The sequence below is a fragment of the Micromonospora ureilytica genome, assembly GCF_015751765.1.
Taxonomy (GTDB): domain Bacteria; phylum Actinomycetota; class Actinomycetes; order Mycobacteriales; family Micromonosporaceae; genus Micromonospora; species Micromonospora ureilytica.
Genome location: NZ_JADOTX010000001.1, coordinates 1,894,963 through 2,010,305 on the forward strand (window position 1 = coordinate 1,894,963; position 115,343 = coordinate 2,010,305).

At 71.5% G+C, this 115,343-nt stretch carries 102 protein-coding genes (2 of these 102 only partly in view); 49 read left to right on the forward strand and 53 right to left on the reverse strand.

Going from position 1 to position 115,343, the window contains the following annotated elements; translation table 11 throughout:
* A protein-coding gene (locus IW248_RS08295; RefSeq protein WP_196926426.1) for a low temperature requirement protein A crosses the window boundary here: on the reverse strand, positions 1-551 show its start. 631 nt of this gene lie to the left of the window's left edge; 551 of the gene's 1,182 nt are visible here — the first part of the coding sequence; the start codon lies at positions 549-551; its stop codon lies off the left edge, out of view.
* 172 nt (positions 552-723) lie between these two features.
* Here IW248_RS08295 and IW248_RS08300 point away from each other — a divergent pair, with 172 nt between their 5' ends.
* From IW248_RS08300 to IW248_RS08315, 4 genes are all read left to right on the forward strand, one after another.
* Positions 724-1,587 carry a S1 family peptidase gene (locus tag IW248_RS08300; RefSeq protein WP_196926427.1) on the forward strand — a complete coding sequence of 288 codons (864 nt, stop codon included), beginning with the start codon at positions 724-726 and terminating at the stop codon, positions 1,585-1,587.
* A gap of 94 nt (positions 1,588-1,681) precedes the next feature.
* On the forward strand, positions 1,682-2,707 hold the full coding sequence (locus IW248_RS08305) for a sugar kinase (protein ID WP_196926428.1): 1,026 nt from the start codon (positions 1,682-1,684) through the stop codon (positions 2,705-2,707).
* 55 nt (positions 2,708-2,762) lie between these two features.
* Entirely contained in the window at positions 2,763-3,371 is a 609-nt protein-coding gene (locus tag IW248_RS08310; RefSeq protein ID WP_196926429.1) for a bifunctional 4-hydroxy-2-oxoglutarate aldolase/2-dehydro-3-deoxy-phosphogluconate aldolase, read from the forward strand.
* 266 nt (positions 3,372-3,637) lie between these two features.
* The gene (locus IW248_RS08315; protein WP_196926430.1) at positions 3,638-7,351 is read left to right on the forward strand and encodes a S8 family serine peptidase; all 3,714 of its coding nucleotides are present in this window, start codon (positions 3,638-3,640) and stop codon (positions 7,349-7,351) included.
* Positions 7,352-7,399: 48 nt separating this feature from the next.
* Here IW248_RS08315 and IW248_RS08320 read toward each other — a convergent pair whose 3' ends face one another.
* The gene (locus IW248_RS08320; RefSeq protein WP_196926431.1) at positions 7,400-7,873 is read right to left on the reverse strand and encodes a MarR family winged helix-turn-helix transcriptional regulator; all 474 of its coding nucleotides are present in this window, start codon (positions 7,871-7,873) and stop codon (positions 7,400-7,402) included.
* Positions 7,874-8,011: 138 nt separating this feature from the next.
* Between IW248_RS08320 and IW248_RS08325 the strand changes: the two genes are divergently transcribed.
* A complete protein-coding gene (locus IW248_RS08325) occupies positions 8,012-8,572 on the forward strand; it encodes an NADPH-dependent FMN reductase (protein ID WP_196926432.1) in 561 nt (186 codons plus the stop codon).
* Positions 8,573-8,713: 141 nt separating this feature from the next.
* The gene (locus tag IW248_RS08330) at positions 8,714-9,997 is read left to right on the forward strand and encodes an MFS transporter (RefSeq protein ID WP_196926433.1); all 1,284 of its coding nucleotides are present in this window, start codon (positions 8,714-8,716) and stop codon (positions 9,995-9,997) included.
* Between the two features lie 92 nt (positions 9,998-10,089).
* On the opposite strand, the gene IW248_RS08335 is transcribed toward IW248_RS08330, so the two are convergent.
* Genes IW248_RS08335 through IW248_RS08345 form a run of 3 tightly spaced genes read right to left on the reverse strand, consistent with a single transcriptional unit; the run spans position 10,090 to position 12,713 of the window.
* The gene (locus IW248_RS08335) at positions 10,090-10,575 is read right to left on the reverse strand and encodes a GNAT family N-acetyltransferase (protein ID WP_196926434.1); all 486 of its coding nucleotides are present in this window, start codon (positions 10,573-10,575) and stop codon (positions 10,090-10,092) included.
* Positions 10,576-10,623: 48 nt separating this feature from the next.
* The gene (locus tag IW248_RS08340) at positions 10,624-11,643 is read right to left on the reverse strand and encodes a phosphotransferase family protein (protein WP_196926435.1); all 1,020 of its coding nucleotides are present in this window, start codon (positions 11,641-11,643) and stop codon (positions 10,624-10,626) included.
* On the reverse strand, positions 11,640-12,713 hold the full coding sequence (locus IW248_RS08345; protein WP_196926436.1) for a LacI family DNA-binding transcriptional regulator: 1,074 nt from the start codon (positions 12,711-12,713) through the stop codon (positions 11,640-11,642). Before IW248_RS08345 ends, IW248_RS08340 begins: the two co-directional genes overlap by 4 nt.
* A gap of 121 nt (positions 12,714-12,834) precedes the next feature.
* On the opposite strand from IW248_RS08345, the gene IW248_RS08350 reads away from it, so the two are divergent.
* From IW248_RS08350 to IW248_RS08385, 8 genes are all read left to right on the forward strand, one after another.
* Positions 12,835-13,551 carry a cupin domain-containing protein gene (locus IW248_RS08350; RefSeq protein WP_196926437.1) on the forward strand — a complete coding sequence of 239 codons (717 nt, stop codon included), beginning with the start codon at positions 12,835-12,837 and terminating at the stop codon, positions 13,549-13,551.
* A 176-nt stretch (positions 13,552-13,727) separates the two neighbouring features.
* The gene (locus tag IW248_RS08355; protein WP_196926438.1) at positions 13,728-14,660 is read left to right on the forward strand and encodes an ABC transporter permease; all 933 of its coding nucleotides are present in this window, start codon (positions 13,728-13,730) and stop codon (positions 14,658-14,660) included.
* A 23-nt stretch (positions 14,661-14,683) separates the two neighbouring features.
* Entirely contained in the window at positions 14,684-15,688 is a 1,005-nt protein-coding gene (locus tag IW248_RS08360; RefSeq protein WP_196926439.1) for an ABC transporter substrate-binding protein, read from the forward strand.
* Between the two features lie 43 nt (positions 15,689-15,731).
* Entirely contained in the window at positions 15,732-16,487 is a 756-nt protein-coding gene (locus tag IW248_RS08365; protein ID WP_231396902.1) for an ABC transporter ATP-binding protein, read from the forward strand.
* Between the two features lie 38 nt (positions 16,488-16,525).
* Positions 16,526-17,677: a Gfo/Idh/MocA family protein gene (locus IW248_RS08370; RefSeq protein ID WP_196926440.1), complete on the forward strand. Its 1,152-nt coding sequence runs from the start codon at positions 16,526-16,528 to the stop codon at positions 17,675-17,677.
* Entirely contained in the window at positions 17,674-18,825 is a 1,152-nt protein-coding gene (locus IW248_RS08375) for a dihydrodipicolinate synthase family protein (protein WP_196926441.1), read from the forward strand. The genes IW248_RS08370 and IW248_RS08375 overlap by 4 nt, the downstream gene beginning before the upstream one ends.
* The gene (locus tag IW248_RS08380) at positions 18,822-19,625 is read left to right on the forward strand and encodes a sugar phosphate isomerase/epimerase family protein (protein WP_124823014.1); all 804 of its coding nucleotides are present in this window, start codon (positions 18,822-18,824) and stop codon (positions 19,623-19,625) included. Before IW248_RS08375 ends, IW248_RS08380 begins: the two co-directional genes overlap by 4 nt.
* Positions 19,618-20,769 carry an SLC5/6 family protein gene (locus tag IW248_RS08385; RefSeq protein WP_196926442.1) on the forward strand — a complete coding sequence of 384 codons (1,152 nt, stop codon included), beginning with the start codon at positions 19,618-19,620 and terminating at the stop codon, positions 20,767-20,769. The genes IW248_RS08380 and IW248_RS08385 overlap by 8 nt, the downstream gene beginning before the upstream one ends.
* An 18-nt stretch (positions 20,770-20,787) precedes the next feature.
* On the opposite strand, the gene IW248_RS08390 is transcribed toward IW248_RS08385, so the two are convergent.
* Positions 20,788-21,060 carry a PP2C family protein-serine/threonine phosphatase gene (locus IW248_RS08390; RefSeq protein ID WP_196926443.1) on the reverse strand — a complete coding sequence of 91 codons (273 nt, stop codon included), beginning with the start codon at positions 21,058-21,060 and terminating at the stop codon, positions 20,788-20,790.
* 118 nt (positions 21,061-21,178) lie between these two features.
* Here IW248_RS08390 and IW248_RS08395 point away from each other — a divergent pair, with 118 nt between their 5' ends.
* Positions 21,179-21,706 (forward strand): DUF302 domain-containing protein, encoded by a 528-nt coding sequence (locus IW248_RS08395; RefSeq protein ID WP_196926444.1) that lies wholly within the window; start codon positions 21,179-21,181, stop codon positions 21,704-21,706.
* A gap of 325 nt (positions 21,707-22,031) precedes the next feature.
* Positions 22,032-25,103 (forward strand): S8 family serine peptidase, encoded by a 3,072-nt coding sequence (locus IW248_RS08400; protein ID WP_307787849.1) that lies wholly within the window; start codon positions 22,032-22,034, stop codon positions 25,101-25,103.
* Positions 25,104-25,162: 59 nt separating this feature from the next.
* Here the strand turns inward: IW248_RS08400 and IW248_RS08405 are convergent, their stop codons facing one another.
* Together IW248_RS08405 and IW248_RS08410 are read right to left on the reverse strand one after the other, a co-directional pair.
* Positions 25,163-26,455, reverse strand: coding sequence for a serpin family protein (locus tag IW248_RS08405; RefSeq protein WP_196926446.1), 1,293 nt, complete (start codon positions 26,453-26,455; stop codon positions 25,163-25,165).
* A gap of 165 nt (positions 26,456-26,620) precedes the next feature.
* On the reverse strand, positions 26,621-30,085 hold the full coding sequence (locus tag IW248_RS08410; protein ID WP_196926447.1) for a ThuA domain-containing protein: 3,465 nt from the start codon (positions 30,083-30,085) through the stop codon (positions 26,621-26,623).
* 231 nt (positions 30,086-30,316) lie between these two features.
* On the opposite strand from IW248_RS08410, the gene IW248_RS08415 reads away from it, so the two are divergent.
* Entirely contained in the window at positions 30,317-31,162 is an 846-nt protein-coding gene (locus tag IW248_RS08415; RefSeq protein WP_307787850.1) for an SAM-dependent methyltransferase, read from the forward strand.
* Between the two features lie 147 nt (positions 31,163-31,309).
* On the opposite strand, the gene IW248_RS08420 is transcribed toward IW248_RS08415, so the two are convergent.
* From IW248_RS08420 to IW248_RS33675, 3 genes are all read right to left on the reverse strand, one after another.
* Positions 31,310-32,062 (reverse strand): GNAT family N-acetyltransferase, encoded by a 753-nt coding sequence (locus tag IW248_RS08420; RefSeq protein WP_124822938.1) that lies wholly within the window; start codon positions 32,060-32,062, stop codon positions 31,310-31,312.
* A gap of 266 nt (positions 32,063-32,328) precedes the next feature.
* On the reverse strand, positions 32,329-32,889 hold the full coding sequence (locus IW248_RS08425; protein ID WP_196926448.1) for a GNAT family N-acetyltransferase: 561 nt from the start codon (positions 32,887-32,889) through the stop codon (positions 32,329-32,331).
* Positions 32,890-33,163: 274 nt separating this feature from the next.
* Positions 33,164-34,291, reverse strand: coding sequence for an FAD-dependent oxidoreductase (locus IW248_RS33675; RefSeq protein ID WP_196926449.1), 1,128 nt, complete (start codon positions 34,289-34,291; stop codon positions 33,164-33,166).
* 22 nt (positions 34,292-34,313) lie between these two features.
* Between IW248_RS33675 and IW248_RS08435 the strand changes: the two genes are divergently transcribed.
* Entirely contained in the window at positions 34,314-35,039 is a 726-nt protein-coding gene (locus IW248_RS08435) for a TetR/AcrR family transcriptional regulator (protein WP_307787852.1), read from the forward strand.
* 50 nt (positions 35,040-35,089) lie between these two features.
* The gene (locus IW248_RS08440) at positions 35,090-35,908 is read left to right on the forward strand and encodes a hypothetical protein (RefSeq protein WP_196926451.1); all 819 of its coding nucleotides are present in this window, start codon (positions 35,090-35,092) and stop codon (positions 35,906-35,908) included.
* Between the two features lie 33 nt (positions 35,909-35,941).
* Here the strand turns inward: IW248_RS08440 and IW248_RS08445 are convergent, their stop codons facing one another.
* Positions 35,942-37,495, reverse strand: a complete 1,554-nt coding sequence (locus IW248_RS08445; RefSeq protein WP_196926452.1) for an NAD(P)/FAD-dependent oxidoreductase — start codon at positions 37,493-37,495, stop codon at positions 35,942-35,944.
* Between the two features lie 176 nt (positions 37,496-37,671).
* Between IW248_RS08445 and IW248_RS08450 the strand changes: the two genes are divergently transcribed.
* From IW248_RS08450 to IW248_RS08460, 3 genes are all read left to right on the forward strand, one after another.
* On the forward strand, positions 37,672-38,898 hold the full coding sequence (locus tag IW248_RS08450) for a hypothetical protein (protein ID WP_196926453.1): 1,227 nt from the start codon (positions 37,672-37,674) through the stop codon (positions 38,896-38,898).
* 86 nt (positions 38,899-38,984) lie between these two features.
* Entirely contained in the window at positions 38,985-39,545 is a 561-nt protein-coding gene (locus tag IW248_RS08455; protein WP_196926454.1) for a GNAT family N-acetyltransferase, read from the forward strand.
* Positions 39,546-39,587: 42 nt separating this feature from the next.
* A complete protein-coding gene (locus IW248_RS08460; protein ID WP_196926455.1) occupies positions 39,588-40,001 on the forward strand; it encodes a type II toxin-antitoxin system Phd/YefM family antitoxin in 414 nt (137 codons plus the stop codon).
* 30 nt (positions 40,002-40,031) lie between these two features.
* On the opposite strand, the gene IW248_RS08465 is transcribed toward IW248_RS08460, so the two are convergent.
* The 7 genes from IW248_RS08465 to IW248_RS08495 all read right to left on the reverse strand — a co-directional run bounded on the left by IW248_RS08465 (position 40,032) and on the right by IW248_RS08495 (position 47,126).
* Positions 40,032-41,099, reverse strand: coding sequence for an ABC transporter ATP-binding protein (locus IW248_RS08465; RefSeq protein ID WP_196926456.1), 1,068 nt, complete (start codon positions 41,097-41,099; stop codon positions 40,032-40,034).
* Positions 41,096-41,932 (reverse strand): ABC transporter permease, encoded by an 837-nt coding sequence (locus IW248_RS08470; protein WP_196926457.1) that lies wholly within the window; start codon positions 41,930-41,932, stop codon positions 41,096-41,098. The genes IW248_RS08465 and IW248_RS08470 overlap by 4 nt, the downstream gene beginning before the upstream one ends.
* Complete coding sequence (gene modA / locus IW248_RS08475; protein WP_307787854.1) at positions 41,929-42,693, reverse strand: molybdate ABC transporter substrate-binding protein; 765 nt, start codon at positions 42,691-42,693, stop codon at positions 41,929-41,931. Before modA ends, IW248_RS08470 begins: the two co-directional genes overlap by 4 nt.
* A gap of 143 nt (positions 42,694-42,836) precedes the next feature.
* Positions 42,837-43,256 carry a TOBE domain-containing protein gene (locus IW248_RS08480; protein ID WP_231396232.1) on the reverse strand — a complete coding sequence of 140 codons (420 nt, stop codon included), beginning with the start codon at positions 43,254-43,256 and terminating at the stop codon, positions 42,837-42,839.
* 491 nt (positions 43,257-43,747) lie between these two features.
* Entirely contained in the window at positions 43,748-44,140 is a 393-nt protein-coding gene (locus tag IW248_RS08485; protein ID WP_196930095.1) for an SCO5389 family protein, read from the reverse strand.
* A 213-nt stretch (positions 44,141-44,353) separates the two neighbouring features.
* Entirely contained in the window at positions 44,354-44,845 is a 492-nt protein-coding gene (smpB, locus tag IW248_RS08490; RefSeq protein WP_124822617.1) for an SsrA-binding protein SmpB, read from the reverse strand.
* Between the two features lie 43 nt (positions 44,846-44,888).
* Positions 44,889-47,126, reverse strand: a complete 2,238-nt coding sequence (locus tag IW248_RS08495) for a hypothetical protein (RefSeq protein WP_196926459.1) — start codon at positions 47,124-47,126, stop codon at positions 44,889-44,891.
* A 151-nt stretch (positions 47,127-47,277) separates the two neighbouring features.
* On the opposite strand from IW248_RS08495, the gene IW248_RS08500 reads away from it, so the two are divergent.
* The 3 genes from IW248_RS08500 (at position 47,278) to IW248_RS08510 (ending at position 52,413) form a co-directional block, all read left to right on the forward strand.
* Positions 47,278-48,936 (forward strand): NAD(P)/FAD-dependent oxidoreductase, encoded by a 1,659-nt coding sequence (locus IW248_RS08500; protein WP_196926460.1) that lies wholly within the window; start codon positions 47,278-47,280, stop codon positions 48,934-48,936.
* The gene (locus tag IW248_RS08505; RefSeq protein ID WP_196926461.1) at positions 48,933-50,390 is read left to right on the forward strand and encodes an ATP-binding protein; all 1,458 of its coding nucleotides are present in this window, start codon (positions 48,933-48,935) and stop codon (positions 50,388-50,390) included. The genes IW248_RS08500 and IW248_RS08505 overlap by 4 nt, the downstream gene beginning before the upstream one ends.
* 76 nt (positions 50,391-50,466) lie before the next feature.
* On the forward strand, positions 50,467-52,413 hold the full coding sequence (locus tag IW248_RS08510; RefSeq protein ID WP_196930096.1) for an ABC transporter ATP-binding protein: 1,947 nt from the start codon (positions 50,467-50,469) through the stop codon (positions 52,411-52,413).
* 52 nt (positions 52,414-52,465) lie between these two features.
* Here IW248_RS08510 and IW248_RS08515 read toward each other — a convergent pair whose 3' ends face one another.
* From IW248_RS08515 to IW248_RS08555, 9 genes are all read right to left on the reverse strand, one after another.
* Complete coding sequence (locus tag IW248_RS08515) at positions 52,466-54,037, reverse strand: nucleotidyl transferase AbiEii/AbiGii toxin family protein (protein WP_196926462.1); 1,572 nt, start codon at positions 54,035-54,037, stop codon at positions 52,466-52,468.
* 22 nt (positions 54,038-54,059) lie between these two features.
* Positions 54,060-54,869 (reverse strand): SAM-dependent methyltransferase, encoded by an 810-nt coding sequence (locus tag IW248_RS08520; protein ID WP_196926463.1) that lies wholly within the window; start codon positions 54,867-54,869, stop codon positions 54,060-54,062.
* A gap of 173 nt (positions 54,870-55,042) precedes the next feature.
* Complete coding sequence (locus IW248_RS08525) at positions 55,043-55,291, reverse strand: hypothetical protein (RefSeq protein WP_196926464.1); 249 nt, start codon at positions 55,289-55,291, stop codon at positions 55,043-55,045.
* Position 55,292: 1 nt separating this feature from the next.
* Positions 55,293-55,802, reverse strand: a complete 510-nt coding sequence (locus IW248_RS08530) for an NUDIX domain-containing protein (protein WP_196926465.1) — start codon at positions 55,800-55,802, stop codon at positions 55,293-55,295.
* A gap of 53 nt (positions 55,803-55,855) precedes the next feature.
* A complete protein-coding gene (locus IW248_RS08535; protein ID WP_196926466.1) occupies positions 55,856-56,497 on the reverse strand; it encodes an SRPBCC family protein in 642 nt (213 codons plus the stop codon).
* Complete coding sequence (locus IW248_RS08540; RefSeq protein WP_124822611.1) at positions 56,497-56,862, reverse strand: ArsR/SmtB family transcription factor; 366 nt, start codon at positions 56,860-56,862, stop codon at positions 56,497-56,499. Before IW248_RS08540 ends, IW248_RS08535 begins: the two co-directional genes overlap by 1 nt.
* A 28-nt stretch (positions 56,863-56,890) precedes the next feature.
* Positions 56,891-58,981, reverse strand: coding sequence for a xanthine dehydrogenase family protein molybdopterin-binding subunit (locus tag IW248_RS08545; RefSeq protein WP_196926467.1), 2,091 nt, complete (start codon positions 58,979-58,981; stop codon positions 56,891-56,893).
* A complete protein-coding gene (locus IW248_RS08550) occupies positions 58,978-59,961 on the reverse strand; it encodes an FAD binding domain-containing protein (RefSeq protein ID WP_196926468.1) in 984 nt (327 codons plus the stop codon). The genes IW248_RS08545 and IW248_RS08550 overlap by 4 nt, the downstream gene beginning before the upstream one ends.
* Complete coding sequence (locus tag IW248_RS08555; protein ID WP_196930097.1) at positions 59,958-60,491, reverse strand: 2Fe-2S iron-sulfur cluster-binding protein; 534 nt, start codon at positions 60,489-60,491, stop codon at positions 59,958-59,960. Before IW248_RS08555 ends, IW248_RS08550 begins: the two co-directional genes overlap by 4 nt.
* 126 nt (positions 60,492-60,617) lie before the next feature.
* On the opposite strand from IW248_RS08555, the gene IW248_RS08560 reads away from it, so the two are divergent.
* A complete protein-coding gene (locus IW248_RS08560) occupies positions 60,618-61,199 on the forward strand; it encodes a nucleotidyltransferase family protein (RefSeq protein ID WP_196926469.1) in 582 nt (193 codons plus the stop codon).
* On the opposite strand, the gene IW248_RS08565 is transcribed toward IW248_RS08560, so the two are convergent.
* The 5 genes from IW248_RS08565 to IW248_RS08585 all read right to left on the reverse strand — a co-directional run bounded on the left by IW248_RS08565 (position 61,186) and on the right by IW248_RS08585 (position 66,561).
* Positions 61,186-61,854, reverse strand: a complete 669-nt coding sequence (locus IW248_RS08565) for a TMEM175 family protein (protein ID WP_196926470.1) — start codon at positions 61,852-61,854, stop codon at positions 61,186-61,188. The genes IW248_RS08560 and IW248_RS08565 overlap by 14 nt on opposite strands.
* Positions 61,855-61,964: 110 nt before the next feature.
* Positions 61,965-63,338 carry a GH1 family beta-glucosidase gene (locus tag IW248_RS08570; protein ID WP_196926471.1) on the reverse strand — a complete coding sequence of 458 codons (1,374 nt, stop codon included), beginning with the start codon at positions 63,336-63,338 and terminating at the stop codon, positions 61,965-61,967.
* A gap of 29 nt (positions 63,339-63,367) precedes the next feature.
* Positions 63,368-64,207 (reverse strand): carbohydrate ABC transporter permease, encoded by an 840-nt coding sequence (locus IW248_RS08575; RefSeq protein WP_124822604.1) that lies wholly within the window; start codon positions 64,205-64,207, stop codon positions 63,368-63,370.
* Positions 64,200-65,192: a carbohydrate ABC transporter permease gene (locus IW248_RS08580; RefSeq protein ID WP_124822603.1), complete on the reverse strand. Its 993-nt coding sequence runs from the start codon at positions 65,190-65,192 to the stop codon at positions 64,200-64,202. The genes IW248_RS08575 and IW248_RS08580 overlap by 8 nt, the downstream gene beginning before the upstream one ends.
* Before the next feature lie 70 nt (positions 65,193-65,262).
* A complete protein-coding gene (locus tag IW248_RS08585; protein WP_196926472.1) occupies positions 65,263-66,561 on the reverse strand; it encodes a sugar ABC transporter substrate-binding protein in 1,299 nt (432 codons plus the stop codon).
* 237 nt (positions 66,562-66,798) lie between these two features.
* Here IW248_RS08585 and IW248_RS08590 point away from each other — a divergent pair, with 237 nt between their 5' ends.
* The gene (locus IW248_RS08590; protein ID WP_196926473.1) at positions 66,799-67,998 is read left to right on the forward strand and encodes an ROK family transcriptional regulator; all 1,200 of its coding nucleotides are present in this window, start codon (positions 66,799-66,801) and stop codon (positions 67,996-67,998) included.
* A gap of 227 nt (positions 67,999-68,225) precedes the next feature.
* Positions 68,226-70,451: a discoidin domain-containing protein gene (locus tag IW248_RS08595; RefSeq protein WP_196926474.1), complete on the forward strand. Its 2,226-nt coding sequence runs from the start codon at positions 68,226-68,228 to the stop codon at positions 70,449-70,451.
* 109 nt (positions 70,452-70,560) lie between these two features.
* Here the strand turns inward: IW248_RS08595 and IW248_RS08600 are convergent, their stop codons facing one another.
* The gene (locus IW248_RS08600; protein WP_196926475.1) at positions 70,561-71,883 is read right to left on the reverse strand and encodes a flavin monoamine oxidase family protein; all 1,323 of its coding nucleotides are present in this window, start codon (positions 71,881-71,883) and stop codon (positions 70,561-70,563) included.
* Positions 71,884-72,163: 280 nt separating this feature from the next.
* On the opposite strand from IW248_RS08600, the gene IW248_RS08605 reads away from it, so the two are divergent.
* A complete protein-coding gene (locus IW248_RS08605; RefSeq protein WP_196926476.1) occupies positions 72,164-72,520 on the forward strand; it encodes a YciI family protein in 357 nt (118 codons plus the stop codon).
* A gap of 2 nt (positions 72,521-72,522) precedes the next feature.
* Positions 72,523-73,746 carry an RNA polymerase sigma factor gene (locus IW248_RS08610; protein ID WP_196926483.1) on the forward strand — a complete coding sequence of 408 codons (1,224 nt, stop codon included), beginning with the start codon at positions 72,523-72,525 and terminating at the stop codon, positions 73,744-73,746.
* On the opposite strand, the gene IW248_RS08615 is transcribed toward IW248_RS08610, so the two are convergent.
* Positions 73,697-75,361 (reverse strand): DUF885 domain-containing protein, encoded by a 1,665-nt coding sequence (locus IW248_RS08615; protein WP_196926484.1) that lies wholly within the window; start codon positions 75,359-75,361, stop codon positions 73,697-73,699. The two genes, IW248_RS08610 and IW248_RS08615, sit on opposite strands and share 50 nt — an antisense overlap.
* Before the next feature lie 84 nt (positions 75,362-75,445).
* On the opposite strand from IW248_RS08615, the gene IW248_RS08620 reads away from it, so the two are divergent.
* Positions 75,446-76,579 (forward strand): carboxylate-amine ligase, encoded by a 1,134-nt coding sequence (locus IW248_RS08620; protein ID WP_196926486.1) that lies wholly within the window; start codon positions 75,446-75,448, stop codon positions 76,577-76,579.
* Between the two features lie 19 nt (positions 76,580-76,598).
* Here the strand turns inward: IW248_RS08620 and IW248_RS08625 are convergent, their stop codons facing one another.
* On the reverse strand, positions 76,599-78,383 hold the full coding sequence (locus tag IW248_RS08625; protein ID WP_196926488.1) for an N-acetylglutaminylglutamine amidotransferase: 1,785 nt from the start codon (positions 78,381-78,383) through the stop codon (positions 76,599-76,601).
* A 98-nt stretch (positions 78,384-78,481) separates the two neighbouring features.
* The gene (locus IW248_RS08630) at positions 78,482-78,913 is read right to left on the reverse strand and encodes a MarR family winged helix-turn-helix transcriptional regulator (protein ID WP_196926490.1); all 432 of its coding nucleotides are present in this window, start codon (positions 78,911-78,913) and stop codon (positions 78,482-78,484) included.
* Between the two features lie 82 nt (positions 78,914-78,995).
* On the opposite strand from IW248_RS08630, the gene IW248_RS08635 reads away from it, so the two are divergent.
* A complete protein-coding gene (locus IW248_RS08635; protein WP_196926491.1) occupies positions 78,996-80,789 on the forward strand; it encodes an ABC transporter ATP-binding protein in 1,794 nt (597 codons plus the stop codon).
* A 55-nt stretch (positions 80,790-80,844) separates the two neighbouring features.
* Here IW248_RS08635 and IW248_RS08640 read toward each other — a convergent pair whose 3' ends face one another.
* Positions 80,845-81,768, reverse strand: coding sequence for a TetR family transcriptional regulator (locus tag IW248_RS08640; RefSeq protein ID WP_196926493.1), 924 nt, complete (start codon positions 81,766-81,768; stop codon positions 80,845-80,847).
* A 109-nt stretch (positions 81,769-81,877) separates the two neighbouring features.
* On the opposite strand from IW248_RS08640, the gene IW248_RS08645 reads away from it, so the two are divergent.
* The 5 genes from IW248_RS08645 to IW248_RS08665 all read left to right on the forward strand — a co-directional run bounded on the left by IW248_RS08645 (position 81,878) and on the right by IW248_RS08665 (position 87,198).
* Positions 81,878-82,864, forward strand: a complete 987-nt coding sequence (locus tag IW248_RS08645) for an ABC transporter ATP-binding protein (protein WP_196926494.1) — start codon at positions 81,878-81,880, stop codon at positions 82,862-82,864.
* Positions 82,861-84,486, forward strand: coding sequence for an ABC transporter permease (locus IW248_RS08650; protein ID WP_196926496.1), 1,626 nt, complete (start codon positions 82,861-82,863; stop codon positions 84,484-84,486). Before IW248_RS08645 ends, IW248_RS08650 begins: the two co-directional genes overlap by 4 nt.
* Before the next feature lie 105 nt (positions 84,487-84,591).
* Positions 84,592-85,164, forward strand: a complete 573-nt coding sequence (locus IW248_RS08655) for a hypothetical protein (protein WP_196926497.1) — start codon at positions 84,592-84,594, stop codon at positions 85,162-85,164.
* Between the two features lie 244 nt (positions 85,165-85,408).
* Positions 85,409-86,035 (forward strand): restriction endonuclease, encoded by a 627-nt coding sequence (locus IW248_RS33680; RefSeq protein WP_196926499.1) that lies wholly within the window; start codon positions 85,409-85,411, stop codon positions 86,033-86,035.
* A gap of 230 nt (positions 86,036-86,265) precedes the next feature.
* Positions 86,266-87,198 carry an HNH endonuclease gene (locus IW248_RS08665; RefSeq protein ID WP_124819901.1) on the forward strand — a complete coding sequence of 311 codons (933 nt, stop codon included), beginning with the start codon at positions 86,266-86,268 and terminating at the stop codon, positions 87,196-87,198.
* Between the two features lie 262 nt (positions 87,199-87,460).
* Here IW248_RS08665 and IW248_RS32970 read toward each other — a convergent pair whose 3' ends face one another.
* On the reverse strand, positions 87,461-87,754 hold the full coding sequence (locus IW248_RS32970) for a DivIVA domain-containing protein (protein ID WP_307787858.1): 294 nt from the start codon (positions 87,752-87,754) through the stop codon (positions 87,461-87,463).
* 312 nt (positions 87,755-88,066) lie between these two features.
* Here IW248_RS32970 and IW248_RS08675 point away from each other — a divergent pair, with 312 nt between their 5' ends.
* From IW248_RS08675 to IW248_RS08690, 4 genes are all read left to right on the forward strand, one after another.
* Complete coding sequence (locus tag IW248_RS08675; protein ID WP_030490587.1) at positions 88,067-88,306, forward strand: winged helix-turn-helix domain-containing protein; 240 nt, start codon at positions 88,067-88,069, stop codon at positions 88,304-88,306.
* 417 nt (positions 88,307-88,723) lie between these two features.
* Positions 88,724-88,981: a hypothetical protein gene (locus IW248_RS08680; RefSeq protein ID WP_196926502.1), complete on the forward strand. Its 258-nt coding sequence runs from the start codon at positions 88,724-88,726 to the stop codon at positions 88,979-88,981.
* Positions 88,982-89,347: 366 nt separating this feature from the next.
* On the forward strand, positions 89,348-89,917 hold the full coding sequence (locus IW248_RS08685; RefSeq protein WP_231396234.1) for a carboxymuconolactone decarboxylase family protein: 570 nt from the start codon (positions 89,348-89,350) through the stop codon (positions 89,915-89,917).
* 186 nt (positions 89,918-90,103) lie between these two features.
* Complete coding sequence (locus tag IW248_RS08690) at positions 90,104-91,102, forward strand: DUF559 domain-containing protein (protein ID WP_231396235.1); 999 nt, start codon at positions 90,104-90,106, stop codon at positions 91,100-91,102.
* A gap of 74 nt (positions 91,103-91,176) precedes the next feature.
* Here IW248_RS08690 and IW248_RS08695 read toward each other — a convergent pair whose 3' ends face one another.
* Positions 91,177-92,019 (reverse strand): hypothetical protein, encoded by an 843-nt coding sequence (locus tag IW248_RS08695; RefSeq protein ID WP_196926503.1) that lies wholly within the window; start codon positions 92,017-92,019, stop codon positions 91,177-91,179.
* Between the two features lie 245 nt (positions 92,020-92,264).
* On the opposite strand from IW248_RS08695, the gene IW248_RS08700 reads away from it, so the two are divergent.
* On the forward strand, positions 92,265-92,714 hold the full coding sequence (locus tag IW248_RS08700) for a ribonuclease domain-containing protein (protein WP_240639442.1): 450 nt from the start codon (positions 92,265-92,267) through the stop codon (positions 92,712-92,714).
* An 18-nt stretch (positions 92,715-92,732) separates the two neighbouring features.
* Entirely contained in the window at positions 92,733-93,098 is a 366-nt protein-coding gene (locus IW248_RS08705) for a barstar family protein (RefSeq protein WP_196926505.1), read from the forward strand.
* A gap of 76 nt (positions 93,099-93,174) precedes the next feature.
* On the opposite strand, the gene IW248_RS08710 is transcribed toward IW248_RS08705, so the two are convergent.
* The 7 genes from IW248_RS08710 to IW248_RS08740 all read right to left on the reverse strand — a co-directional run bounded on the left by IW248_RS08710 (position 93,175) and on the right by IW248_RS08740 (position 102,504).
* On the reverse strand, positions 93,175-94,668 hold the full coding sequence (locus IW248_RS08710; RefSeq protein ID WP_196926507.1) for an FAD-binding oxidoreductase: 1,494 nt from the start codon (positions 94,666-94,668) through the stop codon (positions 93,175-93,177).
* Positions 94,669-94,817: 149 nt separating this feature from the next.
* Positions 94,818-95,543: an HD domain-containing protein gene (locus tag IW248_RS08715; protein ID WP_196926509.1), complete on the reverse strand. Its 726-nt coding sequence runs from the start codon at positions 95,541-95,543 to the stop codon at positions 94,818-94,820.
* A gap of 119 nt (positions 95,544-95,662) precedes the next feature.
* Positions 95,663-96,877 (reverse strand): Gfo/Idh/MocA family protein, encoded by a 1,215-nt coding sequence (locus IW248_RS08720; RefSeq protein ID WP_307787861.1) that lies wholly within the window; start codon positions 96,875-96,877, stop codon positions 95,663-95,665.
* Complete coding sequence (locus tag IW248_RS08725) at positions 96,867-98,360, reverse strand: mannitol dehydrogenase family protein (RefSeq protein ID WP_196926510.1); 1,494 nt, start codon at positions 98,358-98,360, stop codon at positions 96,867-96,869. Before IW248_RS08725 ends, IW248_RS08720 begins: the two co-directional genes overlap by 11 nt.
* On the reverse strand, positions 98,351-99,655 hold the full coding sequence (locus tag IW248_RS08730) for an enolase C-terminal domain-like protein (protein ID WP_196926512.1): 1,305 nt from the start codon (positions 99,653-99,655) through the stop codon (positions 98,351-98,353). The genes IW248_RS08725 and IW248_RS08730 overlap by 10 nt, the downstream gene beginning before the upstream one ends.
* A gap of 61 nt (positions 99,656-99,716) precedes the next feature.
* Positions 99,717-101,150, reverse strand: coding sequence for a glucuronate isomerase (gene uxaC, locus IW248_RS08735; protein ID WP_196926514.1), 1,434 nt, complete (start codon positions 101,148-101,150; stop codon positions 99,717-99,719).
* 25 nt (positions 101,151-101,175) lie between these two features.
* On the reverse strand, positions 101,176-102,504 hold the full coding sequence (locus tag IW248_RS08740; RefSeq protein ID WP_196926516.1) for a Gfo/Idh/MocA family protein: 1,329 nt from the start codon (positions 102,502-102,504) through the stop codon (positions 101,176-101,178).
* Positions 102,505-102,740: 236 nt separating this feature from the next.
* Here IW248_RS08740 and IW248_RS08745 point away from each other — a divergent pair, with 236 nt between their 5' ends.
* From IW248_RS08745 to IW248_RS08770, 6 genes are read left to right on the forward strand one after another with little or no spacing between them, the layout of a single operon-like run.
* The gene (locus IW248_RS08745; RefSeq protein ID WP_124822892.1) at positions 102,741-103,871 is read left to right on the forward strand and encodes a LacI family DNA-binding transcriptional regulator; all 1,131 of its coding nucleotides are present in this window, start codon (positions 102,741-102,743) and stop codon (positions 103,869-103,871) included.
* A gap of 19 nt (positions 103,872-103,890) precedes the next feature.
* Positions 103,891-105,237, forward strand: a complete 1,347-nt coding sequence (locus IW248_RS08750) for an ABC transporter substrate-binding protein (protein WP_196926522.1) — start codon at positions 103,891-103,893, stop codon at positions 105,235-105,237.
* 36 nt (positions 105,238-105,273) lie between these two features.
* The gene (locus IW248_RS08755) at positions 105,274-106,257 is read left to right on the forward strand and encodes a carbohydrate ABC transporter permease (protein WP_196926524.1); all 984 of its coding nucleotides are present in this window, start codon (positions 105,274-105,276) and stop codon (positions 106,255-106,257) included.
* Positions 106,257-107,156, forward strand: a complete 900-nt coding sequence (locus IW248_RS08760) for a carbohydrate ABC transporter permease (RefSeq protein WP_231396237.1) — start codon at positions 106,257-106,259, stop codon at positions 107,154-107,156. The genes IW248_RS08755 and IW248_RS08760 overlap by 1 nt, the downstream gene beginning before the upstream one ends.
* Positions 107,140-107,799 carry a hypothetical protein gene (locus IW248_RS08765; protein WP_196926526.1) on the forward strand — a complete coding sequence of 220 codons (660 nt, stop codon included), beginning with the start codon at positions 107,140-107,142 and terminating at the stop codon, positions 107,797-107,799. Before IW248_RS08760 ends, IW248_RS08765 begins: the two co-directional genes overlap by 17 nt.
* Positions 107,796-108,698: a DUF6807 domain-containing protein gene (locus IW248_RS08770; protein ID WP_307787864.1), complete on the forward strand. Its 903-nt coding sequence runs from the start codon at positions 107,796-107,798 to the stop codon at positions 108,696-108,698. Before IW248_RS08765 ends, IW248_RS08770 begins: the two co-directional genes overlap by 4 nt.
* Before the next feature lie 82 nt (positions 108,699-108,780).
* On the opposite strand, the gene IW248_RS08775 is transcribed toward IW248_RS08770, so the two are convergent.
* The 6 genes in view from IW248_RS08775 to IW248_RS08800 are tightly spaced (at most 50 nt apart) and all read right to left on the reverse strand, a layout consistent with a single transcriptional unit that may run on beyond the window.
* A complete protein-coding gene (locus tag IW248_RS08775; RefSeq protein WP_196926527.1) occupies positions 108,781-111,012 on the reverse strand; it encodes a hypothetical protein in 2,232 nt (743 codons plus the stop codon).
* 50 nt (positions 111,013-111,062) lie between these two features.
* Complete coding sequence (locus IW248_RS08780; RefSeq protein WP_196926528.1) at positions 111,063-111,818, reverse strand: hypothetical protein; 756 nt, start codon at positions 111,816-111,818, stop codon at positions 111,063-111,065.
* A 30-nt stretch (positions 111,819-111,848) separates the two neighbouring features.
* Positions 111,849-112,310: a hypothetical protein gene (locus tag IW248_RS08785; RefSeq protein ID WP_196926529.1), complete on the reverse strand. Its 462-nt coding sequence runs from the start codon at positions 112,308-112,310 to the stop codon at positions 111,849-111,851.
* Entirely contained in the window at positions 112,307-113,236 is a 930-nt protein-coding gene (locus tag IW248_RS08790; RefSeq protein WP_196926530.1) for a carbohydrate-binding protein, read from the reverse strand. Before IW248_RS08790 ends, IW248_RS08785 begins: the two co-directional genes overlap by 4 nt.
* Positions 113,233-113,748 carry a phage tail protein gene (locus IW248_RS08795; RefSeq protein WP_196926531.1) on the reverse strand — a complete coding sequence of 172 codons (516 nt, stop codon included), beginning with the start codon at positions 113,746-113,748 and terminating at the stop codon, positions 113,233-113,235. The genes IW248_RS08790 and IW248_RS08795 overlap by 4 nt, the downstream gene beginning before the upstream one ends.
* Positions 113,729-115,343, reverse strand: the 3' portion of a protein-coding gene (locus tag IW248_RS08800; RefSeq protein WP_196926532.1) for a putative baseplate assembly protein. The gene runs 1,073 nt beyond the window's last position; only the last 1,615 of its 2,688 coding nucleotides appear in the window; the start codon falls outside the window, past its right edge; the stop codon is at positions 113,729-113,731. Before IW248_RS08800 ends, IW248_RS08795 begins: the two co-directional genes overlap by 20 nt.

Consider the following 115,343-nt stretch of genomic DNA (forward strand, 5'->3'; position numbering starts at 1 on the left):
TAGCGGGCCGCCCCGGCGACCAGGTCGATCGTTATGGCGATCGTCCAGAGCCCCCAGTTCGGAGTCTCTGACAGCGCGCCGAGGACCCAGAAGACGCCGGACACCGTGAACCAGAAGAGAAACCGGGTGGCCCGTTCCCGGGCCGTCCGGTGCCCCTGCCGGTGCAACGCGGTGACCAGGATGATGCAGCGAATCACGTGCGTGCCGACGTACGAGATCACGAAGAGCAGCAGGTGCCCGATGCTGACCATCGGCAGCGATGCCGCCATCCCCACCGACCCGACCATGGCGATCATCAGGATGGCCTGGATCGGGCGTTGCTGCGGATCGTAGAACTCGGTGGTGGTCGTGGTGACCGACCACGTCCACCAGACGGCGGTCAGCATCAGCAGCAGCTTGGCGCCGCCGGACCAGGAGAGCTCTTCGGACAACAGTTTCGATGTCAGTGCGAGCGCGGCCACGAAGACCACGTCGAAGAGCAGCTCCAGCAGCGTTGCCCGGGTCGACTGGTCCCGCCGGCGTACCAGCGCCGCATTCCCTTTGGTGGTCATGCCTGGCCTCCCGCCGCGTCTCCCGGGGAATTATCGGCGGCCCCGACACGGGCCGTCCCCGGATCGGTGATTCCCGCCCGGCGGCGAAGAGGGCGGCCGGAGGTTGCCACGGCGTCGGACGCCGGGCGATGCTTGACCGCATCCATAAATCTCGATCTCTCCGGAGGTTCGGATGCGCCGCTCCCCGTTGGCCGCCCTCGTCCTGACCATCCTGCTGCTCGTCGCGCCCGGCGCGGCGCAGGCCGCGGTCCCCGACCGGGCCGCCACACCCGCCGCCGACCCGGCGGCCCTGCTGACCGGGGTACGCACGGCGGGCACCGCCTGGGGTCTCGACCCCGCCACCGGCCGGATGACCCTCACCGTCGACGACACCGTGGCCCCCGGCGAGTTGGCCGCGCTGCGGGCGGTGGCCGACCGGGCCGGCGTGCTGCTGCGCCGCGAACCCGGAACGCTGCGCCCCCTGATCGCCGGCGGGCAGGGCATCTACGGCGGCGGCGGCGCGCGCTGCTCGCTCGGTGCGAACGCGCGCAGCGGCAGCACCTACTACGTGATCACCGCAGGTCACTGCACCACCGCAGCCGCCACCTGGTACACCGACAGCGCCCAGACCACAGTGCTCGGCACCCGCACCGCCACCAGCTACCCCACCAACGACTACGGGCTGATCCGCTACACCGGTCGGATCGCCCACCCGAGCGCGGTCTACACCCATCCCGGCCTGCTGCCCATCAACGGCCCCGGCAACGCGTACATCGGTCAGGCGGTGTGCCGCAGTGGCAGCACCACAGGCGTGCGCTGCGGCACGGTCACCGGTCTGAACCAGACCGTCAACTACGCCACCGGCGTGATCTACGGCCTGATCCGCACCAACATCTGCGCCGAGCCGGGGGACAGCGGCGGACCGCTCTACGTGGCCTCCACCGGCAGGATCATCGGCATCCTCTCCGGCGGCACCGGCAACTGCACCGCCGGCGGCACCACCTACTACCAGCCGATCGCGGAGGTGCTGGCCGCGTACGGGCTGACGTTGCCCTGACCGCAGAGGTGTGACGTACGACGGGTTGCCCGTCCCGCGCGGGGCACCTAGGCTCGGCGACGCCCAGCACCCCCGCCGCGAGGACGTGTGCCCGATGCCGACCGCCCCCCGACCTGAGCAGGCGAGCGCCCCGGCCGGCCTTCCGTCGATCGAGGTGGCCGCGGTGGGGGAGACGATGGTGGTGCTCTGCCCCGCGCCCGGTGAGCCGCTGGAGCACGCCGAACGGGTCGCCGTCTCGGTCGGTGGAGCCGAGTCCAACGTGGCCGGTTACCTGGCCCGCCTGGGACACCTGACGACCTGGGTGAGCCGGGTCGGCGACGACCCCTTCGGCCGTGCCGTCGTCCGGCACGTCGCCGCCGCCGGCGTCCGCGTCGACCAGGTGTGCGTGGACCCGGCCGCCCCCACCGGCCTGTACGTCAAGGACCCGGGCCCGGAGGGGACCGCAGTGCACTACTACCGGGCCGGGTCGGCCGCCGCCCGGATGGACCCCGCCACGCTGGCCGATCCGGCGTTGGCCGGTGCCCGGGTGCTGCACCTGTCCGGGATCACAGCGGCGCTGTCCGCCTCCTGCCGGGCGCTGGTCGAGCACGCGGTGACCGACCGACCGCTGGCGGACGCGCTGGTCAGCTTCGACGTCAACCACCGGGCCCGGCTGTGGCCCGCTGAGCAGGCCGCGCCGGTGCTGCGCGACCTCGCCAACCGTTGCGACCTCGTCTTCGTCGGGCAGGACGAGGCGGAAACCCTCTGGGGCGCCACCGACCCGGCGGCCGTACGTGAGCTGTTGCCCGCTCCGCAGACCGTGGTGGTCAAGGACGGCGCGGTCGGCGCCACGGCACTGGTCCGCGACGCCGAACCGGTCTTCGTACCCGCACCCCGGGTGACGGTGGTGGAGCCGGTCGGCGCCGGAGACGCGTTCGCCGCCGGCTACCTGGCCGGGCTGCTCCGCGGCCTCGACCCCGTACGGCGGTTGCGCCTCGGCCACCTCGTCGCGGCACAGGCGTTGACCAGCAGCGGCGACAACGCCCCGGTCCCGCCGTGGGCCTGGTTCGAGAAGCTGATCGACGCCCCCGCCGACGCCTGGTCACCGCTCGACCTGACCGACCCGGGGGAGACGACCTGAGTCGGGCCCTCGGCCCGCAGTAACAGTTTCACCGCGACCTCGGATGGAGTGCACCATGACCACACCGGACTTCGACCACATCTTCGGCGGCGCCCGGGTGATGGCGATCCTGCGCGGCCTGCCGGTCGCCGAGACCGTTCGGCTCGCCGAGCGTGCCTGGGACCTCGGCATCGACGTGGTGGAGGTTCCGGTGGCCACCGCCGACGCGGTGCCGGCGCTGCGGGCCGCCGTCGAGGCGGGGGCCGAGCGTGACCGGATCGTCGGCGCCGGCACCGTGCTCGACGTCGAACAGGTCGCCGCGGCGGCCGACGCGGGCGCCCGGTTCACCGTCGCCCCCGGCCTGGATCTCGCGGTCGCCGACGCCGCCGCCGCGCGTGGCCTGCCGCACCTGCCCGGTGTGGCCACCCCCACCGAGGCCCAGCAGGCACTGCGCCACGGCCTCACCTGGCTCAAGGCGTTCCCCGCGATCTCCCTCGGGCCGGCCTGGTTCAAGGCAGTGGCCGGCCCGCTGCCGCAGTTGCGCTTCGTCGCGACCGGCGGCCTGGACGCGGGCAACGCGGGAGCGTTCCTACAAGCGGGCGTACGCGTGGTGGCCGTCGGCTCCGCCCTCTCCGACCCCACCCAGCTGGACGCCCTAGCCAACCTAACCCGCCCCACCCCCTAACCCGCCCCCTAACCCGCCCCGCCCCCCGCCCCGCCCCACCGCGTCGATCTTGCACTTACTGTTGTCGATGCGTCCTGATTCGCGACTTTGGTCGGGACAGAAAGTGCAAGATCGGCGCGGCGGGGCGGCGCGGGGCGGTGGGGAGAGGGCGGGGACCGTGGCGGGGTTGTGCCATGGCGTAAGTGCGTCGGGGGTGGGGGCGGGGTTGGGCTGGGCTCTGCGTCGATGCTGTGGTGCGTACCACTTCTCGACACAAAGAGGTCATCGTGGCTCTGTCTCACCGGCGCCGCCGATCCGGGCTGATCGCCCTCGGCGCCGCCCTCACCCTGGCGGCCGGGTTCACCCCACCCGGCGCGGGAGCGGCCGCCGCCCCGCCGAACAATCCCGACCGCCCGGTGGGCCAACCCCCGGCCGCCGCCGGACGCGCGTCCACCGTCACCCTGATCACCGGTGACACGGTCACGGTCACCACCGCGGCGGACGGCAGCACGGTGTCGACGGTGCGCCGGCCGGACGGCAGCACCCCGAGCTTCCACCGCACCGTGCGTGACGGCGACACCTACGTCTACCCGGACGCGGCACTGTCCTATGTCACCAGCGGTGTGCTGGACCGGCAACTGTTCAACGTCACCGACCTCATCGCCGACGGCTACGACGACGCGCACACCGACGCGCTTCCGCTGATCGTCACGATGACCGACGCGGCGGCCCGCAACCGCACCCGCCCCGCCGTGGACGGCGCCGAGCTGGTCCGACAGTTGGACAGCGTGCAGGGCGCGGCGCTGACCCGCCAGCGCGCCACCGCCGACCGGTTCTGGACCGCGCTCACGGCCGGCTCGACCCGTCGTACCGGCGACGCCCCGACCCTGGCCAACGGCATCGCGAAGGTCTGGTTGGACGGCCGGGTGCACGCGGACCTGGCCGAGTCCACCGCGCAGATCGGCGCGCCGAAGCTGTGGGCCGAGGGCAACACCGCCGCCGGTGTCGACGTCGCGGTGCTCGACTCGGGGGCGGACGCCGAACACCCGGACCTCGTCGGCCAGATCGCCGAGTCCAGCAGTTTCGTGCCCGAGGAGCCCGACATCCTCGACTACAAGGGCCACGGCACGCACGTCGCCTCGACGATCGCCGGCACCGGTGCCGCGTCCGGTGGCGCCGAGCGGGGCGTCGCCCCCGGCGCACGGCTGCACATCGGCAAGGTGCTCAACAGCGAGGGCAGCGGGCAGAACTCGTGGATCATCGCCGGCATGGAGTGGGCGGCCCGCGAGCAGAAGGCCCGGGTGGTCAGCATGAGCCTCGGCGGTGAGGCCACCGACGGCAGCGACCCGATGAGCCAGGCCGTCGACCGACTCAGCGCCGAGACCGGTGCCCTGTTCGTGATCGCCGCCGGCAACAGCGGCCCGGCAACCATCGGCAGCCCGGGTGCCGCCAACTCCGCGCTCACCGTGGGCGCCGTCGACAACACCGACCACCTCGCCGACTTCTCCAGCCAGGGCCCACGCGCCGGCGACGGCGGGCTGAAGCCCGAGATCACCGCCCCCGGCGTGGACATCCTGGCGGCCCGCTCCCACCTCGTGCGGGGCGGCTCCGGGGACTACACGCTGATGAGCGGCACGTCGATGGCCACCCCGCACGTGGCCGGCACGGCCGCGCTGGTCGCCGCCGCCCACCCGGAGTGGACCGGTCAGCGGATCAAGGAAGCGCTGGTCAGCACGGTCAAGGCCACCCCCGAGTACACCCCGTACCAGGCGGGCGCCGGTCGGGTCGACGCGGTCGCCGCCGCGCACGCCACCGTCTTCGCCACCCCGAGCGCCTACTCCGGCTTCCAGGCGTGGCCTCAGCAGCCGGGCATGACCGTCGACCGCACTGTCACCTACACCAACGTCGGCAGCGCGCCGGTCGCCCTGAAGCTGGCCCTCGACGCGGCCACCGCGCCGGCCGGCCTGTTCGCGCTCTCCGCCGACCGGGTCACCGTGCCGGCGGGTGGCACCGCCACCGTGACGGTGACCGCCGCGTACGACAAGCTGCCGGTGGAGAAGCAGGTCAGCGGCATGATCGTCGCCACCGACGACGCCGGTGCGGTGCGCGGCCGCACCCTGATCGGCGCCGGCAAGGAGGGCCAGCGGCAGAACCTGACGCTGGTCGCCAAGGACCGGGACGGCAAGCCGCTCGTCGGCAAGGTCATCCTCACCACCGACACCCTGTTCACCGCCGTGGACCTACCCGAGAGCGGCACCGCGACGCTGCGGCTGCCGGTGGCGAGTTGGAACGGTTGGATCTCCGCCGACGTGCGCGGCGCGCACGGGCCGCACTCCAAGGGCATGGCGATGCTCAGCTTCACCGACGTCAACCTGGACCGGGACCGCACCGTCACCCTGGACGCCCGCGCCGCCCGACAGGTGCAGGCCCGGGTGCCGCAGGAGGCCACCGCCAGCGCGCTGCGGATGGACATCCACAGGTCCACGAAGAACGGTCTCACCGAGAGTCAGGTGTTGCCCGACGACTCGTACGACAGCATGTGGGCGTTGCCGACGAGCCGTCCGGTCACCGACGGCGAGTTCGAGTTCGGCGCCCGGTGGCGGCTGGAGCAGCCGGCCCTCACCGTCTCGGCGGGCGGTCGCTCGTACGACGATCTGTTGGTGAAGCGGGCGACCCCGGCGCTGCCGGCCGGTCGTCGCCAACTGGACGCGGTCTACGTCGCCGATGCGTCGGCGGCGGGGCTGGCCAAGCGGCCGGTCCGGGACCGGGCCGTGGTGGTGCGCCGTAGTGACAGCGTGGACATCGCCACCCAGGCGCAGGCCGCCGCCGCGGCCGGGGCGAAGCTGCTGTTGGTGGTCAACGACGGCGTGGGCCGGCTCCAGCCCTGGGACGAGGCCCCGTGGAGCCCGGCGAGCCCGGCTCCGGTGACCGTGGCCACGCTCGGCGCGGACGAGGGTGGGCAGCTCATCGCCGCGCTGGAGCACGGCGCGGTGCGGCTCACCGTCGAGTCGCACCCGGAGACCACCTACCTGTACGACGTGGCGCACCACTGGACCGGCACCGTGCCGGCCGATCCGACCTACCGGCCCACGAAGCGGCAGCTGGCCCGGGTCGACGTGGAGTTCCGTAACTACCGGCAGGGTAAGGCGCTGGAGTTCCGCACCGACGTCTGGCGCGGCTGGGCGTCGAGCAACCAGGAGCCGGCCCCGGCGCAGGGCCGGCGAACCGACTGGGTGAGCGCCGATCAGCTGTGGATCGACGACGCGTTCATCGCCGGCGAGACCGGCCAGCACCTGCAGGCGGTCACCACGTACCCGGCCGGTAGGCCGAGCGCCGTCACCTGGTTCGGGCCGATCCAGCGGCCCCGGATGGGCGGGAACTACGTGCCGGTGCGGTATCTCGACACCGTCTACCTGCCCGCGCCCGGGTGGGGTGACGGCGGCGGCCACATCGGTGAGGCGTACGCCAACTACGACATGGTCAACCGCACCACCCTCTACCAGGGTGACAAGGAACTCAACTGGGGTAACGCCGAGTACCTCCAGGTCTCCGGGCTGGCGTCTCAGCGACTGCCGTACCGGCTGGTGGTGGAGAACGACCGGGCCGCCTGGACCAACCCGTACTCCCGGCAGACCCGCACCGAGTGGGGCTTCCGCTCGGCGGTCACCGGGGAGGAATCGGCCGAGGTGCTGCCGATGATCCAGCTGGACTACCAGGTGGCCATCGACTCCGCCGGCAGGGCGTCGCGGCGTACGCCGCTGACCGTTGTCGCCTCGCACCTGCCCGACGTCAGGGGCACGATCGGCGCGGTGACCGTCGAGGTGTCCTACGACGACGGGGCGACCTGGCAGAAGCAGCGGCTGACCCGGCACGGCGACGGCTGGCGTACCTCGTTGGCCGCACCGGCGAAGGCCGGCTTCGTGAGCCTGCGCACCACCGCGCGGGACACCGCCGGCAACACCGTGAGCCAGAGCATCACGCGAGCGTTTGGCCTGCGCTGACTGTGCGGCCGGCCGCCGCCGGGGTGCCTCGCGCACCCCGGCGGCGGCTCAGTCGGTCGTCTCGGCCGTGCCGGCCCGCTGGAACGCGCGGGCCAGTTGGGCGAGGTCGAAGCCCTCGAAGTGCTGGAGGAACCGGCGGCGTACGGCGGCCAGGTGACTGGGCCAGGACTCCTCCAGGCGCGTGAAGCCCGCGTCGGTGAGGACGGCGTTCCAGCCGCGCGCGTCCTCCTCGCACCGCTCCCGCCGGACCAGGCCCTGCGTCTCCAGCCGGATGATCGTGCGGGTCATGCCGCTGAGTGAGAGGTGGCAGAGCGCGGCGAGCTCGTTCATGCGCATCCGCCGGCCCGGCGTCTCGGACAGGTTCATCAGCGCGGTGTACTCGGTGAGTGGCAGCTGACGGTCACCGACCATGTCCGCGTCGATCGCGCGGGGCAGGACGTGCATGACCTGGCCCAGGGCGCGGACCAGGGATTCCTCGTCAGGGTTGAGAGGTTGCGGAGTCGCTGCGGAGGGGTTGGACATCCCCATACCATACTTGTTTGACTGAGCAAGTGCTCACCCTCCGTGTGACCATGCCCACGGACCACGTATTTGCTTGACCAATCAAGCACCGGTTAGCGTTCCCGTCGTCAGGCAAGGACCCTCTGAAAGGCGCCACACATGACCAGGATCGGGATCATCCTCGGAAGCACCCGCCCGGGGCGTAACGGCGAGGCCGTCGCCCGCTGGGTGCTCGAGATCGCCAAGCAGCGCTCCGACGCGGAGTACGAGCTGATCGACCTGCTCGACTACCAGCTGCCGCACCTCGACGAGGCGTACCCGCCCTCGATGGGCCAGTACAGCCAGCCGCACACCAAGCGGTGGGCCGAGATGATCGCGTCGTTCGACGGGTTCATCATGGTCACCCCCGAGTACAACCACTCGACCTCCGGCGCCCTGAAGAACGCTATCGACTTCCTGTACGCCGAGTGGAACAACAAGGCCGTCGGCTTCGTCAGCTACGGCTCGGTGGGCGGAACGCGCGCCGTGGAGCACCTGCGTCTGATCTCCGGTGAGCTGCAGATGGCCGACGTGCGCTCGCAGGTCGCGCTGTCGCTCTTCACCGACTTCGAGAACTTCAGCGTTTTCAAGCCCAACCAGTTCCACAAGGACTCGCTGACCGCCACGCTCGACCAGGTGGTCGCCTGGAGCACCGCGCTCGCTCCGCTGCGCAAGGGCTGAGCGCTTCGCGCATCCCGGAAACGGCCGCGGGGGATCCCGCGGCCGTTTCCGGGCGTTCCGGCACGCCGTGGTGTTCGTTGAGGGTGCGGCGGCCCGCGCCACGGCCACCGTCGGAAGGGCGCGTTCACTACCCTTGGCGCGATGAGCCGATCTGCCACCGCTGGTCGGGCTCCGCTCTGGCGGGACCGGACCTTCGGCACGTACTGGGTCGCGCAGTCGCTCTCGGCCGCGGGCGACTCGTTCGCCTACCTGGCGGTGCCGCTGCTGGTGCTCCAGGCGACCGGGTCGGTGGCGCAGATGGGCCTGCTCACCGCCGTCGCGGGCGCGGCGTCCGTCGTCGCCGGGATCTTCGGCGGGGTGCTGGTCGACCGGTACGACCGCCGCACCCTGATGATCGTGGCCGATCTGACCCGGCTGGTGCTCTACGGCCTGGTGCCACTGGCGTGGCTCGCCGGCCCGCAGGTCTGGCTGCTCTTCGTCGTGCTGCCGATCTGCGAGGCGGCCGGCATGCTGTTCCAGGTCGCCGCCGTGACCGCGGTCCGCAACCTGGTCGACCGGGACCGGATCACCGAGGCCAACGGCCGGTTGCAGGCGACGTACGCGGCGGCGGCCGTCCTCGGGCCGCTGCTCGCCGGTGTGGTGGCGGCCCGCTTCGGCCCGGCGACCGCCATCGCCGTCAACGCGGCGAGCTTCGCGCTCTCGGCGGCCGGCCTACGGCTCATCCGACTGGGTCCCGTCCAGGCGGACGAAGCGGTGGCCCGGCAGCGCCCGCTGGCCGAGTTCCTGGCCGGGGCGCGGTTCCTGTGGCGACAGCCCGTGCTGCGCGCGCTGACAGTCCTGTTGTCGGTCTTCATCTTCCTCACCTACGGCTTCGTCGACGTGCTGATCTACCACGTCACGCACGACCTCGGCGGCTCCGAGGGCACCGTCGGCACGGTGCTCGGCCTGGCGGCGCTGGGCACGGTCGCCGGCGCGCTGCTGGTGGCCCCGCTGCGCCGCCGGCGCGGCTTCGGCGCCACCTGGATCGGCGCGCACGCGATCTGCGGCTTCGCGGTGGCGGGGGTCGGCATCGCCACGAGCGTGCCGGCGGTCACCGCGCTGACCGCGGTCTACCTGTGCTGTCTCAGCGTCGGGGGGATCTGTTCGATGTCCCTGCGCCAGGAGATCACCCCCGATCACCTGCTGGGCCGGGTCACGTCGGCGTTCTGGAGCACGCACTACGCCCTCGGCCCGGCCGGCGCTGTCGTGCTGACCTGGGCCGCCGGCCGGCACGGCGCCCCGATGGTCACCCTCGTGGCGGGCGCGGGGTGCCTGCTGGTCGCGGTCGGCGGCCTCTTCACCCCGATCCGCCGAGCCGGCGCGGAGCCGGCCGCCGGGCAGCCCGGACTGCGCCCGGCGCCGGCCGGCGGCACCGTAGCTGGTTGAGACGCTATCGAGCTGATGTCGTAAACGATTCAGACGGTGGGGACGCTCGCCGACCAGCACCATGGCCCCCGGAGCGAGCGGAGCGGGCGCGGTCAGAACTCCTGGTACATGACGTGCAGGCCGACCCGGCCGAGAGCGGGGTGACGGAACGCGCCCGGCACGGTGCCGAGCACCTCGAAGCCCTCCCGCCGGTACAGGCGCACCGCCGACCGGTTGCTCTCGGCCACGGCGTTGAACTGCATGCCGGCGTACCCCTGCTGGCGCGCCCAGGTCAGAGCGTCGCGGCACAGCGCGGTGCCCACGCCCCGGCCCCGCGCGTCGGCGGCGACCATGAAGCTCGCGGTGGACACGTGCGAGCCCGGCCCGGGCCGGTTGGTGCCCATCTTCGCGGTGCCGAGCACCCGCTCGCCGTCGACAGCCACGACGGTCCGCCCCGGGGCCGCCTCGACCCACATGCCGTACGACTGCTCGGCGGTCATCGCCGGGTCGTAGACGAAGGTCTCCTGTGCCCGGATCACCTCCTCGATGATCGGCCACACCTGCGACCAGTCCCGGTCGACGAACTCCCGAATAAGCACGCAGGGCAGGCTACGAGCGGTGGCCCGCGCCGGCAACGGAGATTCGGTTCAGCGAGTGCCGAGGCCCGCGAGTTCCTCGTCGAGCAGGGCCGCCAGCCGGGCGTGCCGCGCGGGATGGCTCCGCGCGGTCATCCCGCGGCTGGGCATCTCCACAGTCATCAGCAGGTACAGGTGCAACCGGTAGAGACTGAGCCGGCGTCGTGCCGAAGCGTCCAGCACCAGCGGCTCGGGTGCGGCGGCCTGGTAACCGCGCAGCAGGGGGTGCTCCGGCTCGTCCTCGACGCGTCGGAACAGCAGCGGGGAGACCAGGTCCAGTAGCGGGTCGCCGTAGAGGAAGCGCTCGCCGTCCACCAGGCCACGCAGCCGCAGCCGGCCGTCCCGGCCGGGTGCCGCCAGCACGTTGCCGTCCCAGCAGTCGAAGTGCAGCAGCGCCGGGCGGCGTACCTCGTCGAGCACGTCGGCGTGCTGCCCCACCAGCGCGTGCAGGCGATCCGCGGTTACCGGTAGTCGGACGTCCCAGTCGGCCGCGTCGGCCAGCAGCGCGTCGAGCATCGCCGTGAACGCCGCCGGCCAGGTCGGCCCGCCGGCCCGGTCGCCGTCGTATCCGAACCGCTCACCTGTCACCCGGTGCAACGCGGCGAGGGCCATCCCGAGGTCGTGGCGCGCCGGGCCGTCGTCGACAGCGACACCGTCCGCGGCCAGGTCGGACAGCGGCCGACCGGGCAGCATCGCGGTGATCAACCACTCGCCGTACGCCGGGTCGGCGCCGTGCCAGAGCACCGGGGGGACGGGCACCTGCGGCGCCCGCTCCGCGACGAGCCGGAAGTACCGCTCCTCGGCGGCGCAGAGCCCGCGCTCGTAGCGCAGCAGCGGCGTTCCGGCCGGCGGAGCCAGCTTCAGCACCACCCGACGGTCGTCGTCGAGCAGCGCCCACCAGACCGTCGCGTACCCGCCGCCGGTCAGCGGACCGGCGTCCCGGACCCGGGTGCGCGGCCCGAACGACGCACCGACCAGGTACGCCACGTCGGCGCTGGTGAGGAGCCGCTGCGTCGGGCTGACGCCGGTCACGGCGCGGTGTCACCTCGCCGGGCGCGCGGCGCGGAACCCGCGGTGGCGTGGGTGGACAGTGGGACGGGGCCGGCGGTGTCGCGGCGGACCAGCTCGGCGGGGAGCACCTCGACCCGGGGCGTCGGGGCCCCGACGCCGAGCACCAGGGACATCGCCCGCACACCCATGTCGACAAGGGGCAGTCGCACGGTGGTCAACGCCGGCGTCACGTCCCGGGCGATCGGCATGTCGTCGAAGCCCAGCACCGAGATCTGCTGCGGCACCGCCAACCCTCGCGTGCGCAGGGTGGCGAGCGCGCCGATGGCCATCGAGTCGTTGAGCGCCACGATCGCGGTCAGCTCCGGGTCGGCGTCGAGCAGTCGGGCGGTGGCCTCGGCGCCGCCGTCTCGGTCGAACTCCGCGTACCGGATGCGCCGTTCGGGCAGCTCGCGGCCCTGCTCGGTGAGGGCCTGCCGGAGGCCGGCCAGCCGGTCGGTCGTGGTGGTCAGGATGCGCGGGCCGGCGACCACGCCGATCGCCCGGTGCCCCAGACCGCACAACTCCTGCCCGGCGAGGTAGCCGCCGGTCCGGTTGTCCGGCATCACCGCGTCGCCGGAGTGCTCGTGCCGGCCGATCACCGCCACCCGCCCACCGGTGGCCTCGTACGCGGCCAGCTTCTCGTTGAGCTGCCGGGTGAACGCCTCGTCGTGGTAGCCCGAGCCGGCCAGGATCAGCGCCGCCACCTGGTGGCCGCGCAGCAGCTCCACGTACTCCAACTCGCGGTCCGGGTCCCGGTAGCTGTTGCAGATCATCAGCAGCCGGCCCTGGTCCGTGGCGACCCGTTGCAGCCCCCGGGTGATCTCGGCGAAGTACGGGTCGGAGACGTCGTGCACGATCACACCGACCGCGCTGCGGTGCGAGCGGGCCAGCAGTTGGGCGTGCGCGTTCGGCACGTACTGCAACTCGGCGACGGCGGCGAGCACCCGTTCGCGCAGCTCGTCGGTGACCGGCTTGCTGCTGCCGTTGATGACGCGGGAGGCGGTGGCGGGTGAGACGCCCGCTCGGCGGGCCACATCGGACAGGGTCGCCATGGCCCGCCCCCTCGATCTGTTGACGGCGTTTCGTCGTGCCGGCTAGCGTCACCGTACCGCAGAGAAAGCCCTTTCCCGCAGGGAGGCCCGGCCGTGTCCGACGACACCGACGAGTACTTCGATGCCTGATCGGCGGGCACCGCTGCCCGGCGGAATCGGGGTGTCCCGGCTGCGCGTCTACGACACGGTGGCCTCGGACGGCCTGGTCGGCGGCACTCCGCACGTGCACCTGTGCTGCACCGAGGGGTACGTGGTGACCGGCGGCGAGGGCGCGGTGCAGACCCTGACCACCGCCGGTTTCCGGGAGACGCCGCTGCGGCCGGGTGCGGTGGTCTGGTTCGAGCCGGGCACCGTGCACCGCCTGGTCAACGGGGGCGGGCTGACCATCGTGGTGCTCATGCAGAACAGCGGTCTGCCCGAGGCCGGCGACGCCGTGCTGACCTTCCCACCGGAGGTGTTGGCCGACCCGGCCGCGTACGCCGCGGCGGTGGCGTTGCCCGACGGGGGAGCGCCGGGCGCGGACGTGCGCGCCGCGTACCGCAGGCGGGATCTGGCGGTGACCGGCTTCCAGGCGCTGCGAGCCGGCGGGCCGGCGGCGCTGGCCGCGTTCCACGCCGCAGCGATCGCGCTGCGCCAGCCGTTGCTGGCACGGTGGCGGCAGCGGTGGGAGGCCGGCGCGGGCCGCGCCGCCGCCGACACCGCCGCGCAGCTCGACGCCCTGGAGCGGGGGGATCCCGGGCACCTGGGCGACGCCGGGGTGTACGCGGTGGACGAGCCGGTCGAGCGCGGCCGGTTGGGGATGTGCGGTCTCCTCGACACCTACCCGCCGGCCGGCTGACGGCGCGGGTTTCACCGTTGGTCCAGGATGGACCGTTGGGCGATCCGTTCGGCGAATAGATCGAGGAAAGGCCTTGCCTGGTGTGAGGGTGCCGCCTACGCTCCAGGAAAGCGTTTGCCTGATCCGCCGACCGGCCCGGTCCCTAGGCGCCGAGCCGGGCCCCGAGGAGGTTCCGCGTGACCGAGAACTCTTTGGACACGGCGGGCCGGCAGGCCGCCGCCGACCAGGCGAGCGGTGCGCCCGAAGCCGTCGGCGTGGGCTCGTCCGCCGTGGTGCGACGGTCGCCCAGCGGTGGCCGCCCACCGCGTCCGACGCTCGGTCGCCGGGCGGTGGTCTTCGCCGACTCGCTCTGGCGCCCGGCGCTGGTGCTGGCGGTCTTCTTCGTCGCCTGGTGGTTCGTGGCAGCCCGGGAGTACGTCCCGAACTACCTGGTGCCCACGCCCGGCCAGGTCTGGGAGACGATGACCACCCAGTGGTCCGAGTTGGCCCGGCACACCCTTGTCACCCTCTACGAGACGGTGCTCGGCTTCGTGCTGGCCGCCGCGTTGGGCCTGGTCACCGCGGTCGCCATCGCCTACTCCCGCACCCTGGACAAGGCGCTCTACCCGATCGTCCTGTTCGCACAGGTCATCCCGAAGATCGCCATCGCGCCCCTGCTGGTGGTCTGGTTCGGCCTCGGTCTCACCCCGAAGATCATCCTGGCGGTGCTCATCGCGTTCTTCCCGGTGGTCATCTCCGGGGTCGCCGGGCTGCGCTCCACCGACCCGGAGCTGCTCGACCTCGCCGCCACGATGGGTGCCGGGCCGTGGCGCACCTTCCGCAAGATCCGCTTTCCGAACGCGTTGCCGCACCTGATGGCCGGCCTGAAGGTGGCCGTCACCCTCGCCGTGGTCGGTGCCGTGGTCGGCGAGTTCGTCGGCGCCAGCGAAGGGCTCGGCTACGTCCTGTTGCTGGCCAACGGCAACCTCGACGCCCCGTTGCTGTTTGCCGACCTGATCCTGATGTCCGCCATCGGCATCGTCCTGTTCGTCCTGGTCGAGATCGCCGAGGCACTGCTCATTCCGTGGCACGCCAGCCGCCGGGCCGGCGTGTCCCTCACCACCTCCTGACCGACCCCATCACGGAGGCACCGATGAAACGCACCGCCACCACCATCCTGGCCACCGCCGCACTGCTCCTCGCCGCGACCGGCTGCGGTGGGGACGACTCCGCCGGCAGCACCAACGCCGACGGCAGCAAGCAGGTCACCCTCACCCTGAACTGGGTGCCCTACGGCGAGCACGCGCCCTTCTACTACGGCCTGCAGAAGGGTTACTACTCCGCCGAGGGCATCGACCTGAAGATCCTGCCCGGCAACGGCTCGGGCAACACTGTCAAGCAGGTCGCCCAGAAGCAGACCGACTTCGGCTGGGCGGACAGCCCGGTGCTGCTGAAGTCGGTGGCCAGCGGAATGCCGGTGCGCAGCCTCGGCGCGTACCTGGAGAAGGGACCCTCCTCGGTGGAGTTCTTCACCGAGGAGAACATCAAGACGCCGGCCGACCTCAAGGGCAAGACCGTCGGCGGCACCCCCGGCGACGCCCTCTACGCGACCTTCCCGGCATGGCTGGAGAAGAACGGCGTCAAGAAGGACGACGTCAAGGTGGTGAACGTCGACGCCGCCGGCAAGATCGCCGCGCTGGCCGAGGGCAAGGTCGACGCCATCATGGGCTTCTTCCACGACCAGGCGCCCACCATCGAGAGCAAGACCGGCAAGAAGGTCGACGTGCTGCTCTTCGCCGACTACGGGATGAACCTGCTCGGCACCGGTCTGATCGCCAACACCCAGACCCTGCAGAAGGACCCGGAGCTGGTCCGCAAGTTCGTCCGGGCCACCCAGAAGTCCTGGGCCGACGCCGCCCGGGACCCGGCCGGTGCGGTGAGCGCGATGGCAGCCCTGGCCGAGAACGAGCCGGCGCCCGAGGTCCTCACCAAGCAGCTGACGCTCAACCTGCCGCTGATCGGCGCGGACGGCCCGCCCGGGGTGAACACCGAAGCCCAGTGGACCGAGACCATCGAGCTGATGTCCCGCTACGCCGAGCTGAAGGACCCGGGGGCGCCCAACGCGTACTGGGACTCCTCGTACGCGGCGCAGGGGTGACCCGGTGACCGCCGCGCCCGCAGCCACCGGCACCGCCATCGGGATGTCCGGGCTGACCGTCCGGTTCACCACCCGGCGGTCGCAGACCACCGCGTTGGACGACGTGTCGCTGGACATCGAGCCGGGCGAGTTCGTCACGATCGTCGGCCCGTCCGGTTGTGGGAAGTCCACCCTCCTGAAGATCGTCGCGGGGTTGGTCAAGCCGACCAGTGGCGCTGTGTCGCTGCTGGAGCGCCCGGTTCGTGGCCCGCAGAAGGAGATCGGCTTCGTCTTCCAGAAGGCCGCGCTGCTGGAGTGGCGCGGCGCCCGAGCCAACATCCTGCTCCAGGCCGAGATGCGCGGCATGGACCGGGCGCTGGCGGCCCGCCGCGCCGACGAGCTGATCGAGATGACCGGCCTGACCGGCTTCGAGAAGGCGCTGCCACACGAGCTGTCCGGCGGCATGCAGCAGCGGGTGGCGCTCTGCCGCGCGCTGCTGCACTCCCCGCCGGTGCTGCTGATGGACGAACCGTTCGGCGCCCTGGACGCGCTGACCCGGGAGCAGATGAACGCCGAACTGCACCGGATCTGGCGGGAGACCGGGACGACCGTGGTGCTGGTCACCCACTCCATCGCCGAGGCGGTCTTCCTCGGCACCCGGGTCGTGGTGATGAGTCCCCGCCCCGGGCGGATCATCCGCACCTTCACGGTCGAGCTGCCGGCGCACCGCGACTACGCGCAGGTGATGTCGGATCCCCGCTTCGACCGGCTCGCCACCGACCTGCGTGGGTTGCTCGGCAGCGCGGCCGCCAACCACTGAGCGCGGATCGGCACGACCAGCACGACGGAAGGAACACCATGACCCGCAGGTCGATCGGCATCATCGTCAACGGCGTGACCGGACGGATGGGCTACCGGCAGCACCTCGTCCGGTCACTGCTGGCCATCCGCGAAGCCGGCGGTGTGGCGTTGGCCGACGGCACCACCATCTGGCCGGAACCGGTCCTGGTCGGACGCAACGAGACGAAGCTCCGGGAACTTGCCGAGCGGCACGGGCTGACCGACTGGACCACCGACCTGACCTCGGCGCTGGCCCGCGACGACGTCGAGATCTACTTCGACGCGCAGGTCACCCAGCAGCGGGAGAAGGCGATCCGGCAGGCCATCGAGGCCGGCAAGCACATCTACACGGAGAAGCCCCTGGCCGAGGACACCGCCGCCGCGCTCGACCTGGCCCGGGCGGCGGACGCGGCCGGCCTACGCACAGGTGTCGTGCAGGACAAGCTCTTCCTGCCCGGTCTGCGCAAGCTCAAGCGCCTCATCGACGGCGGCTTCTTCGGCCAGATCCTCTCGGTGCGCGGAGAGTTCGGGTACTGGGTCTTCGAGGGAGACTGGCAGCCCGCACAGCGGCCGTCGTGGAACTACCGGACCGAGGACGGCGGCGGCATCGTGGTCGACATGTTCCCGCACTGGCACTACGTGCTGGAGGAGCTGTTCGGTCGGGTCACGGCAGTCTCCTGCGTGATCGCCACCCACGTGCCCGAACGGATCGACGAGGCCGGTCGGACCTACGCGGCCACCGCCGACGACGCCGCGTACGGCATCTTCGAACTCGACGGCGGGGTGATCGCGCAGATCAACTCGTCGTGGACCGTGCGGGTGTACCGCGACGAGCTGGTGGAGTTCCAGGTCGACGGCACCGAGGGCAGCGCGATCGCCGGCCTGCGCAACTGCCGGGTGCAACACCGGTCGGTCACCCCGAAGCCGGTCTGGAACCCGGACCTGCCGGCCACCGAGGACTTCCGCGCCCAGTGGGCCGAGGTGCCCGACAACGAGGAGTTCGACAACGGCTTCAAGGTGCAGTGGGAGGCGTACCTGCGGCACGTCGTGGCCGGCGAGCCGTTCCGGTGGGACTTCCTGGCCGGCGCGCGCGGGGTGCAGCTCGCCGAGCTGGGCCTGCGCGCGGCCCGCGAGGGCGCTCGTGTCGAGGTGCCGGAGCTTCACTCATGAGCGCCGAGGTGGTGCTGCCCGGTGGACGGCGGCACCAGCTCGGCGGGAGTGGCGGTTTCGTCCGACCGGAGGCGCCGCTGAACAGCCGGATCGCGTACGCCGCCGCGCACGTGGTCGCCGACCCGGGCGCGGAGAACGTACCGGGTGCCCGGGCGGCGGTGGACTGGGACACCACCCTCGCCTTCCGGCGGCACCTCTGGTCGTACGGGCTGGGCGTCGCCGAGGCGATGGACACCGCCCAGCGGGGGATGGGGCTGGACTATCCGGCCACCCGGGAGCTGATCCGCCGTAGCGCCGCCGAGGCTCGCGCGGTCGGTGGGCGGATCGTCGCCGGGGTCGGCACCGACCAGCTGCCGGTCGGCCCGGCAACCCTGGCGGCGGTCACCGCCGCGTACGCCGAGCAGCTCGACGACGTCCGCGCGGCCGGCGCCCGACCGGTCCTGATGTGCAGCCGGCACCTCGCCGCCGCCGCGCGCGGCCCGGAGGACTACCTGCGGGTGTACGACGAGCTGCTGAGCGCCGCCGACGAACCGGTGGTGCTGCACTGGCTGGGTCCGATGTTCGACCCGGCGTTGACCGGTTACTGGGGTGCTGTCGACCTGGACCTGGCCGCCGACACGGTCATCGAGCTGATCAAGACCCACCAGTCCAGGGTGGACGGCATCAAGGTGTCGCTGCTGGACGCCGATCGGGAGATCGCGTTGCGCCGCCGTCTGCCGGCCGGGGTACGTCTCTACACAGGTGACGACTTCCACTACCCGGAGCTGATCCGGGGTGACGAGGTGGGCCACTCCGACGCGCTGCTCGGGGTGTTCGCGGCAATCGCGCCGGCCGCCGCCGCCGCGCTGGCCGCCCTCGACCGGGGGGACCTGACGGCGTACAACGAGATCTTCGCGCCGACCGTGCCGCTGGCCCGGCACCTGTTCGCGGCGCCGACCTGGCACTACAAGACGGGGATCGTGTTCCTGGCCTGGTTGGCCGGGCACCAGGACCACTTCACGATGGTCGGTGGCGCGCAGTCCGGCCGGTCCCCGGCGCACCTGGCCACCCTGCTCACCCTGGCCGACGCGGCCGGGCTGCTGCCCGACGCCGACCTGGCCGCCGCCCGCGCCCGAGCCTTTTTCACGGTGGCGGGGGTGCAGCAATGAGTCTCGCGCGTTTCTCGTTCAACCAGGCCACCGCCCAGCGTTGGCCGCTGCCCGACGTGGTGGCCGGCTGTGTGGCGGCCGGTGTGCCGGGCATCGGCCTGTGGAGGGAGCCGGTCGCCGAGTACGGGTTGGCCCGTTCGGCGAAACTGGTCCGCGACGCGGGCCTCGCGGTCACGTCGCTGTGCCGGGGCGGGTTCTTCTCCGCCGACGGCTGGCGCGCGGAGAACCTGCGGGCCATCGAGGAGGCCGCCGCCCTCGGGGCCCCGGAGCTGGTGCTGGTGTCCGGTGGTTTGGCGGCCGGCAGCCGGGACGTCGACGGCGCCCGGCGTCGGGTCGCCGACGCGATCGGCGAGCTGGCCCCGCACGCCGAGGCCGCCGGGGTACGGCTGGCCATCGAGCCGCTGCACCCGATGTTCGCCGCCGACCGGTGCGTGATCGCCACCCTCGGCCAGGCGCTGGACATCGCCGAGCGGTTCGACCCGGCGGTGGTCGGCGTGGTCGTGGACGCGTACCACGTCTGGTGGGACGACACGGTGTACGCGCAGATCGCGCGGGCCGCCGCCCGGATCGCCGCGTTCCAGGTCTGCGACTGGGTGACCCCGCTGCCGGAGGGGGTGCTGCTCGGCCGGGCGCTGCCCGGCGACGGGTGCATCGAGCTGCGTCGGCTGCGCGAGGCGGTCGACGCGGCCGGTTACGTGGGACCGATCGAGGTGGAGGTCTTCTCCGCCGAGGTGTGGGCGCGTCCGGGCGCGGAGGTGCTCGACGCGGCGATCGCCGGCTACCTGCGCCACGTTGTCTGACATCCCCGAACGGCGGTGGCCGGCGGCGGTCGGCGCCTGGCTGGGCATCGGCACCGCGCCCGCCACGCTTGTGCTCGGCGCGGCGATGGCCGCCCGGCACGGCGGCGCGGTGCCGGTGGCCGGGCTGCTGGTCGGCGGGACGCTGATGGCGGCGCTGCTCTGGGGGCAGGGCCGGATCGGGCTGCGCCGGCCCCTCGGCGACGGCGGGACGTTGACCGCTGTGCTGCCCGCATACCTGGGGGACACCTCGCGCCTTCTGCTGGCGGCGGTGCTGGCCGTCTCGATGGTCGGTTGGAACGGGTTCAACGTCGGGCTCGGCGGGGCCTCCCTGGCCGCGCTGACCCACCTGCCGGGCTGGGCCGGGCCGGCGTTGCTGGAGGTGGCGGTCCTCGCCGTCTCGTGGGGGCCGGCCCGGCTCGGCAACCGGGTCGCGGTGATCACCACGCTCAGCGCGGTGGTGCTGGTCGGCTGGTGCCTGACGGTGCTGCCGCCACCCGGTGCGCCGGTCCGCCTGGCCGCCGGTGGGCTCGCCGACGCCGGCGCGCTGATCGGGTACGCGGCCGTGTTCGCGCTGCGCGCACCGGACTTCAGCGTGGGCCTCGCCCGGCGGCGGGACCTGGCCTGGTGCGTGGGACTGCTGATCGGGCCGGCACTGCTCGGGGTGCTCGCCGGTGCCGGCCTGTGGCTGCGCACCGGCTCGGCCGACGTGGTCGCGTTGCTCGCCGCCGGTTCGGGGCTGGCCGCGTACGCGAATCTGTTCGTCGCGGTGGCGGTCTTCGCGGCGGCGCTGACCACCACGTACTCCGGCTCCCTGGCGTTGCGTGGCCTGGCGCCCCGGATGCCGGCGCGGGCGGCGATGCTGCTCGTCGCGGTGCTCGGCGGGGTGCTGGCGGTGGCGCGGTTCGACCGCCTGGTGCTGCCCTGGCTGACCCTGCTGGCCGCCGCGTTGCCGGTGCTTGTGGTGCCGATGGCCGTGGAGGCCGCGGCCCGTCGGCGCGGTCGCGCCCCGCGGACCGTACCCGCCTGGTGCTGGGTGCCGCCGGCGCTGCTCGCGGTGGCCTGCACCCTCGCCGGGGTCGGCGTCGCCCCGCTGCTCGGGCTGGCCCTGGCCGGGGTGTGCACTGTGCTCTGGCGGCGTTGCTGAGCCGACCTGATTCGGCGTCTAGCGCTGGGTCACCTCAATGACGATCACCGTGACGTTGTCGTGTCCGCCCTGGTCGACTGCCATGGCGACGAGCTGGTCAGCAACCTTTCCGGGACTCTCGTTGGAGACGAGCGCGGCCCGGATCTGCTCGTGGGGCACATAGGAACTCAGACCGTCCGAGCACAACAGGACTCGGTCGCCGGGATGGAGCTGGAGAGGCGTCAGGTCGGGCGATCGGCCGTCGTTGCGGCCATCGAAAAAGCGGGCCAGCTTCTCGCCCAGATTCGGCACCGTGCCAGCGTCGGCGACGAGGTGTCCGTAGGGCGACAGTGATCCGATATTGAACTCGCATTTAGGACTAACGCTGCTAAGTTCGGCGAAGTAGCCCAGTAGGTGAAGAGGGGGCCGGATGGGACGCGGATGGGTCGAACGTGGCTACCAGGCCCGGTGCCTGGACATCAGCATCGATCGCTCCTTCGAGGAATTCCGGCGGCAGTACGAGCAGGCCGTCCCGGCCTACGACGCGGCGGCGTTCAATGCGCTGGTGGCCCGCAACGCACCCTGGGACGACGTCCTCGCCCTCATGCGCGACTGCGCGCCGCACGCCTTCCTCATCTACTGGAGCAGCGGTGACCTGCGACCGATGATGAACCTCGCGGGTGACCCCAGGCACTGCGTCGAATACCTGATGGGCAACCACACCACGGCTGAGCGGATGTTCCGCCACGACCCGGCGGTGATGCTGTACGCGCCACTGCGCACGTTGATCAGCGACGGACCCGACGGTGGAGCACGGTTCGTCATCGAGCAACCCAGCCATGCGTTCGGCTCGTTGGGGGTGGACGCCATCCACGAGGTGGGTCTGGAACTCGACCGTGAGGTCGCCGCCCTCCTGACGCACCTCGAGGTGCCCGTGCCGGCGGGTCTGTCCGACTAGGGCAGCGTTCGGTTCGAGGCCACCCTGACCGCGCCTGACCGGCCGTCGAGTGACGGGGCATGGGTGTTGCTCGATCCTGCCTCGGCGCGGTCGGCGTCGCGCCGCCGCTCGGGCTGGCCCTGGCCGGGGTGTACGCCCTGCTCTGGCACCGTCTGGAAAAAGTGATCTAGGCGCGGCCGGCGGAACGTGATCTTATACGCACCGGCGATCCGTAACACCGTGCAAACCAACGATTAACCGTCGGCGGCTTAGGTGGGGGAGCGCTCCCATGAGCGGGTCGCGATCGATTGCAAAGCTCCACAAGGGAGCAACCGAAAGGAGCCTCGTGGCTACAGGCACGAGCGGCAACAGGCTGCGAAGACTGGCGATACCTACGCTTGTCGTCGCCCTGATCACCGGTACCACCGGTGTCGCGGGAACGGCGTCGGCCGCACCCGCAGGTTCACCCGGCAGCGGCGCCGGCTACTTCACCACCGGGTCCGACCAGAAGGTCACCCTGACCGACGGGGCCGACCGCCGACCCGGTGGCAACCGTGCGGCCACGCCGAAGGCAGCCGTCGACGCGACCGGCTCCGGCATGTACGTCGTCGAGCTGGCCGAGGACCCGTTGACCACGTACGCCGGTGGTGTGTCCGGGTTGGCCCGGACCCGCCCGGCGGCGGGCAACCGGCTGGACGTGACGTCGGCGCCGTCGCAGGCGTACCGCCGGCACCTCGACGCGCAGCGAGCCGCTGTCGCCGCCGCAGCCGGGGTCACTGTCAACGCGGTCTACACCAACGCCTTCAACGGATTCTCCGCGAAGCTGACCGCCCAGCAGGCGACCACGTTGCGGGCCGACAAGCGGGTCCGCGCCGTCACCGCCTCGCGGGCCCTCGGCACCCCGACGCCTCCGCCCACCGCGACCCCGCCCGCCGCGGCACCGGCCACCCCGCCCGCCGCCGCTTCCGGCGAGGGGGACAAGCCAGCGGCGACGGGTCTCGCCGGCCGGCCGGCCAAGCCCGGCCCCGGCACGGGCGCGGGCATGGTGATCGGCGTCCTGGACACCGGCATCTGGCCGGAGAGCGCGTCGTTCGCCAAGAAGATGCCTGCACCCGCGACCTGGCGCGGCACCTGCCAGACCGGCGTCGCCTTCGTGGCCGAGCACTGCAACGGCAAGATCGTTGGCGCCCGCTACTTCGCCGACTCGTGGCTCGCCGACGGTGGCTCGGTGCCCGAGGGTGAGTTCCTGTCCCCCCGCGACGCGTCCGGGCACGGTACCCACACCGCGTCCACCGCGGCCGGTCTGCCGATCTCGAACGTCACGATCGACGGTCGCCGTTTCGGCCCCGTCTCCGGCGTGGCCCCGGACGCCCAGATCGCCGTCTACAAGGTGCTCTGGGGTGGCATGGGCTACGACGCCGACATCATCGCCGGCATCGACGCGGCAGTCGCCGACGGCGTGCAGGTGATCAACTTCTCGATCGGCTCGCAGCTCGGCGACTGGGAGGCCAACACCCCCATCGGCATCGCCTTCCTCAACGCCACCCTGTCCGGGGTGTTCGTGGCGGCGTCGGCGGGCAACACCGGCATCGTGAGCGGGGCCATCAGCAACGCGGCACCCTGGGTGACCACTGTCGGCGCGGCGGTGACGAACCTCGACGAGGCGACCATCAAGCTCGGCGACGGCACGAAGCTGGTCGGCGGCTCACTGGACGCGTTGCCCGGTGGCGACGCACTGCCGATGGTCTTCGGCGACCAGGCCGGATCTCCGGACTTGGGCGCGGTGTACTGCGAGCCGGGCAGCCTCGACGCTGCCAAGATCAAGGGCAAGGTGGTTGCCTGCGCGCTGTCCGACACCTTCGCGTCCGCCGCCGAGGTGAAGGAGAAGGGCGGGGCTGCGATGGTGCTGTTCGACCCGGTCGGCAACTACCGGGTCAACTCCATCTACAACTTCCCGGTGGTCTACCTGCCCACCGAGAAGCAGGCCGGCACGTTGTTCAACTACCTGATGCGCCACCCCACCGACGCCAAGGCGTCCGTGCGCACCGGCGGTGACGGTTCCAGCGTCCCCGGCGTACCCAGCGTGGCCGACTTCTCTTCCACCGGCCCGGACAAGGTGACCTTGGGCGTTTTCAAGCCCGACCTGGTCGCGCCGGGGTCGGACATCATCGCCGCGGTTTCACCAGCGGGCAACTTCGGGCGGCAGTACGACGCGTACTCGGGCACCTCGATGGCGTCGCCGTACGTGGCCGGCGCGGCAGCGATCCTGCATGCCACGCACCCGGACTGGTCGCCGGGCAGGATCGCCTCGGCGCTGCGCACCACCGCCACCGACACCGTTGGCACCAGCAGTCCCCTGGACCAGGGCAGCGGCTTCATAAACCTGGCCGGGGCCACCGACCCGGGACTGGTCATCGAGCCGACGGCGGCGGAACTGGTCGCCTTCAGCGAGACGGCCGAGCCCGACGGCAAGGAACTCAACCTGCCGGCCATCTCACTGCGAGAGTACGACGGCACCCGGCCGGTGACCCTCACCCGCACCCTGACCAACGTGGGCACGGCGCGGGAAACGTACCGTTCGTCGGTGTCCGGCCTGACCGGCATGAAGGTCACCGTGTCACCCGCGTCGGTGACGTTGGCGCCCGGCAAGTCCGCGACGGTCACCATTACCGTGCGTCGCGGCAGCGCCCCCTGGGACCGGTACGTGACCGGGTCGATCACCTGGCACGGCAGGACCCACACCGCCCGGATTCCGGTCGCTGCGCGTCCGTGGGGGATCGCTGCCCGGCCGTACGCCGACGACGGCGAGGAGTTCGCCCGGATGACCAACGGTGCGTTCGGCCAGGTCCAGCCGGGCTTCACCGGGCCGCTCGCCGGTCGCAGCACCGGGTACACGCCGATGCAGCGGGAGTCGTACTCGATTCCGGCCGGCGTCTACGGCGGGGTGTTCGACCCGAAGGCATCCGGCGTGAAGAAGGTTGACTTCACCGTGCCGGCGAACACTGCCGGCATCATCGTCGAAGCCAACACTGACGACCCGAACACGAACCTTGATCTCTACCTGTACAAGGGCGACACCCTGATCTACAGCAGTGACAGGTTCTGGACCAGCGCGGAGCAGGCGTACAAGTTCCTGCCCGAGCCGGGGCGCTACACCGCCTACGTCTTCGCGCAGGTGCCCGGTGGCCCGGTGGTCGATGTCGACCTGGGCTACGCCATCGTCGGCCGTAACGCCAAGTATGCGGGTGCCACGCTGACGCTGCCCTCCACGGCGGAGCGCAATCAGGGCTTCAACTTCACGCTGAAGCCGAAGAAGCCGCTGGCCGAGGGCGACTTCTGGGCGTACACCGAGTACAGCACCAACGGCACGGTGGTCCCCGGCAACCTCGTCTACACCCAACAGAGTTCCTGGCAGTAACCGTTCAGCCGGGTGTGGGGCGGTGCCGATGTGCACCGCCCCACGCCCGGAACCACCGGTCAGGCTGGGCCGTCGACCAGCGGGTCGTGGACCCGGCCGAGGAACAGCGGTACGCCGGTGAGCCGGTCGTGGATGACGTACAGGAATGGCCGGTTGACGAAGAACCGCGGCCCTTGCGGGATCGACGGCGGTCGGACGATGACGGCCGACGCGGCCGCGGCCTCGGTACCCTTCTCGTCCACCGCGATGAACGTCTCGTGCACCACGTCGTCGATGCACAGGGCCGGCTCGGTGCTCATGCCGGTGAAGTCGGCCTGTGACGTGAATGCCGTGGGCATGCCGAGGCTGCCCAGCGCGGCACCCAGCTCGGCCGGCAGGCGGAACGTCCACCGGGGCAGGCGCAGTTCGACGTCGGTGATCTGGAACCCGGTTAGCAGCGCGCCCAGCCAGGTCGCATCGAGGTTGGCCTCGACCGTGGCGAGCTCGCCCCGGGTCGGCATGACGATGGCCATGGCAAGCCCGTCGCCCGCGTACGGCACGTCGACTGCGCGCCACCCGTCCCCCTCCAGGTAGCCCATCCTGTCGAACGGCCCGCGCATGATCGGGACGTCGACAACGGCCCCGTCATCCCTGGTGAACGGCCCCGGCGCCGTGGCCGTCGCGGTGAACGGGTACTTCCAGGCCGCCCTGAGGTAGATCGTGTTGGTCAGCATCAGGCTGGTGTCGGGGCCCACGGCGTCGGACTGCAACAGCTCCGGGATCTTCGCGTTGGTCCGATCGGACACCCAGGTGTTGATCTCCTGGCGGGCCACCTCCGGCGCGCCGCGGAAGTCGACCGGCTGCGGCGCGGCACCGTAGTAGCCGGTCAGGGCGTCCCGGAACCCGGGTCGCAGGACCAGGTCGAGTCGTGTCCACAGCGCGTTGGCCGTGGTCAGCAGAGGCTGCTTGATCCCGTCACCGTCCTGGTACCGGCCGGCGAGCGTCCTTTCGACCGTGTTGAACCCGCTGTCGAGCGCGCTGGGGCGTGGATGCGGCGCGTGGAGCACCGCGTCCATCTCGTCCGCCGTGGTCGAGCCGGCGCCCGCCCTGGTCATCGCGAGCGCGAGCCCAACCGAGTACGGTGCGCACACCACGTTGCTGCCTGTCCGGGCCGACGCCAGCGTCCGGTAGAGGTCGGCCGTGAAGCCGCGAACGGCAGTAGCGGCGGCCTGCAACGTGGCTGGGTCGGGTGGTACGCGGCCCGCCTGGGTTGAGGTGGACGACGGGCCGAGCCAGCGGGAGTCACCTGGGACGGCGGTAAGGGCAGCGGCCGCAAGCGGCACCGCCCGCAGGACCGATCGACGCGAGACCATATATCGACGGTAACCTATTCCTTGTCGTTCAGGAACTCGCCGGTCGAGATAACGCCTCCACTCAGGACCGTGCAGGCGTCCTCCGGATCGGCGGCGGCTGGGACGCGGCGCGCCCCGCCGAGCGGCGACGGGCGGGGTGGACCCCCGCCCGTCGTCGCCCGACCGTCAGGTGACCGTGATGGTCAGGTTGAGTGAGCGGGTCTCCCCACTGGTGTAGGTGACCGTCACCCGGGCGGTGAAGGTCCCCTTGCGGGGATAGCTGTGTGCCGTCGACCGGAGGGCGGTCCCGTGCGTGATGGCACTGTTGTCGCCGAAGTCCCACGCGTAGTCGGTGATGCTCTGCCCGGACGGCGCCGTCGCCGTGGCGGTGAGTGTGGTGGTCAGGGGCGCGGTGCCGCCGGTCGGGCTGGCGGCCAGGGACAACGTCCCGCCCGGCTCCTGCTTGACCCCGGCGCCGTTGAACCGTAGCCAGTCCAGGGCGAGCAGGTCCGGGGTGCCACCGACCTGGGCGGCGTTGACGAACTTCGCGTACAGGGTCGTCGTGCCTGTGGGTTTGTTGGTCAGCGTGACGGTGGGGGAGACCAGGTTGTCCCACCCGCCGGTCGACCCGATGCTTGCCGTGCCGATCAGCGTGCCGGTGGGCGAGCCGGTCCGCAGTTCGATGGTGCCGCCGAGCCCGCCGTTGGTCACCCCGAGCGTCACCGAGCCGATGTTGCGCAGGTCCGCCGGCCCGAACGCCACCCAGTCGTTGTGGTCGACCTCGCCGAGCCGCTTGCCGGCGCGGGCGGTTGCCCGGTCGTTGACAGTGACGCCGGACTGCGCGCTGAAGTGCTCGGCCTCCTTGCTCTTCGGCTGCAACTGGACCCGGGTCGAGCCGGTCAGCGCGGGTACGCCGCCGGCCGCGCCGCCGTCGGTGTACTGCGCGGTGATCAGGGTGTAGAGGTTCTGCCCCGGCCCGTGGCCGTCACCGGCGTCCGCCTCGGTGGCGAGAAGCCCCGAGCAGCCGGTGTACACGTCCAGCGGGTGGGCGTGCTGGTCGTGGCCGAGCTGCGTCTGCACTGTCACCTTCGCGCAGTCGATGGTGGTCTCCTCCGGGTCGGTGACCGTCACCGTGTACGGGATCTTGTCCCCGAAGTCGAAGAACCCGCCGTCGGGCACGGTGATGGTCACCGTCGGTCGGGTGTTGCCGACCACCACGTCGGTCACCGCGGTGGCGGTCAACCCGTTGCCGCTGTTGCGGATGGTCAGCCGGGCGGTGTGTTTCCCGGCCGTCGAGTAGGTGTGGCCCGGGTTGGCGGCGGTGGAGTCGGTGCTGCCGTCGTTGGTGAAGTCCCAGGCGTAGCTGAGCGCCGACCCGTCACCGGCGGACGACCCGGCCGAGGAGAACGTCACCGCGAGCGGCGTACGTCCGCTGTCCGGGGTGGCGGCGATCTTCGCGGTCGGTGGCCGCCCGTTGGCGACATAGTCGATGCGGTAGATGCCCGCGCCGGCGTTGCTGCCGCCGCGACCGCTGCCGGTGCCCTCGCCGAAGTCGATGACGTAGAGCGAACCGTCTGGGCCGAACTCCGCCTCGAAGGGCTGGATCCAGCTCATGTTGTCGAAGATCCCGTTGATCGACTGGAGGTCACCCACGGCGGTGGGGCCGAAGCGCGCGTTGCTGAAGGTCTGCGCCGTCTTGTGGACCGAGAGCGTCTTGAACCATCTGCGGGTCAGCTCATAGGTGATCCACTTGCCCTCGAAGTACTCGGGGAACTTCGTGGTGCGGGTGTTGGCCGGGTCGTAGTCGTAGACCGGACCGCTCATCGGCCCGCCACCGCCGGTGCCCAGCTCGGGAAACTGGGTGGAGGCGGAGTACGCGTACCAGACCAGCGCGGACTTCGCCGCCGGCAGAGTGGCCAGGCCGGTGTTGTTGGGCGAGTTGTTCACCGGCGCCGCGCAGTTGAACTTCGCCCCCGAGGTGTTGGTGGCGAAGTTGTAGTCGTTGAACGGGATGTTGTTGCCCACGCAGTACGGCCAACCGAAGTTGCCGGCGCTGGTGATCCGGTTGAACTCGACGGTCCCCTCCGGACCACGGTTGGGGTCGGCGGCGCGGGCGTCCGGGCCGTAGTCGGCCACCAGCACCGCGTTGGTCTGCGGCTCGATGGTGATCCGGAACGGGTTGCGCATGCCCATCGCGTAGATCTCCGGCCGGGTCCTCGCGGTGCCGGCCGGGAAGAGGTTGCCGCTCGGCACCGTGTACGTACCGTCGGATTGTGGGGTGATCCGCAGGATCTTGCCGCGTAGGTCGTTGGTGTTGCCGGCGGTGCCCTGGGCGTCCCAGGCGGCGCGGCCGGCGCGCTCGTCGACAGGCGTGTAGCCGCTGGAGGCGAACGGGTCGGTGTTGTCACCGATCGCCGCGTAGAGCCGCCCGGCCCCGTCCATGGCCAGCGACCCGCCCATGTGCGAGTTGGCCCGGCCCTCGCCCCGGTAGGTGGGGACGGCCAGCAGGCGTTTCTCCGAGGAGAGCGCGACGCTGTTGTTGGCGACCGTGAACCGGGACAGGTTGAGCTGTTTCAGGGTCTTGTCGGACCAGAGCAGGTAGACCCAGCCGTTGCTGGCGAAGTTGCGGTCCAGGGTCATCCCGAGCAGCCCGTCGGACTGGTCGGTCATCGCCGAGGTGTAGGCGAAGTCCAGCAGCGTGGTGACCTGGAGGGTGTCGGAGTTGACCACCTTGAGCGCGCCCGTGCGCTGGATGTAGTAGACCTTCCGGTCCGGGCCGACGGCCAGCTCGAACGGGTCGGCCAGGTTCTCGGTGACCAGCCCCACCCGTTCGAAGTTGCTGGTCTTGGTGGCCGAGCAGTCACCGGCGACCGCGCCGGCCGCCCACTCGATGCCGTAGCGCAGGTGCTCCAGGAACGTCGGGGTGCTGAACTGGGAGCTGGCGTGCCCACCGGCGGTGAACCAGGACCGGCCGCCGTCGTAGCGCTGACACCAGGAGTACGCGTGGTCGACGCCCTCGTCCAGGCCGTTGATCCCGTCGCGCACCTTGATCTGCGCGAGGGTGTGCACGTTGCCGGTCGGGTTGGTCCGCCAGTTGTACCACTCCTCGCTCTGCTCCCAGAGCTCCGGCAGGTTGCGCGTCGACGGGTGCGCCCGGTCGAGCACCTTGACCCGGCCGGGGAAGGTGCCGCCGGTGGACGAGAAGTCGGGGTGGTAGTCGAAGATCGTGCCGACCAGGCCCTCGTACCAAGGCCAGTCGCGTTCGCTGGCCGAGGCGGCGTGCAGGCCGGCCCAACCGCCGCCGTTGCGGATGAACGTCTGCAACGCGGCCCGCTGGCTGGCGTTGAGCAGGTCACCCGAGGTGGGCAGGGAGTTGGTGTTGTTGAAGACCAGGACGTCGAAGGTGGCGAGGTTGGCGTCGGTGAACGCCGCCGCGTCGGTGGTGGCGACGACCTCGAAGTTGTGGGCGGCGCCGAGCTGCTGGATCGCGGCGATGCCGGCCGGGATCGAGTCGTGGTAGAAGTTGGTGATCTTGGAAAAGACCAACACCCGGAAGCGCGGGGCGGCCTCGGCGGGCAGGGCGGTGGTGGTGCTCACCACTGCGGCAATGGCGAGCAGGATCAGGCAGAACGCACGGAGGTGTCGGGGCATGGGGGCGCTCCCTGTCGGACGGTGAGGGTCGGAAAGCGCTTTCTCGCTGCCCGCATCACGGTACTGACAGCCAGTGACGACCGTCAATAGCCCTCTGGTAAGCGGTTTCCCGCCCTGTCGGCGTCCGTGCGTCGGCGGGCCCCACGAGCCCATGGGTACGCCTTAGGATGGCCCCTGGACACGTCCCGTGACTCTCCGGATGCGGCGTGTCCATCGACCTGGGGAGGTCTCGTGACGGTGCCGTCCACGTCGGAATTACCCGAGGGCCGCTGTGCCGAGCGGATCGACACCACGACCGTGCATCCGGCTCGCCGCTACAACTACTGGCTCGGCGGCAAGGACAACTTCGCCGCCGACCGGCAGTCCGGCGACCAGATCGCGGCCGTCTACCCGGGGGTGCGCACGCTCGCCAGGGAAAACCGGGCCTTCCTCGGCCGGGCGGTCCGGTTCCTCGCCGAGGAGGTCGGCGTCCGGCAGTTCCTCGACATCGGCACCGGCATCCCGAGCGCCGACAACACCCACGAGGTGGCCCAGTCCGTCGCCCCCGACTCCCGGGTGGTCTACGTCGACAACGACCCGATGGTGCTGGTGCACGCCCGAGCGCTGCTGACCAGCGACCCGGCCGGCGCCACCGCCTACCTGGACGCCGACCTACGCGACCCGGAAAAGATCCTCGCCGACCCGCAGCTGCACGCCACACTGGACCTTTCCCAGCCGGTGGCGCTGGTGCTGATCGCCGTGACGCACTTCCTCACCGACGACGACCGCCCACACGAGCAGGTCGCACGCCTGCTCGACCCGCTACCGTCGGGCAGCTGGCTGGCGCTGACCCACTTCACCACCGACCACATCCCCGCCGACACCGTCACACGGATGGAGGCCGAGTTCGCCGCCGGCCGGATGAAGCAGGACGCCGTACCCCGCGACCGCGCCGAGTTCGCCCGCTTCTTCACCGGCCTGGACCTGGCCGAACCGGGCATCGCCCCGGTCAGCGAGTGGCGCCCGCAGGTGCCGCCGGAGCAGCGTCCGCCGCTGGCCGACGCCTCCATCTACGGCGCGGTGGCCCGCAAGCCCTGACCTCTGAGTCATCCGAATACCTCTGAGGAATGCCGCCTCCGACCAACCTGGCCGCCGTACCGTCCGGGCTGACCGGGGTCGCCTGGTGTGCGGAGAGGTTGCCCGGGCCGAGGTCGGTGGACCTTGGCCCGGGTCCTGTCGCTGACCTCAGTTCGTGCCGATGTAGAGCCGTTCACCGGCGGGTCGGTAACCGACGCGCTCGTATACCCGCCATGAGTCCTCGCCGGAGGCCTCCAGCCAAGCGATCTCCGCACCGGTGGTGAACAGCCGCCGGGTCAATTCGGCGGTGATCGCGCCCGCCAGTCCCCGACGACGGAAGGGCGTCCGAACGGCGATGCCGGCGACCTCGCTTACCGCGCCGGTGGGCGGGGCTGCTCCACCACCTCCCGCACAGGTGCCGTCGTCAGTGACGGCCATGACGGCCACGCCGCCGGCCCCCTGCTGGCGCCGGAGCCGAGCCACGTCGGCCGTGGAGGCCACCGGATCGCCGCCGAAGGCTTCGTTCTGAGCGCTGATCAGCGCGGCCCGCTGAACATCGGTGCCGGGCTCGCGCAGATTGAGGCCGTCGAGCGTGGGTGGTGCCGTCAATGCGCTGGGCACACAGATCAGGTAGGTGTGCCGGGCTTCCACTGTGAATCCGTCAGCGACCAGTTGCGCCTCCAGACCGGAGGCGCAACTGCTGACGTACTCCAGGCGCGGTTTGCGGCCAGCCGCGCGAAAGGCCGCCACCAGGGCGGTGACGTCCGCCGCGGTGATGGCAGCACCGGGACGCGGGGTCGCGTAGTTGATGTGGGGACTTGTCGTTGTCGGATCCATCCCAATCACGAACGGCCCTACCTCTACGGGCGCGGGTCGGTTGGACAGGTTGGCGACGACGGACTGCTGGATGCGGACGTCCATGGTCAACGTAAACCTCGATGCATGGGAGAAGCTGCGGTGGGTGAAAGGAGCGTTGGACCGCTCACCGTGCGAGCAGCGCGACGTTCAGCCGTCGCGTGGTCAACACTCAGGCGGCCGCTCGGCCGACCCGGATCACAGGCGTCATTCCCTCATGCAGAGTTGCCACGCCGATCGCGTGGTCGGCCGCAAGGTTGCCGTAGTCGGCCTGGGCTTGTCAACCCTTGATCACTGCGTCATCGGCGTCTGTCGCCAGCCTTCAGCTACCCCTACGACGCTGCCTCCCGACGCCAGGTCTCGGCGAGCAGGGCGTAGGTGTAGCCGTCCACCCAACCCAGCTCGGCGTGCCAGGAATCACCGACGCCGTGCTGTTCACGACGCATGCCGATCTTCTCGAGGATCCGCACCGAGGCGAGATTGTCCGCGAAACAGCCGGCAGTGATCCTTCGAATATTCAGCCGCTCGAACGCGTGCGCCACCACAGCGGTGACCGCCTCAGTCGCGTAGCCATGGCCGCCGTAGGCCGGATCGAAGATGTAGCCGAGTTCGGCCTCCGTCCGCGGTGGCATGCCGGGCTGCCCCATGCCGTCGACGACATCGAGCGAGACAGTTCCGATCACCACACCATCAAGCGTGGCCGCCACGCTGTGGTCGTCGGGGTCTGCCGCCGCGCGTCGCCACGCCGCCTGCAAGGTTGCCGGATCGACCTCGGTGCGTAGTAGCCAGCGCGTGACCTCGGGCAGATTGCGGTACTCCAGGATCCGGTCGACGTCGTCATCACGCACCGGGCGAAGCTCGAGGCGTTCGGTGCGCAAAGCGTTGTGTTCCATGAGGCGCCACGTTAGTGGACGTGCTGATTTCAGTATCGGGCTCGCCCGGCGGAACGACGAGCGAGCCCCCGAACGACAACAGCGTCTGACACCAGCTCCGCCAATGCCGTGCGAATTCCGCATCGACGCCAACGTGGGCATCGACCCGTTGTCGGTAGAGGGATAGACGGCGCTCGCGTTCGTTGCGGGGTGACGCCACCGGCCGGGGGTACCGGAACACACGACTACACGACCCGTCCCCACGGGCAAGCGGACCTTGTTCTCACGGCCGCTGTCAGTCTGCGTGTACCGGTTCCGCCGGCCGGGTGAAGAAGCGAGCGATGTCCTCCGCCGCGGTGGGGGACAGCATCATCGCTTGGACTCGCGCGGACATTTCGGCGATCGGGTGAATCCTGCTGAACATCGACTCTTCGTACGCCCGAATCGCCGAATTCGGGTCGGCGGTATTGGCGGCGAGCTGGCTGGCGAGTTCGGCGGCGTCGAGCATGGCCTGGTTGGCGCCCTCGCCGACCGGTGGCATGAGGTGCGCGGCGTCGCCGATGAGGGTGACGCCCGGCCGGCCGGTCCAGCGCGTACCGATGGGCATCGTCTCGATCAGGCGTGGCGTCGGCGCGCTCTCGGCGGCCTCGATGAGTGCGGTGAGGCGGGGGTCCCAGCCAGCGAACACGTTCAGCAGGGCGCGTTTGCTGCGGTACGTATCCAGGGGCCGGCCCTCCGCGCGCAGCGAGATCCCGACCCGGAGGCTGCCATCGCCGAGACGTTGCGCTGCCAGGATCTGGTTCACGCCGACGCACCACATGTTGCCGGGGCCGACAAGCTCGGCGAGATCGGGGTGGCGGCGCTCGACGTCGTCGATTGTCAGCTCGACGAGGGTGGCCACGTAGAACAGTTGGACGTCGGTCAGCAGCGACCGGACGACCGAGCGTGCGCCGTCCGCGCCGATGAGGGTGTCGCAGCTGACTCGGTGGCCGCCGTGAAACGTCAGGTCCCAGCCGCCGTCCGGTCGCGGGGTCGCCGCGACAAGCCGGTGCCCCCAGACAACCGTGTCGCCGGGGAGGGAGTCGAGCAGAAGGTCACGCAGTGCGCTCCGGTCGATCTCGGGACGCCCGGAGAATGAGCCAGGTTCGGGTTCATGGTGTACCAGCATTCGTCCGGTCGGGTCGAGGATGCGATGTTCCTCGCCGTCGGGCCGCGCCTCCGACCGGAACCGGCCGGCGAGACCCGCTTGGGCCAGGGCCAGTTGACCGGACTCCGGGTGTAGATCGAGAGCACCGCCCTGGGGCCGCGCGGATCGGCTTGCCTCCCGGTCGTACACCACCGTCTCGATGCCGTGCTGGTGCAGGATCCGAGCCAGCGTCAACCCGCCGAGTCCACCACCGGCGATCGCGATTCGCGTTCTCACGGCGCTACCGTACACTGTATTGGTGGATACAGCGTACGGTAGTGAGCCACTGCCCGTTTGGGAGCGGCCCGAACCTCAGCCGCGCGCGGTGCCGGTGCCGTTGAGCCGCGAGAAGATCGCCGCTACGGCGCTCCGGCTTGCCGACGCGCACGGCCTCGACGGGCTGTCACTGCGCAAGATCGCCAAAGAGCTCGGTGTCGGTCCGATGCGGCTCTACGACTACGTGATCAACAAGTCGGAGCTACTCGATCTCATGGTCGACGTCGTCTACGCCCGGATCGCCGAGGTGGGCCAGCGCTCCGGGTGGCGCGACACGGTGCTGTCCATCGCCCACGCGACCCGCGCCGCCGCCCTTGACCACGAGTGGTTCTCCGACGTGCTCGGCGGGCGGCCACACCTGGGACCACACGCGCTCGCCGTGGGCGAAGCGACCGCTGCGGCGCTCAGTGCGGCCCCCGGCGTGCGCGACATCGACGATCTCCAGCGAGCCGTGGGCGCCCTCAACGCCTTCATCATCGGATCGGTCCGCAGGGAGGTCACCGAACGACGCACCGTACGTTCCACCGGCGCCGACGAAGCCGCCTTCCAGGCCAGCCTCGGCCCCTACCTCACGCGCATGTTGAAGACCGGAAGATACCCCACAGTGGCCCGCCTCGTCGTCGACGGTGCCCACCTCAACGCCGAGGAAACCTTCGACCACAACCTGACCACCATCCTGGACGGCATCACCCGCCGCAGCCCAACGTGATCCGTTGCGCTGCGGCCCAGCGGCTCGCCAGTCCAGACAGGAGCCCACGAATGGACGTCAGCCTGGCGACCAGCGCCGGCAGGGCCGATCGGCCGAACGAGGACTTCGTCGGCGCGGTTCCCGGCGCTGTCGTCCTGCTCGACGGCGCCGGCATTCCGGGAGCCGAGCATCTCTGCTCCCACGGCGTCGCCTGGTACACGCACCGCCTCGGCGGCGCGCTGCTCGGCCACTTGTCGCGCGGCGACGGGCGAGATCTCGCCACGATCCTCGCCACCGCCATCGGTGAGATCGCCGCCGAGCACGGCGACACCTGCGACATCGCGGATCCGAGCAGCCCGCAGGCCACGGTCGCGATGGTCCGCGCCGACCAGGACCGCCTGGAATGGCTCCTGCTCGCGGATTCCTACCTGGTCCTCGACCGGGTCGACGCCGGTCCGCTGGTGATAACCGATGAACGCGAGGCAACTGCCCGGCGCGAATGCTCAGCGCCGCTGGCCGGCATTGCCCAGGAAACGCCAGAGTACGACCGGGTGCGAGCCTCCTGCGCCACCGCGCTGCGTGCCCGCCGGAACCAGCCGGGCGGGTACTGGATCGCCAAGGATGACCCGCGCGCGGCGCGGGAGGCGGTGACCGGCGGCCGGTCCCTCGCCGACCTGAACGGTGTCGCGTTGCTCAGCAACGGTGCCAGCCGCATCGTCAACCCGTACGGTCGGACCGACTGGTCGGGCGTGTTGGACCTGCTTCGCGCCAGCGGGCCGGCCGGCGTCATCGCCCTCGTCCGGCAGGCCGAGGCGCAGACCTCCGTTGGTGCGGATGCGCACAGCCCGGACGACGCCACGGTGGCCCACTGCACGCACCTGCCGCGTTGAGCACCTGGCCGTGCCACGAGAGCGTGCTCGACCTCACCCGTGAGACGGGGGAGCTGCGACAGGGGCCCGGTCGTCCGACCCCTCCGGCAGGCTGATCGGCGCCGCGATGATCCGGCTGGGCACCACCGGCGCGTCCCGGCCGGTGCCCCGCCGGTTGTCGCCACCGGAGGATTCCTCGTGGTAGTCCCGCTCCACGTTGACCGACCAGACGTCGTGCGTACTCCCGGTGGCGATGTTCTCGGCGGTGAGCATCGCGGTCAGCATCGAGTGGTCCTGGTTGTTGTAGCGGTGCATGCCGTTGCGTCCGACCGGGTGCACGTTCGGCACCGCCTCGGCCAGCCAGGCCCGGATCACGTCCACGTTGTGCTGGTAGCGCTCGTCGTACACCGGGTAGGCCTTGGGCATGCGCACGACGTAGCCGGCCTCCACCACGCCCTGTCGAACCAATCCCAACCGCTCCAACTCCGCGGTGGCGAGGGTCACCAGGTCGGCATCCGGGGTACGCCACATCTCGTCGTCCTCGAACACGAAGTACTCCAGGCCCAGGCAGGTGCGGCCGTCCTTGACCAGGTACGGCGACCAGGAGCCGAAGTTCTGGATCCGGCCCACCCGTACCCCCGGGTCGTGCACGTAGATCCAGTTGTCCGGGAACGAGAACTCCGCCGGCACGACCAGGGCGACCGTCAGGAAGTCGCGGTAGCGCAGGTCGGCCGCGCAGGCCAGCACCTCCGGCGGCGCCGGCGGGTGGAACGCGGCCACCAGCTCCGAGATCGGCATGGACGAGATCACGTGGTCGGCGGCTTCGGTCCGCTGCCCGCCCGCGCCGTTGACCGTCACGCTGATCGCCCGCCGCCGGGCCGGGTCGCGGTGCACGGCGGTGACCCAGCTGCCGGTGGACAGCTGCCCGCCCCGCTCGCGGACCTGCTCGGCGCAGCGCTCCCACATCATCCCCGGCCCGTACTTCGGGTACTGGAACTGCTCGATCAGGCTTGTCACGTCGGTGCGCCGACGCCGGGGCAGCAGCGCGTTGCGGATCGCCGTGGCCAGCGACAGGTTCTTGATCCGCTGCGCCGCCCAGTCGGCCTGCAACCGGTCCGCCGGCATACCCCAAACCTTCTCCGTGTACGTCTTGAAGAAGATCGAGTACAGCCGCCAGCCGAACCGGGCCGACACCCAGCCCTCGAAGTGTGACTGGTCCCGTGGTGGCCGCAACCGGGCGCGGGCGTACGAGCCGAGGCAACGGGCGGCCTCCGGCAGGCCCAGGTTCCGCAGCGCGTTCACGGCGCTGAGCGGGTAGTTGAACAGGGCGCCCCGGTAGAAGATGCGGCTCATCCGGGGCCGGGTCAGGAAGTCCTCGTCCGGCAGGATCTCGTGCCAGAACGCCTCCACCCGGGGCACTTTGGTGAAGAACCGGTGCCCGCCGATGTCGAACCGCCATCCGTCGCGCTCCACGGTGCGACTGATGCCGCCGACCACCTCGTCGGCCTCGAACACCTGGACCGACCGGCCGTGCCGAAGCAGCTCGTACGCCGCGGTGAGTCCGGCCGGTCCGGCACCGATGACCACCGTGCCGTTCTGCTCGCTCATGCTGGTGCGCTCCCTGCTCACCGCCATGGTTGAGGCGCGGCGACTACCCGTTATGCGCAGAATGTCACACTTAGTAGTAGCTGGTCCTCGCTTCGGCGGGGCGCGCTGCGGCGTACCACGAGAAGAGCGACTCCCTACGCGGCCGGCGGCCCGGGGGAGCGGGGGGAGCGGGGCGGATGGACCGGTGGCGCGACGGCGCGGCGGCGCTGGCCGCCCGGGCGGTCGCGGCCGGCCGCGGCGGAGCGCGCCTGGCCCGTCGGGTGCCGGCGCCCTGGCCGTACGTCATCGGCCTGTTCCTCGGCGCGAAGCTGCTGCTCACAGTGCTCGGGCTCCTGGTCCTGCACGCCTGGGACGGCGTCCCCGGGGCCCCGCCGCCGGACGAGGCGTTGATGTGGGCGCAACAGCGCGAGATCTCCGGGCACCGGTGGATCTCCTTCTGGTTCGCCTGGGACTCGCTGCTCTACCTGCGGCTGAGCGAGCTGCCCCTGAGCGGGCCGTGGAGAGACTTCGGCTTTCCCCTGCTGTACCCGTTCGTGGCCCGGCCGGTCGGCGTGCTGCTCGGCGGCGACACCGCCCTCGCCCTGTTGCTGATCAGCAACGTCGCGTTCCTGCTGGCCATCTGGTACGGCTACCGGCTGGCGGAGCTGCTGCTCGGCGACGCGCACGCGGCCCGGCGGTTCACCCGGTATCTGGTGCTGCTGCCGACCGCGTTCCTGTTCCAGGCCGCGCTGACCGAGTCGCTCTTCGTCTGCCTCGCGTTGGCCGCCTTCTACTACGCCGAGCGCCGCCGGTGGCTGCTGGTCGGTGTGGTCGGCTACTTCCTGGCGATGAGCCGCTCCGTCGGCCTGCTCGTGGTGCTGCCGCTGGCCCTGGTGCTGCTCCGGCAGCACGACTGGCGGCTCGGGCCGCGTGCCCTGCTCGGCTACCTCCGGATCGGCTGGCCGTTGCTGCTGCTGCCCGCCGGCTGGTTCACCTTCATGGCGTACTGCCGGTGGCGGGGTGGGGACTGGTTCGCCTACCAGCACGCCCAGCAGACCGGATGGGGAATCGAGGTGCAGAACCCCCTGCCGGTGCTGCTGAACGGGTTGGCCGGGGAGCCGCGCGACGCCGCTCGGGTGTGGTTCGCCGTGGCCGTCCTCGCCGTGCTGGTCGCCGGGTTCCGCCGCCGGGAGCTGGCCTACCTGGTGTACGGCGTCCTCATGGTGCTGGTGCCGCTGTCGATGGGCCCGCCGGTGTACAAGAGCCTGCTGCGCTATCTGCTCGCCGCGTTCCCGGTGGCGCTGGTGCTGGCCCGCTGGGCTCGCCACGCCAGCGCCGACGTGTGGCTGACCGCGACGCTCGCCCTGGTGCAGGGCGTGCTGTTCGTGCTCTGGCTCAGCTACTGGACCCACACGATCATCTGATCAGGCCGCGCCCCGACGCGACCCCGGCGCCGCACCTGTGCGAACCTGCCACCCGTCGTTGCAAGCGCACCCTTCCTGGAGGCCCGGTGTTCGCCCTGCCGCTGACCGAGGACGTCGAGCTGCGCCCGCTGAACCCGTGGCGAGCCGAGGAGTTCCTCGCCCACCTCGACCGGGCCCGCGAGCACCTCCAGCCCTGGGTGTCGCCGTCCTTCGTCGCCACCGACCTGCCGTCGGCCCGCGCGGTGCTGCAGCGGTACGCCGACCTCTGGGCCAGCGACAGCGGCGGCATCTGGGGACTGTGGTGGCGCGGCACACTCGTCGGTGGGGTCATGTTCGTGTCATTCGACGTGACCCGGGGCGTCTGCGAGGTCGGTTGCTGGGTGGAGCCGGCGGCGCAGGGCAGAGGGCTGGTCGCCCCGGCGGTGCGCCGGATCGTCGACTGGGCGGTGCGCGAGCGCGGCATCCAGCGGGTGGAGTGGCGTACCAACGCCGACAACACCCGCAGCAAGGCCCTCGCCGACCGGCTCGGCCTGCGCCTCGACGGCACGTTGCGCCAGGTCAGCCCGGGTCCGCACGGTCGGATCGACAGTGAGGTCTGGTCGGTGCTGGCCGACGAGTGGCCCGCCCCGCCACTTACCGTCCACTGACGACAGCGAATAGTTGTCATACCCGCGCGGCAGCATGCATCCATGGCCGTCCCCGCGCTCACCCCTCATTCCGACCCGCCGCGTTCCGTGCCGCTGCGTGAGGCGCGCACCCGGTTCAGTCAGCTCGTCGCGCTGGCCGAGCTGACCGACGCGGTCACCGTCGTCACCCGCGACGGCGATCCCCGCCCGGTCGCCGCGATCGTCCCCGCCGCAGCCGCCCGCAGCGGCGCACAGGCCCGCGCCGACGCCGACCGGCTCGCCACTGTCACCGCCGGCTGGGCCCGCCGCCTCGACGAGCAGCACCGGCGCAGCAGCCAGCGGCACGCCGCCGAGCTGGGCGCGGTCCGCGCGGCGCTGGCCGAGGTGTGGGCCGAGCTGGATCGCCGGGTCGTCCCGGGCAGCGATCCGACGTTGGCCCGACTGCGCGCCGCACACGCCGACCTGCTCGCCGGCTGACCCCGGTTCGGCCTGCTGGTTCGCGGCCGGTCAGCCGGTGGCCGGGTAGGCGTGGGTCTCGGTCGCCTTGACCGCCACCCAGACCCGCTGGCCGAGGATCAGCCGCAGCTGGGCGGCGGCGGCCGGCGTGACGTCAGCGGCCACGCCGATCGGGCCGTCCAGTTGCACCCGCACGTTGTCACCGTGGCGCTGGACACCGGCAACGGTGCCCGCCCAGGTGTTGCGCGGGCTACCCTCCGGCCGGGCCGGGTGCAGAGCCACCGCGGCCGGGCGGAACGCCACGAACGCTTCACCCTCCAACCGGTCGGCGACCGTGAGGGTCAGCTCCGGCGAAACCCGCACCCCGTGCCCGTCGGCGCGGCCCCGGTACAGGTTCAGCCCGACCAGCCGGGCGACGTAGTCGGTGCGCGGGCGGGCGGTGACGCTCGGCCCGTCGCCCTCCTGCACCACCCGGCCACCCTCGACGATGACCAGTCGGTCGGCCAACGCCAGCGCGTCCAGCGGGTCGTGGGTGACCAGCACCGTCGCGCCCGCATGGGCGGACAGGTGCCGGTGCAGCTCCGCGCGGGTGTCCAACCGGGTGCGGGCGTCCAGCGCGGCGAGCGGCTCGTCCAACAGCAGCAGCGACGGTGCCACGGCCAGCGCGCGGGCCAGCGCCACCCGCTGCGCCTGACCGCCGGAGAGCTGCCGGGGCCGGCGCTGCGCCTGCGCGTCGAGCCCCACGCGGCCCAGCCACTCCCGGGCCGTGGCGCGGGCGGCCCGCCGCTCGACGCCGTGCCGGCGCGGCCCGAAGGCCACGTTGTCCAAGGCGCTGAGGTGCGGAAAGAGCAGGTAGTCCTGGAAGACCACGCCGATCGAGCGGCGTTCGGTGGGCACCCAGCCCCCGGTCGCCGGGCGGTCCAGGTCGACACCGTCGACTGTGACGTGCCCCTCGGTGAGGGGATGCAGCCCGGCCAGCGCGCGCAGCGCAGTGGTCTTGCCGGCGCCGTTCGGGCCGAGCAGCGCCACCACCTCGCCCGGCGCCACCCGCAGCGGCACGTCGAGCCGGAAGGCGCCCCGGTCGACGACGAGCCGGGCATCGAGGAGTGGATCGCTCATGCGGTGGTCATCCAGCGGTCCCGCAACGCGACCAGGATGCCCACCGACACGACGAGCAGCACCAGGCTGAGCACGATCGCGGACTCCACATCGGTCTCCAACGCCAGGTAGACGGCGAGCGGCATGGTCTGCGTACGACCGGGATAGTTGCCGGCGAAGGTGATGGTGGCACCGAACTCGCCGAGCGCCCGCGCCCAGCACAGCACCGCCCCCGCGGCCAGGCCGGGCGCCACCAGCGGCAGCGTGACGTGGGTGAAGGTGGTCCACCGGCTGGCGCCCAACGTCGCCGCGGCCTCCTCGTAACGGTGGTCGGCCGCGCGCAGCGCACCCTCCACGGCGATCACCAGGAACGGCATGGCGACGAACGACTCGGCCAGCACGACACCCGTGGTCGTGAACGGCAGGGTGATGCCGAACGTGGCGTCGAGCCAGCCGCCGACCAGCCCACGCCGGCCGAAGACCAGCAACAACGCCACCCCACCGACCACCGGCGGCAGCACCAGCGGCACGGTGACCAGCGCGCGTACCAGCCGACGGCCGGGAAACTCGACCCGGGCCAACATCCAGGCGAGCGGCACCCCGAGCAGCAGACAGAGTGCGGTGGCCAGGGTGGCGGTCTGCACCGACAGCCGCAGAGCCGTCAACGCGCCCGGCTCGGTGAGCCGCTCCGGCAGGGTCGTCCACGGTGCCCGGATCAGCAGCCCGGCCAACGGCAGGACCAGGAACAGCAATCCCAGCCCGGCGGGGATCAGCAGCGCCGCCGGCACCCGCCCCCGCCGTCGCGGCGTGGCCTGTCGCCCGCCGGGTGTGTCGTCGTCGTGGACCTGCCTCACGGAGCCTGGAACCCCGCCTCGGTGAGAACCGCCTGCGCCGGCGCCGAGCGGACGTACGCGACGAAGGCCCGTGCGCCGTTCGGATTCGGCGCGTCCTTCAACGCGACGATCGGGTAGTCGTTGACCGCCCGCGCCGACTCGGGAAACTCCACGCCGGTCACGTCGGCACTCGCCGCCCGCGTGTCCGTACGGTAGACCAGTGCCGCGTCGACCTCACCAAGCTTCACCTTGGCGAGCGCGCCTTTGACGTCCCGTTCCAGGGTGACCGGCGTCAGCGCGACGCCGGCCGCGTCCAGGGCGGTGCGGGCCGCCGCGCCGCAGGGCACCTGACTGGCGCAGAGCGCCACCTTCACACCCGGGCTGGTCAGGTCGGCCAGGCCGGCCACTGCCTTCGGGTTGCCCCGGGGCACCGCGATCACCAACTGGTTGCGGGCGAAGATACTCGGTGTGCCGTCGGCGTTGCCGGCCTCGGTGACCGTCGTCATGTTCGCCGGAGCGGCCGAGGCGAACACGTCCGCCGGGGCGCCCTGGATGATCTGGTTGGCCAGAGCGGAACTGCCGGCGACGTTGAGGGTCACCCTGCTGCCCGGGTTGGCGGCCTCGAAGTCCTTCCCGATGCGGGTGAACGACTCGGTCAGCGAGGCGGCCGCGAACACGGTCACCGTGCCGGTCACCCGGCCGTCCCCGCCGCCGCCGGTTGCCCGGTCGGCGCTCCCGCCGCAGCCGGCCACCACCAGGGCAACCGCCACGAGTACGGCCACCGCCGTGCGCCTGCTCCGCGCCCTTGTCCGCCCGACCGTTCCCGCGTTCGTCCGGCCGATCGTTTCCGCGTTCGTCCGCCCGATCGTTCCCGCGTTCGTCCGCCCGATCGTCCCCGCGTTCGTCCGGCCGACCGTTCCCGCCCTCATCCGGCCGACCGTCCCCGCGCCGGGGCGGGTGCGGCCCGCTCCACCACGACCGTGGTCGACTTGATCACCGCAACGGCCACCGAACCGACCCGCAGGTCGAGCTCGTCGACGGCCTCCCGGCTCATCAGCGACACGACCCGGAACGGGCCCGCCTGGATGTCGACCTGGGCCATCACCGTGTCCTTGCGGACGTCGACGACGATGCCGCGCAGCCGGTTGCGGGCCGAGGAAAGCTCGGCGCCAGCGTCCGGGTCGGCGGCCTGAGCGCGAGCGAACGCCGCCAGGTCGACGCCGTCGACGACCCGGTGGCCGTGCTCGTCACGCCCGGCCGTCAGGCGCCCGGCGTCCACCCACCGGCGAATGGTGTCGGCGCTGACGCCGAGCAGGTCCGCGGCCTCCCCGATCCGGTACGTCATCACCAGCTCACCTTAACTCCCGCATTTGCCAGGGCGGAAGGCCGGTATGGGCAGCAACCGCATGGACAAATGGCTATCGATGCCAGCAGCTGCGTCTTCCTGTGCTGTCTCAGGACGCATGCGGCTCCCTCGGGGCGCCCGCAAGATCGTGCTCGAACCAGGATGTAGTGGCCTCATCGATACGTCGACACCACTACTTCCTGGTTCCAGCACGATCTGGGCGCGGGGCGCGGGGCGCGGGGCGCGGGGCGCGGGGCGCGGGGCGCGGGGCGCGGGGCGCGGGGCGCGGGGCGACCCAAACCCCGCTCACGGTCGGTCGGGCACGGTGTCCGTCCTCAAGATTCGCGCAATATCAGGGATGTTGCTGCCTCTCCAGCGTCCGAGGCAGCAACATCCGGGAAGTTGCGTAGATCTTGGAGCGTGGGTGTGGGTGTGGGTGTGGGTGTGGGTGTGCGGCGGGCGGGCTCGCGGGAGCCCGCCCGCCGTGAGGGTCAGCAGTTGCGGAGTTCGGGGGACTGGTTGAGCAGTTGGCCACGGGTCGACACGAACCGGCGGTAGCGCTCGCTGTCGGCGGCCGACGGGCGGAACGCGGCGACGCGGTGGCAGTTCTGGAAGGCCAGGCGTACGCCGAAGTGCCGCTCCAGGCCGGCGCGGATCGCGTCGCTGGCCAGCGCGCGGAGCAGTTGACCCCGGTCGTCGTCGGTGGGCGGCGGGACGACGTTGTCGGCCAGTTCGGCGTCGCCGGCTTCCAGTTCGGCGACGACCCGGCTGACGGTGGCCCAGGCGTACGGCAGCGAGTCGCGGACGCACGCGATGAACGCCTCGTCGTCGACGGGGCCCCGTTCGGCGGCGTCGAGCAGGGTGGGCGGGACGGTGAGCGACATGGTTCTCCTCCGCATCAGCAAATGATTACCGTTTTCAACAACGGCCTCGACTGAGCAGACCACGTCTCTCGGACGACGTCAACGATGTCCCCGGCGCGCCGCGCCGGGGACCCACGCACAGCCGCGCGAAGGCACCCGCACAAGGGCACCCGCGAAGAGCGCCCGCACAAGAGCACGTGCGGACGAACCGTGTCCTGGGTGAACGCGGGCGCGTCAGGGCCTGCGGGGGTGGCCCTTGAGGTGCCGGCCCAGCTCGCGGGCGATCTCCCGGTTGGCGTCGCGCTCGGCCAGCGTCTGCCGCTTGTCGTAGGAGCGCTTGCCCTTGGCGAGGGCCAACTCGACCTTGGCGTAGCCGTTCTCGAAGTACATCGACAGCGGGACGAGGGTCACGCCGCCCTCGCGGACCTTGTCCAGGATCCGGTCGATCTCGGCCCGGTGCAGGAGCAGTTTGCGGTTGCGGCGCGGGGCGTGGTTGGTCCAGGTGCCGTAGGTGTACTCGGCGATGTGCAGGCCGTACAGCACGATCTCGCCGTCGCGTTCGTGTGCGAACGCGTCCACCAGCGAGGCCCGCCCCTCGCGCAGTGACTTCACCTCGGTGCCGACCAGCACGATGCCCGCCTCGTACGTGCGCAGCACGGTGTACTCGTGCCGGGCCTTCTTGTTCGAGGCGATCAACCGGCGTGCGGGCGGCTTGGACGGGGTCACCAGGCGACGATATCCGGCCGCCGGGGCAGGCGTGCCGCCCGGCTCAGTCGCGTGCCGGGCGCGCGGGGCGTAGTCGCGCGGTCAAATCCCGTACCGCGTCCGCGAACGCCTCCTGTGACTCACACGGCCAGTGTCCGAGGATCGGTGGGGGAACGCTGTCGCTGGGGGCTGGCACCACGTCCTGCGGGTCGGTCAACCGCCGGTCCACGGTCGCCGCCGGCCCGGTCAGCGTCTCGGCCTCCCCGGGGCGGTGGGAGGCGAAGATCCAGCCGCCGATCGGGTCGGTGTCGCGCCACAGGTTGATCCAGCGCCAACCGACCCGTTCGCCGATCTCCCGCAGCGCCGGCTCGTCGGCGTATGCCGGGAACAGCCGGGAGTACAGCCGGCCCAGCGGCGACCCGTAGGTCAGCAGGGCGACCCGCTCGGTGATCCGGGTGGGTAGTTGCAGAACCGTGGCGGCGAGCAGCACCGAGCCGTGGCTGTGTCCGGCCAGCAGCACACAGTGCCCCTGCTCCACCAGGTAGGTGATCCGTTTGGCCAGCTCCGGCACGGCCCGCTCGGCGTAGCAGGGTGGCGCGAACGGGTGCGCGGCCCGGGGCCAGAAGGTGCCCAGATCCCAGAGCACACCCACGTACCGGCGGAACTGCGCTGTCCGGTACGCGAAGATGCCGCCCACCACCAGGCCGAGCAGGATCGCGGCGATCACGTAACTACCCGACCCGATCAGGAAGTTGACCATGCCTTCCGGCACTCCGACGTAGCGCTGCGCCACGTCGCCGGGTAGGAGCTGGAGCAGGCCGAGCACGCTGGTGGCCAGGCCGAGCGCCGCCAGGGCGGCGTACACCACGGAGAGCGGTTCCAACCGTTCGGTGAAGCGGGCCCGGGCCACCGCGTGCTCGACCCGCCGCAGCCGGGCCGCCGCCTGCGGCGGCGCGTCCGGGAAGTCGGCGGCCACGATCGCCCGCGCGGCCCGCCGCCGCCCGCGCCGGGTCAGCCTGGTGACCAGGCCGGCCACCAGCAGCGCGATTACCACGGCCAGGAAGAACCCGAAGATCGCCCACTTGTACGCCAGCGGAGGGCTGGTCTCCAGGCCGTCCGCGGTCGTCCCCTCGCGATCGAGCAGGTCCGCCACCCGGTAGACCAGCTCGGCCGAGAACGCCACGGCGAGCCCGGCCGAGATCGTCATGAAGACCGGCGCTCCCAACGCGCGTATGGGTGACCTGCGCTGCCCGCCGCCCCGCCGCCAGATCACCAGCACGGCGAGGACGGCCACCAGCACGGTCTGGCTGACGAACATCCAGGCCACGATCGCGCTGTAACCGGGCAGCGCACCGCCCTGCGGCCACGGCGCCGGGCTGATGACGACGTGCACGATCACCAACATCGTCACGCCGCAGGCGGTGGTGCGCAGCCCGCGGAATACGCCGTCCACCCGGGGTGACGGGTCGGTGCGGTCGATGCTCGGCACCACGGTGACCAGGACCAGGCAGGCCAGTAGCACCGCCGCGGTGACGGTCAGCAGGATCACCATCACCCACGAGCGGTGCTGGCTGGCCCGCGCGGCCAGCAGGCTGGCGCTCAGCGTGCCGAAGGCGGCCGCGACGTGGACCGAGCGCAGCCGACCCACCAGCGGCTCGCCGTCCCACTGGCCGACGGCGCTCAGCTGGTGTTTCGACGCCGGCGTCGACGGCGTCCGGAACGCGTCGAACGAATGGCCCGGGCGAGCGCCCAGCCACCAGACGAGCCCGATGGCGGCGACCGGCACGAGCGCCAGCACACCCAGGCGCAGCCCGGTGGGGCGTCCGCCGAGCCAGGACAGCCAGCTCCGGCCGGCCAGGCACGACGGGGTGTCCATGCAGCGCCACGCGATCAGGTCCAGCGCTACCCCGACGATGGAGAGCACGTAGAGCACGGTGAGGGTGAGGGCGAGCACCCGGCACAGCGCCATGAAGCCGCGCTGCGAGACGGTGTTCGCCGGGCGCATCCAGAGCGCCACGTTGCAGAGCATGAACGGCAGCAGGAAGACCAGCGACAGCGTCCGCACGGCCGTACCGGACGGCAGGTCGCTCCAGCGGTACGCCTCCAGCGTCACCCCGTCCGTCCCGGTGGAGTCCGGATAGCCGGGGCGCGGTCGGTAGAACCCTCCGCTGCGGTCCCCGGCGACCTGGTGCACGTGCGGCCGGTCCAACACCTGGTCCGCCCCCGCGCCGGAGACACCGTGCACGCGCAGCTCCACGATCCCGCCCGACGGCGTCGGTCCGGTCGGTGTCGCGTCCGCCATGGGCCCCCCGAGGTGTGCGCGGCAACCGGGCGGGTCGTCGATGTCCGGCCACCCGCGCGGCTCCCCGGCTTACCCGTCCGCGAGGCGGTCAACCGTGGGCCGGGCCCTGGCGATGGTGCGGTCGACCCTCGACAGGTGATTTCATGGCGCCATGGCGAACCCGGTGATCCTGACCGTCGACGACGACCCCGTGGTGTCCCGGGCGGTCGCCCGGGACATCCGGCGCCGCTACGGCGACCGCTACCGGGTGCTGCGTGCCTCCTCCGGGCCGGAGGCGCTGGACGCGTTGCGAGAGGTCAAGCTGCGCGGCGAACCTGTGGCGTTGCTGCTGGCCGACCACCGGATGCCGGAGATGACAGGCGTCGAGTTCCTCGAAGCGGCCATGGACATCTTCCCGGCCGCCCGCCGGGTGCTGCTCACCGCGTACGCGGACACCGACGCCGCGATCGAGGCCATCAACGTGGTCGACCTGGACCACTACCTGCTCAAGCCCTGGCACCCGCCGGAGGAGAAGCTGTACCCGGTGGTCGACGGGCTGCTGGAGGCGTGGGCGGTCACCCCGGACGCGGCCAGCGCCGAGATCCGGGTCGTCGGGCACCGTTGGTCGGCGCCGTCGTTCAAGGTCCGTGACTTCCTGGCCCGCAACCTGGTGCCGTACCGATGGCTGTTGTCCGATGATCCGGAGGGCGTCCGGCTGCTCGACGCGGCCGGGGCCACCGAGGCGGACGTACCGCTGGTGGTGACGCCCGAGGGCAAGGCGTTGATCGCCCCGAGCGAGGCCGAGTTGGCCGCGCTGGCCGGGCTGACAGTGGTGCCGGCGTGTGACTTCTACGACCTGGTGGTGATCGGCGGCGGCCCCGCCGGTCTCGGCTCGGCCGTGTACGGCGCGTCGGAGGGGCTGCGCACCGTGCTCGTGGAACGGCGTGCGACCGGCGGTCAGGCCGGGCAGAGCAGCCGGATCGAGAATTACCTGGGCTTCCCCGATGGTGTGTCCGGCGCCCAGTTGACCGATCGGGCCCGGCGGCAGGCGGTCAAGTTCGGTGCCGAGCTGCTCAGTGCCCGGGAGGTGGTCGGTCTCAGCGAGGCCGGCGGCGCCCGGCTGCTGCGCTTCGGCGACGGCACCGAGATCGCCGCGCACACGGTGGTGCTGGCCACCGGCGTGTCGTACCGGGTGCTCGACGCCCCGGGCCTGGCCGACTTCACCGGGCGGGGGGTGTTCTACGGCGCCGCCGCCACGGAGGCGCCGAGCTGCGTCGAGCAGGATGTCTACATCGTCGGCGGGGCCAACTCCGCGGGCCAGGCGGCGGTCCACTTCTCCCGGTACGCGTCGAGGGTGCACCTGCTCATCCGTGGTGCGGACCTGACCGCCTCGATGTCGCGTTACCTGATCGACCAGCTGGAACGGATCGACCGGATCACCGTGCACCCGCACACCGCAGTGGTCGGCGGGGCCGGGGACGGTCACCTGGAACGGCTCACCCTCTGCGACACCCGCACCGGGGAGGCCCGCTCGGTCGACACCTCCTGGCTGTTCATCTTCATCGGCGCGGAGCCCCGTACCGACTGGCTGGACGGGGTGCTGGTCCGCGACGGGCGCGGTTTCATCGTGACCGGCCCGGATCTGCTCGCCGGAGGACGGCGGCCGGCCGGCTGGTCGCTGTCGCGCGACCCGTACCACCTGGAGACCAGCGTGCCGGGCGTGTTCGCCGCCGGGGACGTGCGGGCCGAGTCGGTCAAGCGGGTCGCTTCGGCCGTCGGCGAGGGTGCGATGGCCGTGTCGCTGGTGCACCGATACCTGGAGGCTCAATGAGCACGGATAGTGGCCGGCTGACACCGGCGCAGTTGCGCACCCTGTTCCTGTTCGAGTCCCTCGACGACAGGCAACTCGAGTGGCTGGCCGAGCGCGGCCGGGTCGAGCAGCGTGCCGGGGGCACCCTCGTATACGCCGAGGGGGAGCCCGGGACCTGCTTCTTCGTGCTGGTGCGCGGTGCGGTGGCGCTGAGCCGCCAGGTGCGCGGAGACGAGATCGAGGTCAGCCGCACCGACCAGCGCGGCGTGTACGGCGGGGCGGTCCAGGCCTACCTGGGTGACCAGGTCGACCAGATCTACCGCAACAGCATGCGGGCGGTGGTCGACTCGGACTTCTTCGTGCTGCCGGCGGAGGACTTCGCGTACGCCCTGCGGTCCTGGTTCCCGATGCCCATGCACCTGCTGGAGGGGCTGTTCCTCGGCCTGCGGAACAGCCAGGCCATCGTCGGCGAACGGGAGCGGCTGTTGGCGCTCGGTTCGCTGTCGGCGGGGCTGACCCACGAGCTGAACAACCCGGCCGCGGCGGCGGTACGGGCCACCTCGGTGCTGCGGGACCGGGTCGCCGGGATGCGGCACAAGCTCGCGATGGTCGCCGACGGTCGGCTCGACGGGCGCGCCCTGCATGGCTTGGTCTCCTTGCAGGAGGAGGCGGTAGCCCGGGTGGCCACCGCGCCGAAGTTGACCCCGATGGAAACCGCCGACGCCGAGGACACCCTCACCGACTGGCTGGAGGAGCACGGGGTCAACGGTGCCTGGGACCTGGCCCCGATCCTGGTCGGCGGTGGTCTCGACGCGGCCTGGTTGGCGCAGGTGAAGGCCGCGGTCGGCGCCGCGGACCTGGAGGCGGCGGTGCGCTGGCTCACCTACACCGTCGACACCGAGCTGCTGATGCGCGAGATCGGCGACGCGGTCACCCGGATCTCCGGGCTCGTGGACGCCGCCAAGCAGTACTCGCAGCTGGACCGCGCGCCGCACCGGGTGGTGGACGTGCACGACCTGCTCGACGCCACGCTCGTGATGTTCAAGGGCAAGATCCCCCCCGAGGTCAAGCTGGTCCGCGAGTACGACCGGAGCCTCCCACCGGTGCCGGCGTACGCGGCCGAGCTGAACCAGGTGTGGACCAACCTGATCGACAACGCGTTGGGCGCGATGGGGGAGAAGGGCGTGCTGACCGTCCAGACCGGACGGGTCGGCGACCAGTTGGCGGTGGAGGTCACCGACACCGGGCCGGGTATCCCGCCGGAGGTGCGTCCACGCATCTTCGAGCCGTTCTTCACCACGAAGCCGGTCGGCTCGGGCACCGGTTTGGGGTTGGACATCTCGTACCGGATCGTGGTGCACAAACACCACGGCGACATCCGGGTGGAGACCGAGCCGGGCCGGACCACGTTCCGGGTCCTGTTGCCGATCACGGAGGGTGCACCGGACGTGCCACGCGACGCGCCGGCTACCTAGAGACATCGGGTGGTTGCGGGCAGTAGTCTCGGGCGGCGTTCGTGATCCCGCCCCCGAGGAGGGTTCCGTGGAGTCGATGGCCCGCCAGCGCACCCCCGTCGAGGACGACCAGCCGGACGATCCACCCGGCGCGATGCTGCCGGAGTTGGAGGATCGGGACTGGCTGCACCACGCGCAGGAGTTCGCGCACACCAGCTTCTGGGCGGTGGCCCGCCGACTGCCCCGGCTGGTCCGGGAAGCGGTCGGCCTGGCCTGGTCCACCAACCGTCGGGACACGATCGCCTCCATCGGCCTCAACATCGCCGCCGGGGTGATGACCACCTTCGGCCTGCTCGCCACGACCAGCGTGCTCCGCGAGTTGTTCGCCGCCGGTCCCACCCCGGACCGGGTCCGTTCGGCCCTGCCGGCCCTGATCGTGGCCGCGGCGGCGGTGTCGGCACGGGGTGGCCTGACCATCGCGGCCGGCTGGGCCCAGGCCCGGCTGACCCCGCAGATCAACTACCAGGTGGAGCTGCGTCTGTTCGAGGCCACCACGGCTGTGGACCTGGCCGCGTTCGACGACGCCGGCTTCGCCGAGGAGATGGACCGCGCGCGCGACCGGGGGATGGGCGAGGCGGCGTGGATCGTCGACCACACCGTCAACCTGGTCACCGGCGTGGTCGGCATGCTCGCCACCGCCGTAGCGGTGACAGTCATCCAACCGCTGCTGTTGCCCTGCCTGCTCCTCGCCGCGATTCCCCAGGCGATCACGGCCGTGCGGATGGCCCGCCGGGAATACCTGGCGATGCTGGCCCGGATCACCCGGCGACGCCGGATGTGGATGCTGGCCCACCTGATGGCCAACCGGCACACCGCCGCGGAGGTGCGCGCGTACCAGATGCGCGAGTTCCTGCTCGCCGAGTATCGCGGGGTGATGGCGGTCGAGACCCGCGCCCAACTGCGGCTGGTCCGCTCGCAGACCGGCACCCGGGTTATCGGCGCCACGGTGGCGGGGCTGGCCACCTTCGGTGTGTACGCGGTCCTCGGTGGCCTGCTGCTGAGCGGGATGGTCGCCCTCGCCGCCGCGGCGACCGCTCTGCTCGCGCTGCAGTCCGCGCGGACCAGCCTGGGAGTGGCGGTCGTCGCCACCAACTCGCTGTACGAGGACGCCCTCTACTACCAGGACTACCGGGACTTCCTGGCCCGTGCCCACGCCCGGGTGCCGATCGGGGGCGACCGGGTGGCCGACGGTGTCGGCGTGATCGAGGTGGACGACGTGAGCCTGAGCTATCCGGACACCGATGCCCCGGCGGTGGACGGGGTCAGCCTGACCATCCGCCGGGGTGAGGTGATCGCACTGGTCGGCGAGAACGGCTCCGGCAAGACCACCCTGGCCAAGCTGATCGCGGGGCTCTATCAGCCGACCGGCGGGGTGATCCGCTGGGACGGGGTCGACGCCGCCGAGTTGGACCCGCACACCCTGGGCGCCCAGGTGGCCGTGATGACCCAGGAGTGGTGGAAGTTCCCGTTCACCGCCGGGCAGAACATCCGCGTCGGGCGGCACGACCGCCCGCCGGACCGGTCCGGCCCGAGTGTTCAGGAGGCGGCCGGCGCGGCCGCCGCGCACGACATGATCGTCGGCCTGCCGCACGGCTACGACACGCTGCTCGACCGGGAGTTCAAGGATGGCCACGAGCTGTCCGGCGGGCAGTGGCAGCGGCTGGTCGCGGCGCGCGGCCTCTATCGGGACGCCGCCCTGCTGATCTGTGACGAACCCTCGGCCGCCCTGGACGCGCGTGCCGAACACGCCCTGTTCCAGCACCTACGTCGTCGCCCCGACCGGGCGGTCGTCCTGATCACCCATCGGCTGGCCAACGTCCGGCACGCCGACCGGATCCTCGTGCTGGAGCGGGGCCGCCTCGTCCAGCAGGGCAGTCACGACGAGCTGATGGCGGCCGGTGGCCTCTACCGGGAGCTGTTCACCCTGCAGGCCAGCGGCTACCTGACCGGCGCCGACGAACGCCGCCCCGCCGACACCCGCTGACCAGATTGCGCTGAGCCGAGCCACGGAGACTGCCGCGGACCGACGCGGCGGGCTAGGTCCAGGCGCGGTCGAGGGCCATCGCCAGCCGCTGTGTCCACTGCTCCACGGTGCCCTCGATACCGGGGTACTCGTCGGTGAAGTTGTCCCAGTCGACGCCCCAGGTCAGCACGGTCTCGGCGACGAAGCGGTCGGCTTCGTAGGCGAGTTCCGGTCGCATGAGCCGGCGGACCAGGTCCAGGTCGACGGTGGTGGTCTCGGCGAGGAGGACCGCGTCGTAGAGGTCCTTGCCCTGCGGATACGAGTCGGTGGCCAGCCACAGCAGCTTCCACGCCAGCGCCAGCGCGGCGGGTGCGGCCAGCATCGACTCCGCGACACCCGGCAGCATGACCGTCTCCGGTGGGAGGGGAAGTTGTTCGCCGAAGACGATGTCGATCTGTACGTGGCCGTCCGGTGCCCCGGGCACGCTGAACGGGACGATGAGGCGGCGGCCGTCGGCTCGCTCGTACGTCCAGATGGCGGCCTCGCTGATCCGGTCCGGTCGCAGGCCGGCATCCGGGGCGGCCCGGACGGCGGCCTTGACGGCGTCGAGGAGCGCACGGGCGTCGGCACTGTCGCTGGTGATCATGTGCGGGACGACGACGAAGTCGAGATCGCCCGGCTCGCGGGCGCGGTCACCCACCTGGGCCGGCATGAGGACACTGCCGCGCAGCATGAGATGGCGGCTCTCGGGGATCGCCGCGATGACCGCCAGGACCTGTCGCATCGCGGCGCGTCGGGCGGTGGTCCACCGCTCACCGGTGGCGGCCACGAGGAAGTCGGGCTCACCAGACCGGTACGCGTTCGGATAGTGCCTGAGTGCCGGATCGAACGCTGCCCGCTGGCGGACGGGCACGTCGGCGGGCAGTGGTCGGTAGGTCGGCGGGTAGTCAGGCGAGCCCTCCGGCGCGGACCTCATGGTGTTCTCGTGCTCCACCTGCCACTCGTTCACGCGGCTTTCGGGCACGTCCAGCCAGCGGTCGTCATGTGCCAGGTTGTTGTCGAACACGACGTACTCCTGCTCGACGGCGACGGGCTCGTGGCCGGCGGCGGCCAGGGTCGCGACGAGGTCGTCCAGGCGCTGCTTGGCGGTGGCGAGCCCGACGCCGTGGCAGCGCTGGTTGACGAACCGTTCCTGCGCACCACCAGCGCGTTCCCGGCGGGCGTTGCGGGACAGCCGCGCCCCGTGCGGCTCGACCAGATCGGTGAGCGCCAACACCTGCGCCACCACCGGGCCGGTCAGCAGCAGTTTGACGTGATGCTCGAAGTACCGACCTGCCGGCTCCGCCGCCGCCTGCTCGTCCGACTGCGGCACACCGACGCACCACGGTGCCGCTTCGATCTTCGTGCGGTTCACGTACATGCCGGTGGCCCGCAGCTCGCGTTGCCAGCGCTGCGCCACGGCCTTTTGCTCGGCCAGCGTGCCGCGCCCGGTCAGGGTGAGCATCGGCTGGGCGGCGAACGTGCCCCGGTCGAGCACGATGTGCACGAACTTCAGCCCGTGCCGGGCCGCGAAGGCAGACAGCGCGTCCGCCTCGTGATCTCGAACCGTGATGTGGATTTCGAAGTCCCCCGACACCTCACGCATCGGCGGAGTCTATGCCAGGGCGTCAGAGCACGCGGGCGACGCCGCAGTAGCCATCGACCGGGGCCGGGGGCCTGCTGTCGGTACGCCAGTGCCCCAGCGGCACGACACCCGGCTCGACCAGGTCGAGGCCGTCGAAGAACGCCGTGAAGTCCGCGACCGCACGCAGGTGGTACGGCAGGGCACCGCTTTCGTTGTACTGCCGATGCGACTCGATGACCCGCTCGCTGGTAGCCGTACCGTCGGACATCGCCAGGAAGCTGCCCGGCGGTAGGGACGAGACCAGAGCGTCGACGATGGCCCGCGCCTCGGCCGGCTTCTCGACGTGACCCATGACGCCCAGCAGCATCAGCGCGATCGGCGCACCGAAGTCCAGTGTGTCCCGAGCGGCCTGGACGATCTTCTCCGGGTCGCGCAGGTCGACGTCGACGTACTGGGTGGCGCCCTCCTGGCTGCTGGTCAGCAGCACCCGGGCGTGCGCGAGAACCATCGGGTCGTTGTCGACGTAGACGACGCGCGCCTGCGGCGTGATCCGTTGGGCGACCTGGTGGGTGTTGTCGGCCGTGGGCAGGCCGGTACCGACGTCGAGGAACTGACGGATCCCCGCCTCCGCGGCGAGATAGGTTACGGCTCGTCCGAGAAACGCGCGCGAATACCGGGCCGCCTCGACGATTTCCGGGAAGACCGCCCGTACCTGTTGGCCGACCTCGCGATCCGGGGCGAAGTTGTCCTTACCGCCGAGCCAGTAGTTCCACACCCGTGCCGAGTGCGGCACCGTCGTGTCCAGCTTGGCGGCCGAACCTCCCACCGGCTGCTCAGCGTGGTCCTGCGACATGTCCGTCTCCCCTTACCAGCCATGCGATGTCGAGGCCGTAGCCTAGCGGCGCGGCGACGCTCGCTGATACTGCGGATCGACGTAACCCTTGATGGCGGCAACGGCCACGGTCAGAGGTCGTCGGGCCACCATAATGGATCGAGGCTCTTGCCGTGGCCGTGTGGGCAGGTGCCTTATCCGGTGTTGGAGACGTTCCAGTGGCGGTGGCAGTACGGTGCGTCGCAGGGGCCGCAGAAGCCAGCGTCATCGTAGAAGCCGGCAGTCGTCACGGCGGCGAACCGGTACGGCTCGGTGAAGGCGGCGGCGATCCGCGTCGCTCTCGCCAGATCGACCGAGTCGCCGGTGCCATTGCCGGCTTCGATGCCGGAGAAGATCAGCCACCACTGCTGGTCGCCATGACGCTGTCGGGCGGCGTCGAACACGTCAGGGGGTGCCGGTGAGGAACTCGGCCAGGACCCGCGTGTGGGTGGAGAACGCCAACTCGACCGGGTCGGAGAGCACCAGCCACTCGGTCGCCTCCTCCGTCGGCGTCGACGGTGGCAGGTCCTCGGCCGGCCGCTCGGGCAGCACACCGAAGATCATTATTGTGCCGCCGTGCGGGGCGCCGCGCACCGCGAGCAGTCGGGCGTCCTCGGCGGCCGCGACCAGGCCGGTCTCCTCCCGCAGCTCACGAACGAGGGCTTCGGACCACTCCTCGCCGTACTCGACGAAGCCGCCGGGCAGCGCGAGCAGCCCGCGGGCCGGCTCGATGTCCCGACGGACCACCACGACACCCAGGCCGTCGGCCGTGCGGACCGGCAGCACCGCGACCGCCACGGGCAGCGGGTTGCGCCAGACAGTCTCGCCGCAGGCCGCGCAGACCCGCGGCCATCTGTCGGCCGGCGGGTAGGCGGCGCCGCAGTAGGAGCAGTGCGAGTACGGCGTGCCGGTCATCCGCAGCACGTTACCCCTCGCCGCCGCCCACTCTGCCGCGCCGCCGCTCAGGCTCAGGCCTCCGGGGCGCCGGTGTAGAAGGCGGTGGTGCGTTCGGCGGCGGCCTTCGCCTCGTCGGCGTCGGTGCCGGCGGCGATGCTCGCTTCGCACCACAGCTGGCTGCTCAGCTCCATGGCCCGTCGTCCCTCGGCGGAGGCGGTCCACTCGGCGCCCTGTTCCGGGGTGATCCCGCTGCCGTCGCCGGCCAGGTGCGAGGCGAGGCCGAGCAGCCCGAGGTCCCAGCCGACGCCTACCGCGCCCGGCCCGAACTGGGCCCACCGGTCCTGGTCGACGTGCGCGATGTGGTCCAGGTCGAGGCGGGCCCGCTCGTCGCCGACCGGGGTGACCCGCACCTCGATCCAGCTCACCTCGCCGCCCATTTCCCAGGTGGCGGTGAAGCGGTGCGGCGGCTCGCAGCTCTCGACGGTGCCGTGGGCGTTGCCCTGGAGCTGGTACGTGCCGCCCAGCCGCAGGTCGCCGGAGATCGGCAGGAACCAGCGCGGGATGCGCTCGGCGCTGGTGCAGGCGTCCCACAGATCCTCGGCCGTCGCCTGGTAGGTCTGGCTGATCGTGGTGACCCGCGCCTCGCCGGCTTCCAGGGTGCGGCTGCCGACCTTCCGCTGGACGGCGTTGATCTGCTCGGTGGCGTCGAACATCAGGTGTTCCTCTCATCGGGTGGATCGGCGGGCCCGCGCAGCCGACGCTCACGTCGGCCCCGGGCCAGCTCGGTGGCGAGTGCCGCCAGGGGCGGGGCCCAGAACCGGCGGAAGTGCTCCAGCCAGCCGTCGACCTCGCGCAGTGGGCGTGGGTCGACCGCGTAGAGCCGCCGGGTGCCCTCCGGCCGCACGGTGGCGAAGCCGTTGTCGCGCAACACCTTGAGGTGCTGGGACACGGCGGGCTGGGAGATGCCGAACTCCTCGCGGATGACCGCGCTGACCGCACCGGCGGTCTGCTCGCCGTCGGCGAGCAGCTCCAGGATGCGGCGCCGGACCGGATCGCCCAGCACGTCGAAGGCGTGCACGACGACAGTTGTATCACTGACGGCTTATTTAAGCCAAGTCTGATACTCCGATGAGCTTGTCCAGCCGGATCGGCAGCTCCCGGATCCGTACGCCTGTCGCGTGGTGCACCGCGTTGGCGACCGCCGCTGCGGCGCCGACGATGCCGATCTCGCCGATGCCCTTCACTCCGGCCGGGTTCAGCTCGTCGTCCCGTTCGTCCAGCCAGTACGCCTCGACGGACTCCACGTCCGCGCAGCCGGTGATGTGGTAGGTGGCCAGGTCGTGGTTGACCCAGTCGCCGTACCGCTCGTCGAGCAGGCCCTCCTCGTGCAGCGCCATCGACAGCCCCATCGTCATCCCGCCGATGAGCTGGCTGCGCGCCGTCGTCGGGTTCACCACCCGACCCGCCGCGAACACCCCGAGCATCCGGTTCAGCCGCACCTCGCCGGTGTCCGCGTCGACCCGCACCTCGACGAACTGCGCCCCGTACGCGTACCGGGGCAGCGTGGGTTGCCCGCCCACCTCCTCGGTGGTGTCCGCCTCGGTGGTCACCTCGCCGGTCGGCGGCCCACCGTCGCGCAGCTTCTCGCGCAACGCCTGAGCAGCGCGTATCACCGCCCAGCTCCAACTGGCGGTCCCCATCGAGCCGCCGGCCAGCGCCGCCGTCGGCAGCGCGCTGTCCCCGATGCGGATCTCCACCCGCTCCGGCGGCACCCCGAGCGCGTCGGCGGCCACCTGCCAGATCGCCGTCCGGGCGCCGGTGCCGATGTCGGTGGCGTTGATCTGGACCAGGAAGCTCCCGTCCGGCCGGGCGGTGGCCGTCGCCGTGGACGGCCGGGCTCGGGCCGGGTAGCTCGAACCGGCCACCCCCGTCCCGATCAGCCAGCGCCCGTCGCGTCGGGACCGGGGCGACGGATCACGGCCGGACCAGCCGAACCGCTGTGCGCCCTCGCGCAGGCAGGCCACCAGGTTGCGGCTGGTGAACGGGCGTCCCTGATCGGGGTCGACAGCTGTGTCGTTGCGGATGCGCAGCTCCACCGGGTCGATGCCGACGGCGATGGCCAGCTCGTCCACAGCGGACTCCAGGGCGTACGCGCCGGGGCACTCGCCCGGGGCGCGCATCCAGAACGGCGTGGGCACGTCGAGGCGGACCAGCCGGTGCGTGGTGCGGCGGTGCGGTGCGGCGTACATGCTGCGGGTGTAGACGGCTGTCTGCTCGGCGAACTCCCGGATGGTCGAGGTCTGGCTGATCGCGTCGTGGCAGATGGCGGTGAGCCGGCCGTCGGTGTCGGCGGCGAGGCGGACCCGCTGGATGGTGGGGGTGCGGTAGCCGACCGGCCCGAACAGTTGCTGGCGGGTCAGCGCCAACTTGACCGGGCGGTCCACGTGCCGGGCGGCGAGGGCGGCCAGCACCACCGACGCCTTGGCGTACCCCTTGCTGCCGAAGCCGCCGCCGACATGTTCGGCGACGACCCGGATCGACTCCGGCGGCAACTCGAACAGCTCGGCCAGGGTGGCGCGCACCGGTGTCGCGCCCTGGGTGGAGTCGTGCACCAGGAGCCGCCCGTCGTGCCATTGCGCGGTGGTGGCGTGCGGCTCCATCGGGTTGTTGTGGTACGCCGGCGTCCGGTAGGTGACGTCCACCCGCACCGGGGCGGCCGCGTACCCGGCGTCGAAGTCGCCCTCGGCGGTGTCGGTCGGATAGCTGGGGTTGACCTGGTCCGGTTTGTACAGGCCGGGGTGGTCGTCGGTGAGCACTGTGCTGTGCGGGCCGGTGTCGTAGTCGATCCGGACCAGTCGGGCGCCCTCGCGGGCCGTCTCCAGGCTGGTGGCCACCACCACGGCGACGTACTGCCCCCGGTAGTGCACCATCGGCTCCTGCAACAGCCGCAGCTCCGGCTGCGGGCCGGGCGCCATCCGGGGCGCGTTGCCGTGGTGCACCACGGCCAGCACGCCGGGCGACGCCAGCGCCTCCGTCGTGTCGATCCTGGTGATCCGGCCCCGCACCACCGCCGACGGAACCGCCCAGCCGTAGGTGACCCCGTCCACCGGGTACTCCACCGCGTACCGGGCCGTGCCGGTGACCTTGGCGGGGCCCTCCAACCGGGGATACGCCCGTCCGACGGCCCCGGTGCTCACGACGACGCCAGTTCGGTGAGCGCCCGCACGGTGATGGCCCGGGTCAGCGGCAGCTTGAAGCCGTTGTGCCGTAGCGGGCGCGCCTCGGCCAACTCCGCGTCGGCGGCCCGTGCCGCCAGCTCCGGGCTGAACGGACGGCCGCGCAGCTCCTCCTCGGCCCGGTACGCCCGCCACGGCCGGTGCGCCACCGCGCCGTACGCCAGCCGCACGTCGCGGACCACGTCCCCGTCGAGGTCGAGCACCGCAGCCACCGAGCCGGCCGCGAAGGCGAACGAGGCCCGGTCGCGAACCTTGAGGTACGTCGAGCGGCGAGCGGCGGGCAGCGGCGGTAGCCGGACGGCGGTGATCAGCGTGCCCCGAGCGAGGGTGGTCTCCCGCTCCGGGTGGGTGCCGGGGGAGCGGTACAGGTCGGCGATCGGGATGTCGCGGGGGCCGTCGGCCTCGTGCACCTCCACCACCGTGTCGAGGGCGGCCAACGCGACGGCCAGGTCGGACGGGTGGGTGGCCACGCACTGCTCGGACCAGTCCAGCACCGCCAGGTCGCGATTCTGGCCGTGCAGGGCGGCGCAACCGCTGCCCGGCTCCCGTTTGTTGCACGCCTTACTCGTGTCCTGGAAGTAGACGCAGCGGGTGCGCTGCAACAGGTTGCCGCCGGTGGTGGCCATGTTGCGCAGCTGTCCGGAGGCGGCGGCGAGCAGGGCGCGGGCCAGCACCGGGTAGTCGCGGCGCACCACCGGGTGTGCCGCGAGGTCGCTGTTGCGGACGGTCGCGCCGATCCGCAGGCCGCCGTCGGGCACCTCCTCGACGGTGTCGAGCGGGAGCCGGGTCACGTCCACCAGCACGTCGGGGCGCTGTACCCCGAGCTTCATGAGGTCCACCAGGTTGGTGCCACCACCGAGGTAGGCGGCCTGCGGTTCGGCCGTCAGCACGGCGACCGCCTCGGCCACGTCGGCGGGCCGGTGGTAGCGGAACGCCCTCACTGTGTCGCTGCCCTCATAGCGCCGGCAGCCGGCTCGCGCACACCCGCCGTCTCGCGCACGGCCGCGACGATGTGCGGGTACGCGGCGCAGCGGCACAGGTTGCCGGCCATCCGCTCGCGGATCTCCGCGTCGGTCAGTTCGGCGGGCGTGTTCAGGTCGCCGGTGACCGCGCTGGGCCAACCCCGGGAGACCTCGTCGAGCATGCCGCGGGCGGAGCAGAGCTGCCCGGGGGTGCAGTAGCCGCACTGGAACGCGTCGTGCGCGATGAAGGCGGCCTGCAACGGGGACAGTTCGTCCGGCCCGGCCAGCCCTTCGACGGTCACCACCGACCGACCGTCCACGGTGACCGCGAAGACCAGGCAGCTCTTCACCCGGCGGCCGTCCAGCAGCACGGTGCAGGAGCCGCACTGGCCGTGGTCGCAGCCCTTCTTCGCCCCGGTCAGGTCGAGGTGCTCGCGCAGCGTGTCGAGCAGGGTGGTGCGGTTGTCCAGGGTCACCTCGCGGGACGCGCCGTTGACCTCGACCGTCACCCGGGACGAGTGCCGCTCGTCGATCGTCGTCGCGTTCTCCCGTCCGCCCTGCACCGGCCCAGACTAGCTTTGTCGGTATATTCCGGGGCGAATAACGCGAAGCTCTTCGTACGGGAGGGGACGACGGTGACCGCCGGGCTGCTGCTGGCCGCCGGCGCCGGTCGGCGCTACGGCCGGCCGAAGGCGCTTGTCGAGCTGGACGGCGAGCCGCTGGTGCGGCGCGCGATCCGGTTGCTCCGCGATGGCGGCTGCGCACCCGTGCACGTGGTGCTCGGCGCGGGCGCCGACGAGGTGCCCGACCTGCCCGGCGCGGTGCCGGTCCGGCACGACGGCTGGCCCGACGGGCTGGGCTCGTCGCTGCTGCGGGGCCTGGCCTCGCTGCCGGCCGAGGTCCCGGCCGCCGTCGTGGTCCTCGTCGACCAGCCGCTGCTCAGCCCGGTCGCGGTGCGCCGGGTGCGCGCGGCGTACGCCGACGGCGCGGTCGTCGCGGTCGCCACCTACGCCGGCCGCCCCGGGCATCCGATCCTGCTGGGTCGGCAGACCTGGCCGCTGTTGAGCGGGTACGCCGTCGGCGACCGGGGTGCCCGCGACCTGCTGCGCGACCGACCGGACCTGGTGGTCGAGGTGCCCTGTGACGACGTCGGCTCCCCGGTCGACGTGGACACCCCGGCCGACCTGCTCCGACTCGGCCCGCTCAGCGACGGGTGAGCCAGCGGGGCAGCCCTTCGCTGGTGACCGCGTGATAGGTGATCATGAAGATGACGCCGATCAGGCCCAGCAACGGACTGACGAACCAGCCGAGCAGACCGCTGAGGCCGTACAGGATCAGGCCGGTGACCGGGCGCAGCCGCTGCGTCCGCACGTACTCGGGACTCACCCGACGCTCCAGGAGCGCCGGGTGGCGGTGCAGGTAACCGAAGAACAGCAGCCAGGGGGCCGACATCAGGGCCGCGGCCAGCGCGTACAGGGCGACCGCCGCGCGTTGGTCGTCGGTGTCGCCATGGGTGAACGCCGACGCCAGCACCGCGGTGGGAAAGGGGATGATCACCGCGCCGAAGAGCACGGCGAGGTTGATCCAGCTCAGCGTGAGCGTGGTGCCACGGATCAGCCGCAGCAGCGCGTGGTGGTTGAGCCAGAGCACCCCGATGTAGACGAAGGACACCACGAAGGCCAGGTAGGAGGCGCCCTCACCGAGCAGACCGGTGAGCAGGTCGCCCTCGTGGTACTCCGGCACCCGCAGATCGATGACCAGCAGCGTGATGACGATGGCGAAGACACCGTCGCTGAAGGCCGTCATCCGGTCGGTGGCGGACACTCGCCCCTTGGGATCGGGCTGCTCGACCTCGTCGGGTGCTGCGGACATTGCCGCAGGCTAGCCACTCGGCAACCCGGTCGGTGGCGGTTTCGCCCGATCCGGACGGGAACGGCCGCCCGGGGTCGACACCCCGGGCGGCCGCTCGCCAACCCCCTCGTTCAGGCCACCGGCGTCGTGGTGCCGGTCGTGCGGGCGATCTGGTGGGCGCGAACCAGTTCGGCGTAGCGCAGACCACTCGCCTTCACCGTCCGGCGCTGGGTGGCGTAGTCGACGTGCACCAACCCGAAGCGCTTGTCGTAGCCGTACGCCCACTCGAAGTTGTCCAGCAGCGACCAGACGAAGTAGCCGTCCAGGGGAACCCCTCGGGCCACCGCCGACGCGCACGCGGCCAGGTGCTGCTCCAGGTGGTCGGTGCGTTCCTTGTCCTCCACCGTGCCGTCCGGGGTGACCTCGTCCCGCCACGCCGAGCCGCTCTCGGTGACGATGATCCGGCTCGGCCGGTACTCCTCGTGCACGTCGACGAGCAGCCGCTCCAGGCCCGTCGGATACATCTCCCAGCCCATCGCGGTCTCCACCGAGCCGGGCACCGGCACCTGCCGGGCGTACGGGGCCGCGCCGGTCGGGTCGTCGACCACCAGCTGACGGAAGTAGTAGTTCACCCCGAGGAAGTCCGTCGGCGTGGCGATCACCGCCAGGTCGTCGCCGCGTACCGGCGGCTCGACCCCGTAGGTGGCGATCATGTCGGCGGGGTAGCCGCGCCCGTGGATCGGGTCCAGCCACCACCTGTTGACGTGCCCGTCGGCGCGGCGGGCGGCCGCGACGTCCTCGGGTCGGTCGGTCGCCGCCTCGATCGGGCTGAGGTTGACCACCAGGCCGACCGAGGCCGGCCGGGCGGCGTTGGCGCGGATCGCCTGGGTGGCCAGGCCGTGCCCGAGCAACACGTGGTGCGAGGCGTGCACCGCGCGGGTGAGGTCGCGCTCACCGGGGGCCATGTTGCCCTCCAGGTGACCGATCCAGCACACGCAGAGCGGCTCGTTGACAGTGCACCAGTCGGCCACGCGGTCACCGAGGCGGCCGGCGACCACCGCCGCGTAGTCGGCGAACGCCTCCGCGGTGGCGCGCTCCGGCCAACCGCCGGAGTCCTGCAGGACCTGCGGCAGATCCCAGTGGTAGAGCGTGACGAACGGCCGGATCCCGTCGGTGAGCAACGTGTCGACGAGCCGATCGTAGAAGTCCAGACCGGCTGCGTTGACCCGCCCGACGCCGTCGGGCATGACCCGGGGCCAGGCCACCGAGAAGCGGTACGCGTCCACGCCGAGTCGGCGCAGCAGAGCCAGGTCCTCCGGCCACCTGTGGTAGTGGTCGCACGCCACCGCGCCGGTGTCGCCGTTGTCGACGTTGCCGGGGGTCGCCGAGAAGGTGTCCCAGATGGACGGCGCCCTGCCGTCGACGTCGACGGCCCCCTCGATCTGGTACGCCGCGGTGGCGACGCCCCAGAGGAAGTCGGGTGGCAGCTTGGACAGGTCGGGCACGGGACGGTTCTCCTCTGGGATTGACTGACTCACTTGACCGCGCCGGCGGTCAGGCCGGCGACGAAGTACCGCTGCAGGGCCAGGAACCCGACGACCACCGGGATGCTGACCACCAGTGAGGCGGCCATGATCTGGTTCCAGTAGACGTTGAACTGGGTGGAGTAGCCCTGCAGGCCGACGGCCAGGGTGCGGCTGCCCTCGTCGGTCATCACCGACGCGAAGAGCACCTCACCCCACGCGGTCATGAACGCGTACACGGTGACCGCGACGACGCCGGGCACGGCGGCCGGCAGGATGACCTGGAACAGGGTGCGCAGCGGACCGGCGCCGTCGACCTGCGCCGCCTCGTCCAGACCACGGGGGATCGAGTCGAAGTAACCGACCAGCATCCAGATCGAAAACGGCAGCGAGAAGGTCAGGTACGTGATGACCAGTCCGGTGCGGCTGGCGTACAGCTCGATGCCTGTGGCGTTGCCCAGGTTGACGTAGATGAGGAACAGCGGCAGCAGGAACAGGATGCCGGGGAACATCTGCGTGGACAGCACCGTCACCGAGAAGACACCGCGACCGCGGAACCGGTACCGGCTCACCGCGAACGCGGCGAAGATGGCCACCACCACCGAGCAGATCGCCGCGATGCTCGACACCACAAGGCTGTTCACCAGGTACCGGGCCAGCGGCACTGTGCTCCACATGTCGATGAACGGTTGCAGGGTGGGCCGGCTGGGCCACCAGGTGAAGCCGTTCTGCACGTCCTGCAACGGCTTCGCCGCCGACGTGACCATCACGTAGAGCGGGATGACGACGAAGAGGGTGAGCAGGGTCAGCACGATGCGCCGGCCCCAGCGCTCACCGGCGGTCTCACGCATGGTCGTCCCTCCGACGGTTGGTGATCAGCAGGTACGCGGCCGAGACGACCAGCAGGAACAGCAGCAGCGCCACCGACATCGCCGACCCGGAGCCGAAGTCCCAGGTCTTGAAGGAGCTGCGGTAGATGTGGATGGAGATGAGGTCGGCCTGCTCCGGCGCGGAGCCGCCGAACAGCACGAACGGGGTGTTGAAGTCGTTGAACGTCCACAGGAACAGCACCAGCAGCAGCACCAGGTTGACCGGCCGCAGCATCGGCAGGGTGACCGAGCGCAGCCGACGCCAGAACCCGGCGCCGTCGATCGCGGCGGCCTCGTACAGCTCGCCGGGCACGTTCTGCAGCCCGGCCATCAGGCACAGGAACGCGAATGGCCAGTTGCGCCAGACCGACACGACCAGCAGCGACCAGAAGCTGTTGTCGCCGATCAGCCAGAACGGCCGTTCGTTCAGCAGGCCGAGCTGGTCCACGAGCACGTGGTTGACCAGGCCGGTGTCGCGTTGCAGCAGGAAGCTCCAGGTGATCACGGCGGCGTAGACCGGCAGCGCGTACGGGGTGAGGAACAGCGCCCGCAGGATCGCCCGTCCACGGAACGGCCGTTGCAGGACGACCGCCGCGGAGATGCCGAGCAGCCAGGCGAACCCGACCGAGAGCAGGCTGTAGGCCAGGGTGACCCAGAACGAGTGCAGCAGTTCCTTGCCGGCGGCGCTGTTCAGGTCGAGCGTCGCCCGGTAGTTCTCCAGCCCGATGAAGGGCGCTGTGGACCAGTCGCGGATGTGGAACTGGGTCAGCTCCAGCAGGCTCATCCAGACCCCGACCACCATCGGGACGACGTGGATGGCGAGTTCCAGCACGATGGCCGGTGCGAGCAGCAGATAGGGCAGGAGTGAGCGGCGGGGGCCGCGGGGCCGGCGGGCCGGCCTCCGGGCCGGCGACCCGGCCCGGGGTTCGCGTCGGTCGGCGTCCGGCGCGGTGGTGCTGGTTGCCATCGGGGTCCTCTCGGAGGCGGTGGCCGTGGCCGGGCTCAGCGCCCGACCACGGCCACCGGTGACGCCTGGGTCAGCGCATCTTCTGCTGCGCGTCGGTCAGCTTCGCCTTCACCGACGCCTCGGTGACCGGCTTGCCGCTGGCCGCGTCGGCGAACAGCTCCTTCATCGCGGTGCCGACCAGGGTCTCGAAGGTGCTCTCCTCGGGCACCTGCGGCAGCGGGGCCGCGGTGGTGACCAGGGTCTCCTGGATGGTCTTCTGCTCCGGGGCGCTGAACGCCGGGTCGGAGGCCGCCGTCTTCACCGCCGGCAGCGATCCGTACGTCTTGTTGAGGATCGTCTGCTCCTCGTCGCTGGTCATGAACTTGACGAAGCTCAGCGCGCCGTCCTTGTTCTTGGTGTGCTTGAAGACCGCCATGTTGATGCCGGCGACCATGCTGTTGACCTTCTTGCCGCCGGCCGGCGGGCTGGCCAGGAACGGCACCGGGGCCACCCCGTACGCGTCGGCGGGCATGTTCTGCGTCTTCAGGTTCGACCCGGCGGACTGCCACAGCAGCATGGCGGCCTTGCCGTTGGCGAAGTCGGAGACCGACTGGTTCTGCGCGTACTCGGCGTTGCTCGGGTTGGTGATCTTGTCGGCGGCCATGAAGTCGATGTACCGCTTGATCGCCGAAACGTTCTGCGGGGTGTCGAAGGTCGGCTTGCCGGCCGAGTCGAACCACTCGCCGCCGTACTGCTGGCTGAAGGTGAAGGCGTGGTGGGCGTTCTCCGACGGGTTGGCACCCTCGATCGCCAGACCCCACTTGCCGCCGGTGCTCAGCTTCTTGCCGTACTCGGCGAGCTGCTCCCAGGTGGTCGGCGGTGCGGTGATGCCGGCGTCGGCGAACGACTTCTTGTTGTAGTACAGGCTGTAAGCCATGCTGTAGAGCGGCACGGCGGCCGGCGGCTTGCCGGGGGCGCCGGCGGCGGCGAGCGCGGCGGGCACGATCCGGTCCTTGCCGCCGACGGCCTGCAGGGCGGCGTCATCGAACTCGACGAGCGCGCCGGTGGCCTGCAGCGACGCCGACCAGGTGTTGCCGATGTTGACCACGTCCGGGCCCTTGCCGGAGGCGGCGGCCGCCAGCAGGCGGTTGAGCAGGTCCGACCAGGGGACCACCTCGACGGTGACCTTGATGCCGGTCTGCTTCTCGAACTTGTCCAACTCCGGCTGGAGGGTGGTCTTGTCGGCCTCCAGGCTGGCGCCCTGGTTGCTGGCCCAGTAGGTGAGCGTCTTGGGTGCTGCGGCGGAGTCGTCGCCGGAGCCACCGCAGGCGGTCAGCGAGGCGGCCGCCAGTACGGCGGCGGTGAATATCCCGAGGTGTCGTCTCGACACGGGTCAGCCCTTCCGGTGCGTGGTGGGGGTCCACCGACCTTCGTCGCCGATAGGGGTCGGGGCGACGGGGGCCGGCTGCGGACAGGGGTTCGGGGGTGCGCCGTCGGGGTCCGTCGGCGTTTCCCGGGAGTTACATCACGGCTTAATTTATGTCGTCATTAAAGTTGTTGGCAGGTGGGTCGTCAAGCACGAGGCGGTTACAGTCGCCTCGAACGGCCGACGGGAACGAGGTGACGAGTGGAGCTGGCGCGTGCCACCAACCGCAGCGTGCGGTTGCGCAACCGGTCCGCCCTGCTGACCAAGCTCTTCCTGGACGGCCCGCTCACCAGGCAGGACCTGGTGCGCAGCACCGGGCTGAGCCAGCCAGCGGTCAGCAACGTGGTGGCCGACATGATCGACGAGGGGCTGGTCGCCGAGGCCGGTGCCGCCGAGTCCGACGGCGGTCGGCCCAGCATGCTGCTGCGGATCGCGCCCCGATTCGCCTTCGTGGTCGGCGTGGACGTCGGCGAGACCCGGGTCCGGGTGGAGCTGTTCGACTTCGCGATGACCCTGCTGGCCAGCGTCGAGTACCCGCTCGACCCGGCCCGCACCGAGCCCGACCTGGTGGCCGGGCACGTGCTGGCCGGGATCGACGCGGTGACCGGCCAGGCCGGGGTGGCTCCCGGCAACGTGCTCGGCGTCGGCATCGGCGTCTCCGGCGTGGTCGAGCAGGGCGCCGAGGCGGTCGTGCACGCCCAGGCTCTCGGCTGGGACCGGGTGCCGCTGGAGCGTCTGATCGGCGCCGGCACCGACCTGCCGCTGCACATCGACAACGGCGCGAAGACCCTCGGCCAGGCCGAGATGTGGTTCGGCGCCGGTCGGGGCGCCCGGCACGCCGTCTTCGCGCTGGTCGGCTCCGGGGTGGGCGCGTCGGTGGTGACCAACGGCGCCACCTACCGGGGCGCGTCCAGCAGCGCGGGGGAGTGGGGGCACACCACCCTGGTGTACGGCGGCCGGGCCTGCCGGTGCGGCGCGCGTGGCTGCCTGGAGGCGTACGTGGGGGCGGAGGCGATCATCGACCGCTACCGGGAGGCCCGCCGGGGTCGACAGGTCCCAGGCGAGGACGAGGAGTCCCAGATCGCCGCGCTGGTCGCCGCCGCGGAGACCTCGGCCACCGCCCGACGGGTGCTGGACGACACCGCCGGCTACCTCGGCGCCGGGGTGGCCAACCTGATCAACCTGTTCAACCCGGAGCGTGTGGTGCTCGGCGGCTGGGCGGCGATGGCGCTGGGCGACCTGCTGCCGGCCGTGCGGGAGGCCGCCGGCCGGCAGGCGCTGCGCCAGCCGTACGAACAGGCGTCGATCGAGCTGTGCCGGCTCGGGGTGGATGCGGTGGCGTTGGGCGCGGCCACGCTGCCGATCGCCCGCTTCCTCACCGAGGGCGGCATCCGCCGCTGAGCGCGGACGACGGTAGAGCCCTCGGCAAATTACACGAAAACCGATTCTCGGGATAAATAACGAAGTTATAGATCGATGTCTTGACGCCGTCGCAATGTCGCCGCAACACTCCTACGAGAGCGCTCTCCGACCCGCGACGCCGCATCGGCGGCACCACCCACGGCGCCACGGGGCGAGCCGATCCCATCCGCGCGGCAACCCGTAACCCCCTATCGACAGGCGATGTCATGACATCTCGCGCTACATCCGTACGCCCCCGTCCCCGGGTCGTGCGGCACCTGCTCGTCGGACTCACAGTGGCCCTGGTCGCGACGCTCACGCCGACCGGGACCACGACACCCGCGCAGGCCGCCCCCACCCTGCTGTCCCAGGGCCGTACGGCGACCGCCTCGTCCACCGAGAACGCCGGAACGCCCGCCGCGGCCGCTGTCGACGGCAACACCGGCACCCGCTGGTCCAGCGCGTTCAGCGACCCGCAGTGGCTCCAGGTCGACCTGGGTGCCCGCGCCACCATCACCCAGGTCAATCTGCTCTGGGAGGCCGCCCACGGCCGGGCCTTCCAGCTCCAGACCTCCGACAACGGGTCCACCTGGACCACGATCTACTCGACCACCACGAGCGCCGGCGGCACCCAGAACCTCACCGTCTCCGGCGCCGGCCGCTACGTCCGCATGTACGGCACCGCCCGGGGCACCGGCTACGGCTACTCGCTCTGGGAGTTCCAGGTCTACGGCGAGACCGGCGGCGGCACCAACGAACCCCCGGTGACGCCCACCGACCCGTACAACCCCAACCTCGGGCCGAACACCTTCGTCTTCGACCCGAGCACGCCGACGTCGACCATCCAGAGTCGACTGAACACCCTCTTCACCCAGCAGGAGACCAACCAGTTCGGCCCGCAGCGCTACGCGGTGCTGTTCAAGCCCGGCAACTACACCGCCGACGTCAACCTCGGCTTCTTCACCCAGGTCGCCGGCCTCGGCATGAGCCCGGACGACGTCAACCTCAACGGCCACGTGCGTGCCGAGGCGTTCTGGTTCGGCGGCAACGCCACCCAGAACTTCTGGCGGGCCGCCGAGAACCTCTCGGTCACCCTGCCCGCCGGGCAGACCGTGGAGCGCTGGGCAGTTTCCCAGGCCGCGCCGTACCGACGGATGCACCTGCGTGGCGCGCAGAACCAGATCCAGCTCTGGAACGGCGGCGACGGCTGGTCCAGCGGCGGCCTGCTGGCCGACACCCGCATCGACGGCCTGGTCGTCTCCGGCTCGCAGCAGCAGTGGTACTCCCGCAACAGCGAGTTCGGCAACGGCTGGACCGGCTCGGTGTGGAACATGGTCTTCCAGGGCGTCAACGGCGCTCCCGCGCCGAGCTTCCCCAACCCGTCGCACACCGTCATCCCGCAGACCCCGCAGGTCCGGGAGAAGCCCTTCCTGTACGTCGACGGCACCGGTGAGTACCGGGTCTTCGTACCGGCGCTGCGCACCAACTCCACCGGCACCAGCTGGTACAACAAGACCCCGGCCGGCTCGTCCATCTCGCTGTCGCAGTTCTTCGTGGTCCAGCCCGGCACCAGCGCCGCCACCATCAACGCGGCCCTCGCCCAGGGGCGGCACCTGCTCTTCACCCCGGGCGTGCACCACGTCACCGAGCCGATCCAGGTCAACCGGGCCGACACTGTCGTCCTCGGTCTCGGCCTGGCCACCATCCAGGCCGACAACGGCGCGGTGGGGATGCGGGTGGCCGATGTGGACGGCGTCAAGGTGGCCGGCCTCATGTTCGAGGCCGGCACGACGAACTCGCCGGTGCTGATGGAGGTCGGGCCGTCCGGCTCGTCCGCGAGCCACGCCAGCAACCCGACCTCGCTGCACGACGTGTTCTTCCGCATCGGCGGGCCGCACGTCGGCAAGGCCACCAACTCGCTGACCGTCAACAGCGACAACGTGATCGGTGACCACATGTGGCTGTGGCGGGCCGACCACGCCGCCAGCGGCGTACCGACCGGGTGGACACTGAACACCGCCGACACCGGGCTCACCGTCAACGGCGACAACGTCACCATGTACGGCCTCTTCGTCGAGCACTACCAGAAGTACCAGACCATCTGGAACGGCAACGGTGGGCGGACGTACTTCTACCAGAACGAGCTGCCGTACGACGTGCCGAACCAGGCGGCCTGGATGAACGGGTCGACCCGGGGTTACGCCGCGTACAAGGTCGCCGATTCGGTGACCAGCCACCAGGCGTTCGGGTTGGGCAGCTACAGCTACTTCAACGTCAACCCCGCGGTGGTCGAGGAACGGTCCTTCGAGGTGCCCACCAACTCGAACGTGCGCTTCACGAACATGGTCACCGTCTCGCTCGGTGGCGTCGGCACCATCAATCGGGTGATCAACAACGCCGGTGGCACCGCGAACGCGGCCAACCAGACGGTGTACCTGACCACCTACCCCTGACCGGGGCGCCCGCTCCGGCCCGGTCCTCTGTGACCGGGTCGGCCGGGTAGCACCCAGGGCCGAGGCCGGCCCGGTCCCGCCGAGACCGGGCCGGCTGCGGTCGTGCCGCTCAGCCGGCCAGCACCTCGGCCGCAGCCCGCTCACCGGCACGCACCGCGCCCTCCAGGTAGCCACTCCAGCGGGTGGCCGTCTCGGTGCCCGCCCAGTACACCCGCCCCACCGGCGTCCGCAGGTGCGGGCCGTACGTCCGCCACGTGCCCGGGGTGAGCGCACCGGAGAAGCAGCCCCGGGTCCACTCGTCGGCCGACCAGTCGTACTCGACGAGATCCACCGGGTCCTCGGCTCGTGGTCCGACCACGCCGGCCAACGCCTCCAGCAGGCATCGTCGACGCCGCGCGAGGGACATGCCGCGCAGCGTGGCGGCGTCCGTGGAGTAGCTGAACCCGGTCAGCACCCCGAGCGGTGAGGTCGGGGTGGAGTTGTCGACAGTCTCGGTGAGCGGACCGGCGCTGCTGGTGGCCACCCCGGAGCGCCCGTCGGCACGCCAGAACGGCTCCGGGTACACGGCGTGCACCTTCAGCGCCGAACCCATCGGCATGCGCTGGGTGAGCCCGTCACGCAGCGGGGGCAGCGGCGGGTCGTACCGGATCCGGCCGGCCAGTGCCGGGGCCAGCGCGACCACCACGGCATCGCCGTCCACGCGCCCGGTGTCGGTCCACGCCGTCGCGCCGTCGACTGTCTGTTCGATGGCCCGCACCGGCGCGGCCAGCGTCAGCGCGCCCGGCGGCAGAGCGGTGGCCATCCGTTCGGCCAGCGCCGGCGGCCCGCCCACGATCCGGTCCTGCTGCGCGCCGCCGGCCATCCCCAGCAACGGTCCGGTCCCGCCGGCGCTGCGCAGGTAGAACAGCAGGTGCAACAGGGACAGCTCGTCCGCGCCGGTGGCCAGCAGCCCGCCGGCGAGGACCCGCCCCAGGTAGTCGGCGGTGACGTCGTCCCCGGCCGTGGCGGTGAGCCACCCGCCGAGGGTCGTCCGGTCCCACAGTGCGGCCTCCGGCGTCGCCCAGGGTGCGGCCGGGTCCAGTCGTGCGGCGTACTCGTCGAGCAGGCCGAGCACCCGGCTCACCTGCGTCGACGGCTCGGCCCGGGGCGCACCGGCCCAGAGCACTGTGGGCGCGCCGATCGATGCCGAGGCGAAGGTGGCCAGCCCGTGCTCGGCGACCAGCGCGTACATCCGGTCCTGGGTCGGACCGATCCACTGCGCTCCCAGGTCGAGTTGCGTGAGCTCGGGCAGCCATCGGGTCAGCACCCGACCGCCCACCCGGTCACGGGCCTCCAACACCCGCACCTGGGCGCCGGCGCGGCTCAGCGCCAACGCGGCCGCGAGACCGGAGAAGCCGGCGCCGACCACGACCACCCGCAAGCCGTCGACCACACCGCGGTCTACCCACAACCGGCGCAGGCATGACTACCGGCTCCGGTCGCGGCGCCGGCGGACCGTACCCCCGTCCTTCGTCCTTTGCTCTGCACCCGCCGACGCGCCACCGCGGCTTTGGGCACCGGCGCGTCCGCGGGTGCAGAGCAAAGGGCACGCCGGCACCGGGGCCGGGTCGGCCACCGACAAACTTTCTGCCGGCCTGTCGATCGGGGCGGCGGCCGATCGTATGGAGGATGAGAGGTCGGCGAGAGGCCGGCCGCCCCCGCGAGGAGGAACGATGACGTTGTACCTGCTCAGCATTCATCAGCCGCAGGGTGAGCTGCCGCCGGAGCCGGAGTTCCTGGCCGGTGTGATGCGTCAGCTCGGCGAGTTGCGCGACGAGTTGGCGTCCACCGGGTCGTGGGTCTTCGGGCAGGGCCTGCACGGCCCGGAGACCGCCACCGTGCTGCGGCCCCGCGACGGCGAGATCCTCGTCACCGACGGACCGTTCGTGGAGGGCAAGGAGTACCTGGGCGGCATCACCATCATCGACGTGCCGGACCTGGACGCCGCCCTGGACTGGGGTCGCCGCTACGCGTTGGCGACCACCCTGCCGATCGAGGTCCGCCCCTTCCAGGGTGGGGCCGGGAGCTGACCGTGCCGAATGTGGAGGCGGTGTTCCGCGCGGAGTACGGCCGCGCGGTCGCCGTCCTGGTCCGACTCCTCGGCGACATCGACCTCGCCGAAGAGGCCGTCCAGGAAGCCTTCGCCGTCGCGGTGGAACGGTGGCCGACCACCGGCCCGCCGCCCAGCCCGGCCGGTTGGCTCATCACCACAGCCCGCAACCGGGCGATCGACCGGCTGCGCCGCGAGGCGTCCCGGACCGAGCGGCAGGCCCAGGCGGCCCTGCTGTACGCCGCCGACCCACCCGCGGAGGAGGGACCGGTGCGCGACGACCAACTACGGCTGATCTTCACCTGTTGCCATCCGGCGCTCGCCCCGGCCGCCCGTGTCGCGCTCACCCTGCGGCTGCTCGGTGGCCTGAGCACCGCCGAGATCGCCCGAGCCTTCCTGGTGCCGGAGCCGACGATGGCGCAGCGACTGGTCCGCGCCAAGTCGAAGATCCGCAACGCCGGGATCCCGTACCGGGTGCCCCGCGACGCCGACCTGCCCGACCGGCTGCACGGCGTCCTCGCGGTGCTCTACCTGATCTTCAACGAGGGTTACACGGCCAGCGCCGGCCCGCACCTGGTCCGCGCCGAGCTGTGCGCCGAGGCGATCCGGTTGACCAGGCTGCTGGTGGAGCTGATGCCGGACGAACCGGAGGCGCTCGGTCTGCTCGCGCTGATGCTGCTGACCGAAGCCCGCCGGGCGGCGCGGACCACCGCCGACGGAGACCTGGTGCCGCTCGCCGAGCAGGACCGGCGCAGGTGGGACACCACCCTGATCAGCGAGGGGCAGGCGTTGGTTCGTCGCTGCCTGCGCCGCGACCGGCCTGGCCCGTACCAGATCCAGGCCGCGATCGCCGCCGTGCACAGCGTCGCGCGACGCGCCGCCGACACCGACTGGGGCCAGATCCTCCAGCTGTACGCCCAACTGACCGTGGTCGCCCCCAGCCCGGTGGTCGCGCTGAACCGGGCGGTAGCGCTCGCCGAGGTGGCCGGACCGGCGGTGGCGCTGACCGAGGTGGATCGGCTCGACCTGGACGGCTTCCACGTCTACCACGTGGTCCGCGCCGACCTGCTGGCCCGACTCGGCCGGGGCGGGGAGGCCGTCGAGGCGTACCGGACGGCCGTCGCCCTGACGGACAACGCGGCCGAACGGGCCTATCTCACCGCACGGGGGGCGGCCCTGAGCGCGCGTTTGCCGCCGCCGGGGTAGGCCGGGAATGGAGGGAAGCTTTCAACTCATCCAAGCCCAGCGAACCCAGCTCCAGGGCCTGGCGATGGAATGCCCGCCGGTCGCCGGGGTAGGACGAGCGGCCTGCCAGCCACACGCGCTCACCCGCCTTGTAGGCCAGCGCCTGCCCCGGCCGCCCCAGGTAGCGCCCGAGCTCGGCGGACGCGTACGGCCCCTGGTGACAGCGGTCCCGCAACAGCCGCAGCGCAGCATCCGGCGTCCACACTGCTCCGTCACCGAAGGACATCGGCAGTCGCAGGTGCAGGCCGATGTCGAGCACGACCCGGGCTGCCCGCAGGAGCTGCATGTACAGGTACCCCAGTCGAGCACCCGGCTCTTCATAGAGCCCGAGCTCGTCCATGAAACGCTCGGCGTACAGCGCCCAGCCCTCCTGACTGCCGGAGAGGCCGCCGAGCAGGTTCAACCGCTGCCCGAGGCCTCCCCGGCAGACCTCGGAGCCGAGGTGGAGGTGATGGCCGGGAACACCCTCGTGATAGGCGGTGCTGTAGGCGTACCAGGTGGGGAAACTCGCGGCGTCCTCGGGGACCGACCACCAGACCCGGCCCGGCCGCGTCAGGTCCCGCGACGGCCCGATGTAGGCAATGCCGGACGAGGTGGTCAATCGCGACTCGATGCGCCGTAGAGGGGCGGGGATGTCGAAGTACACACCGTCCAGCCGTTCGGTGGCGGCCTCCAACAGCTCCTGCAGCCACGCGGCGAACGCCTCCCTGCTGTGCAGCGTGCCGGGTGCGTCGGGGCTGGCGAGCCGGGCAAGCACCTCCGGCACGCTCCCGCCCAGGGCCTTCGCTTCCGCGATCAGCTCTGCCTCTATCGCTTCGAACTCGTCCCAGCCCCACTCGTACAGCTCGCGCAGGTCAGGCTGGGCCGCGAGGAAGGTGCGCACCCAGAGTGCGTACCGCTGCGGGCCGAACGTCTCCTCCTCGACGGCCTGTGGTGCCAGGTCCGCGGTCAGCATCCCGGTCAGTTTCTGGTACGCCTCTCGGGCGTCCGTTGCTGCGACCTGCAACGACGCCCGCTGACGCCCCTCGCCGTAGCGATCCACCAGGGCGGCATCGTCGGCGATCCAGGTGCGGCAGCGCTGCCTGACGAGCTCCACCTGACGCCGCGCCGGCAGATTGCCGCGCTCTGCGGCGAGTAAGAGGCTGCGGGCGTACCCGTCCAGGGTGGCGGGGATCGCGGCCATGCGTGCGCCGACACGGGCCCAGGCCTCCTCGAAAGCCGCGCCCTCGGTGTCGCGGCTGGGAACCGCGGCCTCGACGGCCTGGCGGATGAGCTGAAGCGGACCGGTGGCGGCCGTGTGCAGTTCGCGCAGGTCCTCCCCGGCGTCGTGGAAGGCGATACGCGTATGCAGCCGTTCGGCGAGGTGGGCGTGCAGCGGGCCGGCGGCCGGCGGTGCGTCACCCAAGCTCTCGAGTTCGCGCAGGGCGCGGGCGGCGAGGTCGGCGCGGGCCTGGTGGCCCTCCGGGCTGTAGTCGGTAAGCCCGTCGACATCCTGCTCGCCAGCCTCGACGACCGCTGTGCAGGGGTCCAGGCTTGCCATGTCGCACAGGAGTCGATCCGCGAAGTCCTCGATCACGGGAACAATGCTAGGGCGGGTGTTTGTCATCGGGGTAGGCCGGGAAACCGAGGCGCCGGCCGCAGCAGTGGATGGGGAGGGCCCATGGCGTACCGTCCGACCGCCGCCGACGCCGTGCCCGACCTGTCCACCCTCACGCTCGGCGTGGAGGAGGAGTACCTGCTGCTCGACCCGGACAGCGGACGGAACCTGCCGGTCGCCGACCAGGTGCTCGCCGCGCTGCGCGGCCCCGCCCGGGACCAGAGCCGCCAGGAGTTCCGGCACAGCATGGTGGAGATGGTCACCCCGGTCTGCGCCGACCTCACCGAACTTCGCACGCACCTGGTGGCGTTGCGTCGCTCCGCCGCCGGGGCCGCCACGGCGGCCGGGGCCCGACTGGTGGCGGTCGGCGCCACCCCGGTGGCCGAACCGCACCGGACGGTCCCCGACGAGCCGCGCTACCACGCGATGTCCCGCCGGTACGGGCCGGTGGCGCACGACCCGGCGGTGTGCGGCAGTCACGTACACGTCGGGCTGCCCGACCGGGAACTGGCCGTGCAGGTTTGCAACCACCTGCGGGTGTGGCTGCCGGTCGTGCAGGCGATCACCACCAACTCCCCGCTGCACGACGGGTACGACACCGGGCACGCCAGTTGGCGCTCCATGCAGTTGGAACGCTGGCCCAGCATCGGGCCGACGCCGTACTTCGACTCCGCCGCCGACTACGACCGCACCGTCGACCAGCTGATCGCCGCCGGCATCATGCTCGACGCCGCGATGGTCTACTGGTACGCCCGTCCGTCGTCGACGTACCCGACGGTGGAGGTGCGGGTCGGTGACGTCTGCACCGAGGTGGACGACGCGGTGCTGGTCGCCGCGCTGGTCCGGTCTCTCGTGGCCACCCTCGCCGACGACGTACGCGCCGGGGTGACCGCCCCGAACGTGCGGGACTGCCTGGTCGCCGCGGCGCACTGGCGGGCCGCCCACGACGGGCTCGACGGCCAGCTGATCGACCTACGGGCCGGTGGCACCCGGCCGGCCTGGGCACTCGTCGACGAGCTGATGGCGGTGATCGCCCCGGCTCTGCTGCGCCACGGCGACCTCGGGTACGTGTTGGCCCAGCTCGCCCGGCTGCGCCGCGACGGCACCGGTGCCACCCGGCAGCGGCAGGTGCTGGCACGCGCCGGGGACCTGCACGCGGTCCTCGACGACCTGATCGTCCGCACCGCCGCCGGCTGACACGCGCCGGGCCGGCGGCTCAACGGATGTCGTGGGTCTGGAGCCACAGCTCCAGCAGGCCGAGCTGCCACAGCTTGTTGCTGCCGGCCGCCGCCTCCGCCCGGTCCGGCTCGGCGAGTAGATGGGCCACGTACTCCGGTCGGAACAGCCCCCGCTCACGCGCGGCCGGCGCCTGCAACGCCTCGGCCACCAGCTCGCGCACCGGGCCGTCCACCTTGCGCAGCGCCGGCACCGGAAAGTAGCCCTTGCGCCGGTCGATCACCTCGGCGGGCAGCACCTCACGGGCGACCTCCTTGAGCACGCCCTTGCCGCCCTGGGCGACCTTGTGCTCCGGCGGGCAGTGCGCGGCCAGGGTGACCAGGTCCTGGTCGAGGAAGGGCGTGCGCACCTCCAGACCCCACGCCATGCTCATGCTGTCCACCCGCTTGACCGGGTCGTCGGGGAGCATCAGGTGGGTGTCCAGGCGCAACACGGCGTCCAGCGCGGTCTGCGCCCCCGGCGCGGCCAGATGCCCGGTGAGCAGGTCCCTGCTGGCGTCCTGCTCCAGGGCGTATTCCCTGCCGACGATGCGGCGCAGCTCGTCGTGGCCGTGGTCGAAGAACGCGGCGGCGAACGTCTCGGCGGCGCCGTGCCGGGGCGTCCCCACCAGTGGTTGGTGGTAGCCGTAGCCGGCGAACACCTCGTCGGCGCCCTGCCCCGACTGGGCCACCTTCACGTGTCGCGCCACCTGCTCGGAGAGCAGGTGGAAGGCGACCACGTCGTGGCTGCCCATCGGCTCGGTCATCGCCAGCACGGCCCGTCGGACCGCGGGCACCAGGTCGTCGTCGGCCAGTCGGATCCGGTGGTGGTCGGTGTCGTACGCGCGGGCCACCAGGTCGGAGTAGTGGAACTCGTCGCCGGACTCGCCGTTGCGGCTGTCGAAGCCGATGCTGAACGTTTGCAGGTGTTGCTGCCCGGCCTCGGCGAGCAGCGCCACGATGAGGCTGGAGTCCAGTCCGCCGGAGAGCAGCACCCCCACCGGCACGTCGGCGACCAGCCGTCGACGTACCGCCGCGCGCAGCGCGTCGCCGATCGTGGCCCGCCAGTCGGCGGCATCCATTCCCGAGTCGGCGGGCTCCCGCACGTAGTCGGGTCGCCAGTAGACCTCCTCGCGGCTGCTCCCGTCCGCCTCGATCACCCGCAGGGTGGCCGGCGGCAGCTTGCGCACGCCGCGCAGCACGGTGCGCGGCGCGGGCACGATGGAGTGCCAGGACAGGTAGTGGTGCAGCGCCACCGGGTCGATGCCGGTGTCGACGTCGCCGGCCCGCAGCAGCGCGGGCAGGGTGGAGGCGAACCGCAGCCGCCCCGGTGTCTCGGCGAGGTAGAGCGGTTTGATGCCGAGCCGGTCGCGGGCCAGGATCAGCCGCCGCCGGGCCCGGTCGACCAGCCCGATCGCGAACATGCCGACCAGGTGGTCGACGAACCGTTCACCCCAGTGGGCGTACGCCACCAGGATCACCTCGGTGTCGCTTGTGGAGTGGAAGGCGTACCCGGCGTTCCGCAGCTCTTCGCGCAGCTCGGGGTAGTTGTAGATGCATCCGTTGAAGACCAGCGCCAGGCCCAGGTCGTCGCGGACCATCGGCTGCCCGCCCGCGTCGGACAGGTCGATGATGGTCAGCCGGCGGTGCCCGAGGGTCACCCAGCCATCGGCGAACAGACCCTCGTCGTCCGGGCCGCGTGAGCGCATCGCCTCGGTCATCCGGGTGACCGCCGCCGCGTCGGGCGAGCGGCCGTCGAATCGCGCCTCCCCGCTGATCCCGCACATCAGCCGGGCCTCCCGTCACCTCGCCCCCGACCGGTGCCGGCCGGTCCCGCCGACCGGACGGGGCCGCTGGCTACCCGGGGGCGCGGTGGGCAAACCCGTCAGCCGCGCAGGGTGCGCAGGATGCGGACCAGCTCGACGCGATCGGTGTCGTTGAGGTGGCCGAAGAAGCGGTCGGCCTCGGCCCGACGCGCGGCCCGGATGGCGGTGCTGACGCGGTCGCCCTCCTCGGTGAGCGCGACCAGCGTCGCCCGCCGGTCGGCCGGGTCGGGTCGGCGCTCGACCAGCCCTCGGGTCTGGAGGTCGTCGACGACCTCGGTCGCCGAGCGGGGCGCGATGCGCAGGTGCTCGGCGAGGGTGCCGGGGCGTACCTCGCCGTGCCGGGCCAGCACGCCGAGGGCCCGGGACTGGCTGGGGGTGACGTCCCAGGGCGCCAGTGAGTCGCGGGTCTGCCGGCGCAGACGGGACGCCACGGCCCAGAACGTCTCCGCCAGGCTCTCGTCGTCGGCGCTGTCGACGGTGTGCTCGGTCACCGGAATACGGTAGCAGGATATGTGGTTGCTCCCTCATGATGAGGTAACCTCAGCAATATTGCCGACGAAAGGTAGTGCCCCCTTGGAACCCACCCCGAAGGGCCGCGACCGCGGCCACCGCACCCTCAGCGCCGAAGAGAAGGCGCAGGCCCGTCAGGTGTCGCTGCGCCGCATCGGCCGCCTGTTCAACCCCCACCGGCCCGCGCTGGCCGCCGTCACCGCGATCATCGTGGTCTCCTCGATCATCGCGATGGCCACCCCGTTCCTGCTGCGCGCCGTCATCGACCGCGCCCTGCCGCAGGGCGACGTGACGCTGCTGGTCTGGCTGGTCCTCGGCATGGTCGCCGTCGCGGCCGTGACCTCCGCGCTCGGTGTCGTGCAGACCTGGATCTCCACCCAGGTCGGCCAGCGGGTCATGCACCGGCTGCGCACCGACGTCTTCAGCCACCTCCAGCGCCAGTCACTCGGCTTCTTCACCCGCACCCGCACCGGCGAGGTGCAGTCCCGGATCACCAACGACATCGGCGGCATGCAGTCGGTGGTCACCTCCACCGCCACCGCCGTTGCCGCCAACCTCACCACAGTGGTCGCCACCACTGTCGCCATGGTCGCGCTCTCCTGGCAGCTCTCCCTGGTCTCGCTCGTGGTGCTGCCGCCGGCCATCTGGCTGACCCGTCGGGTCGCCCGGATGCGCCGCGAGATCACCGCCCAGCGGCAACGCGAACTCGCCGACCTCAACGTCACAGTCGAGGAAGGGCTCTCGATCAGCGGCGTACAGCTGGCCAAGACCCTCGGCACCGGCCCCGCGCTGATCGACAGGTTCACCGCCTCCTCGGCCCGCCTGGTCGACCTGGAGCTGCGCAGTGAGCTGGCCGGCCGCTGGCGGATGGCCTCGATGAGCATCATCTTCGCCGCCGTACCGGCGGTCATCTACCTCGCCGCCGGGCTGCCCGGCACCGCCGGCACGCTGAGCATCGGCACCCTGGTCGCCTTCACGGCCCTGCAGGGCGGCCTGTTCCGGCCGCTGATGGGGCTGCTCAACGTGGGCGTCTCGCTCACTGCGTCGCTGGCGCTCTTCGCCCGGATCTTCGAATACCTGGACCTGCCGGTCGACGTGGCCGACCCCACCGAGCCGGTCCGCCTCGACCCCACCCGGGCGCGCGGCCACCTGCGCCTGGAGGACGTCACCTTCGGCTACCCGGGCAGCGACACCGCCGCCCTCGCCGGGATCACCCTCGACGTGCCCGCCGGCACCAGCCTCGCCCTGGTCGGCGAGACCGGCTCCGGCAAGAGCACCCTCGCCGGGCTGGTCAGCCGGCTGCACGACCCGACCGCCGGCCGGATCACCGTCGACGGCGTCGACCTGCGCGACCTGCGCCTGGCCGACCTGGCCGCGATCGTCGGCGTGGTCAGCCAGGAGACGTACCTGCTGCACACCACCGTCCGGGAGAACCTGCGCTACGCCCGGCCGGAGGCCACCGACACCGAGATCGAGGACGCCGCCCGCGCCGCCCAGATCCACGACCTCATCGCCGGGCTGCCCGACGGGTACGACACGGTGGTCGGCTCGCGCGGCCACCGGTTCTCAGGTGGTGAGAAGCAGCGCCTCGCGATCGCCCGGACGCTGCTGCGTGACCCGCGCATCCTGGTCCTCGACGAGGCCACCAGCGCGCTGGACACCGAAACCGAACGTGCCGTGCAGCGGGCCTTCGACGTGCTCGCCCAGGGGCGCACGACGATCACCATCGCGCACCGACTCTCCACGGTGCGCGACGCCGACCAGATCGCGGTGCTCGACCACGGTCGGATCGTCGAGGCCGGCACCCACGACAGCCTGCTGGACCGCAACGGCCGCTACGCCACGCTGGCGGCCTGAACACCGGCTCACAGCAGGCTTACAACCGTCTCGAAACAGTCTTAGAACTGTCTCGTTATTGCGCGGTCAGGTGGCGGTAGACAGTGGCCCGCGAGACACCCAGCGCCGCGGCGATCGCGTCCACCGAGTGGGTGCCCGCCGCGTGCATCCGCCGGGCCGCCTCGACCTGCTCGCGGCCCAGCGCGGGCGGCCGCCCCGGCCGCCGACGCCGGCTCGCCGTTCCCGCGCCGCCGGCCACGGTCGGTGGCGTCGTCGGGATCGCGCCTCCCGGGGCCCTGTCCCTCGTTGTCGTGTGCGTCGGGGGTTCGCGCCTCGACGGCGGGATCGTCGCGGCCGTGCGCGGCCCGGCTGCGGCGTCCTCGTGCGCCCCGGCCCCGGCCTCCTCGTGCGCCCCGGCCCCGGCCTCCTCGTGCGGGCGGGGCGCCGCGTCCGCGGGCAGTGGGGCCAGCAGCCGGCGTGCGCCGTCGAGCATGTCGGCGCGCAGCACCTCGTCGGACACGTCGGTGAAGAAGACGACCGGATCGCTGCAGGCGCCCACCGCCTGCACCGCGAGGACCCGCTCGCGACGCCCGGCGTTCGGCCCGGCGATGAGGTCGTTGGCCCGCATCGCGACCTCCATGAGGCGGTGGTACGTGTCGCCCCGGCCGATCAGCGCGATGTCGTGGAAGAGCATGCCGAGCGGCCGGCGATGGGCGAGCATGATGTCCAACCAGCCCTCCAGCACCGTCCACCGGGCCCGCTCGGTGGGCTGACTCTGGGCCGAGTCGAGCAGCGCCTCCAGGTCCGCCACCAACGGCTCGACCAGGGCGGCGAGCAGATGCTCCTTGGCCGGGAAGTGGTACAGGATCGCAGTCTTGGTGAGCCGCAGCCGCTCGCCGATCTGGCGCAGCGAGGTGCGCTGGTAACCGTGTTCGGCGAACAGGTCGAGCGCGGCGCGCAGGATCCGGGTGCGGGTGTCGTCCGCGGGATCGGCGGTCATGCCGGCCAGCCTAGCGACGTCCTGACCAGTGGGCACCGTCACCGTTGATTCGACTGACCAACGGTCAGTACAGTGGTGACGGTCGACGCATCCAATGGCAGGAGGGGCGATGTCCGTCATCTCGATCGGCAACCTGGTCAAGACGTTCGGCGCCATCCGGGCACTCGACGGGCTGGACCTGCACGTCGAGCAGGGGGAGGTGCACGGCTTCCTCGGGCCCAACGGCTCCGGGAAGTCCACCACCATCCGCATCCTGCTCGGGTTGCTCCGCCGCGACTCCGGCGACGCCCAGGTGCTCGGCGCCGACCCGTGGCGCGACGCGGTCCGCCTGCACCGCCGGCTGGCCTACGTTCCGGGCGACGTCAGCCTCTGGCCCAACCTGACCGGCGGGGAAGCCATCGACCTGCTCGGTCAACTGCGCGGCGGCCTCGACCGACGCCGCCGGGACGAGTTGCTGCAGCGCTTCGACCTGGACCCGACCCGCCGCTGCCGCACCTACTCCAAGGGCAACCGGCAGAAGGTCGCCATCGTCGCCGCCTTCTCCTCCCCGGTTGAGCTGTACGTGCTCGACGAGCCGACCTCCGGCCTCGACCCGCTCATGGAGGCGGTGTTCCAGGACGAGGTCCGACGGGTCAAGCGGGCCGGCGCCACAGTGCTGCTCTCCAGCCACGTCCTTGCCGAGGTCGAGGCGCTCTGCGACCGGGTCAGCATCATCCGCGAGGGCCGCACCGTCGAAACCGGCACCCTCGCCGAGCTGCGCCACCTCACCCGCACGGCGGTGACCGTCGAGACCGCCCGCCCGGTCACCGGCCTGGACGCGCTGCCCGGCGTGCACGACGTGCACGAGGTCGACGGCCGTACCCACCTGGAGGTCGACCCCGCCCACCTCGACGAGCTGCTCGGCCAGCTCATCCGCTTCGGCGTCCGCGCGCTGACCAGCACGCCACCCACCCTGGAACAGCTCTTCCTGCGCCACTACGGCGACGACCCGGCCGCCGCTGCTACAGGCGCTCCCACCGGCGCCTCGGGCGCTCCCGCCGCTGGTGCCTCCGGCGCCGATGCGCAGGCTGACGCCCCGCAGGCCGGTGCCCGGTGAGCGCCCTCACCGGCACGACCCGGCTGGCCCGGCTCGTGCTGCGCCGCGACCGGATCCGCCTCGCCATCTGGATACTCGGCACGCCACTGCTCGGCTACGCCCTGGCCGGCAGCGTCGCCGGCATCTACCCGGACCAGGAGGCCCGGCTGGGCTACGCCACCACCTCCGCGTCCAGCCTGGTCGCCCGCGCCTTCAACGGTCCCATCCACGGCACCGACCTCGGCGCCGTGGTGGTCGCCGAGACGTACGTGACGCTTGCCCTGATCGTCGCGCTGTTGAGCACCTTCGCGGTGACCCGGCACACCCGCCAGAACGAGGAGACCGGCCGGGCCGAACTGCTCGGCGCCAACGTGGTCGGCCGGTACGCGCCGCTCACCGCCGCGCTGCTCGTCATCGTCGCGGCGAACGCCCTGGCCGCCGTGCTGCTCGCGGTCGCGCTGGTCGGCGCTGGTCTGCCGCTCGCCGGCTCCGTCGCGGCCGCGGGCGCGATCGGCGGCGTCGGGGTCGCCTTCACCGCGATCGCCGCGGTCACCGCCCAACTCTCCGTCACCGCACGCGGCGCCAACGCGCTCGCCGCCGCCACCGTCGGGCTCGCCTTCGTGCTGCGCGCCGCCGGTGACGTGCTCGGCGAGCAGAGCGCCGACGGGACCCGCGTGCGGAGCGCCTGGCCGTCGTGGATCTCGCCGCTCGGCTGGGGCAATCAGGTACGAGCCTTCGACGGTGAACGCTGGTGGGTGCTCGCCCTGCCCGTCGCGCTGCTGCTCGCCGGGGTGGCGCTGGCGTACGCCCTCGCCGAGCGACGCGACCAGGGCGCCGGGCTGATCGCCCCCCGACGCGGCCCGGCCACCGGTGCGCCACGGCTGCTCAGCCCCAGCGGGTTGGCCTGGCGGATGCAGCGCGGCACACTGCTCGGCTGGGCGGTCGGGGTGGCCGTGCTCGGCCTCTCCATGGGCGTCGCCGCCGACGAGTTCAACGACATGATCGACGCGAATCCGGCCGCCGCCGAAGCGATAAACGCGATGGGTGGCGGCGCCGACCTGATCAACGCGTACCTGGCCGCGATGCTCGGCCTCTTCGCCCTGACCATCGGCGCGTACGTCGTGCAGGCCCTGCTGCGCGTACGCGGCGACGAAGCCGACGGGGTGTTGGAGGCGGCCCTCGCCACGGCGGTCAGCCGCACCCGCTGGCTCGGCACCCAGGTGCTCGCCGCGACACTCGGCGCGGTCGCCCTGCTGCTCCTCGCCGGCGTGACCACCGGCCTCGGCTACGGCATCGTCACCGGAGACCCGCTCGGCCAGGCCGTCGAGCTGGGTGGTGCCGCGCTGCTACGCCTGCCCGCCCTGCTCGTGGTGGCCGGGGTGGTGACCGCGATCTTCGGGCTGCTGCCCCGCTGGTCGGTGGTGCTGTCCTGGACGGCGCTGCTGGTCTTCCTGCTCCTCGGGCAGCTCGGCGCGGTACTGGAGCTGCCGCAGGCCGCGCTCAACGTCTCGCCGTACACCCATGTGCCGGCCGTGCCCGCTGTCGACCCGGCGGCGCTCCCTCTGGTGGTGCTGGCGACGGTGGCCGCGGCCCTGCTCGCCGTCGGCGTGGCCGCCTTCCGCCACCGCGACGTGCCGTCCTGAGTCGCGGGTCGGGCGCCCCGGTGATCGTTGGCAGCTGAGCGATTCGACACGCCGACGTCAGCGCAGAGGGTGAGGGGGTTGCCCGGGGCTGGCAGCCTCGACCGCGTGAGCGACCTTCAGACGCAGCTTCCGGCTCTCCTCGGCGTACTGGTTGGCACCCTGGGCACGATCCTCGCCACCTCCCTGGCCGACCGCGCACGGTGGCGGCGCAGTCAGAGCGTCCGCTGGGACGAGCGCCGGCTCGACGCGTACGTCGACTACGCGCACGCCCTCAAGGAGAGTCACGCGGTGGCGCTGCGACTGACGGCTGAGCACCGGCCGGGATCGCGGAGCCACCCCATCGATCGCGAGGAGGGCCTGGCCCGGCTGGCTGAGGCGGACGCTCGGCGCACCATCGTCTGGGAGAATCTGCTGCTGCTCGGCGACGAGCCGACGGTTGTCGCCGCCGCCAGCTGGCGGGACGCGATCTGGCAGGTCGAACGGCTCGCCCGGGGAATCGTCGAGTCGCCGTCGGACGTGGTGGAGATGCTGACCCGGGTCGACGAGGCCCGCGACGGGTACTACCGGGCCGCCCGGCACAGTCTCGGAGTACGCGGGGGGTCGGTGGAGCAGTCCGCGACGTTGCGGCAGGCGTTGGTCGACCGGTCCACCGCGGCGTCTGAGGTGCCCGCCGCCTGAGTGCGGCGGTGCCGGAGCGGTTTCCCTGGCGGTCGCGGCGTCCCGACGGCCGACCGGTACCTGACACCATCCACGGCCGTGCAGGGGGTTGTCGCACGCTACCGCGACACTGAGGCTTCCTCGATCGGGGAGGTGCCTCGTGCCGTATGTCAGGTCACACACCAGGAAGGGTGGCGCGCGGGTTCGGGCGCACTACCGAAGGCGGCGCACGGGCAGCATTCGGCGCAGATCGACGGTCCGCCGCGTGTCCGGTGGCGGCAGATCTGCCAACGGCTGGGTTCTAGCACTGTGTGCCGTCGTCGTTTTCCTGCTCGTTCGCATGGTCATCGATTTCGTGCAGCGGCACCCATACTGGTCCGCTCTCCTGGCGAGCCTCGTCGTAATGGCGGCGGCCACGGTGGGTCTTGTCGTGTCGAAGCAGCGTGCCCGCGAGCGGGCCGACCAGGCCCAGCGGGACAGGCTGATCGCGGTGACCGACACGATGAGCGGCCCCGAGTTCGAGCAGTGGTTCGCCCGGATCCTGGTCGCGTCCGGGTTTCGGAACGTGACGGTGTGCGGTGGCTCCGGCGACCGGGGAGCGGACGTCCTGGCGATCGCCCCCGACGGCCGACGCGTGGTGGTGCAGTGCAAGCGGCAGAGCCCCAACAACCGGGTCGGCAGTGCCGCGATCCAGCGGTTCGCCGGCACCTGCCGAGACATCCACGGTGGCGAGATCTGCATGCTCGTGACGAACAGCTTCTTCACCGCGGGCGACGGTATTCAGATAGCCCGGCAGCTCAACATCACGCTCGTCGACCGGGATGCGCTGGAAATGTGGTCCTGGACGGGAAGACCAGCGCTGGGGTCCGTCACGGGAGGCGGATCGCACTGACGCAGAACGTCGGGGCAAAGGCTGGCGGGGCTTGACCGTGCTGGTAGCCACGGCCTCGTAAGCGAGCTTTTGATGCTGCTTGCAGCGCTCCTCGGCGTCTTGGTCGGCACGATCCTCGCCACCTCGCTGGCGCGATTGAATGTTTGTGAGGACAGCGGCCGCCGCGACGCGCGCACAGGTGACCGTTCAGGTGGTGGCGTGTAGATCCTCTTTGATCCACGCTGTTCGTTGTGAAGGCCTTCGTGGGGGTGACTGACGAGAGGTGGTACCGCTTCCTTGCGGAGCGTCCCGCGCTGAACGAGGTCAACTTCTGGCGGCCCTCCGGCGGTACATTTCGGGCTCTCACTCCAGGCGAGCCCTTCCTGTTCAAGGCACACTTTCCGCTGAACCGGGTGGTGGGCGGCGGCTTCTTCAGCGGCTTCACGCAGCTGCGGATCTCCGAGGCGTGGGAGCTCTTCGGCGAGGCCAATGGAGCTTCGAGTATCGACGAGATGCGCCGCAGTGTCGGGCGCTACCGCAAGCAGGCGATCGGTGCAGGGGAGGATCCGATCATCGGCTGCATCTTCGTCCGGGACGTGACCTTCTTCCCCGACGAATCGACTGTCGATCCACCGCCAGCGTTCGCGTCGAATGTCGTACAGGGCAAGACCTACAACCTGGCCGACGCCGATACGGCGTCGTACTTCGATCTGCTGATCCACCGTCTGATCGGGACGACGGCGGCGGTTGACCTGAGCGGGCCCTGGCATCGTCCCGGACCCGTCTACGGAGACCCGCGACTGGTGCCCCAACGGCTCGGGCAGCAGTCATTCAAGGCGGTGGTCCTGGGAGCCTACGGCCGGCGTTGTGCGATCACCGGCAACAGGGTCCAGCCCGTGCTGCAGGCCGCGCATATCCGCCCGCTCCCGCTGGGGGGCGAGCATCGGCTGGACAACGGCCTGTTGCTCAAGTCCGACGTGCACATCCTCTTCGACCGTGGCTACCTGGGCGTCGATCCGAAGCACCGCCTTCTGGTCAGTCCGCGGCTTCGCAGCGAGTTCGGCAACGGCGACCAGTTCTATGCGAAGGCGGGCGAGCAGATCGCTTTGCCAGAACGACGCCGCGACCGGCCGCGTGCTGATTTCCTCGAATGGCACCTCGACACCGTCTACAAGGCGGCTTGATCCAGTTCTGCCCGCGCTAAGCGAGGCTCGGGTTGATTCGGTTGCCCGGACGCCGTTAGGCCGGCTAGTTGGACGTAGACCTCACGTTTGGCTGTCGCGTTGCCTCGGCGGTTGAGGACGTAGCCCGTCAACCAGATCCAACCTTCGTACGTTGGTCGGTCGCAGACTGAGACGACGCGGAAGGTCAGGGCACGATCCCCGGCGAACTGCACAGACGCTCGGCCGTCGATGACGAGCAGGTCGCCGGGGGAGGGACGCGCGGTCACCAGTGGCCGGAATTGTGGTGGTGCTTCTGCGGTGGCGGGCACTCCCGCGCGTGCATCGTCTGCCAGTCACGCAGCGCCCGCTTGATCCGGTCGTTCTCCCGGCTGAGCAGCCGTACCGTCTCGTTGAGCATGGTTAGCTCGTCGGCCACCCGGGCCTGGAACTCGCGTACCTCATCGGGGTCGACGCCGCGCCGACACGCGGCGAACGCGCGGGTCCGCACCTCGTGCGGCGTCAACCTGCCTGGGTAGCCGGCGGGGTAGGGCTGGCCACCTCGATACACCTGAGCCACGACGATCCTCTCTGAGGGCAGGCGGGAGCGCGGAAGGTCCTTGTGGTGGGTCTGGAAGGGCGGGTCGTCCGCTCGGGGGCCGCGGGCGACCCGCCCGCTCCGCCGCCGCAGCCCCATTCAGCGGTACGACAGCAGGGCAGTCCGGTGGGTCGGGACGGGCACACGCACCCGCCCCGACCAGGGGATGAGCCGAACTCGTTGCCACGCGAGGATCGGCCCGAAATCAACATAGCTAGACATGTCAGATGAGTCAACGCTGCTTGTTAGGCGTGTCGCGGTGTGATCAAATCGGGTTGCCACGCGAGGAGTGCCATGCGAGAAGTGCCGGATTACTGGCGCATCGCCGATGATGTGATCGCCGACGTCAGGTCGAAGAAGTTGAAGCCCGGGGACAAGCTGCCCTCAATCGCTGAGTTGCGTGCTCGCTACGACGTCAGCCACGGGACTGTGCAGATGGCCTACGCCCGGTTGGAAGCGCTGCGGGTGATTCGACGGCAGCAGGGCAAAGGCGTCTTCGTGACCGACCCGAAGACCTGGATGCGGGAGCCGTAGGTAGCGGGCCGGCTACTTACACGAGCCTTTTGGGTACCCCCGTCCCTTCCGCGGACGACTAAAGTCGGCGCGTGATCGACCGGGCGGGCTTCCGGGCCAATGTCACTCTGATCGCTACCCTCAGCGAACTTGCCGATCCGGCTCAACGGCACGACGACGCCTCCATTCGGTTACGGCCAGATCTGGACCGCACCGTGGTGCATCGGGCCATGTCAGGCGCAACCGCGGCTGACGCGTGTTCAGGGCGGATGCCCATTCGACGGAGATCGCTGGCGGATCGTCGCGGTAGCGCCGCCCGTTGTCGGGAGCCGAACCGCACGCGCCCATGCAAGCCTTTACTTTCACGAACTTCGATGTCCCGGTCTCGGCTCGACGCGGAGCCGCCATGCACCGTGGACGGTGATGTGAGGAGGCTTCATGCGCGGACGCAGATGGGCGACCCTGGTGACGGCGGTGGCGCTGGCGCTGGGCGGATTGGTCGGGTTCAGCGCCGCTCCGGCTGCGGCGGACCCGCCAGGCGGCACGCTGCGCAACGTCTACTCCGACGGTCAGTTCTGCAACAGCTACGGCAGTGAGGGTGTTCGGGCCGGCCTCTGGAGTCGGTACTACTGCGAGTACCGCCAGTACACCCCCAACGCCCCAGGCTTCTACTTCCTCTGGAGCTTCACCTCCTAGCGCTTACCTGCTCGGACGGGCGTTCTCGGACCCGATTGGCCGCCGCCGGGTCGACCAGACCGGCGGCGGTCATCCGCCACGGGATAGGTGGCTACGTAGCTGATCCGTCGGTGCGGGCGCAAGACCGAGGCTTCGTCGACCGGTGAGGTGGCTCGTGCCGGATTCCAGGTCACACGCTAGGAACGGTGGCGCGCGGGTTTGGGCGCACAGCATCCCTGCTGGTCGGCTCTCCTGGTGATCGGGTGTGAGGAAGGCCCGTCACCTGACGATCGTCGAGTGTCAGGGCCCCCGTGCACGGCCGATTTCCCGACAGCGTCCGCAGTCCCAACGGCGTACCGTCCCGGATCAAGCATGGGGAGGAGTCGGATGAGTTTCCTGCAGCAGGCAGAACAGTCGCCGGACACCGAGCGGATGTTCGATATCGATACGAAGGCGATGGGCTATCTGCCCAACTTCACCAGGTTGTTCGCCCACAACCCGGCGGTGTACGTGGCATGGCAGCAGCTCAACGGTGCGGTGAAGGCCGGGATGGAGCTGCGCCGCTATGAGTTGGCGACCCTCGCCGCGGCCCGGGCCCTGAAGTCGTCGTACTGCGGCCTGGCGCATGGAAAGGTCCTGCGCGACAAGTTCTTCGACGCGCCGACCGTCGCCGCCATCGCGTCGGACCACGGTAGCGCCGGTCTCTCCGCGCAGGAGGTCGCAGTAGTCAACTTCGCCGGTAAGGTCGCGGCGGATGCGAACTCCGTCACCGAGGCCGACGTCGCGGGCCTGCGCGGTCACGGTCTCGATGACGCGGACATCTTCGGCGTGATCCTCGCCGTTGGCGCCAGGTGCTTCTTCAGCACCGTCCTCAGCGCTGCCGGGGCCGAGCCCGATCCGCAGTACAACGAGAGCCTGGACGTGGATCTGCGGCAGGCGCTGAGCTTCGGCGGTTAGACCCAGAAAGAACGCCGACCAGTCTGTCCCAGCGTCAGTCGGCAGCGCGTTCAATGCCGCTTTGCCGAAGCGACTCGTCGTCGCCTCTCTGGCCTGATACTGGCGAGGCACCACGGGTCCGCATACCACAATCGAGATGCCTCCGGCGGCTGTCCACAGGTGCGTTGGCTGTCCACAGCGGCAGTCATGTCGGCAGTACTCGGTCGTACGCCGGGGCAGGGTGGGGCGGTGGACCCGAGGTTGCATGCTCTGCTCGTGCGGGGCAATGGGCTGGTCACTCGACGGGACATACTGCGGGCGGTCCCGGCCTGGACGATCCAGACCTCCCAGCGGGCTAATCGGCTAGTACGGCTGCTTCCCGGGATATACGGCGACCCCGCGCTGATCTGTCACGCCAACACCGACCTGCCGACGCTGGCCCGGGTCGAGCGGGACGTCGCCCGACGCGCTGCGCTGCTTTACGTCGATGGGCGTGGGGCGCTGAGCCGCCTGACCGCGCTCGACGTGTGGGGCCTACGCCGCCAGCCACTGGGGGAGCCGGTGTATCTCGACCTGCCGCGACGGTCAGGCCTGCGGGACCGGCCGCATCTTGTTGTAGCCCACCGGTCCGACTTCGCGGTCGCGCCGCCGCAGGTGGTGATCCGGGGAGGGTTGCTGGTCATTCGGCTCGACCGGACCCTGGTGGACTGTTGGCCGCTGTTGCCGCCGGTCGACCGATCGAGTCTGCTCATCCGTGCGGTCAACGATCGGATGACCACGCCGCAGCGCCTGGCCGCCGCCCTCGGCGAGGTGGCGAGAATGCCCGACCGTGGGGCACTGAGCGGTTTGCTGGATCGGCTCGCCGCCGGGTGCCGCAGCCCGTTGGAGATCTGGGGCCACGACCACGTCTTCACCGGGTCGGGAATGCCGACGTTCACCCGGCAGGCGCGGATACGGGTCGGTGCCCGGACGATCTACCTCGACATGTTCGCCGAGGCGGAACGGGTCAACATCGAGCTGGACGGCGCGACCAGCCACGGCGACCCGGCCGAACGCGAGATCGACCTCCGCCGCGACGCCCTGCTCGCCACCGTCGGCATCCTCGTCGTCCGCTTCAGCCACCGCCGCCTCACCACGGAACCGGTTCAGGTCCGCCAGGAGACCCTCTCCATTCTCGTCAACCGCACCCGCCCGATGATCAAGTGATGAGAAATAGGTCCCACAGGCCCTCCACACCTACTTTTCATCACTTGGTCATGGGGAGGCGGCGCGGCGGAGACCTACTCGGGGGTCGGCGGGACCGGGGCAGGGGTGGGAGGGGCGGGGGACCTGTTCGGGGGGACCCGGGCGGTCGGGTCGTTCGAGGCGTTGGCGTGACGGTGGAGGAGTTCGGCGATCCATCTCGCTGCTTCTCGCTGCGCGGTGAGCATGTGGTCGCGGGCGTCGGTCAGGTCATGGTCGTCCGCGTGACCATCCAGGATCGTCGCCCACTGGCGGCTGAGCTCCTCGGCGTACCTGGCCTTTCGGATCTGCTCGTCGAACTGGTATTCCAGCTTGACCAGGCGGTCGACGTGCGGCTGGAGCGCCGGCATGATCCGCTCGTCGAGTCGTACGGCGGCGTCGGGGCGGCAGGTGAGCGCGACATCGCCCCGCTGGTAGTGCCACAGGGGATCTTCGGCGAGCGCCCGCTGCAACGCCACCTCCAGGTCACCGGCACGGTGTGGGTGCAGGTCCCGGGCGGCGTCGGCGGCGAGCCGGGTCAGCCGCTGGATGGCGTTCGGTTGGAAGTACTGCACGTACCAGCTCAGCACCTCCGACCGCAGGCTCGCCGGCGACGACCAGGCGAACGTGGCGCGGATGTAGAACGAGTACACGTACCCGCGTGCCGCGACCGCGATCAGCCGGGGCGCGTCGCGTTGCTCGACGAGCGGACCGGACGGCGACGGTGCGGCAGCGGAGCCGACGGGCGCCTCGTCCTGGAGCGCGGCGACAAGCCGATCCCAGCTTCGCGCCCACCACCGCCAGCCGCGCACACCGGCGTCGCGGGCGATGGTCAACCCGCGTACGCCCCGGTGTCGCCACTGGTCCCCGGGCCTCGGCCTCCCGTCGGGGGCGTCCGTCATGGCACCCCTCCACGGTCACGGATCCGCTTTTCACGCTAACAACCGGTGACCGATTTGCCTGCCGCCACGCCGTCACCGAGCAGACGGCATATCGACACCAACCGGACTGAGGATCACTCAGGGTTAACCGAGCATTGTGGAGCAGTTGGGGTGCCGAAGGGTGTTGCCGTCGACCGGCAGCGGCGAGACTGAGTCCGGTCCGACAATCACGCGGATCGATAGATTGGATGGTCTGGAGGCAGCCTGTGTCCACCCTCGTGTCCCCGCTGGCCACGCTCGGCGCGATCCGCCGGCGTACCACCACCCTCGCCCTGCTCGTCGCCATGGTCGCCGCCGCGTTGGTCGGCCCGTCCGTGGTCTCCCCTCGGTTGACCGACCCGGCCTCGGCGGCGGTCTACAGCTCCTGCACCATGAGCCGCTGCGCGGACGCCCGCACCGCCCGTTCGGGCTGGTCCGCCAAGGGGTTCCCGACCAGCCGAGGCTGGTACTCCTGGAGCGGCGGGAAGTCCAACTTCGCCGGCGGCCAGTTCTACAACTACGAGGGTCAACTGCCCACCAACGCCACCTACTACGAGTACGACGTATACCCGCGCACCCAGGGCGCCGCCCGGGACGCGTACCGGATCGTGGTGAACCGCAGCACCGGGGTCACCTGGTTCTCACCCAACCACTACACCGACTTCTACCGACTCTGACCGATCAGGAGGAACGTGATGGTCGACGAGCACGCGGGTCGGGTGCCCGATTGGCTGATCGTCTGCCACGACGGCGGCCTCGACGTGCCCGGCGCGGTGGTGCTGGCCGGAGCGTCGACGCGGACCAGGGCCAGTTTGTTCGCCGCGCTCGCCGCCGTACTGGCCCTGCCGGCGTACCTGGGGGACACCTGGGACGCCCTCTCCGACGTGCTCCGGGACCGGCTCGACGCCGGTCCGCTCACAGTGCTGATCACCGACGCCGGTCAGCTGCTCACCGACGAGCCGACCGATCAGTACGGCCTGCTGATCGCCGTACTCGGCGACCTGGCCACCAGCGCCCCGCACCCGTTGCGCGTCATCCTCGACGAGGCCGCGCCGTCCTGACCGGCGATTCGAGCCCGCCGTCGGCGGCGGTGCCCGGCGGCGCGGGCGGTGCCACCCGCGCCGCCGGGCATCCGGGTCAGTGCGTCGCGGGCGGGATGCTCTGCTCGTACTGGAAGACGTTGTGCGGGTCGTACTTCGCCTTGATCTTGCGCAGCCGGGGGAAGTTGCGACCCCAGTAGGCCTTCTCCCACTCGGCCATGCCGATGTTCGGCACGTTGACGTAGGCGCCGTCCACGTAGGGCCGCAGGGCCTGGCTGAACTCGGCGATCCAGGTCTGGGCGATCGGGGTGACGGCGTCGTCACTGTCGGGTTCGCCGCGGGTGCCCCAGCCGACGCCGGGCTCGGAGTAGAAGAGCGCGTCGCGGTGCGGGAAGGCCGCGCCACCGAACGGCTCCTGTCGTTGCGCCCCCCTGCCGAACGCCTGGGTGAAGAAGTTGCTGTCGGGCGAGGGCGACTTCTCCATGAACTCACGGACGATGCTGACCGCCTTCGCCGGGAACGGCTCCCGGGTGAACTGGGAGAAGAACTTCCATTTCGCCGGCTCGTCCTCGTTGGGGATCTGGAAGTCGGCGTAGACGTCGCCCCAGTTGCCGATCTGCACGGTGACAGTGGGGTTGCCGATCGACAGGATCGGCGCCAGCAGCTTCCTGGCCTCTGCCTCCGATCCCTCCGCGAGCACCGCGAACAGCAGGATCTCGTCCGGGTGGACCTCGACCTGGGTGCCGAGGCGGGGGTCGGTGAACGGTCCGACACGCTGCCAGGCGTCGAAGACCTCGTGCAGGTCGCCGAGACCGGGCCAGGTCACCTGCAGGTAGGCGACGCTGGTGAGCGGGGCGACCTTGTAGGTCAGCGAGGTGACGATCCCGAAGTTGCCGTTGCCCGCTCCACGCAGCGCCCAGAGCAGGTCCGGGTAGTTCCACGGGTCCACCTCGAGCACCTTCGCCCCGTCAGCGCCCGCCGCGACGACGATCTCGGCGCCGATCAGGTTGTCGCAGGCCATCCCGATGTAGCGGGTGAGGAAGCCGAAGCCGCCGCCGAGGGTCGCGCCGGAGAGGCCCACGGTCCCCTCCGTGCCGGTCGTCGCCGCGAGGTCGTGCTCCCCGAGGGCGGTCACGGCCTCCGACTGGGTGAGCCCCGCGCCGACCTTCGCCACGCGAGCGGCGGTGTCGATGTGGACGTCCTTCAACTCGCTGACGTCGATCACGATGCCGTTGTCGACGTTCGACCAGCCTTCCAGGTTGTGCCGACCACTGCGGACCCGTAGCGCGACGTTGTGCTGCCGCGCCCAGGTGAGCGCGTTGACCACGTCCTGGGTCTCCTGGGCGAAGACGATGACCAGCGGATAGTGCACGAACAGCTCGTCCCAGCCGAGGCTGGCCTCCGGGTAGTTGGGGCTCTGCGGGCGGACGATCCGGCCGGTCAGCTGTGCCGGCGGGAACTTCGTGTCGGAAGGCCACCCGGGACCGTCTGCCGCGATGGCCGAGCTGCCGGCGATCATGCTCGGGATAGCGACCGCTCCGGCGCCGACGGCCGTCGCCCTGAGCAGATCACGACGGGAAAGGTCGCGCATGGTCCGAATCCTCTCGATTGGTGACACGCCCGAAAGATGAACCGAGAGGGAATTTTCCTCTCATCTGGCGCAAACCAACCGTAATGCCCAAGGCTTCCGGACGGATCTGAGAACTTGTCACGGAACCCGGTCGGGTGATCCGGTACGTGTCAACTCGGGGCGGGCTGGTCCAGGATGGCGCTGAACCGCTCCTCGGCGAGGTCGAGCTGGCCGAAGATGTGCCGCTTCACCGCGGGCGACAACGGGGTGTCCGGCCGGCCGATCAGGTCCCGGAACAGCGGCACCAGCGGCCGGTACTTCCGGGCCGACGAGATCACCTTCGGCCCGACGGTGTGGATCACGCCCACCCCGTTGTCGGTGAAGTCCGACACCTTGATCACCCGGGCCCAGGGCTCCCGGTCCAGACTGACCGCCAGGTGCTCCCGGTACTGCGCGTTGCGGTCCCGCTCGGGGTCGTACACCGGATTGGTGACCGCGGCGACCAGGGTGGCCACCCGTGGCCCGAACCGCGCCGCGAGCGCGGCCAGCGCGGCCCCGGTCGGGTCGGTGCCCGGGTTGCCGTCGGCCAGCTCGACCGGGTGGTCCTCGACGGCGTCGTGCAGCAGGCCGGCGACGATGACGTCCACGTCCCGCACCTGGTAGTGGTGCATCAACCGGATCGCCACCCGCAGCAGGTGGTTCAGGTACGGCTCGCGGACGCGTCGATCGTCGCGGTGCAGCTCGGCGGCGAGGTCGAGCGCGGCGGTCAACCGCGCCCGGGCGGCGTCGTCGAACTGCTGGACCTCCAGCCGGAAACGTTCCAGCAGGCCCGGTTCGCCGTGGATCTCGGTGATCGCGTGCATCGGCATGCTGCCCAGGTGCGGCGGGAAGTCCATGCGTCACTTATAGCCGATCTTCACCACATCGATGAGCCCGAACGTCGCCGACCCGACCCGACTGTGCGTGTTCTGTCCAGGCCGGGCGTCGGGACGAGTGGACAGTTTTTTGTGCCGGGCTATCCGGCCAACTCGGCGCGGTACGCGGCGGACGCCCACGGCACCGCCAACTCGCTCGGCAGCGCCCCCCGCTCCGCCGCCCGGCGCAACACGTCGACGACGCCCCGCAGGTGGCGGACCCGCTCCCCGCCCTCGCCGAGGGTGCTGACCAACTCGCCGTCGAGCAGCCGGGGCTCCGGCGCGGGCCGCAACGCGTCCAGCAGCGCGGTGAACGGGGCGGTACGGGCCAGCGGCGCGATCAGCGGCACGCCCACCGGGTCGAGCCGGTGGGCGAGCAGGTTCTCCAGCAACCCCCGCCGCCCCGGCACCCGGCGGGTCACCACGTCCCCGGGCAGGCGCAACCGGTCGGTCGGGTACTCCAGCACCGCCTGCCCCGTCGTACCTGTCACCACCACCTCGCCCGCCACGAACTCCTCGGCGGCCAGGGTCGCCGCCACCAGCACCGGCGGCCCGACGCGGAACAGGACCCGCAGCACGGCGGTGTCCTCCACCTCGATCGGCCGGACCCGGTAGCGTTCCACCTCGATCGCAACCGGCAAGGGCGTCGCCCCCGCGAGCGCCTCGGCGATCGCCAGGCACTGCATCACCGCGTGCGCGAACGGGTTGGCGAGCGCGCCGTCCAACACCGGCCGGCCGTCCAGACTCCGTCGACCGGCCCAGGGGGAGCGGGCGTAGTAGGCGTCCGGCCGTTGCCAGGCGGCGATTGTGGATATGCCGGTGACAGTGCCCAGTCGGCCGGCGGCCAGCGCGTCGGTCAGCGCGGTGAGGGCCGCCGAGCCGAGCGCCTGAAAGCCGACCTGGGCCACCCGGCCGGCGGCGGTGAGGGCCCAGGTCAACTCCTCGTGTTCGGCCAGCGACAGCACCGGCGGCTTCTCCAGCAGCAGGTCCGCGCCGGTGGCCAGGGCGTCGCGGGCGATCGCCAGGTGGGTGTGCGGCGGCGTGCAGATCACCACCACCTCCGGCCGGGTGGCGGCGAGCATCGCCCGGTGGTCGGTGAACACCGCCGCCCCGGGCGGCACCGGGGCGGCCGGGTCGTCCTCCACCGGCCGTACGTCGACCAGGGCGACCAACCGCAGCCGACCGGCGGCGTGCAGGGGCGCGATCACCCGCCGGTGCCAGCGACCGTGCCCGTTCGCCCCGATCACCGCCACCCGGGTCGGCGGTGCGGCCCCGTTCACCGCCGCCCGGCCACTGTCGACCCGGTCACCGGGCACCGGCCAGGGTGGCCTCGACGCCGTGCCGTTCCAACGCGGTCAGCCAGGCGATCACGTCGGCGCGGACCTCGTCGTCCTCGGCCACCTCCACCGGGATGACCTCGCGCAGAGCGAAGACCGCGTCGACAGCGCCCGTCGGGCTCTGCGCTCCGGCATCCAGCGCGGCCCGGATCGGCCCGGCCAGTGGGTCCTGGAAGGGCAGCGGCCGACCGTCGTCCGCGTACCCCAGCGCGAAGCGCAACCAGGACGCCACGACCAGCGCGCCCCAGCGCGCGGACCGCCCGGCCGCGCGCAGGTCGGCGATGGTGTGCAGGACGCGCTGCGGCAGCTTCTGGGAGCCGTCGAGGGCCACCTGGAGGGTGCGGTGGTGGATCGCCGGGTTACCGAACCGGGCGAGGGCCTGCTCGCCGTAGTCGACCACCCGGACCCCGTCCGGCGGGGTGAAGCTGGCCGCGACGTCCTCGGCGATCAGCCGGCGCAGCACGTCTCGCAGGTGCGGGATCTCCAGCGCGTCGGCGATCGTCTCCCGACCGGCCAACGCCCCGAGGTACGCGATGGCCGAGTGCACGCCGTTGAGGGCGCGCAACTTCAACCGCTCCCACGGGCCGGCGTCGTCGGTGAGCACCGCGCCGGCGAACTCCCAGCCCGGTCGTCCACCGGGGAAGTCGTCCTCGATCACCCACTGCGCGTACGGCTCGGCGGCCACCGCCGCCAGGTCGGTCACGCCGAGCGCCCGGCGGGCCGCCTCGATCGTCTCCGGGGTGCTGGCCGGCACGATCCGGTCCACCATGGTGCCCGGGCAGGTGACGTTGCCGGCCACCCACTCGACCAGCCCGGCGGGCACACCGCCGGCGCGGCCGACCGCCTGGTCGAGCATGCCGCGCAGCCGCCGACCGTTGGCCGGCAGGTTGTCGCAGCTCACCAGGGCCACCGGCCCGGCGTCCGCGGCGGCCCGGGCGGCCAACCCGCGCAGCAGCAGCCCCGGCACCGTGGTCGGCGCTGCGCCGCCGGCCAGGTCCGCGGCGAGCGCCGAGTCCGGGGACAGCTGGCCGGTCACCGGGTCGAGTTGGTACGCCTTCTCGGTGACGGTCAGGGTCACCACCCGGACCGCCGGGTCGGCGAGCAGCGCCACCACGGCGTCCGGGTCGCTGGGCGCGTGCCGTACGCCGCTGAGGGCGCCCACCACCCGGGTGGCACTGCCGGCGGCGGAGAGCGCGCTGACGCTGAAGAGGTTGTCCTGCGCGGCGATCGCCTCGACCACGGCGGAGCTGCGCGGGGCGACGGCCACGATGCCCCAGTCACCGCCGGCCGCGCCGACCGCCGCCTCGGTGTAGACGGCCTGGTGGGCCCGGTGGAACGCGCCCAACCCCAGGTGTACGACGCCGGTCGGCACGGTGCCCGGCCGGATCAGCGGGCGGGCCTCGGCGGGCAGCCGGCGCAGCATGCCCAGGCCGAGCCGGGAGGCCCCGACGGTCACCGCCATGCCGGACCGTCCGGGAAGCGGAACTCGGCGATCGAGGCGGGCTTCATGGTGGCGCTGTAACCGGGCCGCTCGGGCAGCAGGTAGCGGCCACCGCGGGTCCGTACCGGATCGACGAAGTGTTCGTGCAGGTGGTCGACGTACTCGATCATCCGACCGTCCAACCCGGTGCCCACCCGCAGGTAGTCGAAGATCGCCAGGTGCTGGACGTACTCGCAGAGGCCCACGCCGCCGGCGTGCGGGCAGACCGGTACGCCGAACTTCGCCGCCAACAGCAGCTCGGCCAGGACCTCGTTGACGCCACCGACCCGGCAGGCGTCGATCTGCATGACGCCGATCGCCTCGGCCTGGAGCAACTGTTTGAAGATCACCCGGTTGGCGGCCACCTCGCCGGTGGCGACCCGGCAGCGGCCGGCGGTCAGCTCGCTCACCGCTCGGGCGATCCGGGCGTGCCCGAGGATGTCGTCGGCGTGGGTGGGCTCCTCGATCCAGTACGGGTCCACCTCGGCCAGCGTCGCCATCGCGGTGATCGCCTCGTCGACGTCCCAGACCTGGTTGGCGTCCATCATCAACAGCGCGTCCGGGCCGATCTCCTCCCGGATGATCCGGGCCCGCCGCAGGTCGTCGGCGAGCGGGCCGCCGACCTTCATCTTCATCGCCCGCCAGCCGTCGGCGTACGCCTGCCGGGTCAGTGCCCGCACCTTGTCGTCGGGGTAGCCGAGCCACCCGACCGAGGTGGTGTACGACGGGAAGCCACTCTGCTCCAGCTCCGCGAGCCGACCGTCCCAGCCGATCAGTCCCTTGTCCAGGATGGCCGCCGCCTCGTCCGGGGTGAGGGCGTCGGTGATGTGCTTGAAGTCGACGCTGGCCACCAGGTCGTCGGTAGGTAGCTCGGCGAGGAAGCGCCACATCGGCTTGCCGGCCAGTGTGGCCCGCAGGTCCCACACCGCGTTGACCAGCGCGCCGGTCGCCATGTGGATGACGCCCTTCTCCGGGCCCAGCCAGCGCAGCTGCACGTCGGCGCTGAGCGAGCGCCAGAACGCCACCGGCTCGGCGGTGATCTCCTCGATGGTGCGTCCCCGCACGTGGTGCGCCAGGGCGCGCACCGCCGCGCAGGTGATCTCGTTGCCCCGGCCGTTGGTGAAGGTGAACCCGGCACCGGTCGGGCCGGCGTCGGTGCCCAGCTCCACGTACGTCGCCGAGTAGTCACCCCGGTTGATCGCGTCGGAGCCGTCGCCCCGGGCGGCGGTCGGGAACCGCACGTCGTGCACCTCGACGGAGGTGATGGTGACCGTCACTGAGCCTGCCTTTCGTTCGCGACTGCGGGGCTCCGCTGCGCTGCACTCCTCGCGCTCACCGTCACTGAGCCTGCCCTCCGAAGTTGAAGACCCGCTTGGGCAGCCGGTACGCCAGGTCGACGATGGTCTCGGCGGCCTCGTCCATCGGCAGCCGGTGCTCGGCGACCAGCCGGGCCAGGAAGCCGGCGTCCACCCGCCGCGCCACGTCGTGGCGTACCGGGATGGAGCAGAACGCCCTGGTGTCGTCGACGAACCCGGTGGTGTTGTAGAAGCCGGCGGTCTCGGTGACCGTCTCCCGGAACCGGCGCAGCACCTCCGGGGAGTCCAGGAACCACCAGGGCGCGCCGAGCAGCAGCGCGGCGTACCCGCCCGCGAGGGGCGCCAGCTCGCGGGTGAAGGTGTCCTCGTCGAGGGTGTAGAGCACCACCCGCAGCCGGGGGTCGTTGCCGTAGCGCTCCAGCAGCGGGGCGAGCGCGTGCACGTACTCGGTGGCCTGCGGGATGTCGCCGCCGACGTCGCGACCGTGCCGGGCGTGCAACCACCGGTTGTGGTTGCGCACCGCGCCGGGGTGCAGCTGCATGACCAGGCCGTCGTCGAGCGACATCCGGGCGAACTCCACGAGCATGTGCGCCCGGAACGCCTCCGCGTCGGCGGCGTCGGCCTCGCCGCGCCGACCCCGGTCGTAGAGCCGCTCGGCCTCGGCCGGGGTCAGGTCCAGGGTGCGCGCGGTGGGGTGGCCGTGGTCGGAGGAGGTCGCGCCGGCGGCGATGAACGCGGCACGTCGGGCCCGCAGCGCGCCCAGGTAGCCGGCGTACGTGCCGGTGTCCTCGCCGGCCCGGTCGCCGAGACGGTCCACGTTCGTCGACCAGCCCTCGAACTCCATGTCCACCACGTCGTCCGGGCGGAACGTGGTGACCACCCGGCCGCCCGGCCCGCCCCACCCGTCGGCGGCGAGCTTGGCGTGCTGCGCGAGGTCGTCCAGCGGCGACTCGGTGGTCGCCAGGACCTCGATGCCGAACCGCTCGAACAGCGCCCGGGGCCGGAAGTCCGGCTCGGCGAGCCGGGCCGCGATCTCGTCGTAGAGGGCGTCGGCGGTGCTCGGGCCGAGCGGGGTGTGCACCCCGAACACGGTGCGGAAGGTCTGCTCCAGCCAGAGTCGCGACGGGGTGCCCCGAAACAGGTGCCAGTGCGCGGCGAAGCGTCGCCAGATCACCCGGCCGTCGGTCTCCACCGGGCTGCCGTCGCGGGTGGGCACCCCCAGATCCCCCGGGGGTACGCCCTGACTGAGCAGCATCCGGGTCAGGTAGTGGTCGGGCACGATGAGCAGCTGCGCCGGATCCGGGAAGGGGCGGTCCTCGGCGAGCAGGGCCGGGTCGACGTGCCCGTGCGGAGAGATGATGGGTTGCTCCGCCGCCAGGGCGTACAGCTCCCGGGCCAGCGCGCGTTGGCCCGGTTCGGGTGGCAGGAGCAGGTCGGTGTGGTCGAACGTGGGCACGGGGTGGGGCTCCTCGTCTCCTGTGTCAGCGGGGGGTGAGCAGGTCGGCGACGCGCACGGGTTGACCGGTCTCGAAGGACCTGTTGGCGGCCAGGCCGGTGAGCAGGGCCAACGCGCCGTCGTCGGCGGTCGCGGCGCGGCCCAGCGGGTCGGGTTGACCGCCGAGGAGCACCCCTGTCATCCGGGCGTCCGCGCCACCGTGCCCGTGCCGACTGCGGCCCTCCACCGGGATCTGCCGGGGCGGGGCCCAGAACGGGCGCACTGTCAGCGTCGCACCTCCGCCCTCGATCGGCGCCTCGGCGCCGTGCAGGGCGGCGCCCTTGACCGCGCCGGCGGTGCCCCGGTCGACGAAGTCGTTCTCGGCCACGTCCAGCTCCAGTCGGCCCCGGCTGCCGTTGACCATCACCCGGTAGCCCTCCCAGGGCGCGTACGCGGTGAGGTGGTAGGTCATCGTGGCGCCTGTGGAGTAGCGGGCCAGCACCGCCATGTCGTCCTCGATGCTCACCCCGGGCGCGAAGACGTTGCGGTCGCGCTGGTAGCCGTCCTCGGCCTCGGCGTCGAGGTACAACTCGCGCAGCCGAGGGTGCGCGTCCAGCCGCAGCGCGAACGGGTCGTCGGCGGCGGCGGGGGAGCCGTGCGCCCTGTCGTAGTCGCGGGCGTAGCCGTGCCGCCGACCGTCCTCGCCGTAGAAGAAGAGTCGGCCGGCCGCGTACACCTCGACGGGTGTGGCGGCCAGCCACCAGTTGACCAGGTCGAAGTGGTGGCTGGCCTTGTGCACCATCAGCCCACCGGAGCTGGCCTTGTCGCGGTGCCAGCGGCGGAAGTAGTCGGCGCCGTGGCGGACGTCGAGCAGCCACTCGAAGTGCACCGAGCCGATCTCGCCGACCGCGCCCTCGGCGAGCAGCCGGCGAACCTGTTCGTGCAGCGGGTTGTAGCGGTAGTTGAAGGCGACAGTGACCCGGCCGCCGGTCTCGGTCACCGTGTCGAGGATCCGCCGGCAGCGGGCCGCGTCCACTGTCATCGGCTTTTCGGTGACGACCTCGCGGCCGGCGCGCAGCGCGGCCACCACGTACTCGTCGTGAGTGACGTCCACGCTGGTGACCAGGACGACGTCGACGCGTTCGGAGTCCAGCATGGCCTTGAAGTCACCGGCCGGGTACGTCGGCACCGGGCGATGCCCCAGCTCGCCCAGCCATCGGTTGTGCGCGTTCATCCGGGCCTGGTTGATGTCGGCGAAGGCGACCAGCTCGGTGGTGTCGGCGTGGTCGAGCACCAGCGCCCGGACGAACATCTCCGCCCGCGCGCCGGTGCCCACGACGGCGTACCGGACCCGTCCGGCGGCTCTAGGTGACATGCGGTCGCCTCTCGGGGGGCTGCAAAGGTTTGCAATGAAGTAATCACGATCGATCCGATCGCGTCAACGACGACAGCGGTATCGGCGTTATATGTCAGCGTTTGGGGGGCCGCAGATCACCAAGGGGAGTGTGGGTGCAACGAAGCCGTAACCATTGACCGTTGACACTGGCGCAACCGTTTGCATTAATGGGCCACACCCACGTGACCGCCACCACATCGGACGAAGGGGCCGCCGTGCCAGTCACCATCCGGGACGTCGCCCGGGCGTCCGGTGTGCACATCTCCACCGTGTCCCGCACCTTCTCCGCACCGCACCTGGTCAACCCGGAGACCCGGGTCCGGGTGCTGGCGTGCGCGGAGGATCTGGGGTACCGGCCGAACCGCGCCGCCCGGGCCCTGATCACCGGGCGGACGCACAACATCGGGCTGATCATCGCGGACATCGCGAACCCGTTCTTCCCGCCGCTGATCAAGGCGGCGGAAAGTCAGGCCCGGCACCGCGACTACCACGTCTTCGTGGCCGACACCAACGAGGACCCGACCGCCGAGGAAGAACTGGTCCACGCGCTGGCCAAGCAGGTGGACGGGGTGCTGTTGTGCAGCCCTCGGATGAGCAACAGCCTGATCGAGCAGCTCAGCCGCGAGGTGCCGCTGGTGGTGGTGAACCGCCAGGTGACCGGCCTGCCCTGCGTGCTGATGGACGTCGGGCAGGGCGCCCGCTCGGCGATCGAGCACCTGGTCGGCCTGGGGCACCGCAGCATCGCGCTGCTCGGTGGCCCGCGCAGCTCGTGGACCAACCGGGAGATGCGCCGTGCCGCCGGCGCGGCTGCCCGAGCCGGCGGCGCGGAGCTGACAGTGCTCGGCCCCAACGCGCCCACCGAGGTCGGCGGCTCCGCCGTTGCCGAGCAGGTGCGACGCAGCGGCGTGTCGGCAGTGCTCGCCTACAACGACCTGATGGCGATCGGCCTGATCGAAGGGCTGGACGCGCTCGGGGTCCGGGTGCCGCAGGAAGTGAGCGTCGTCGGAGTCGACGACATCACCCTGAGCCGGCTGACCCGACCCAAACTGACGACGGTGGCCACACCCACCGGGGCCGCCGGCCGGACGGCCGTCGACATGCTGCTGCAACAGGACATCGAGTCACCGCGCAACGCGCGGGGGTCCGGTGCCGGCACGGCGCTCGGCGTCCGTCGTACCACCGCACAGGTAATGCTCCAGACCGACCTGGTCATCCGCGACTCGACCGGCCCGGGCCCGTACGCCCGACCGGCACGTCCCCTGGCCGCACCGCGTGGCCCGGGCCCGCATTGCCCTGCGGGCCCGGGCATCCCGACTGCGGCCACCGGTGACGCCGTCGCCTCCTAATGCCGAGGAGTGAGCGCACATGCACCCCGCAACGCCCCCCACCACTGACGCGCCCGTCGGGCGCGCCCACCGTACCCCGCTGCCTCGGCGGCACCTGCTCCGTGGCCTGCTCGCCGTGACGGTCGCCGCACCGCTGATGTTCGGCGCCGCCGCCTGCGGAGACGACGGCGGAGCCGCCGATCCGAACGCGCCGGTCAAGCTCTCCATCTTCTGGTGGGGCGGCGACGCCCGGGCCAAGCTGACCGAGGACGCGCTGGCCCTCTACACCAAGAAGCACCCGAACGTGACCTTCGAAACGACCTGGCAGGCCAACCAGGGCTACTTCGACAAGCTGGCGACGCTCACCGCCGGCGGCAACCCGCCGGACCTGTTCCAGATCGACGACAACTACCTCGCCGAGTACGCGGCCCGCAACACCACGCTCGACCTGACCTCCTACCAGGAGTCCGGAAAGCTGGACACCTCCAAGTTCCCCAAGAGCCTCTGGCAGTACGGCGTCGTCGACGGCAAGCTCGCCGGCCTGGCCGCCGGGGAGAACACCCAGGGTCTGGTCTACAACAAGACGCTGCTGACCAAGCACAACCTGCCCGAGCCGACCACCGGGATGAGCTGGGAGCAGCACATCGCCTGGGCCGAGCAGGTCACCGCCACGACCAAGGTGCCCGGCACCCAGGACCCGAGCGCCGACTACAAGGCGCTCTGGGTCTGGCTGCGCCAACAGGGCAAGGACCTCTACAAGGGCAAGGAGTTGGGCTTCACCGCCGAGGACGTGACGAAGTGGTTCGAGCTGTGGAAGGGCGCCCGGGACCGCAAGGCCACCCCGACCGCGGACGTCATCCACGAGGGCAACTCCAGCGACGTCACCAAGCAGCTGGTGGTCACCGGCAAGTCGGCGACCTCGTGGGTCTGGGCCAACCAGATGCCGGACCTGAAGAAGAACACCAAGGACGAGCTGGGCGTGATCGCCTACCCCGGTGACCCCAGCGCGCAGTGGGCCCGGGCCTCGATGTACTGGTCGGTGTTCAAGGGCAGCAAGAACAAGGACGTCGCGATCGACGTGATCAATTTCCTGAACAACGACCTGGAGGCGGTCAAGCTGCTCGGCACCGACCGCGGCCTGCCGTCCAACCTGGACCTGCGCCGGGTGGTCAGCGACGACACCACCGACCCGGCCATGAAGCAGTCCATCGCCGTCGAGGCGGAGCTGACCCAGAAGTTCGGCGAGTCGCCCCAGGTGCCGATCAAGGGGCACAGCAAGGTGAAGTCCGAGCTGATCAAGGCCGCCGAGAACGCGCAGTACGGCCGGGCCACCCCCGCCGAGGCCGCCGCCCAGTTCGTCGAGGCGTGCAAGTCCGCCATCGCCTGACGCCGTCAAGGTCTGTGTCGAAGAGAGGAGCTGTTCGTGGCGTTGACCACGGCGCCCGACCCGACCCGACGCGGCCCCGGATCCGCCCGGACCCACGCCGACAGGCGTGGGCCCGGACGCCTCCGGCACAGCGAAGGTCTGGCGGGGTACGTCTTCCTGTCGCCGTGGCTCATCGGCCTGATGGGCGTCACGGCAATCCCGATGCTGCTGTCGCTCTACCTGAGCTTCACCAACTACGACATCCTCACCCCCTTCTCCGAGGTGGAGTGGGTGGGGCTGGCCAACTACGAGCGGATGTTCACCGCCGACCCGTCGTACTGGCACGCGGTGCGGGTGACAGTGACCTTCGCGGTGATCGCCGTACCGCTGAAGCTGGCCGCGGCGCTCGGCGTGGCGCTGCTGCTCAACCGTGCCTGGCGCGGCGTCGGGCTGTTCCGCGGGCTGTTCTACCTGCCGTCCCTGCTCGGCGGTAGCGTCGCGCTGGCCATCGTCTGGGTCAACATGTTCAACCGCGACGGCGCGTTCAACTCGCTGCTGAGCCTCTTCGGCATCACCGGCAAACCGTGGGTCAACGACCCCGACTGGGCCCTCGAAACCCTCATGGTGCTGGCCATCTGGCAGTTCGGCGCACCGATGGTGATCTTCCTGGCCGGGCTCAAGCAGGTGCCCACCGAGCTGTACGAGGCCGCGTCGGTCGACGGGGCCGGCCGGTTCCGCCAGTTCCGCAACGTCACCCTGCCGATGCTATCCCCGGTCATCTTCTTCAACCTGGTGCTGGAGACCATCAACGGCTTCCAGGGCTTCACCGCCGCGTTCGTGCTCAGCAACGGCACCGGCGGCCCGGTCGACTCCACCCTGATGTACACGCTGAACCTCTACATCACCGGCTTCACCGAGCTCAACATGGGCTACGCCTCGGCGATGGCCTGGGTGTTCCTGCTCGCCATCGCGGTCATCACCGCGATCTTCTTCAGCACCGGACGGTTCTGGGTGCACTACTCCGACGGGGAGGACCGGTGATGGTGACGGTGACCCCGACGACCGTCGCGCCGACCACAGCGCCGCCGAGCCCGCGCCGACGACAGGGCGGGCGGCCCGTGCTGCGACTGCTGATCCTGGTGGCGATCGTCGCCGTGGTGCTCTACCCGCTGATCTGGATGGTGGGCACCTCGCTGAAGTCCCAGGAGGAGATCGTCAACAACGTCGGGCTGCTGCCCGAGCGGTTCAGCCCGGGCAACTACACCGCCGGGTGGTCCAACTTCGACGTCAGCTTCGGCCGGTTCTTCCTCAACAGCACGATGGTCAGCCTGTTCACCGTCGTCGGTAACGGGCTCTCCTGCCTGCTGGCCGCGTACGCCTTCGCCCGGTTGCGGTTCCGGCTGCGCGGCATGTGGTTCGCCGTCATGATCGGCACGCTGCTGCTGCCCCAGCACGTGCTGATCGTTCCGCAGTACATCCTGTTCCGCACACTCGGGCTGGTCGGCGGCGAATGGCCCTACCTGCCGCTGCTCATCCCGCAGTTCCTGGCCACCGAGGCGTTCTTCGTCTTCCTCATGGTCCAGTTCATGCGCGGCGTCCCCCGTGAGCTGGACGAGGCGGCCCGCATCGACGGCGCCGGCCCGTTCGGCATCTTCCGGCACATCATCCTGCCGCTGAGCCGTCCGGCGCTGGTCACCACGGCGATCTTCTCGTTCATCTGGACCTGGAACGACTTCTTCCGCCAGCTGGTCTTCCTGTCCCAACTGGAGGACTACACCGTCCCGGTCGCGCTGACCCTGTTCATCGACTCGACCAGCCAGAGCGCGGTCGGTCCGATGTTCGCCATGTCGGTGCTGTCGCTGCTGCCGGTCTTCCTGTTCTTCGTCGCGTTCCAGCGGATGCTCGTCGAGGGGATCAACACCAGTGGCATCAAGGGCTGAACCGACATCAGGGGCCGAACCTCCGGAGGCCGGCGGGCGGCGGGATTGGCGCGACGTCGCCCGCGACGCCGCCGACCTCGCGCTTCTCGGCATCCTGCTGACCCTCGCGGCGGTGCCCCTGCTCACCGCCGCCGCGGCGGCAGGTACGGCCAGCGCGGCGGTGCACGACTGGACGCGTACCGGCAGTTGGCCGTCGGCGCGCACGACAGTGCGCCGGTTCGGCCGCTCGGTGCTGCCCGGTGCGCCGGTCAGCCTGCTCGCGCTCGTCGGCGCCGCGTTGCTCGCCGCCGACCTGGCGGCGCTGGCCACCGGCCGGGTGCCGGGCGGCCCGGCGGCGCTGCTGGTGACGGTGCTGATCGCGGCCTCTCTGGCCGGGTACGCCGGGCTGGTCGTCGTCGAGGTGGGCGGCAACGGGGGCGGGCGGTGGCGGGCCTCGGCCCGGTCCGCCGCCCGCGCCTGCCTCGACGTGCCCACCCGCTGGGCCGCGCTGACCGGGGTCGTGGCGCTGGCCGGGCTGCTCGCCGTCCTGGTCACCCCGGTCGCGGTGCCGATCCTCGCCGGTTACACAGTGGCCGCCCTGCACGCCGTCGCCGGCCGCCCGTCGTTGGCGACGGGGGCCACACCGAGCCCGGAGCTGCCGTGAAGTCCGATCGTCCGGGTCGGGCCGCCGAGCCCGGCCCGGCCACCCTGAGCGAGGCGCCGGTCCGGCTCGTGCTCGGCGGGACCGAGGTGGCCCGGTACGTGCTCGACCCGACCCTGGACGCGCGGCACGGGCCCCGGCCGTACCTGCACCCGGTGCGTACCCTCGGCGGCACTGTGGTGACCGACGCGCTGCCCGCCGACCACGTGTGGCACCTCGGCGCCTCCCTCGCGGTGCAGGACGTCAACGGCAGCAACCTCTGGGGCGGGCGCACGTACGTCCGCGACGTCGGCTACACCTGGCGCGACGACCACGGGGTCATCGCCCACACCGGCGAGGTCGAGCGGAGCCCGGACCGGTACGCGCACGACCTCCAGTGGCGCGACCGGAACGGTCGGGTGCTGTTGACCGAGCAGCGCCAGTTGGCCGCCGTTGCCCTGCGCACGGTGGGACCGTCGGCGTGGCGGCTGGAGATGGACTACACGCTGAGTGCCCCGGCTGGGCAGGACGTGCGGCTGGGCAGCCCGGCCACCAACGGCCGTCCGGGTGGCGCCGGTTACGGCGGGTTCTTCTGGCGGGCGGTCTCGGTCGAACCGGCGTCGGTGTTCAGCGCCTCGGCGACGGGGGAGGAGGCGGTCAACGGCTCCACCGAGCCCTGGGTCGCGCTACGTGGCACCGGGCCGGACGCTCGGCCGTACACACTGGTCTTCAGTGGCCTCGGGGCCGGCGACCGATGGTTCACGCGGACCTCGATGTATCCCGGCGTGGGGGTGGCGTTCGCGTTCGAGCGGCCGGTGACGATCCCCGCCGACACCAAGCGCCGAGGCCGGCACAGTGTGGTGGTCGCCGACGGAGCCCTGAACCGCGCCACCGCAGCGACCCTCGCCCTCGACACGCGTTGATCATGAAGTTGTTGCCAGTCTCAGCCGCGTGTCGTGGCAATAACTTCATGATCAACGCTGTGGTGGCCCGCGCGCGGTCGGGTCAGCGGGAACTGTCGGTCAGCTCGCGGACGGCCAGTTGGTAGGCGGCCTGGGTGTGGTATGGCCAGTGCCGTTCGACCGGGGGTGGCACGGTGTCCAGGGGGTCGACGGTGAGGCTGCGGGGATCGCGGAGCCGGATGTCGACCTCGGCGGCCTCTGCGGCGGCGCAGGGCGACGCGGCGCCCACGGCCGGCGGGAAGATCGGCCCGCCGACCGGGTCGGTGTCACGCCACAGGTTCCGCCACCGCCACCCGATCCGGTCGCCCAGACCACAGAGCGCCTGCGGTCCCAGGTAGGCCGGGTAGAGCCGGGCGTAGGTGCGGCGCAGCGGCGAGCCGTAGGTGAGCAGCGAGACTCTGGACAGAACGGACGGCGGCAGTTGCAGGATGGTGGCGGCGGCGAGGACCGAGCCGTGACTGTGCCCGGAGAGGACCACCGGCCCGTGCGCGGCGAGCCCGGTGACCCGTTTCGCCAGCTCCGGAACGGAGCGGGCGGCGTAGCAGGGCGGCGCGAACGGGTGGACCGTGCGGGGCCAGAAGGTGCCCAGGTCCCACAGGATGGCCACCACCCGGCGGGTCTGCGGTGACCGGTACGAGCGGAAGCCGAGGATCGCTAGGCAGATCACCAGCAGGCTGATCACCCAGACACCGGCGTCGGTGACGTACGCGGCGAGCACGGCCAGCACACCACTCTGCCCGCTGAGCCGGGCCGCCAGTTGGGTGGGACCGATTCCGATCACGTCCAGGGCGACGGTGGCCAGCCCGAGGGACGCGATCACCAGGAACGCGATCAGTACCGGTCCCAACTCCTCGGTGACCCGGGACCGGGCGATCGTCTCCCGGACCTGGCACAGCCGGTACGCACTCTCCGCCGTCACCGTCGGGTAGTCCCGCTCGACAATGCGCTCCGCCAGCCGGCGACGTCGCCGCCTGCTCAGCAGGAGCGTCGCCGAGGTGGCCGCCGCGCCGATCAGCAGCGCGGCGAGCCCGGCGAGCGCTGCCCACCAGTAGGCGACAGGCGGTTCCAGCGGGCCCAGGCTCGACGGGTCAGGTCGGATCGGGTCGGGGATGTGGCCGTGGTCGAGGGCGTCGGCGGTCCGGTAGACCAGGGTGGCCGTGAAGGCCGCGCCGACGCTCACCGCCGCGGCCGCCACGATCGGGGTGCCGAGCCCCCGCAGGAACGGGCGGCCCTCGGACCGGACGGCCCGGTGGCGGGTGTACGTGACGACGGCGAGCAGGACGAGCAGGACGCCCTGCGCGGCGACCACCCCGGCGGCGGCACCCTCGTACCCGGGCAGTTTGCCGGAACCGGACGGCTTCGAGCCGGCGAGGGCGGCCGAGCCGAGGCAGAGCACGCTCACCGCGACGGTGGTCCACCAGAGCGCCCGCAGGAACCGCCGGGTCCGGGCCGCGCTGGCGGGCACGGGCAGGCTGAGCAGGACCACGCAGATCACCAGCAGCCCGACGGCCGCCACGAACTGCACGAGGTGCCCGGGGGTGGCTCCCCGCGAGATGCCGGCGAGCAGGCTGACGTCCAGGGTTGCGGCGCCGAGCGCCACGTGGACCTGGCGCAGCCAACCGATCGTCCGTTCGTCGTCCCAGAAACCGGCGTCGCCGAGCCGGTCGCCAGGGTCGGTGGCGGGCGGTTGCGCGGACGACGAGCCGAAGCCCTCGAACGCCCGCGCGGACCGGACGCCGATCCACCAGACGACCCGTAGCGCGAGCAGCGGGACGACCGACAGCAGGGCCAACCGTGGGCCGGACGGGACGGCGTGGAGCCACGCCAGGTACGGGCGGCTGGCCCGGCACCCGGGGTAGGGCACGCACTGCCAGCCGACCAGATCCAGCGTGACCCCCACGGCCGCCAACACGAAGGTGACGGTGAGGGTGCCGGCCAGCAGCCGGCAGAGCACCCCGAGCAACTGCCACCGGTCGCGCCCCGGGGGTCGCAGCCAGATGGCCAGGTTGCCCAGCATGAAAGGGAGCAGCAGCAACATCGACGCCGTCCGGACGGCCGCGCCGGCGGTCAGAGAACCCCAGCGGTACGCCTCGACGACCACCCCCGGGGTGGCCCCGCCGGCGTCGCCGCTGCCGGGTCTGGGCCGGAAGAACCCCGCATGCGCGTCTCCGGCGACCCGGGTCACGACCGGGTGGTCCAGGATCCGCTCCGCGGTCACCCCGGACACGCCGTGCACGCGCAACTCCACCGCATCGCCTACCGGCGTCCCGTTCACGTCGTCAGGATCACAGACGATCCATCGGCGCACTGCCGATACCGCAAAGGTCAACGGGCCGGCAGGGAGGCGGTCACCCGGATGGCCTTGACGATCGCCGGGATGGAACCGATCAACAGCACCAGCCCCCAGATGATCGCGATGATCGCGAAGACGAGCGCCGCCACGTCGTCGACGATGCTGACCAGGATCACCGGCACCAGGTTGTGCAGGAACTCCAGCACGACAGTGCACAGCAGGGTGGTGAGGATCAGCAGGACGAGGCCCTTGTTCTGCAGGAAGCGCGGCTGGGCCAGCACCAGCATCGCGGCCCACACCAGCTTGAGCAGCAACACCAGCCCGAGCAGCACCGCCGCCTCGCCGACCGGGAAGAACCCCCACAGCGCCAGGTACGCCAGGGTGCCGAACGGGACGGCGAGGAACAACGACACCATGATGGACAGCTCCACGAACGCGACGACAAGCGCGACCAGCCCGACGATGATCAGGATGATCGAGAAGATCAGGCTGGCGACGCCCTGCACCCGACCCTGAACCCGCTCGGGCAGCAGCAGGCCCAGGCAGAACAGCCCGGTGCTCCAGACCGCCACCGCGTCGATCAACGCCAGGTAGCCGGTGCCCCGGCCGGACGGTTCGCTGACTCCGGACACGTCGTCGATCTCCACGTCCAACGCGCCGGCGCTGTCCGCGAGGGCCGCACCGGCGTCGGCGCCGCCGAGCAGCAGCCCGGAACCCAACTCCACCCCGATCGCCAGGACGATGGCGAGCATGGCCAGCAGCAGGAACGGCTTGCGCAGGTCACCCACGGCGGCACCTTCCTCTCGATCCAGATCGGGTCAGGACGTGGCCACGACGACCGTGCAGGCGCCCAGGCCGGGGCAGACCAGGCCCACGTCGGTGGCCTGGTCGACGGCGATCTTCGCCACCGCGCCGGTGCCGTCCGCCGCCGGCTCGACCTCGTCGCGGATGGTGAGGTCGGCGTCGCCGCGCGCCGGGGCGACGACCGTGAACCGCGCCGCGCTGCGCAGCACCAGGGTGCGCAGCCCGCCGGGGTCCGCGACCCGCACCGCGCAGCTGCCGGTGAACTCCAGCCGGCCCGCCCCGTCGGCGCAGTCGGCGCTGACCGTGGCCGGATCCACAGCGGAACGCTCGCCGCCCAGCGCGCCCAACCGGTCGACCAGCCCGTGCCGGCCCCCCGGATCACCCCGGTCGTCGCGGCCCGCGCCGACCGCGACCACGAACAGCGCCACCAGCAGGACGGCGAAGAGCCCCAGCAGCGCCTTCTGCCGACCACTCATCGCGCCACGGCCTGCGCCACGATCTCGGTGAACCGGATCTCGTCGACGCCCGCGAAGTAGCGGTTCGTGCCCTGCGTCTTGCCGACCACCAGCAGCGTGACCTGGTGCGGGCCCCTGGCGAGCTGGACCGAGCCGACGTCCAGGAACTCCGTCTTCCGCACCGTCGGCGTGAAGCCGAGGAACGTGCCCCCGACCTGGTTGCCGTCGACGGCGAAGACGGTGTTGGCGTAGTCGGGGGCCGTGGTGCGAGTCGTGGCGAACCGCCAGGTGCCGTCGGCCGGGATCTGCACCGTCACGGTGACCTGATCGCCGATCGCCAACCCCGTGAAGAAGAGTTGCTTGTCCCCGGACCAGGTCACCCCGCAGCAGTTGGGCTGCGCGCCCACGGCCGCTTTGCTGTTCTGCGGCGACTTGATCACCGCGGCGTCCACCAGGCTCTCCGCCTCGACGGTGACCACCCGCGGCTCGCCGGGGGCCGGCTCGCCGTCGCGGGTCAGCAACACCACACCCACGGCGACCACCACCAGCACCAACGCCGCCGCGGCGGCGATCCACAACCACGGGGTACGCCGTGGCGGCGCGACCGCCCGCACCTCGTACGTGACCCGGCCGCTGGAGCGGGAACTCTCCTCCGGAGCGGTGTTCGCCGAGTACGCGAACCCGGTCATGTCGTAGCGCCGGGGCGGGGTGCCGGCCGGCACGGCGAGCTTGACCAGGAACGACACCGAGCCCTGGCCGGGTACCACCCGTTGGGGCTCGGCGACGGTGAACCACGCCCGCTGGGAGCCGTCACCGGGCGCCACGTCGAACACCACAGTGTCCGGCGCGTTGCCCGGGTTGGAGACGGTGAAGGTCAGCTCGCCGCTGTTGCGCGGGTCGACTGTGAACTGCTCGGCGGCGGCGACGACCGCCCACTCGGTGGTCATGACGACTCCTCTTCCAGGACGATCTCGACGGTGGCCGAGGCGGGTTTCTCCGCCTCGACGATGCGGGTGATCACGGCGAGCTGGCCGGCGGCGGCGACCGGCACCCGCACCACGACGTGAAAGGGCCGCTCGGGGGGTTCGTCGATGGCGAAGCCCGACGTCCCGGTGGCCAGCTCCAGGGCCCGACGAATCCCGTACGGGGTGCCGCGCCAGCGGGCCAGCAGGGCGGCGTTGGCCACCAGGTCGCGCAGCCGACCCACCGGCAGCGGCAGCGGGGTGTCCGGCCGGGAGGAGGCGACCACGTGGTCCATCGCCACCCAGCGGGTCAACCGCACGACCAGCCCGTCCGGCGCCCGGTACGGGTCGAACAGCGCGTCCACCTCGGCGAGGACCGCCTCGTCCGGGGCGTGCAGGCCCTCCATCACGTCCAGCAGCGCCCAGAGCACGCTGCCCGGCACGCAGGCCCGCTGGTAGGCGGCGGGCAGCAGCCGTTCAATCGCCGAGCGTCGCATCCTGGCGCACCACCTCGATGTCGTGCTCGCCGGAGCAGAGCAGCCAGGTATCCGGGACGGTCACCACGTCGGCGGTGGCCTGGTTGGCGCTGGGCGTCCACGTGACGGCGTCGGCGCTGCGGTGCACGCCGCGCTCGCCGCTGGCCAGGATCAGCCGCTCCGCCGCGACGGTGCCGCCGGTTGCCGTGCTGCCGGCTGTCGGGCCGCTCACCGCGATGGCGTCGACCGGCACGAACCGGGTCCGGTCCCGCAACGGCAACCCGCAGTTGACCGACACCGCCTGCCACTGCGGCTGGGCGGCCAGGGTGTCCAACCGCAGCACCCCGCCGCTCTGCGTGGCCGCCACCGCCTGCTGACCGGCGAACGCGAGGTCCCGGCAGGTGCCGCCGATCCACCCGGCCTGCATCGACTGCCACTTCACGTCGGACTCGAACAGCCGGGTGCGGTGGCAGCCCTGGCCGGGCTTCTTCGGGTCCGGTTCGCCCGCGCCACTCCACAGCAGGGTGGCCGGACCGTCGTACTGCACGGCGAGGACCCGGTTGTCCACGTTGGCCAGACCGACGTGGGTGAAGCTGCCGGGCCGGCCGCCGCTTGTCGACAGGTACACCCCGAAGCTGGCCTGCGCGGCCACCGCGACGCCCGGCGCGCCCCGCTCGGAGACGAACGTGCGGACCGCGTAGAAGCCCCGGTCGGCGTCGGACGGGTCGACAAGGATCTGCAACGGCACCGCCCCGGGCAGCAGTGACACCTCGTACAGGCCGGTGTCGGTGGCCACCAGCAGCGCGCCCGCGCCGTCGCGGTCCAACCAGGCCACGTCGGAGATCCGTGAGTCCAGGTCGGTGAGCAGTGACCACGTCTCGCCCAGGTCGGTGCTCAGGTGCACCCGGGAGCCACCCGATTCGCGAAGCGTCACCACGGCCACCGAGCCGGGACGCGCGACGATGCCCGGCCGTACCGGCGCGGGGGCGGGCGCCGCCCGCAGCACCGTCTCGCCGTCGAAGCGACCGGCCGGTTCCCAACCCGCGCCGCCGTTGCTGGAGCGGAACAGCACCGGGCCGCGTCCGGCGTACCAGGTGCGCGGCTGGTACTGGTCCACGGCGAGGGCGCGGACGTTCGCGTCGGGCGCCTCGTCGACCACGAAACGCACCGACTCGACGTAGCGCACCCCCGGTTCGGCGTGCTCCAGCAGCCGGTAGACGTTGGACGCCCGCAGTGGTTCGCCGAACGGCCAGCCGGTCGGGTTGAGCGCGGTGGGCAGCGGGCTCAACGTCTGGTGCAGCCGGTCGTGGATGCGGCGACGGACCGCGTCCACGTCCTCCTCGCGGCGGACCACCACCCGCGCGCGTACCGACACCGCCTTGAAGCGGGCCCAGGTGGCTCGGGAGCGGATGCCGAGCATCCGGCGTTCCTCCAGGTCCGCCTCGACCCGGTGGCGCGCCTCGGGCACCTCGTGCTCGCGCAGCACCGCCACCGGCAGCCGACCGCCCGGACGGGCCGCCTCCGGCACGTACGGCACCAGCACCACCTCGACCTCGCCCGGCCGGGCGAAGCTGTACACCGCCGCGCGGGTGAACGCCCGGGCCCGCGCCACCGCA

Coding starts and splice junctions, on each gene's coding strand:
- IW248_RS08300 (WP_196926427.1), top strand. CDS start 724: ATGCGCCGCTCCCCGTTGGCCGCCCTCGTCCTGACCATCCTGCTGCTC.
- IW248_RS08305 (WP_196926428.1), top strand. CDS start 1,682: ATGCCGACCGCCCCCCGACCTGAGCAGGCGAGCGCCCCGGCCGGCCTT.
- IW248_RS08310 (WP_196926429.1), top strand. CDS start 2,763: ATGACCACACCGGACTTCGACCACATCTTCGGCGGCGCCCGGGTGATG.
- IW248_RS08320 (WP_196926431.1), bottom strand. CDS start 7,873: ATGTCCAACCCCTCCGCAGCGACTCCGCAACCTCTCAACCCTGACGAG.
- IW248_RS08325 (WP_196926432.1), top strand. CDS start 8,012: ATGACCAGGATCGGGATCATCCTCGGAAGCACCCGCCCGGGGCGTAAC.
- IW248_RS08330 (WP_196926433.1), top strand. CDS start 8,714: ATGAGCCGATCTGCCACCGCTGGTCGGGCTCCGCTCTGGCGGGACCGG.
- IW248_RS08345 (WP_196926436.1), bottom strand. CDS start 12,713: ATGGCGACCCTGTCCGATGTGGCCCGCCGAGCGGGCGTCTCACCCGCC.
- IW248_RS08350 (WP_196926437.1), top strand. CDS start 12,835: ATGCCTGATCGGCGGGCACCGCTGCCCGGCGGAATCGGGGTGTCCCGG.
- IW248_RS08360 (WP_196926439.1), top strand. CDS start 14,684: ATGAAACGCACCGCCACCACCATCCTGGCCACCGCCGCACTGCTCCTC.
- IW248_RS08365 (WP_231396902.1), top strand. CDS start 15,732: ATGTCCGGGCTGACCGTCCGGTTCACCACCCGGCGGTCGCAGACCACC.
- IW248_RS08370 (WP_196926440.1), top strand. CDS start 16,526: ATGACCCGCAGGTCGATCGGCATCATCGTCAACGGCGTGACCGGACGG.
- IW248_RS08375 (WP_196926441.1), top strand. CDS start 17,674: ATGAGCGCCGAGGTGGTGCTGCCCGGTGGACGGCGGCACCAGCTCGGC.
- IW248_RS08380 (WP_124823014.1), top strand. CDS start 18,822: ATGAGTCTCGCGCGTTTCTCGTTCAACCAGGCCACCGCCCAGCGTTGG.
- IW248_RS08395 (WP_196926444.1), top strand. CDS start 21,179: ATGGGACGCGGATGGGTCGAACGTGGCTACCAGGCCCGGTGCCTGGAC.
- IW248_RS08405 (WP_196926446.1), bottom strand. CDS start 26,455: ATGGTCTCGCGTCGATCGGTCCTGCGGGCGGTGCCGCTTGCGGCCGCT.
- IW248_RS08410 (WP_196926447.1), bottom strand. CDS start 30,085: ATGCCCCGACACCTCCGTGCGTTCTGCCTGATCCTGCTCGCCATTGCC.
- IW248_RS08420 (WP_124822938.1), bottom strand. CDS start 32,062: ATGGACGTCCGCATCCAGCAGTCCGTCGTCGCCAACCTGTCCAACCGA.
- IW248_RS08425 (WP_196926448.1), bottom strand. CDS start 32,889: ATGGAACACAACGCTTTGCGCACCGAACGCCTCGAGCTTCGCCCGGTG.
- IW248_RS08440 (WP_196926451.1), top strand. CDS start 35,090: ATGGACGTCAGCCTGGCGACCAGCGCCGGCAGGGCCGATCGGCCGAAC.
- IW248_RS08445 (WP_196926452.1), bottom strand. CDS start 37,495: ATGAGCGAGCAGAACGGCACGGTGGTCATCGGTGCCGGACCGGCCGGA.
- IW248_RS08450 (WP_196926453.1), top strand. CDS start 37,672: ATGGACCGGTGGCGCGACGGCGCGGCGGCGCTGGCCGCCCGGGCGGTC.
- IW248_RS08460 (WP_196926455.1), top strand. CDS start 39,588: ATGGCCGTCCCCGCGCTCACCCCTCATTCCGACCCGCCGCGTTCCGTG.
- IW248_RS08465 (WP_196926456.1), bottom strand. CDS start 41,099: ATGAGCGATCCACTCCTCGATGCCCGGCTCGTCGTCGACCGGGGCGCC.
- IW248_RS08480 (WP_231396232.1), bottom strand. CDS start 43,256: ATGACGTACCGGATCGGGGAGGCCGCGGACCTGCTCGGCGTCAGCGCC.
- IW248_RS08485 (WP_196930095.1), bottom strand. CDS start 44,140: ATGTCGCTCACCGTCCCGCCCACCCTGCTCGACGCCGCCGAACGGGGC.
- IW248_RS08495 (WP_196926459.1), bottom strand. CDS start 47,126: ATGGCGGACGCGACACCGACCGGACCGACGCCGTCGGGCGGGATCGTG.
- IW248_RS08500 (WP_196926460.1), top strand. CDS start 47,278: ATGGCGAACCCGGTGATCCTGACCGTCGACGACGACCCCGTGGTGTCC.
- IW248_RS08505 (WP_196926461.1), top strand. CDS start 48,933: ATGAGCACGGATAGTGGCCGGCTGACACCGGCGCAGTTGCGCACCCTG.
- IW248_RS08510 (WP_196930096.1), top strand. CDS start 50,467: ATGGCCCGCCAGCGCACCCCCGTCGAGGACGACCAGCCGGACGATCCA.
- IW248_RS08515 (WP_196926462.1), bottom strand. CDS start 54,037: ATGCGTGAGGTGTCGGGGGACTTCGAAATCCACATCACGGTTCGAGAT.
- IW248_RS08520 (WP_196926463.1), bottom strand. CDS start 54,869: ATGTCGCAGGACCACGCTGAGCAGCCGGTGGGAGGTTCGGCCGCCAAG.
- IW248_RS08530 (WP_196926465.1), bottom strand. CDS start 55,802: ATGACCGGCACGCCGTACTCGCACTGCTCCTACTGCGGCGCCGCCTAC.
- IW248_RS08535 (WP_196926466.1), bottom strand. CDS start 56,497: ATGTTCGACGCCACCGAGCAGATCAACGCCGTCCAGCGGAAGGTCGGC.
- IW248_RS08565 (WP_196926470.1), bottom strand. CDS start 61,854: ATGTCCGCAGCACCCGACGAGGTCGAGCAGCCCGATCCCAAGGGGCGA.
- IW248_RS08575 (WP_124822604.1), bottom strand. CDS start 64,207: ATGCGTGAGACCGCCGGTGAGCGCTGGGGCCGGCGCATCGTGCTGACC.
- IW248_RS08580 (WP_124822603.1), bottom strand. CDS start 65,192: ATGGCAACCAGCACCACCGCGCCGGACGCCGACCGACGCGAACCCCGG.
- IW248_RS08595 (WP_196926474.1), top strand. CDS start 68,226: ATGACATCTCGCGCTACATCCGTACGCCCCCGTCCCCGGGTCGTGCGG.
- IW248_RS08605 (WP_196926476.1), top strand. CDS start 72,164: ATGACGTTGTACCTGCTCAGCATTCATCAGCCGCAGGGTGAGCTGCCG.
- IW248_RS08620 (WP_196926486.1), top strand. CDS start 75,446: ATGGCGTACCGTCCGACCGCCGCCGACGCCGTGCCCGACCTGTCCACC.
- IW248_RS08625 (WP_196926488.1), bottom strand. CDS start 78,383: ATGTGCGGGATCAGCGGGGAGGCGCGATTCGACGGCCGCTCGCCCGAC.
- IW248_RS08640 (WP_196926493.1), bottom strand. CDS start 81,768: ATGACCGCCGATCCCGCGGACGACACCCGCACCCGGATCCTGCGCGCC.
- IW248_RS08645 (WP_196926494.1), top strand. CDS start 81,878: ATGTCCGTCATCTCGATCGGCAACCTGGTCAAGACGTTCGGCGCCATC.
- IW248_RS08675 (WP_030490587.1), top strand. CDS start 88,067: ATGCGAGAAGTGCCGGATTACTGGCGCATCGCCGATGATGTGATCGCC.
- IW248_RS08680 (WP_196926502.1), top strand. CDS start 88,724: ATGCGCGGACGCAGATGGGCGACCCTGGTGACGGCGGTGGCGCTGGCG.
- IW248_RS08685 (WP_231396234.1), top strand. CDS start 89,348: ATGAGTTTCCTGCAGCAGGCAGAACAGTCGCCGGACACCGAGCGGATG.
- IW248_RS08690 (WP_231396235.1), top strand. CDS start 90,104: ATGTCGGCAGTACTCGGTCGTACGCCGGGGCAGGGTGGGGCGGTGGAC.
- IW248_RS08695 (WP_196926503.1), bottom strand. CDS start 92,019: ATGACGGACGCCCCCGACGGGAGGCCGAGGCCCGGGGACCAGTGGCGA.
- IW248_RS08705 (WP_196926505.1), top strand. CDS start 92,733: ATGGTCGACGAGCACGCGGGTCGGGTGCCCGATTGGCTGATCGTCTGC.
- IW248_RS08710 (WP_196926507.1), bottom strand. CDS start 94,668: ATGCGCGACCTTTCCCGTCGTGATCTGCTCAGGGCGACGGCCGTCGGC.
- IW248_RS08715 (WP_196926509.1), bottom strand. CDS start 95,543: ATGGACTTCCCGCCGCACCTGGGCAGCATGCCGATGCACGCGATCACC.
- IW248_RS08725 (WP_196926510.1), bottom strand. CDS start 98,360: ATGGCGGTGACCGTCGGGGCCTCCCGGCTCGGCCTGGGCATGCTGCGC.
- IW248_RS08740 (WP_196926516.1), bottom strand. CDS start 102,504: ATGTCACCTAGAGCCGCCGGACGGGTCCGGTACGCCGTCGTGGGCACC.
- IW248_RS08750 (WP_196926522.1), top strand. CDS start 103,891: ATGCACCCCGCAACGCCCCCCACCACTGACGCGCCCGTCGGGCGCGCC.
- IW248_RS08760 (WP_231396237.1), top strand. CDS start 106,257: ATGGTGACGGTGACCCCGACGACCGTCGCGCCGACCACAGCGCCGCCG.
- IW248_RS08785 (WP_196926529.1), bottom strand. CDS start 112,310: ATGAGTGGTCGGCAGAAGGCGCTGCTGGGGCTCTTCGCCGTCCTGCTG.
- IW248_RS08790 (WP_196926530.1), bottom strand. CDS start 113,236: ATGACCACCGAGTGGGCGGTCGTCGCCGCCGCCGAGCAGTTCACAGTC.
- IW248_RS08795 (WP_196926531.1), bottom strand. CDS start 113,748: ATGCGACGCTCGGCGATTGAACGGCTGCTGCCCGCCGCCTACCAGCGG.